At 73.1% G+C, this 111,831-nt stretch carries 104 protein-coding genes, 2 tRNA genes, 1 other RNA gene, 2 pseudogenes and 1 riboswitch (1 of these 110 only partly in view); of the genes and pseudogenes, 32 read left to right on the top strand and 77 right to left on the bottom strand.

Annotated features, from left to right (window positions below):
* A protein-coding gene (locus IE332_RS22205; protein WP_189919252.1) for an ATP-binding protein crosses the window boundary here: on the bottom strand, nt 1-277 show its 5' portion. It extends 86 nt beyond the left edge of the window; only the first 277 of its 363 coding nucleotides appear in the window; its start codon is at nt 275-277; the stop codon falls past the left edge of the window.
* A gap of 66 nt (nt 278-343) precedes the next feature.
* On the opposite strand from IE332_RS22205, the gene IE332_RS22200 reads away from it, so the two are divergent.
* The 3 genes from IE332_RS22200 to IE332_RS22190 all read left to right on the top strand — a co-directional run bounded on the left by IE332_RS22200 (nt 344) and on the right by IE332_RS22190 (nt 3,349).
* Nucleotides 344-1,351 (top strand): helix-turn-helix domain-containing protein, encoded by a 1,008-nt coding sequence (locus IE332_RS22200; protein WP_373313793.1) that lies wholly within the window; start codon nt 344-346, stop codon nt 1,349-1,351.
* Complete coding sequence (locus IE332_RS22195; RefSeq protein WP_308437593.1) at nt 1,348-1,536, top strand: DUF397 domain-containing protein; 189 nt, start codon at nt 1,348-1,350, stop codon at nt 1,534-1,536. Before IE332_RS22200 ends, IE332_RS22195 begins: the two co-directional genes overlap by 4 nt.
* A gap of 100 nt (nt 1,537-1,636) precedes the next feature.
* The gene (locus tag IE332_RS22190) at nt 1,637-3,349 is read left to right on the top strand and encodes an immunity 49 family protein (RefSeq protein WP_229928799.1); all 1,713 of its coding nucleotides are present in this window, start codon (nt 1,637-1,639) and stop codon (nt 3,347-3,349) included.
* A gap of 314 nt (nt 3,350-3,663) precedes the next feature.
* Here the strand turns inward: IE332_RS22190 and IE332_RS22185 are convergent, their stop codons facing one another.
* Together IE332_RS22185 and IE332_RS22180 are read right to left on the bottom strand one after the other, a co-directional pair.
* Nucleotides 3,664-4,161: a GNAT family N-acetyltransferase gene (locus tag IE332_RS22185; protein WP_189919246.1), complete on the bottom strand. Its 498-nt coding sequence runs from the start codon at nt 4,159-4,161 to the stop codon at nt 3,664-3,666.
* A gap of 96 nt (nt 4,162-4,257) precedes the next feature.
* A complete protein-coding gene (locus tag IE332_RS22180; protein WP_189919244.1) occupies nt 4,258-4,767 on the bottom strand; it encodes an Imm63 family immunity protein in 510 nt (169 codons plus the stop codon).
* A gap of 77 nt (nt 4,768-4,844) precedes the next feature.
* Here IE332_RS22180 and IE332_RS22175 point away from each other — a divergent pair, with 77 nt between their 5' ends.
* Together IE332_RS22175 and IE332_RS22170 are read left to right on the top strand one after the other, a co-directional pair.
* On the top strand, nt 4,845-5,237 hold the full coding sequence (locus IE332_RS22175; RefSeq protein WP_189919242.1) for a PadR family transcriptional regulator: 393 nt from the start codon (nt 4,845-4,847) through the stop codon (nt 5,235-5,237).
* Nucleotides 5,234-5,836, top strand: coding sequence for an HAAS signaling domain-containing protein (locus IE332_RS22170; RefSeq protein WP_189919241.1), 603 nt, complete (start codon nt 5,234-5,236; stop codon nt 5,834-5,836). The genes IE332_RS22175 and IE332_RS22170 overlap by 4 nt, the downstream gene beginning before the upstream one ends.
* A 236-nt stretch (nt 5,837-6,072) precedes the next feature.
* Here IE332_RS22170 and IE332_RS22165 read toward each other — a convergent pair whose 3' ends face one another.
* A complete protein-coding gene (locus IE332_RS22165; RefSeq protein ID WP_229928798.1) occupies nt 6,073-6,366 on the bottom strand; it encodes a hypothetical protein in 294 nt (97 codons plus the stop codon).
* A gap of 26 nt (nt 6,367-6,392) precedes the next feature.
* On the bottom strand, nt 6,393-7,136 hold the full coding sequence (locus IE332_RS22160) for a DUF6193 family natural product biosynthesis protein (protein ID WP_189919239.1): 744 nt from the start codon (nt 7,134-7,136) through the stop codon (nt 6,393-6,395).
* Between the two features lie 192 nt (nt 7,137-7,328).
* On the opposite strand from IE332_RS22160, the gene IE332_RS22155 reads away from it, so the two are divergent.
* Complete coding sequence (locus IE332_RS22155; RefSeq protein WP_189919237.1) at nt 7,329-7,721, top strand: hypothetical protein; 393 nt, start codon at nt 7,329-7,331, stop codon at nt 7,719-7,721.
* Nucleotides 7,722-7,800: 79 nt separating this feature from the next.
* Here IE332_RS22155 and IE332_RS22150 read toward each other — a convergent pair whose 3' ends face one another.
* The 13 genes from IE332_RS22150 to IE332_RS22090 all read right to left on the bottom strand — a co-directional run bounded on the left by IE332_RS22150 (nt 7,801) and on the right by IE332_RS22090 (nt 20,605).
* A complete protein-coding gene (locus IE332_RS22150; protein WP_189919235.1) occupies nt 7,801-8,280 on the bottom strand; it encodes a hypothetical protein in 480 nt (159 codons plus the stop codon).
* A 38-nt stretch (nt 8,281-8,318) separates the two neighbouring features.
* A complete protein-coding gene (locus IE332_RS22145; RefSeq protein ID WP_189919233.1) occupies nt 8,319-8,906 on the bottom strand; it encodes a hypothetical protein in 588 nt (195 codons plus the stop codon).
* 134 nt (nt 8,907-9,040) lie between these two features.
* Nucleotides 9,041-9,811 (bottom strand): ABC transporter permease, encoded by a 771-nt coding sequence (locus IE332_RS22140; protein ID WP_189919231.1) that lies wholly within the window; start codon nt 9,809-9,811, stop codon nt 9,041-9,043.
* Complete coding sequence (locus IE332_RS22135; protein ID WP_189919229.1) at nt 9,808-10,734, bottom strand: ATP-binding cassette domain-containing protein; 927 nt, start codon at nt 10,732-10,734, stop codon at nt 9,808-9,810. Before IE332_RS22135 ends, IE332_RS22140 begins: the two co-directional genes overlap by 4 nt.
* Nucleotides 10,734-11,573 carry a DUF4097 family beta strand repeat-containing protein gene (locus IE332_RS22130; RefSeq protein ID WP_189919222.1) on the bottom strand — a complete coding sequence of 280 codons (840 nt, stop codon included), beginning with the start codon at nt 11,571-11,573 and terminating at the stop codon, nt 10,734-10,736. Before IE332_RS22130 ends, IE332_RS22135 begins: the two co-directional genes overlap by 1 nt.
* Nucleotides 11,574-11,713: 140 nt before the next feature.
* Entirely contained in the window at nt 11,714-12,304 is a 591-nt protein-coding gene (locus IE332_RS22125; RefSeq protein ID WP_189919220.1) for a toxin-antitoxin system HicB family antitoxin, read from the bottom strand.
* A 168-nt stretch (nt 12,305-12,472) separates the two neighbouring features.
* Nucleotides 12,473-13,630: an adenosine deaminase gene (locus tag IE332_RS22120; protein ID WP_189919219.1), complete on the bottom strand. Its 1,158-nt coding sequence runs from the start codon at nt 13,628-13,630 to the stop codon at nt 12,473-12,475.
* Nucleotides 13,631-13,645: 15 nt separating this feature from the next.
* The gene (locus IE332_RS22115) at nt 13,646-14,941 is read right to left on the bottom strand and encodes a DUF445 domain-containing protein (protein ID WP_229928797.1); all 1,296 of its coding nucleotides are present in this window, start codon (nt 14,939-14,941) and stop codon (nt 13,646-13,648) included.
* 140 nt (nt 14,942-15,081) lie between these two features.
* Nucleotides 15,082-16,383 carry a nucleotide sugar dehydrogenase gene (locus IE332_RS22110; RefSeq protein WP_189919217.1) on the bottom strand — a complete coding sequence of 434 codons (1,302 nt, stop codon included), beginning with the start codon at nt 16,381-16,383 and terminating at the stop codon, nt 15,082-15,084.
* The gene (locus IE332_RS22105; protein WP_189919208.1) at nt 16,380-17,624 is read right to left on the bottom strand and encodes a glycosyltransferase family 2 protein; all 1,245 of its coding nucleotides are present in this window, start codon (nt 17,622-17,624) and stop codon (nt 16,380-16,382) included. The genes IE332_RS22110 and IE332_RS22105 overlap by 4 nt, the downstream gene beginning before the upstream one ends.
* Nucleotides 17,625-17,810: 186 nt before the next feature.
* Nucleotides 17,811-18,770, bottom strand: coding sequence for an ABC transporter ATP-binding protein (locus IE332_RS22100; protein WP_189919206.1), 960 nt, complete (start codon nt 18,768-18,770; stop codon nt 17,811-17,813).
* 67 nt (nt 18,771-18,837) lie between these two features.
* A complete protein-coding gene (locus tag IE332_RS22095) occupies nt 18,838-19,749 on the bottom strand; it encodes an ABC transporter permease (RefSeq protein ID WP_308437592.1) in 912 nt (303 codons plus the stop codon).
* Entirely contained in the window at nt 19,742-20,605 is an 864-nt protein-coding gene (locus tag IE332_RS22090; protein ID WP_189919199.1) for an ABC transporter permease, read from the bottom strand. The genes IE332_RS22095 and IE332_RS22090 overlap by 8 nt, the downstream gene beginning before the upstream one ends.
* Before the next feature lie 330 nt (nt 20,606-20,935).
* On the opposite strand from IE332_RS22090, the gene IE332_RS22085 reads away from it, so the two are divergent.
* On the top strand, nt 20,936-23,278 hold the full coding sequence (locus tag IE332_RS22085; RefSeq protein WP_189919192.1) for a transglycosylase domain-containing protein: 2,343 nt from the start codon (nt 20,936-20,938) through the stop codon (nt 23,276-23,278).
* Nucleotides 23,279-23,329: 51 nt separating this feature from the next.
* On the opposite strand, the gene IE332_RS22080 is transcribed toward IE332_RS22085, so the two are convergent.
* Both IE332_RS22080 and IE332_RS22075 read right to left on the bottom strand, forming a co-directional pair.
* Entirely contained in the window at nt 23,330-24,511 is a 1,182-nt protein-coding gene (locus IE332_RS22080) for a winged helix DNA-binding domain-containing protein (protein ID WP_189919184.1), read from the bottom strand.
* Nucleotides 24,512-24,520: 9 nt separating this feature from the next.
* Nucleotides 24,521-25,474, bottom strand: coding sequence for a LysR family transcriptional regulator (locus tag IE332_RS22075; RefSeq protein ID WP_189919182.1), 954 nt, complete (start codon nt 25,472-25,474; stop codon nt 24,521-24,523).
* A 188-nt stretch (nt 25,475-25,662) separates the two neighbouring features.
* Here IE332_RS22075 and IE332_RS22070 point away from each other — a divergent pair, with 188 nt between their 5' ends.
* Entirely contained in the window at nt 25,663-26,382 is a 720-nt protein-coding gene (locus IE332_RS22070) for an SDR family oxidoreductase (RefSeq protein ID WP_189919180.1), read from the top strand.
* Between the two features lie 22 nt (nt 26,383-26,404).
* On the opposite strand, the gene IE332_RS22065 is transcribed toward IE332_RS22070, so the two are convergent.
* The 3 genes from IE332_RS22065 to IE332_RS22055 all read right to left on the bottom strand — a co-directional run bounded on the left by IE332_RS22065 (nt 26,405) and on the right by IE332_RS22055 (nt 27,614).
* Complete coding sequence (locus IE332_RS22065) at nt 26,405-26,725, bottom strand: immunity protein CdiI family protein (RefSeq protein ID WP_189919178.1); 321 nt, start codon at nt 26,723-26,725, stop codon at nt 26,405-26,407.
* Complete coding sequence (locus IE332_RS22060; protein WP_079136310.1) at nt 26,722-27,024, bottom strand: GroES family chaperonin; 303 nt, start codon at nt 27,022-27,024, stop codon at nt 26,722-26,724. The genes IE332_RS22065 and IE332_RS22060 overlap by 4 nt, the downstream gene beginning before the upstream one ends.
* Nucleotides 27,025-27,272: 248 nt before the next feature.
* On the bottom strand, nt 27,273-27,614 hold the full coding sequence (locus IE332_RS22055) for a DUF3618 domain-containing protein (RefSeq protein ID WP_189919176.1): 342 nt from the start codon (nt 27,612-27,614) through the stop codon (nt 27,273-27,275).
* A 173-nt stretch (nt 27,615-27,787) separates the two neighbouring features.
* Here IE332_RS22055 and bcp point away from each other — a divergent pair, with 173 nt between their 5' ends.
* The gene (gene bcp, locus IE332_RS22050; protein ID WP_189919174.1) at nt 27,788-28,261 is read left to right on the top strand and encodes a thioredoxin-dependent thiol peroxidase; all 474 of its coding nucleotides are present in this window, start codon (nt 27,788-27,790) and stop codon (nt 28,259-28,261) included.
* A gap of 105 nt (nt 28,262-28,366) precedes the next feature.
* On the opposite strand, the gene IE332_RS22045 is transcribed toward bcp, so the two are convergent.
* Nucleotides 28,367-30,727, bottom strand: a complete 2,361-nt coding sequence (locus tag IE332_RS22045) for a chitinase C-terminal domain-containing protein (RefSeq protein WP_229928827.1) — start codon at nt 30,725-30,727, stop codon at nt 28,367-28,369.
* A gap of 324 nt (nt 30,728-31,051) precedes the next feature.
* Here IE332_RS22045 and IE332_RS22040 point away from each other — a divergent pair, with 324 nt between their 5' ends.
* The gene (locus IE332_RS22040; RefSeq protein WP_189919170.1) at nt 31,052-31,912 is read left to right on the top strand and encodes an HNH endonuclease signature motif containing protein; all 861 of its coding nucleotides are present in this window, start codon (nt 31,052-31,054) and stop codon (nt 31,910-31,912) included.
* Between the two features lie 63 nt (nt 31,913-31,975).
* A tRNA-Leu gene (locus IE332_RS22035) sits at nt 31,976-32,050 on the top strand.
* Between the two features lie 66 nt (nt 32,051-32,116).
* Here IE332_RS22035 and rdgB read toward each other — a convergent pair.
* From rdgB to IE332_RS22015, 4 genes are all read right to left on the bottom strand, one after another.
* Complete coding sequence (rdgB, locus tag IE332_RS22030) at nt 32,117-32,722, bottom strand: RdgB/HAM1 family non-canonical purine NTP pyrophosphatase (protein ID WP_189919167.1); 606 nt, start codon at nt 32,720-32,722, stop codon at nt 32,117-32,119.
* Nucleotides 32,723-32,753: 31 nt separating this feature from the next.
* Nucleotides 32,754-33,143, bottom strand: a complete 390-nt coding sequence (locus IE332_RS22025) for a hypothetical protein (RefSeq protein ID WP_189919157.1) — start codon at nt 33,141-33,143, stop codon at nt 32,754-32,756.
* 170 nt (nt 33,144-33,313) lie between these two features.
* Complete coding sequence (rph, locus tag IE332_RS22020) at nt 33,314-34,039, bottom strand: ribonuclease PH (protein ID WP_189919155.1); 726 nt, start codon at nt 34,037-34,039, stop codon at nt 33,314-33,316.
* Nucleotides 34,040-34,250: 211 nt separating this feature from the next.
* Nucleotides 34,251-34,484, bottom strand: coding sequence for a PTS sugar transporter subunit IIB (locus IE332_RS22015; protein ID WP_030060521.1), 234 nt, complete (start codon nt 34,482-34,484; stop codon nt 34,251-34,253).
* Between the two features lie 407 nt (nt 34,485-34,891).
* On the opposite strand from IE332_RS22015, the gene IE332_RS22010 reads away from it, so the two are divergent.
* The 4 genes from IE332_RS22010 to IE332_RS21995 all read left to right on the top strand — a co-directional run bounded on the left by IE332_RS22010 (nt 34,892) and on the right by IE332_RS21995 (nt 40,773).
* Nucleotides 34,892-36,193, top strand: a complete 1,302-nt coding sequence (locus tag IE332_RS22010; RefSeq protein ID WP_189919153.1) for a PTS transporter subunit EIIC — start codon at nt 34,892-34,894, stop codon at nt 36,191-36,193.
* A 534-nt stretch (nt 36,194-36,727) separates the two neighbouring features.
* Entirely contained in the window at nt 36,728-37,999 is a 1,272-nt protein-coding gene (locus tag IE332_RS22005; RefSeq protein WP_189919151.1) for a PTS transporter subunit EIIC, read from the top strand.
* 417 nt (nt 38,000-38,416) lie between these two features.
* On the top strand, nt 38,417-39,484 hold the full coding sequence (locus tag IE332_RS22000) for an LLM class flavin-dependent oxidoreductase (protein WP_189919149.1): 1,068 nt from the start codon (nt 38,417-38,419) through the stop codon (nt 39,482-39,484).
* Nucleotides 39,481-40,773 carry an LLM class flavin-dependent oxidoreductase gene (locus IE332_RS21995; RefSeq protein WP_189919147.1) on the top strand — a complete coding sequence of 431 codons (1,293 nt, stop codon included), beginning with the start codon at nt 39,481-39,483 and terminating at the stop codon, nt 40,771-40,773. The genes IE332_RS22000 and IE332_RS21995 overlap by 4 nt, the downstream gene beginning before the upstream one ends.
* 208 nt (nt 40,774-40,981) lie before the next feature.
* Here IE332_RS21995 and IE332_RS21990 read toward each other — a convergent pair whose 3' ends face one another.
* Together IE332_RS21990 and IE332_RS21985 are read right to left on the bottom strand one after the other, a co-directional pair.
* Nucleotides 40,982-41,728 (bottom strand): MBL fold metallo-hydrolase, encoded by a 747-nt coding sequence (locus tag IE332_RS21990; RefSeq protein ID WP_189919145.1) that lies wholly within the window; start codon nt 41,726-41,728, stop codon nt 40,982-40,984.
* Between the two features lie 243 nt (nt 41,729-41,971).
* Entirely contained in the window at nt 41,972-42,160 is a 189-nt protein-coding gene (locus tag IE332_RS21985) for a MerR family transcriptional regulator (RefSeq protein ID WP_189919143.1), read from the bottom strand.
* A gap of 194 nt (nt 42,161-42,354) precedes the next feature.
* Between IE332_RS21985 and IE332_RS21980 the strand changes: the two genes are divergently transcribed.
* Complete coding sequence (locus IE332_RS21980; protein ID WP_189919457.1) at nt 42,355-42,804, top strand: type II toxin-antitoxin system PemK/MazF family toxin; 450 nt, start codon at nt 42,355-42,357, stop codon at nt 42,802-42,804.
* Between the two features lie 13 nt (nt 42,805-42,817).
* On the opposite strand, the gene IE332_RS21975 is transcribed toward IE332_RS21980, so the two are convergent.
* From IE332_RS21975 to clpS, 7 genes are all read right to left on the bottom strand, one after another.
* Nucleotides 42,818-43,786 (bottom strand): PLP-dependent cysteine synthase family protein, encoded by a 969-nt coding sequence (locus IE332_RS21975; protein WP_189919141.1) that lies wholly within the window; start codon nt 43,784-43,786, stop codon nt 42,818-42,820.
* Nucleotides 43,787-43,896: 110 nt separating this feature from the next.
* Entirely contained in the window at nt 43,897-44,175 is a 279-nt protein-coding gene (locus IE332_RS21970; RefSeq protein ID WP_189919139.1) for a MoaD/ThiS family protein, read from the bottom strand.
* A gap of 124 nt (nt 44,176-44,299) precedes the next feature.
* Nucleotides 44,300-44,419, bottom strand: a complete 120-nt coding sequence (locus tag IE332_RS42415; RefSeq protein WP_317621128.1) for a putative leader peptide — start codon at nt 44,417-44,419, stop codon at nt 44,300-44,302.
* Between the two features lie 138 nt (nt 44,420-44,557).
* Nucleotides 44,558-44,989: a M67 family metallopeptidase gene (locus tag IE332_RS21965; protein ID WP_189919136.1), complete on the bottom strand. Its 432-nt coding sequence runs from the start codon at nt 44,987-44,989 to the stop codon at nt 44,558-44,560.
* Nucleotides 44,990-45,135: 146 nt separating this feature from the next.
* Nucleotides 45,136-46,602 (bottom strand): amino acid permease, encoded by a 1,467-nt coding sequence (locus IE332_RS21960; RefSeq protein WP_189919134.1) that lies wholly within the window; start codon nt 46,600-46,602, stop codon nt 45,136-45,138.
* A 290-nt stretch (nt 46,603-46,892) separates the two neighbouring features.
* The gene (locus IE332_RS21955) at nt 46,893-47,465 is read right to left on the bottom strand and encodes a DUF2017 domain-containing protein (RefSeq protein ID WP_189919132.1); all 573 of its coding nucleotides are present in this window, start codon (nt 47,463-47,465) and stop codon (nt 46,893-46,895) included.
* 55 nt (nt 47,466-47,520) lie between these two features.
* Nucleotides 47,521-47,814 carry an ATP-dependent Clp protease adapter ClpS gene (gene clpS / locus IE332_RS21950; protein WP_189919130.1) on the bottom strand — a complete coding sequence of 98 codons (294 nt, stop codon included), beginning with the start codon at nt 47,812-47,814 and terminating at the stop codon, nt 47,521-47,523.
* A 140-nt stretch (nt 47,815-47,954) separates the two neighbouring features.
* Here clpS and IE332_RS21945 point away from each other — a divergent pair, with 140 nt between their 5' ends.
* Nucleotides 47,955-49,289, top strand: a complete 1,335-nt coding sequence (locus tag IE332_RS21945) for a nicotinate phosphoribosyltransferase (protein ID WP_189919128.1) — start codon at nt 47,955-47,957, stop codon at nt 49,287-49,289.
* Between the two features lie 319 nt (nt 49,290-49,608).
* Nucleotides 49,609-50,199 (top strand): isochorismatase family protein, encoded by a 591-nt coding sequence (locus tag IE332_RS21940; protein WP_189919118.1) that lies wholly within the window; start codon nt 49,609-49,611, stop codon nt 50,197-50,199.
* 98 nt (nt 50,200-50,297) lie between these two features.
* Here IE332_RS21940 and IE332_RS21935 read toward each other — a convergent pair whose 3' ends face one another.
* Nucleotides 50,298-51,302, bottom strand: coding sequence for a hypothetical protein (locus IE332_RS21935; protein ID WP_189919111.1), 1,005 nt, complete (start codon nt 51,300-51,302; stop codon nt 50,298-50,300).
* Between the two features lie 256 nt (nt 51,303-51,558).
* Between IE332_RS21935 and IE332_RS21930 the strand changes: the two genes are divergently transcribed.
* Together IE332_RS21930 and IE332_RS21925 are read left to right on the top strand one after the other, a co-directional pair.
* Nucleotides 51,559-52,215: a hypothetical protein gene (locus tag IE332_RS21930; protein ID WP_189919108.1), complete on the top strand. Its 657-nt coding sequence runs from the start codon at nt 51,559-51,561 to the stop codon at nt 52,213-52,215.
* A gap of 833 nt (nt 52,216-53,048) precedes the next feature.
* Nucleotides 53,049-53,489 (top strand): RNA polymerase sigma factor, encoded by a 441-nt coding sequence (locus IE332_RS21925; RefSeq protein WP_189919106.1) that lies wholly within the window; start codon nt 53,049-53,051, stop codon nt 53,487-53,489.
* A gap of 107 nt (nt 53,490-53,596) precedes the next feature.
* On the opposite strand, the gene IE332_RS41940 is transcribed toward IE332_RS21925, so the two are convergent.
* Both IE332_RS41940 and IE332_RS21915 read right to left on the bottom strand, forming a co-directional pair.
* Nucleotides 53,597-54,178, bottom strand: a complete 582-nt coding sequence (locus IE332_RS41940; protein WP_189919097.1) for a DinB family protein — start codon at nt 54,176-54,178, stop codon at nt 53,597-53,599.
* Nucleotides 54,179-54,280: 102 nt separating this feature from the next.
* On the bottom strand, nt 54,281-54,664 hold the full coding sequence (locus IE332_RS21915) for a winged helix-turn-helix transcriptional regulator (RefSeq protein ID WP_373313791.1): 384 nt from the start codon (nt 54,662-54,664) through the stop codon (nt 54,281-54,283).
* A gap of 66 nt (nt 54,665-54,730) precedes the next feature.
* Here IE332_RS21915 and IE332_RS21910 point away from each other — a divergent pair, with 66 nt between their 5' ends.
* Entirely contained in the window at nt 54,731-55,414 is a 684-nt protein-coding gene (locus tag IE332_RS21910) for an NAD(P)-dependent oxidoreductase (protein WP_189919095.1), read from the top strand.
* 5 nt (nt 55,415-55,419) lie between these two features.
* On the opposite strand, the gene mycP is transcribed toward IE332_RS21910, so the two are convergent.
* From mycP to IE332_RS21890, 4 genes are all read right to left on the bottom strand, one after another.
* Entirely contained in the window at nt 55,420-56,634 is a 1,215-nt protein-coding gene (mycP, locus tag IE332_RS21905) for a type VII secretion-associated serine protease mycosin (RefSeq protein WP_229928824.1), read from the bottom strand.
* Nucleotides 56,635-56,738: 104 nt separating this feature from the next.
* Complete coding sequence (locus IE332_RS21900) at nt 56,739-58,169, bottom strand: WXG100 family type VII secretion target (RefSeq protein WP_189919090.1); 1,431 nt, start codon at nt 58,167-58,169, stop codon at nt 56,739-56,741.
* Nucleotides 58,170-58,213: 44 nt separating this feature from the next.
* Nucleotides 58,214-58,678, bottom strand: coding sequence for a DUF2563 family protein (locus tag IE332_RS21895; RefSeq protein WP_189919071.1), 465 nt, complete (start codon nt 58,676-58,678; stop codon nt 58,214-58,216).
* A gap of 93 nt (nt 58,679-58,771) precedes the next feature.
* Nucleotides 58,772-59,476 (bottom strand): endonuclease V, encoded by a 705-nt coding sequence (locus tag IE332_RS21890; protein ID WP_189919069.1) that lies wholly within the window; start codon nt 59,474-59,476, stop codon nt 58,772-58,774.
* Nucleotides 59,477-59,725: 249 nt separating this feature from the next.
* Here IE332_RS21890 and IE332_RS21885 point away from each other — a divergent pair, with 249 nt between their 5' ends.
* On the top strand, nt 59,726-59,998 hold the full coding sequence (locus IE332_RS21885) for a hypothetical protein (protein WP_189919067.1): 273 nt from the start codon (nt 59,726-59,728) through the stop codon (nt 59,996-59,998).
* Between the two features lie 36 nt (nt 59,999-60,034).
* Here IE332_RS21885 and IE332_RS21880 read toward each other — a convergent pair whose 3' ends face one another.
* The gene (locus IE332_RS21880) at nt 60,035-60,799 is read right to left on the bottom strand and encodes an RDD family protein (protein ID WP_189919065.1); all 765 of its coding nucleotides are present in this window, start codon (nt 60,797-60,799) and stop codon (nt 60,035-60,037) included.
* Nucleotides 60,800-60,927: 128 nt separating this feature from the next.
* Nucleotides 60,928-61,401 (bottom strand): annotated as a pseudogene (locus IE332_RS41115) (RDD family protein); the annotation flags it as partial.
* A gap of 97 nt (nt 61,402-61,498) precedes the next feature.
* Between IE332_RS41115 and IE332_RS41110 the strand changes: the two are divergent.
* A complete protein-coding gene (locus IE332_RS41110) occupies nt 61,499-62,299 on the top strand; it encodes a hypothetical protein (protein WP_229928795.1) in 801 nt (266 codons plus the stop codon).
* A 68-nt stretch (nt 62,300-62,367) separates the two neighbouring features.
* On the opposite strand, the pseudogene IE332_RS42410 reads toward IE332_RS41110, so the two are convergent.
* Nucleotides 62,368-62,469 (bottom strand): annotated as a pseudogene (locus IE332_RS42410) (hypothetical protein); the annotation flags it as partial.
* A gap of 431 nt (nt 62,470-62,900) precedes the next feature.
* On the opposite strand from IE332_RS42410, the gene IE332_RS21870 reads away from it, so the two are divergent.
* Entirely contained in the window at nt 62,901-63,317 is a 417-nt protein-coding gene (locus IE332_RS21870; RefSeq protein WP_189919061.1) for an SsgA family sporulation/cell division regulator, read from the top strand.
* 191 nt (nt 63,318-63,508) lie between these two features.
* Here IE332_RS21870 and IE332_RS21865 read toward each other — a convergent pair whose 3' ends face one another.
* The 4 genes from IE332_RS21865 to IE332_RS21850 form a co-directional block, all read right to left on the bottom strand.
* Nucleotides 63,509-64,900 (bottom strand): glycosyltransferase 87 family protein, encoded by a 1,392-nt coding sequence (locus tag IE332_RS21865; RefSeq protein WP_229928794.1) that lies wholly within the window; start codon nt 64,898-64,900, stop codon nt 63,509-63,511.
* A 173-nt stretch (nt 64,901-65,073) separates the two neighbouring features.
* Nucleotides 65,074-66,666, bottom strand: coding sequence for a glycoside hydrolase family 18 protein (locus IE332_RS21860; protein WP_189919050.1), 1,593 nt, complete (start codon nt 66,664-66,666; stop codon nt 65,074-65,076).
* Between the two features lie 325 nt (nt 66,667-66,991).
* Complete coding sequence (locus tag IE332_RS21855; protein WP_189919453.1) at nt 66,992-68,407, bottom strand: sensor histidine kinase; 1,416 nt, start codon at nt 68,405-68,407, stop codon at nt 66,992-66,994.
* Between the two features lie 17 nt (nt 68,408-68,424).
* Complete coding sequence (locus IE332_RS21850) at nt 68,425-69,129, bottom strand: response regulator transcription factor (RefSeq protein WP_189919048.1); 705 nt, start codon at nt 69,127-69,129, stop codon at nt 68,425-68,427.
* Nucleotides 69,130-69,286: 157 nt separating this feature from the next.
* Here IE332_RS21850 and IE332_RS21845 point away from each other — a divergent pair, with 157 nt between their 5' ends.
* Nucleotides 69,287-69,823 (top strand): hypothetical protein, encoded by a 537-nt coding sequence (locus IE332_RS21845; RefSeq protein ID WP_189919045.1) that lies wholly within the window; start codon nt 69,287-69,289, stop codon nt 69,821-69,823.
* Nucleotides 69,824-69,872: 49 nt separating this feature from the next.
* On the opposite strand, the gene IE332_RS21840 is transcribed toward IE332_RS21845, so the two are convergent.
* The gene (locus IE332_RS21840; RefSeq protein ID WP_189919043.1) at nt 69,873-70,415 is read right to left on the bottom strand and encodes a VOC family protein; all 543 of its coding nucleotides are present in this window, start codon (nt 70,413-70,415) and stop codon (nt 69,873-69,875) included.
* 270 nt (nt 70,416-70,685) lie between these two features.
* Here IE332_RS21840 and IE332_RS21835 point away from each other — a divergent pair, with 270 nt between their 5' ends.
* Complete coding sequence (locus IE332_RS21835; RefSeq protein ID WP_229928792.1) at nt 70,686-71,168, top strand: Lrp/AsnC family transcriptional regulator; 483 nt, start codon at nt 70,686-70,688, stop codon at nt 71,166-71,168.
* Between the two features lie 40 nt (nt 71,169-71,208).
* Here IE332_RS21835 and IE332_RS21830 read toward each other — a convergent pair whose 3' ends face one another.
* The 3 genes from IE332_RS21830 to IE332_RS21820 form a co-directional block, all read right to left on the bottom strand.
* Nucleotides 71,209-72,015 carry a S16 family serine protease gene (locus IE332_RS21830; protein ID WP_189919041.1) on the bottom strand — a complete coding sequence of 269 codons (807 nt, stop codon included), beginning with the start codon at nt 72,013-72,015 and terminating at the stop codon, nt 71,209-71,211.
* Between the two features lie 208 nt (nt 72,016-72,223).
* Complete coding sequence (locus IE332_RS21825) at nt 72,224-72,874, bottom strand: IclR family transcriptional regulator (RefSeq protein WP_189919039.1); 651 nt, start codon at nt 72,872-72,874, stop codon at nt 72,224-72,226.
* A gap of 394 nt (nt 72,875-73,268) precedes the next feature.
* The gene (locus IE332_RS21820) at nt 73,269-75,101 is read right to left on the bottom strand and encodes a DEAD/DEAH box helicase (protein ID WP_229928823.1); all 1,833 of its coding nucleotides are present in this window, start codon (nt 75,099-75,101) and stop codon (nt 73,269-73,271) included.
* 305 nt (nt 75,102-75,406) lie between these two features.
* On the opposite strand from IE332_RS21820, the gene IE332_RS21815 reads away from it, so the two are divergent.
* Complete coding sequence (locus tag IE332_RS21815) at nt 75,407-75,832, top strand: SsgA family sporulation/cell division regulator (protein ID WP_189919037.1); 426 nt, start codon at nt 75,407-75,409, stop codon at nt 75,830-75,832.
* Between the two features lie 99 nt (nt 75,833-75,931).
* On the opposite strand, the gene IE332_RS21810 is transcribed toward IE332_RS21815, so the two are convergent.
* From IE332_RS21810 to IE332_RS21800, 3 genes are read right to left on the bottom strand one after another with little or no spacing between them, the layout of a single operon-like run.
* Nucleotides 75,932-78,547 (bottom strand): rhomboid family intramembrane serine protease, encoded by a 2,616-nt coding sequence (locus tag IE332_RS21810; RefSeq protein WP_189919035.1) that lies wholly within the window; start codon nt 78,545-78,547, stop codon nt 75,932-75,934.
* Nucleotides 78,514-79,836: an alpha/beta hydrolase gene (locus IE332_RS21805; protein WP_189919025.1), complete on the bottom strand. Its 1,323-nt coding sequence runs from the start codon at nt 79,834-79,836 to the stop codon at nt 78,514-78,516. The genes IE332_RS21810 and IE332_RS21805 overlap by 34 nt, the downstream gene beginning before the upstream one ends.
* On the bottom strand, nt 79,833-80,477 hold the full coding sequence (locus IE332_RS21800; protein WP_229928791.1) for a class F sortase: 645 nt from the start codon (nt 80,475-80,477) through the stop codon (nt 79,833-79,835). Before IE332_RS21800 ends, IE332_RS21805 begins: the two co-directional genes overlap by 4 nt.
* 430 nt (nt 80,478-80,907) lie before the next feature.
* Here IE332_RS21800 and IE332_RS21795 point away from each other — a divergent pair, with 430 nt between their 5' ends.
* Nucleotides 80,908-82,212: a polysaccharide deacetylase family protein gene (locus IE332_RS21795; protein ID WP_189919023.1), complete on the top strand. Its 1,305-nt coding sequence runs from the start codon at nt 80,908-80,910 to the stop codon at nt 82,210-82,212.
* Between the two features lie 4 nt (nt 82,213-82,216).
* Here the strand turns inward: IE332_RS21795 and IE332_RS21790 are convergent, their stop codons facing one another.
* Nucleotides 82,217-83,656: an MFS transporter gene (locus IE332_RS21790; RefSeq protein WP_189919020.1), complete on the bottom strand. Its 1,440-nt coding sequence runs from the start codon at nt 83,654-83,656 to the stop codon at nt 82,217-82,219.
* Nucleotides 83,657-83,738: 82 nt separating this feature from the next.
* Nucleotides 83,739-84,053, bottom strand: coding sequence for a DMT family transporter (locus IE332_RS21785; RefSeq protein ID WP_189919018.1), 315 nt, complete (start codon nt 84,051-84,053; stop codon nt 83,739-83,741).
* A 43-nt stretch (nt 84,054-84,096) separates the two neighbouring features.
* Nucleotides 84,097-84,162, bottom strand: a riboswitch (guanidine-III (ykkC-III) riboswitch).
* Nucleotides 84,163-84,247: 85 nt separating this feature from the next.
* Here IE332_RS21785 and IE332_RS21780 point away from each other — a divergent pair.
* Nucleotides 84,248-84,319, top strand: a tRNA-Cys gene (locus IE332_RS21780).
* 67 nt (nt 84,320-84,386) lie between these two features.
* On the opposite strand, the gene IE332_RS21775 is transcribed toward IE332_RS21780, so the two are convergent.
* From IE332_RS21775 to IE332_RS21755, 6 genes are all read right to left on the bottom strand, one after another.
* On the bottom strand, nt 84,387-86,714 hold the full coding sequence (locus IE332_RS21775) for a xanthine dehydrogenase family protein molybdopterin-binding subunit (protein WP_189919016.1): 2,328 nt from the start codon (nt 86,712-86,714) through the stop codon (nt 84,387-84,389).
* Complete coding sequence (locus tag IE332_RS42405; protein ID WP_373313790.1) at nt 86,711-88,003, bottom strand: 2Fe-2S iron-sulfur cluster-binding protein; 1,293 nt, start codon at nt 88,001-88,003, stop codon at nt 86,711-86,713. The genes IE332_RS21775 and IE332_RS42405 overlap by 4 nt, the downstream gene beginning before the upstream one ends.
* Nucleotides 88,000-88,866, bottom strand: a complete 867-nt coding sequence (locus tag IE332_RS41100; protein ID WP_229928822.1) for an FAD binding domain-containing protein — start codon at nt 88,864-88,866, stop codon at nt 88,000-88,002. Before IE332_RS41100 ends, IE332_RS42405 begins: the two co-directional genes overlap by 4 nt.
* Nucleotides 88,867-89,222: 356 nt before the next feature.
* Complete coding sequence (locus tag IE332_RS21765) at nt 89,223-90,833, bottom strand: beta-N-acetylhexosaminidase (RefSeq protein WP_189919014.1); 1,611 nt, start codon at nt 90,831-90,833, stop codon at nt 89,223-89,225.
* An 88-nt stretch (nt 90,834-90,921) separates the two neighbouring features.
* On the bottom strand, nt 90,922-91,197 hold the full coding sequence (locus tag IE332_RS21760) for a DUF3039 domain-containing protein (RefSeq protein WP_030242972.1): 276 nt from the start codon (nt 91,195-91,197) through the stop codon (nt 90,922-90,924).
* 61 nt (nt 91,198-91,258) lie between these two features.
* Complete coding sequence (locus IE332_RS21755; protein ID WP_373313789.1) at nt 91,259-91,852, bottom strand: YqgE/AlgH family protein; 594 nt, start codon at nt 91,850-91,852, stop codon at nt 91,259-91,261.
* A 293-nt stretch (nt 91,853-92,145) separates the two neighbouring features.
* Between IE332_RS21755 and murA the strand changes: the two genes are divergently transcribed.
* Nucleotides 92,146-93,486, top strand: coding sequence for a UDP-N-acetylglucosamine 1-carboxyvinyltransferase (gene murA, locus IE332_RS21750; protein ID WP_189919010.1), 1,341 nt, complete (start codon nt 92,146-92,148; stop codon nt 93,484-93,486).
* A gap of 72 nt (nt 93,487-93,558) precedes the next feature.
* Here the strand turns inward: murA and IE332_RS21745 are convergent, their stop codons facing one another.
* The 8 genes from IE332_RS21745 to ftsE form a co-directional block, all read right to left on the bottom strand.
* Complete coding sequence (locus IE332_RS21745; RefSeq protein WP_030242980.1) at nt 93,559-93,843, bottom strand: HU family DNA-binding protein; 285 nt, start codon at nt 93,841-93,843, stop codon at nt 93,559-93,561.
* A 508-nt stretch (nt 93,844-94,351) separates the two neighbouring features.
* Complete coding sequence (locus tag IE332_RS21740; protein ID WP_189919008.1) at nt 94,352-95,824, bottom strand: NAD-dependent malic enzyme; 1,473 nt, start codon at nt 95,822-95,824, stop codon at nt 94,352-94,354.
* A 389-nt stretch (nt 95,825-96,213) separates the two neighbouring features.
* Entirely contained in the window at nt 96,214-98,517 is a 2,304-nt protein-coding gene (locus IE332_RS21735) for a HelD family protein (RefSeq protein ID WP_189919006.1), read from the bottom strand.
* Between the two features lie 150 nt (nt 98,518-98,667).
* Nucleotides 98,668-99,049, bottom strand: a transfer-messenger RNA (tmRNA) gene (ssrA, locus tag IE332_RS21730).
* An 86-nt stretch (nt 99,050-99,135) separates the two neighbouring features.
* Nucleotides 99,136-99,612 carry an SsrA-binding protein SmpB gene (gene smpB / locus IE332_RS21725; RefSeq protein WP_189919004.1) on the bottom strand — a complete coding sequence of 159 codons (477 nt, stop codon included), beginning with the start codon at nt 99,610-99,612 and terminating at the stop codon, nt 99,136-99,138.
* A 112-nt stretch (nt 99,613-99,724) separates the two neighbouring features.
* A complete protein-coding gene (locus IE332_RS21720) occupies nt 99,725-100,864 on the bottom strand; it encodes a S41 family peptidase (RefSeq protein ID WP_189918997.1) in 1,140 nt (379 codons plus the stop codon).
* A gap of 113 nt (nt 100,865-100,977) precedes the next feature.
* Nucleotides 100,978-101,889, bottom strand: a complete 912-nt coding sequence (gene ftsX / locus IE332_RS21715; RefSeq protein WP_189918988.1) for a permease-like cell division protein FtsX — start codon at nt 101,887-101,889, stop codon at nt 100,978-100,980.
* 76 nt (nt 101,890-101,965) lie between these two features.
* Nucleotides 101,966-102,655 carry a cell division ATP-binding protein FtsE gene (gene ftsE / locus IE332_RS21710; protein ID WP_189918986.1) on the bottom strand — a complete coding sequence of 230 codons (690 nt, stop codon included), beginning with the start codon at nt 102,653-102,655 and terminating at the stop codon, nt 101,966-101,968.
* Between the two features lie 350 nt (nt 102,656-103,005).
* Here ftsE and IE332_RS21705 point away from each other — a divergent pair, with 350 nt between their 5' ends.
* A complete protein-coding gene (locus IE332_RS21705) occupies nt 103,006-103,200 on the top strand; it encodes a hypothetical protein (protein ID WP_030059729.1) in 195 nt (64 codons plus the stop codon).
* Nucleotides 103,201-103,304: 104 nt separating this feature from the next.
* On the opposite strand, the gene prfB is transcribed toward IE332_RS21705, so the two are convergent.
* The 3 genes from prfB to IE332_RS21690 form a co-directional block, all read right to left on the bottom strand.
* A complete protein-coding gene (gene prfB, locus IE332_RS21700; RefSeq protein WP_189918984.1) occupies nt 103,305-104,417 on the bottom strand; it encodes a peptide chain release factor 2 in 1,113 nt (370 codons plus the stop codon).
* A gap of 103 nt (nt 104,418-104,520) precedes the next feature.
* Nucleotides 104,521-105,774, bottom strand: a complete 1,254-nt coding sequence (locus tag IE332_RS21695) for a serine/threonine-protein kinase (RefSeq protein ID WP_189918982.1) — start codon at nt 105,772-105,774, stop codon at nt 104,521-104,523.
* 313 nt (nt 105,775-106,087) lie between these two features.
* Nucleotides 106,088-108,007, bottom strand: coding sequence for a serine/threonine-protein kinase (locus IE332_RS21690; protein WP_189918980.1), 1,920 nt, complete (start codon nt 108,005-108,007; stop codon nt 106,088-106,090).
* Between the two features lie 410 nt (nt 108,008-108,417).
* Between IE332_RS21690 and IE332_RS21685 the strand changes: the two genes are divergently transcribed.
* Nucleotides 108,418-111,279 carry an FtsK/SpoIIIE domain-containing protein gene (locus tag IE332_RS21685; RefSeq protein ID WP_189918978.1) on the top strand — a complete coding sequence of 954 codons (2,862 nt, stop codon included), beginning with the start codon at nt 108,418-108,420 and terminating at the stop codon, nt 111,277-111,279.
* Nucleotides 111,280-111,831: the final 552 nt, after the last annotated feature.

Below are 111,831 nucleotides of genomic sequence, written 5' to 3'. Positions count from 1 at the left end.
GCTGGAGGCCCCGGCCGGTCTCGGCGAGGAGGGAGAGGGGTCGCTGCTCCGGGAGGCAGGGGCTGCGGTCGGAGACCGTGACCCGGAGGGTGTTGGGGAGGAAGAGGATGAGGACGACCGGGGAGGTCGTGTCCGCGTGGCGCCAGGCGTTGACGATGAGCTCGACCATGGCGAGCTCGGCGTCCGCGATGGAGGAGGGCGGCCAGCCCGCGCGGGTCATGCCGTCCCGGAGGGCGTCGCGGGAGAGCGTGAGGGAGGGGGAGTTGAGGTTGCGCACAGGGGTCTCCCGAAGGGGGAAAGGGTGAGACCGGCGGATGCGTCGCCGTGAACGAGCCCATTGGGCATGGGTGTTCTTCGGTGCCCGAGCGGCGTTTCTGACGATCCGTCCGGTGATCGGTGCATCACAGACTGTAGAGCAGGCGATAGCAAATTTGCTAGCCGAGCCAAGAAGATGTGCCTATCTGCTCGCTGGACTCGTCGCGCGCCGACGATGGATGCTGGGGAGATGCCACCTACCCCAACCGCACGCCGCAAGCGCGTCGGCATCGAGCTTCGGAAGATGCGAGAGGCCGCCGGGCGCACGGCTGGAGACGCTGCCGCCGTTCTCGGGCTGGACCGCAGCAAGATCACGCTGATCGAGCAGGGTGCCTACCCGATCAGCGCTGAACGTGTCCTGGCACTCGCATCCGAGTACGAGGAGGCCGACGCCGCATACGTCGACGCGGTCGCCGAGATGGCCGCCGATCGAACCAAGGGGTGGTGGGAGGAGCACAGAGGGCTTGTCCCTGCCGGGATTCTTGAGATCTCCGAGGTCGAACACTACGCACGAGTGTTGGTGACGTATCAGATCTGCCATGCTCCGGGACTCATGCAGACCGAGGAGACAGCTCGGGCAATTTTCCGAGAGGTCCATCCACCGCTACGACCACTGAACATCGAAGCGCGGGTCGAGAACCGAATGCGGCGGGCTGAGCTCCTGACCGGCGGCGATCCGCTCGAATATGAAGCGATTGTGCACGAGGCCGCACTGCGGATGGAGTTCGGAGGGGCGGCAGTCGCGCGTGAGCAGCTGAAGCAGCTACTGGTCCTCTCGGAAGCCCCCAACGTGACACTGCGCGTATTGGAGTTCAAGGCCGGGGGATTCAAGGGCGCGGGTCACGCAGTGCTGTACGCGAGCGGGCCAGTACCCCGGCTCGATACGGTCCAGCTGGACTCCGTAGGATCGCCAGCGTTCCTGACCGAGATGAACCAGCTGGAGAACTACCGGCACATCATCGGGGCGATGCGTGATCGCGCTCTCGATCCGTCGGCCTCTCGTGATGTGATCTCCAGCATCATGAACAGCATGTGAGGGATCCTGTGGAATGGCGAAAGCCCAACGCCTGTGGCGATGGCAATAACTGCCCCGAGGTTGCCATCACGTCCGACGCCGTCTACGTCCGGAGCAGCCTGCTGCCCGACGCCGTTGCCCAACTCACCCCCACCGAATGGCGTGACCTCGTTTCCGCCATCCGTGCCGGGGAGTTCGACGCCTGATCCTCACGGGCGGGCCGTTCATCGAACGGCCCGCCCGGCACGTTGTCCGACCCCACGCCTAGGCTTGCGATCAAGCAAGGCAACAACGGGGAGCAGCACAGTGCGGATCGAGCGCCACCAGGTCAACGAGTCGGCGATCTCGGCAGCCCGTGAGGGCTTCTTCGACCGGATCGGGGGCATGGTCCACTCCTACTCGCGCGCCGGGCTGATGGCCGCCACCGAATGGCGCCTGATCGCCGACGAGTTCCTCGACTACCTCGGTGCGCTCTCCGTCGACTCCCCCGCCCTCGACACCCCCGAGGCCAAGGCCGTCCTCAAGGACGCCACGGAGGCCGCCGCCGGCGCCATCGCGTTCGCCGCGTACTACTCGTACGACAGCTTCCAGGTCTTCCTCGACTACCCGAACTTCGGGATGAGCTACGACCGCTCGGAGGCGGACGCCTCCCTCCGCGAGAGCACCGTCCGCCCCCAGGCCTGGTTGGACGCGTTCTGCCTCGCGATCCTCTCCGACAAGGTCTCCTGGCACGGCGAGGCCTTCGCCTTCACCTGGCAGTCCATGCGCGTCACCGAGGGCCACGCCACCGCCGAACTCGCCAACGGCTTCATGGCCCACTTCTTCGGCTACACCCGTGACCAGGACGCGCCCGACCCCGAGACCCCCGAGCAGCGGCTCGCGACCATTGACGCCGCGCTCGCCCGCGTCCAGGACCGGGACAGCGAAGCCGCTCTCGCCCTCCACACCCTGCGTTCTCTCGCCGCCGGGGACCGCGAGGCCTTCGACGCCGGGATGGTCTCCCTCCTCGACCGCGCCGACGGCACCCGCCCCCGCAGCCTGCTCCCCCTCCTCCCCCTCGCCCTGGCCGCGCTCGCCCACCGCGCCCACGGTTGGCTGCCCGCCGTCGACACGGACTACCTCCCGCTCGCCCTGGTCACCGGCTTCCCGACGCCCGAGCCCCGGGTCGGCGCCCTCGGCCGCGACCGGCGCCCGGACGCCGTCGCCGAGTTCGCCGCCGGGCCCGTCCGCCTGGACCGGCCGACCCCGGCGCTGCCCCTCCACCCGGACAGCGAGGCGGGGTTCGAACGCCGGATCCAGGAGGCGATCAACCCGGCGCCGGACGACCGCCTCGCCGCCTACCGGCTCTCGCGCGCCCTGGACCGGCAGGCGCACCTCCTGCTGGTCCGCGCCTCGCAGTCCGCCGACGTCACGGACGCCCAGCTTGCCGCGCTTCGCCGGGCCTCCCAGCTGGGCGCGGCCCTCTTCCGCGTCGCCCTCGCCGAGCCCGGCACCGAGGCCGAGGTGGCCGTCGACGGCCGGACGGTCCGCTACCCCGCCACCCGGGACAAGTACTCCGGCCCCGGCCAGTGGCAGCTCGCCCTCGAACTCGCCCTGATCGGCGGCGACCGCGAGGACCTCGCCCCGATCGTCCTGGCCGGCCCCACCCACTCCGCCGCCGACGGCTCCGAGTACGCCTCCTACCGTGTCGCCCTGCACGACTACTTCCGGGGCGTCGACCCGCTCCCGGCCACCGAACGGGCCCTGCGCGACGCCGCGAAGGCCGAGGACGGGCTCTTCCTTCCGCCGCCCGTCGTCCTCTTCTCCCAGCTGGTCGAGGGTGACGAGACCAGCTTCAACCTGGCCCTGCTGGACGCCCTCGAAGCCCACCGCGACCACCACTCGGTCGCCGACCGCGACACGGACCGCGACGCCCCGCTCAGCCTGGGCGTCCTCGCCCTCGCCTGCCACGCCCGCCGCACCCGCGGCTGGGCCGTCCACGTCGACTCCCCGTACCTCCCGGCCCGCCTGCTCGCCTAGGCCCTCTCTTTCGGATCTTGCCGGGCGCACGACGCCGGGCATCCCGCCTGGACGCACCGGCGAATCATCCAAGTACGACCCAGTACGAGGACGATCCGCCGGCACGCCCAGCCGGGCGCCCAACGCCGCGCGCTGATCCGACAAGATCCGAAAGAGAGGGCCTAGCCGCATCGGCAGACCCTTACCTCGTGGCGACGTGACGCGCCGTGCGGATTCCACTCCGGCGGCGCGTGTCCTGCAAGCTCTGCCGGCGGCAGGGCGAGTGCGGGTCCGTGAGATCGACGGACGAGGGGGGGGTAGTCCGACCGGTGCGGTCAGGTGCCCGGGGCGCTCAAGTCGAGCCGCCAGTCGTTGGACTGCAGCCAGGTTCCCTTGGGGTATTCGAAGGAGACCTTGCCGACCAGCTCGAACCCGGCCTTGCGGCACACCGCGTTCGACGCCGCGTGGTCCACGTGGGGGAACGCGTGCAGGTGACGCCGTGCGCCACGCACCGCCGCCCGCTCCGCAGCCAACCGCAGGGCCTCGGCGGCGTATCCGTGACCGCCGAACTCCGGAAGAATCCCGTATCCGGTCTCGTACACGTCCTCACCACCCCACTCCCGCTCCCAGTACCCGACCGAACCGATCGCCTCGTCACCGAGGCGGACGATCAGCATCTCGCCGCCGGCGAGACGCAGGTAGCGCTGATGACGATCGGCGATCGCCTGCTCGGTCTCAGGCCCCCCGAGATGCTCGGTCATCTCGGGGGTGTTCTGACGGTGCAGGATCTCCAGACCTGCTTCGGACCATGATTCGAGGCGAAGAGTGTTCATGGCGCGGACAGTACGCTCCGCCGCCGACATGATCGGCCGCCCGGCCCACCGAGACGTGCCCGCACCGGCGTCAGCTGCGGCAGGCCACCGAATCCGTCAACCGCGCGACCGGCGCCACGCGGTGGACCACCTGCCCGGGGGGCGGGTGAGCGGGTCGCCCGTCCCGTCCGGCCAGGTGAGGGGGTGGGCGTCCACGTCCTCCAGCCGAACTCCCGGGCACTGGACGGGGATGCCCGCGCGGAACCGCTCGGCCCATCCGGTGTCGAGACGGCGGAGCAGGTCGACCTGCTTGGCCAGCCAGCCGATCCGGCTGTCCCGGCCTTCGGGGAACCGGTGCCGCTGCCCCAGCTCCCAGCGCGTGGCCATCGAGCGGGTGGCATTGAGGGCGACCCAGTGCAGGGCCTCGTCGAGGTCGCCGGTGCTCCGGTGCTGGAGCACCTGGCCCCGCTCCTCCACGACCCAGTGGATGACCCCGCCCTGAACGAAGAGGTAGGGGTGGGCGCCGTCCTGGTGGCTGAACGCTGCCAGGTCGCCCGTCGTCACGCCGTCGAGCTTGGCGGCCATGGACCGCACGGCGGCCTGCAGCCTCTTCATCGTTATCGTCACATAGACGATTATCGCCCGCGACTCTCCCCGCGCAAGGTCCATCGCACTACCTTGCTCCACCTGCTACCTTGTGATGCATGGTACCTGGCATCGCAAACCCCGACGGCCCCGGCGAGGCCTCCACCGAGCCCTCCGACGGGCCGGTGGCGACCCAGCTGCGCAAGGGCGTGCTGGAGTACTGCGTGCTGGCACTGCTCCGGGACGGCCCTCGGTACGGGGTCGAGCTGCTCCAGGAACTCGGCCGCTTCCCGATGCTCGCCACCAGCCAGGGCACGATCTACCCGCTGCTGTCCCGGCTGCGCCGCGCCGGACTCGCCGACACCTTCCTGCGGGACTCGGCCAGCGGACCGTCCCGCCGCTACTACACGCTCACCGACGCCGGCCGCGAGGCACTGCGGGAGTTCACCGCACTGTGGCCCGCCTTCCGCGAAACCGTCGACCACGTCCTCGCCCCGGGAGAGAACCCGTGAACAACCCCACCGAGCACCCCCTGGTCCGCGCCCACCTCGACGCGGTCGACCGCTACACCGCCCCGCTGCCCGACAAGCGCCGCCGCGAACTCCTCGCCGACCTGCGCGAACACGTCGAGGTCTCGCTCGCCGACCACGACCCGGCCGACGAGGCCGCCGTCCGCCGCGTACTGGAGCAGCTGGGCAGCCCCCGGCGGATCGCCGACGCCGCGCTCGCCGAGGACGGCCTCACCCGGCCCGAACCCGAGGGCTCCGGCCGCACCAACCTGACCCTGCTGTTCGCCGTCCTCCCGTACCCGCTGCTGCTCGTCCCGGCCGTCGGGCCCGCGCTCGCCCTGGCGGCCGCCGTCATCGCCGCCACCCGGGTCGCCAGGTCCCAGGTGTGGACGCGCCGGCAGAAGAAGCAGGCGGCCGCCCTCCTGCTCGCCCCCGTCCTGACCACCCCGCTGGCCGCCGCCCTCTTCGCCGCCACCCCGCCCGGGCTGACCCCGGTCAACCTGCTCGCCGCCTGCGCGGTGGGCTTCAGCCCCGTCCTGGTCGCGGCGGCACTGCTGTCCCGCTCCGCCGCCCGCCTCCGCGGCGCCGCCACCACGGCCTGACCCTGGGGCCCGGCTTCGAACCCCGTCGTCCGCCCGCCAGGCGCGGGCGGGGCGGCGTTGGGGTGCGCGCATCGCAAGGCGAAGGATGGGGGCACCTCCCGACCGCCAGGCTGGGGGACATCGGCGACCGACGGCAACGCCGCGAGGCGCGCTTGTGCCCCGGGGCTACCTCCCGGCCGAAAGCCGGGGAAGCGTCGGCCCGCAGGCGGGGGTTCGAAAACGGGCCCCTGGGGCGGTCAGCGTCGGCGCCTGAACTCCGCCAGCCACTCCCGTACCTGCGCTTCGTCGTGCAGGTACGGACCCCCCGGCCCGTCCGGCCCGTCCGGCCCGGCTGGCAGGTCGATGCCGTGCAGCAGGTCCAGCGCCCACAGGGACAGCTCGTCCCACCACAGTTCGTCGTCGTGGAGCCACCGGCCGGCCCAGCGGTCGGCCGCGTCCCGGCTCACCCGGCCGTCCGCCACGGCGGCGAACCACCACTCGATCTCCTCCGGGCCCGGCTGCCCGGCCCCCTCCGCAGGGTCGCCGTTCACAGGGCCGCCGTACGAGGAACCGCCGTTCACAGGTCGTCGGGCCCGGCGACGGCCGGACCGAGGTCCGCGGGGACGTGCGCCGCGGCGAGGGCTGCCGCCTCTTCCGCCGTCCCGGCCTCGCCGATCAGGTACTCGTCGCGCCAGTCCTCCCCGCCCTGGTAGGCGAGGTTGCGCTGCACGCGGTACGGGCGGGTGGCGTCGCCCGGGATGACGACGACCGCCGGCGGATGCCCGTTGCCGAGGCCGGCCCGGAAGCCGACCCGCCACATGCTGGAGAACGGGAACAGCTGCCGCAGCCTCGGCTCGGCCCGCGTCGCCTCCACCAGCGCCCCGAACTCCGGGAACTCGGGCGCCTCCGCCGCCTGCTCCCCGAGCCGGCGCCAGGCCACCTCGACCGCGTCGGCCGGGCCGCGCTCGGCCGCCCGCGCGAACTCGCCGGACGCCAGCCACGGCAGCAGCTCGCCCAGCTCCCCCAGGCTCTTCCCGCTGCCCCAGGCCACGCCCGCCCGGACGACGTCCCCGAGGTCCGTGGTGCCGCCCGCGACCATCTCGATCCCCCGGCTCCAGCCGGTGACACCGAACCAGCGCCGCTCGGCACCGATGTGGACGGTGAGCGGCTTGCGCCCGTCGGCCGAGGCGGCGATGCCCGCCGTCACGTCCGAGTGCCCCGGCACCACCGTGATGTCCAGGGCCAGCTCGGCGGCCGTCCGCTCCAGCAGGGCACCCAGGCTTCCGGCGGCGACGAGGTCGGGGTAGAGATCGGCATCCATCCGGCCAGTATGGCGATACGACTTCCCCACTCCGAGAAAACGGCTTGATCGCATCGTTCCCGAACTCCCCGAGCGGAACGCGGTTTTCCGTCGCGGACCACCGGGGTAGTGGCCGAGGCGTTCGCACCCGTACGGATGACAAATCCGCTGCGGACACTACTCCCTGACATTGTTTCAGCGAAAGGAACCCGCATGGACAGGCTCCTCCGGAACGCCCTCGCGATCGTCGTGACCGCCGGTGCCCTCGGCGCCGCCGCAGCACCCGCCGCCCTCGCCGCCGAACAGCCGGTGGCCGGGGTGCAGGCACAGGTCCGCAACCCCAAGACGGTCAAGGCCGACGCCTACAACCAGGCCCGCAGCATCCTCGCCAACGCGGGCAGCCAGACCGCGGCCAAGTCACACCCGATCCACGGAAAGAACGACGTCCCGGTCTCCTACGGCACCGGCCTGCTCGCCTCCGCCCGGGACGAATTCCGGACCGCGGACAAGAACCTGCCCGCGGGCCAGAAGAAGTCCGACATGTCGATCCCGCACTACAACGCCATCCACAACGCGGCGAAGGTCATGGGCATCGACCGCTGGTGACAGCCAGACGGGCCCCGGCCCCGGCCCCGGCCCCGACCCCGACCCCGACCCCCGCGTGGCGGCTCCGTCGCGCGGGGGCCTACCCCTCCTGGAAGCGGAAACCCAGGGCGTGGACGAGGTCGAGCACCAAGCTCTCGGCGACCGGATCGGTGTCGCGCTCCAGCACGGCGCGCACCTCGGCCTCGTCCGGCCGCAGCCCCGCGGCCTCGGCCCACCCGGTCGCGCGGGGCGCGACCTCCCCGGGCTCGCCGATCCACTTCTCGGGGACCTCGTAGTCCAGCGCCATGTCCGCGGGGAAGGCACAGTGCCAGCTCCGGCCGCCGGGGACGAACGCCCGCGCGAACACGACGTCGCTGTCGAGGACCTGGAACACGAGCGCCGGAGCCCCGGTCTCCGCCGCGAGTTCGACACCCGCCTCGACCGGCCCGGCCGTCTGCAGGATCCGCCAGTCACCGTCCTCGGCCTGCCACAGCGGCTGCGCCGCCTCCGCCCGCACCACCGACAGTTCGGCCAACGACCGCGGGGAGCGCGCCACCACGAAAGATCCGGAGAAACCCATGACCGGTGACGCTAGCGCCACCCACCGACAGGCGCCCCCTACCGCCGGGTGACCTCGGGCTCGCCCAGCCGGCCGTCGTCGCTGACGGTGTAGACCCTGGTCTCGTGCTCCGCCGTCACCGTGATCCGGCCCGGCCCGGACCACTCGGCCTTACGGAAGCCGTCGCCCTCGTTCCAGGTGCCCAGGTCCCAGTGGCGGGCCGTCCAGCCGCTGCCGGTCAGCAGCTCGACCCGGTAGATCGGGTCGATGGAGAAGGCGACGTCGGTGATGGTCAGGACGTGGTCGGGGCGGCTCGGGTCGGGTTTGCGGTCGACCAGCCGGCCGTCGTCACCGAAGAGGAACATCAGGCCCCCGATCCCCGCCGCGGCCACGATCAGCGGCGACAGGACGGCGGCACAGCCGAGCTGCGCCCACCTGGTCCGGAACTCGAACTGGACCACCATCGAGACCACCAGGAGCACCACCGCGGCCCCGAGCAGCAGCACCGGGTGGTTCAGCCAGCGTGCGACCTCCACCAGCCCGCCCGAGTGGGAGGCCTGGTAGCCCGGGAGGTACGTCAGGAACGCCACCAGCGCGGCGCCCCTGAACCACCACTCGATCCGTCTGTGCCACGCGGCGGCCGCCATGTACTCCCCCTGGGTGAACTTTTGCCCGGACTTTACTACGGGCACGCCCAGGGGTCCGACGTCGAAGACAGGCCCATTGGCCCGGGCGACGGTGGTTCCGTCGCCCGGGCCGCCGTCCACCGGCCGTACCCCCGTCACCGCCGGTGGAAGACGCTCCGCGACCAGAAGTAGCCGAGCAGCGTCAGCCCGGTGCACCAGGCGAGGGCGCTCCAGGCGCTGGTGCCGATCTCGGTGCCCATCAACAGGCCGCGCAGGGTCTCGATGATGGGTGTGAAGGGCTGGTACTCGGCGAACCAGCGCAGGACCGTCGGCATGGAGTCCGGCGGGACGATGGCGCTGCCGAGGAAGGGCAGGAAGGTCAGCGGCAGCGGCGTGTTGCTGGCGCTCTCCGGGGTCTTGGACACCAGCCCGATGCCCGCCGATATCCAGGTCAGCGCGAGCGTGACGAACATCAGCAGCCCGGCCGCCGCCAGCCACTCCACCGGCCCGGCGTTGGACCGGAAGCCCATCGCGAAGGCCGCACCCGTCACCATCACCAGCGCGATCACCGTCTGGATCACACTGCCGACCACGTGCCCGGCGAGGAACGCTGACCGCGATATCGACATCGTCCGGAAGCGGTTGACGATGCCCTCGGTCATGTCGACGCAGACCCCGACCGCCGTGGCCACCGCGCCCGAGGTCGCCGTCATCAGGACGATGCCCGGCGTGACGTAGTCGATGTAGCTGCCGCCGCCGATCCCCGCGCCCAGCGCGCCGCCGAAGGCGTAGTTGAACAGCGCCAGCATCATCACCGGCATCACCACGACCGAGAAGGTCATCGCCGGGTACCGCTGCGCGCGCTTGAGGTTGCGCCGCAGCATGGTCAGCGAGTCGCTGACCACGTAGCTCGTTGTCGCGCTCATCGCGCACCCTCCCCTGTCAGCGTGAGGAACACGTCGTCCAGATCGGCCGTCTCCACGACCAGCGACTCGGCCCGTACGGAGGCGTTGTCGAGCGCGTCCAGCACGGCCTTCACCGTGAGGACGGAGTTGTCCCCGGGGATGTCCAGCCGCAGTGCTTCCGTGTCGGCGGCGGCGTAGTCGAACAGCCCGGCGGCGGCGCCCAGTTGGGCGGCGTCGGCGAACTGGAGCCGGATCCGGCCGCCGGGGACGATCCGCTTCAGCTCCTCGGCGGTGCCTTCGGCGACGATCCGGCCGCCGTCCAGGACGGCTATCCGGTCGGCGAGTTCGTCGGCCTCGTCCAGGTACTGGGTGGTGAGGAAGATCGTCACCCCGTGGTCGGCGACCAGGCCCCGGATGATCTCCCACATGGTGCGCCGGCTGCGCGGGTCCAGACCGGTGGTCGGCTCGTCGAGGAAGATCACCTTCGGGTCTCCGACCAGCGTCATCGCCAGGTCGAGCTTGCGCCGCATGCCGCCGGAGAAGGTGCTGACGGGCTTGCGCGCGGCCTCGGTGAGGTCGAAGCGGCGCAGCAGCTCCTCGGCCCGCCTCCGCCCCTCCCGACGGCGGAGGTGGTTGAGGTCGGCCATCAGCATCAGGTTCTCTTCGGCGGTGAGCAGGTTGTCCACGGCCGAGAACTGGCCGGTCACCCCGATCGCCTTGCGCACCCCGTCGGGCTCGCGGTCCACGTCGTGCCCGGCCACCCGGGCCGTGCCGCCGTCCGCCGGGATCAGGGTGGAGAGGATCTGCACGGTGGTGGTCTTGCCCGCGCCGTTCGGCCCGAGCAGGGCGAACACGCTGCCGGCCGGGATCTGCAGGTCGATGCCCCTGAGCACCGCCTTGTCCCCGTAGGACTTGGTGAGCCCGGTGGTCGAGATCGCGGTCATCAGGCCCTCCGGACGATGATGTTGCCGACCTGGGTGCTGGCGCGGACCTCGACGGTCTCCCGGGCGTCGCCCGGGCCCTCCGTCTCGCCGAGGGAGTTGCGGACGCCGCCGAACTTGCTGTGCACGTCGAGCCAGGCCGCCGTGCCCTCGGCGACGCCGATCTCCACGTCCCCGACGCTGGTGTGCAGGCTGACCTTGCCCCGGACGACCCGGCCGACCCGGAGGTGGCCGTTCGCCGACTTGGCGTCCACGCCCGCCCCGGCGAGGCCGACGTGGATCCGGCCGTTGGAGGCGTTGGCGGTGAGCTCGCCGTGCACCTCGTCGATCTCGGTGTCCCCGTTGCTGTTCTTGACCGTCAGCGCGCCGCCGACGGTGCCGATCTCGATCCGGCCGGAGCCGGACGCCTCGGCGCCCCCGGTGACGGCGCCGAGCCGGATGTCCCCCATGTCGGTCTTGAGCCGGGCGCTGTCGGCCCGGTCGACCTGGATCCGGCCCATGGAGGTCTTCAGCCGGCAGTCGCCGAGCGGGCCCTCGGTGACGAAGTCCGCCATCGGGGAGTCGGCGTGCACGTCGGAGCCGGCCGGCAGCTCGACCAGGACCTCGATCGAGCCCTTCTTGCTGGAGAACACGGTGCGCTGCTTGGGGCCCTTGAGGGTGAGCCGACCGCCGGAGAAGTCGACCTGGGTCAACTCGGCGGCCTTGACGTCCGCCTCCCGGGCGGCGTTGGCGGGCCGGACCTCGACCACCGCGTCGGCGCGCTTGCCGGCGGTGATCCACAACGAGCCGATCTCGAACTCGAAGGTGGCGGAGATCGGTCCGTCGGTCTCGTACGTAGGCATGGGTGTCCCGTCCTCTTGGCTCGTGTGGGTGTTCCCGCTGGTCGGAGCGGGGGTGACGTCGAAGGGGTGCGAGGGGTGCGAAGGCTGCGGAGGGGTGCGAAGGGCTGTGGAAGGGTGCGGAAGCTACGGGCTCGTCGGTGTCAGTGGACCCAGCCGGTGAACCCCTGGCCGCCGACGGTGCGCGTGGTGCGGGTGCCGAGCCCGGCGGCCGGCCGGGCGGACGGCTGGCCACCCTCCAGCGCACCCGCGACAGCCCGGACCAGCCAGGCGTTGAGGGAGAGGCCCTCCTGTCCGGCGGCCTCCTCCGCCCTGGCCTTGAGGTTCGCGGGCAGGCGCAGGTTGATCCGGGCGGTGCCGCTCTCGTCGGACTCCGACACCGGCGGCACCACCGGCGGCACCACGAGCGGCGCGGATGGCGCCATCGGAACCACCGGCGGCATCATCGGCGGCACCACGATCGGCGCGTCGCCGTGGAAGGCGTCGGTGCCGGGCGGCGCCGTCACCACGAACTCCGGATCGAGCCCGCGCAGTCGCACGTCGACCGACCCGGGGGCGAGGTCGCGGGTGACCTCGCCCATGGCGGCCGAGAGCGCGTTGAGCAGGGTGAGCCGCACGGCCGACTCCAGCGGGAGCGTCAGCCGGTCGGCCAGTGCGCGGGCTTCGTCGCCGCCCGCGGCGGCCGCCACCGCGAGCTCGTTCCGGAGGTTTTCGACGTACGGCGTGAGGTCCATGGCTTCAGCATGGCACAGCGATGGTGCCATGTCGAGGCCTTTCTGGCGCCAGAGTGGCACCATCACCCGAACGGAGGTGCCATCGAACGCGAACCGCCCCGCCGACCGAGGTCGACGGGGCGGTGCACCGGGGGCGCGGGGCGCCGGCCCGGGGGAGGGAACGAGGGGTCAGCGCCGCCAGCCCGCCAGGTGGGCGTCGATCTCGGCGACCAGCCGCTTCTTGCCCGCCGGGTCCAGGAAGGAGGCCTCGACCGCGTTGCGGGCCAGCGCCGCCACCCCGGCCTCGTCCAGCTCCAGCAGCCGCGCCGCCACCGCGTACTCGGTGTTGAGGTCGGTGCCGAACATCGGCGGGTCGTCGCTGTTGACCGTCACCAGCAGGCCCGCGTCCACCATCCGCTTGATCGGGTGGTCCTCGATCCGCTCGACGGCCCGGGTGGCGATGTTGGAGGTCGGGCAGACCTCCAGCGGGATCCGGTGCTCACCGAGGTGGTCGAGCAGCGCCGGGTCCTTGACCGCCTGGGTGCCGTGCCCGATGCGCTCGGCGCCGAGCTCCCGGATCGCGTCCCAGACCGTCTCCGGCCCGGTGGTCTCGCCCGCGTGCGGGACGCTGCGCAGGCCGGCCGCCCGCGCCCGGTCGAAGTACGGCTTGAACTGCGGGCGCGGCACGCCGATCTCCGGGCCGCCCAGGCCGAAGCTGACCAGGCCCTCGGGGCCCAGCTCGGTGGCCAGCCGGGCGGTCACCTCGGCCGACTCCAGACCGGCCTCGCCCGGGATGTCGAAGCACCAGCGCAGCACGACGCCGAGCTCCTTCTCGGCGCGCAGCCGGGCGTCCTCGATGGCCTCCATGAAGGCGACCTCGGGGATGCCCCGCTTGACCGAGGAGTACGGGGTGATGGTCAGCTCGGCGTACCGGATGTTCTGACGCGCCATGTCCTCGGCCACGCCGTAGGTGAGCGCCCGGACGTCCTCGGCGTCCCGGACCAGGTCCACGACGCTCAGGTAGACCTCGATGAAGTGCGCGAAGTCGGTGAAGGTGAAGTACTCGGCGAGCGCCGCCGGGTCGGTCGGCACCTTGGAGTTCCCGGCGTGCCGGGCGGCCAGTTCGGCGACGACGCGCGGCGAGGCCGAGCCGACGTGGTGGACGTGCAGCTCCGCCTTCGGCATCGCGGCGATGAACGCCTCGATCCCGGCGTCGCTGCCGCTGGCACCGGTGTCACCGGCGCTTCCGGTGGGGTTTCCGATCCGACTTCCGTCCGGCTGGACCACGGCGGTGCCCTTCTTCCTTCTCCGCGCTTCTACGCGCGTTCCGACAGTGCTGGCAAGCATAGGCCCGGGCCCGGCTCATCCGCCGAGCGCGACCGCCGCGGTGTGGATCAGGAGTCCGGCCAGGGCGCCGACCACGGTGCCGTTGATCCGGATGAACTGCAGGTCGCGGCCGACGTTGGCCTCGATCTTGCGGGAGGCCTCGTCGGCGTCCCAGCCGGCCACCGTGTCGGAGATCAGCGAGGTGATCTCGGTCCGGTAGGTGTCGACCAGGTACTGCGCGGCGTCCTGCAGCCAGCCGTCCACCTTGGCCTGCAGCTTGGCGTCGGTGGCCAGGCGCTCGCCGAAGCGGCGCACGCCCTCGCGGATGCGCCGGCGCAGCTCGCTGTCCTCGTCCTCGGCCGCGCCCATCACCAGGGTGCGCACGGCCGCCCAGGTGGAGTTGATCAGGTCCTGCACCTCGGGGCGGGCCAGCAGTTCGCCCTTGGCCCGCTCGACCCGGGCGATGGTCTCCGGGTCGGTCTGCAGCTCGGCCGCGAAGTCGACCAGGAAGTTGTCGATAGCGCCGCGGGCCGGGTGGTCGGGATCGTCCCGGATGTCGGTGACGAAGCGCAGCAGCTCCTTGTAGACCCGCTCGCCGACCTGGTGGTCGAGGAACTTGGGCGTCCAGCCCGGGGTCTTCTGGGTGACCTTGCGCACCACGTCCTCGTGGTTCTCGGTCAGCCAGTCGTGCGCCCGGACGGCGACCAGGTCCACCACGCCGTGGTGCCCGCCGTCGGCGACCACCTTGCCGAGCATCCGGCCCATCGGCTCGGCCACCGAGGTGGCGGCCGCCCGCCGGGTCACCGCCTCGGCGACGACCGCCCGCACGTCGTCGTCGCGAAGCACGGCGAGCAGGCCGCGCAGCGCCGCCGAGGCCTCCTTGGTGACCCGTTCGGCGCTGCCCGGCGCGGCCAGCCACTCCCCCAGCCGGCGGCCGATGCCGAGCCCCGCGAGGCGTTCGCGCACCACGTGGCCGGCCAGGAAGTTCTCGCCGACGAAGTCGCCGAGCGAGCGGCCGAAGGCGTCCTTCTTGGTCGGGATGATCGCGGTGTGCGGGATCGGCAGGCCGAAGGGGCGGCGGAACAGCGCGGTCACCGCGAACCAGTCGGCCAGCGCGCCGACCATGCCCGCCTCGGCCGCGGCCGCCACGTACCCGGCCCAGGCGCCGGCACCGGCCGCCTTCGCCCAGGTGGACAGGGCGAAGACCAGGGTCGCGAAGGCCAGCAGGCCGGTCGCGATGGACTTCATCCGGCGGACGCCACGGCTCTTCCGCTCGTCGGCCGCGGTGAACCGGACCCCGGGGCCGGTCCCGTTGAAGGCTTCGTCACTCACCCCGCCAGTCTGCCCGGTGCCCGGCGCATCCGGGGGCGTGCCCCGCGATCACACGCCCTCGGTCCGCGATCCGCTCCCCGGGCAGGCCACCGCACGCCCTCTCTCACGCCCCGCCCGAGGGCACCACACCCCCGGCGGCGTCACGCCCCGCCCAGCACGATCCGCCGCACCCCCTCGACCGCCCACCGCGCCGGATCCGTGCACCGGCGCCCGTCCAGCAGCACCCGCACCCCCGGCAGGTCCGCCGGCGTCAGCTCCCGGTACTCCGGGTGGTCCGCCTGCAGCACGGCCGCCACCACCGGCTCCCCGGCCCACGGCGGCAGTCCGAGCGCCGTCAGCTCGCGGCCCCCGTACAGCGGGTCGGCGACGTACGGCCGCGCCCCCGCCGCGGCCAGCTCCGCCACCAGCGGGAACACCCCGGAGTACGCCGCCTCCTTGACCCCGCCCCGGTAGGCCGCGCCGAGCACCAGCACGCCCTGCCCGGCGATCCCGCCCGGCACCGCGCCGGCCAGCACGCCCACCGCGTAGCCGGGCACCGCCAGGTTGGCCTCCCGCGCGGCCCGGACGACCGTCGCCGCCGGGTCGTTCCACAGGTACAGCCGCGGGTAGACCGGGATGCAGTGCCCGCCGACCGCGATGCCCGGCCGGTGCAGGTGGCTGTACGGCTGCGAGTTGCAGGCGTCGGCGATCTCCGCGAAGTCCACCCCGACCCGGTCCGCGTACCGGGCGAACTGGTTGGCCAGCGCGATGTTGACGTCCCGGTAGGTGGTCTCGGCGAGCTTGCTGAACTCCGCCGCCTCCACCGAGGCCAGCTCCCACACCCCGTTGGGCCGGGCCAGGTCGGGGCGCGGGTCGAAGTCCAGCACCGCCCGGTAGAACTCGGCGCCGCGCCGGCTGGAGGCCGCGTCGACCCCGCCGACCAGCTTGGGGTAGCGCCGCAGGTCGGCGAAGACCCGTCCGGTGCGCACCCGTTCGGGGCTGAACACCAGCGCGAAGTCCGCCCCGGCGGCGAGGCCCGAGCCGGCCGCCAGCCGGGGTGCCCAGCGGTCCCGGGTGGTGCCGACCGGCAGGGTGGTCTCGTAGCTGACCAGGGTGCCCCGGCGCAGTCCGGCCGCGACGGCGTCGGTGGCGGCGTCGAGCAGGGCGAAGTCCGGGGTGCCGTCGGCGGCGGTGACCAGCGGGACGACCAGCACGACGGCCTCGCAGGCGGCGACGGCGGCCGTGGTGTCGGTGGTGGCCCGCAGCCGGCCCTCGGCGACCACCCGCTTGAGCGCCTCGTCCAAACCCTCCTCCCGGGGGAACGGCGGTACGCCCCGGTTGACGCTCGCCACCACCCGGGGGGCGATGTCCGCGCCGGTCACCCGGTGGCCCTTCAGCGCGAACTGCACCGCCAGCGGCAGGCCCAGCTTGCCCAGCCCGACCACGCACACGTCGAGGCTCATCCCCGCCCTCCGTTCACCGAGTTGGCCAGCCGGCGCCAGGCCGGGTGGCGGCGCAGCCCGCGCCGCACCTGCGCGGGGACGGCGCCGCGCCACAGGTGCTGGGCGAGGTTGAGCGGCGGTACCGGGTCGAGCGGCGGGACGGCCCCGGCCACCGGCTCCTCGCGCAGCAGGAACAGCCCGTCGGGCAGCCCGAGCCCCCGGTCCCGGAACGCCGGGAAGCCCGCGTAGTGCCGCCGCCCGTCCACCACCTCCGGCGGCTCGCCGTGCGCGGCCTCGTAGCGGATCTGGTCGCGCAGCGCCTCCGGCCGTACGGCGGCGGCGAGTTCGAGCCGTACCCGGGCGGACACCGGCAGCCGGTGGTACACCTCGCGGGCGCCGAACCGCTCGACCAGCCGGGCGGTCTCGGCGCAGACCCGCCGCTGTGTCGCGTCGTCCAGCAGCAGGAAGCCGTCCTGCAGCAGGCGCGGCACGTCCCAGGCGAAGGAGCGGGCTCGCAGGGCGTCCAACTCCTCGCCGGGCGCCGCGAGTTCTGCGGCGACCTGCTGGAGCGCGGCGATCCCGCGCAGCCGGTCCAGCACCCCGGCCCGCTCGGTGACGTTGCCCCGGTCCTCGCGCAGCACCAGGAAGTAGCAGTCGTAGTCGGCGAGCACGGACACCTTCCCCGCCCGCAGGCAGGCCTCCAGGGTGAACGGCTGGTCCGAGAAGACCTTCAAGGTCTCGTCGCGGCGCAAGCCGTGGCGCCGGACGAGGTCGAGCCGGAACAGCTTGGTATCGGCCAGCGCCCAGGCCAGCGCGGAGTCGGCGAAGCCCACGGACTCGGCGTTCGCGTGGAAGATCCCCTGCGGCACCAGCCGTCCGTTCACCCCGACCTGCTTGGGCACCACCACGTCCGAGCCCCAGGCGTCGGCGGCCGTGACCAGCCGCTCCAGCGCCTCCGGGCCGAGCCAGTCGTCCGCGCCGAGGAACAGCGCGTAGCGGCCGCGGGCCAGCTCCAGACCGCGGTTGGTCGGGCCCGCCGGGCCGCCCGAGTTGGACTGGTGCACCACCCGGAACAGCCCGGGGTGGCGGGCCGCGTACTCGTCCAGCAGCTCCCCGCCGCCGTCCGTGGAGCCGTCGTCCACGGCCACCACCTCCAGCCGCCCCGGCGCCAGGGACTGCCCGACCAGCGAGTCCAGGCAGGCGGTGAGGTACGGCATGGTGTTGTAGACCGCGACCACCACGGTCACATCGGGTACGGTCACGGGCGGCGGGCCTCCGGTCCTGGTCTGGGTGCGTGACGACCGGTCAACTCGGCGCGAAAGGCCGGGGTCACGACCCTCACCCGCACCGGCGACGGGGAACAGAACACGCTCCCGGCCGCCGTACGCGTGCACGCACGCACGACGGCCGGGAACCGTACGGGGACGCCTCAGCCGTACGGAGAGGCCTCAGCCGATCGCGACCTCCGCGTACATCCGGGCGATCACGTCCTCGATGGCCGGCTCGCGCACCGACAGGTCCACCAGCGGGTACCGCTCCGCGACCGCCGACACGATCGGCGCGGCGCTCTGCCGCGACGGGAAGGCGAGCCACTGGCGCGGCCCCTCGACCTTGACCACCCGGGCCCCGGCCACCTCGATCGGGGGCCGGGCCTCGGCGAGGTCCACCACCAGGGTCCGCTCGCTGCGCCCGGTGGCGTGCAAGCCGTCCAGCCCGCCGTCGTACACCACCCGGCCGTGGTCGATCACCATGACCCGGTCGCAGAGCTGCTCGATGTCGGTCAGGTCGTGCGTGGTGAGCAGCACGGTGGTGCCCCGGTCGCGGTTGACCTCGCGCAGGAACTCGCGGACCTTGCCCTTGCTGACCACGTCCAGGCCGATGGTCGGCTCGTCCAGGTAGAGCACCCGGGGGTCGTGCAGCAGCGCGGCCGCGAGGTCGCCGCGCATCCGCTGGCCGAGCGAGAGCTGGCGGACCGGGGTGTCCAGCAGCTCGCCCAGGTCGAGCAGTTCGACGCAGCGGTCGAGGTTCTCGCGGTACCGGTGGTCGGGGATCCGGTAGATCCGGCGGGCGAGTTCGAAGGAGTCGCGCAGCGGGAGGTCCCACCAGAGGGTGGTGCGCTGGCCGAAGACGACGCCGATCCGGCGGGCCAGCGCGACGCGTTCGCGGGCCGGGTCGACCCCGGCGACGCGCAGCCGTCCGGAGCTGGGGACGAGGATGCCGGTGAGCATCTTGATGGTGGTGGACTTGCCGGCGCCGTTGGGCCCGATGTAGCCGACGCACTCACCGGCCTCGACGTCGAAGCTGAGCCCGTCCACCGCGCGCACCTCGCGCTTGGTACGGCTGAACCGGCCGGCGCGGGCCCGTACGGTGAAGGTGCGCCGGACGTCCCGGAGTTCGATCAGTGCCATGGAAGCTCCTTGACTTGAGGGCGAGAGGGGTTCGACAGTCGCCTCGACTGCCGGTTCAGCGGCCCGCTCAGCTGCCGGTGCCGCGGTAGGCGCGCAGCCCGGCCCGCCAGGCGAACCCGGCGACTGCGACGCAGAGGGCGGCGGCGACCGGCGAGGCGTACTGGAAGGCGGTGGGCAGGCCGAGCGGGTCAGGCCGGCCGAGGACGCGCAGGGCGGGCAGCCAGTTGACGAAGGCCAGCGGGACGCCGAAGACCACGCCGAGCACGAGGTCCTTGGCGAAGACCGTCGGCGGGTACTGCAGCATCAGGCCGCCGCCGTAGGTGAAGGAGTTCTGGAGCTCCTCGGCCTCGCCCCACCAGAACTGCAGGCAGGCGAAGCCCACCCAGATCGCGCCGAAGATGGCCGTGCCGCAGAGCAGCAGGACGGGCACCAGCAGGACCCGGTCCCAGGTCCAGCGCACGTCCAGCGCCGCGAGCGACCAGGCCAGCACCGCCGCCGCCTGGACCGGGCGGCCGATCCGGCGCAGCGAGAAGCGTTCGGCGCAGAGCTGGGCCAGGGCCGGGGCGGGCCGGATCAGCATCACGTCCAGGGTCCCGGTCCGGATCCGCTCGCCGAGCGCGTCGACGCTGCCGATCAGCAGGTTGGCCATGCCGAGCGCGAACCCGGAGGTGCCGTAGAGGAAGCCGAGTTCGGGCAGGTTCCAGCCGCCGAGCGTGTCGGTGTGCCGGAACATCAGGATGATCACGGCGAAGTCGAGGAAGGCGATCACCAGGTTCGCCGCGAGCATCATCGCGAACGAGGCCCGGTAGGACATGGTCGAGCGGGTCCACATGGCGGCGCACAGCCACCAGGAGCGCGCGGCCCAGCGGGCGCGGGCCACTCCGGAACGGACGCCGGCCCACCCGGGGCCGGTACGGGCGAAGCCGGTACGGGCGGAGCCGGGACCCGAGGGGGCGGGCACGAGGCCGGGGTCAGCCACCCTGGACCACCACCTTGCGGGTCGCGAGCGCCTGCACGCCGCGCCCGGCGCCGATCAGCGCCGCGGCCCAGCCGAGCTGGAGGCCGAGCGGGCCGAGCACCGCCGGGCCGGTCGCGTGCTCCAGGAACAGGTCGGCGGGCACCTGGGCCAGCGCCGCCCAGGGCAGCACCCGGGCGAGTTCGCCGAGCCAACCGGGGAAGAGCGTGAGCGGCAGCAGCATCCCGGAGAGGAACATCGCCACCACCAGGGTCACCGAGCGCACCCCGTCGGAGTCGTGCAGCCAGAAGCCGGTGAGCGCGACCAGGAACCGCAGTCCGAAGCTGACGACCTCGGCGAGCAGCACGGAGAGCAGGAAGACCAGCCAGGTCAGCGGCCGTTCGGGCAGTCGGAAGTGGAAGAGCAGCGAACCGGCCAGCAGCGGCGCGCCGCCGCGGACCAGCAGGTGGTAGCCGGCCCGGCCGAGGTCACTGGCCAGCCACCAGCCCTGGAAGTCGACGGGCCGGTAGAGGTCCACGGCGATGTCGCCGCTGCGGAACCGCGTCTGGACGTCGTTCTCGAACCCGCCGCCGAAGATCGCGGTGGTGGGCATCAGGGCCTGGCAGACCCAGATGAAGGTGACGGCCTGGTCCAGGTCGTAGCCGCCGAGGTCGGGGCGGGCCCGCCAGAGCGCGACGAAGGTGTAGGCGAGGATGCAGCCGAAGACGGTGTTGGTGACGGTGCCGGCCAGGGTGGCGGCCCGGTAGGTGGAGTAGCGGCGGAAGGCGCCGCGGGCGACGCTCGCGTACAGCCCGAGGGAGGCGGTCAGGTCCGCCCGGGGATCGGGAGGCCTCGTCTCGGCGGGGGCAGCGTTCAGCATATTGTCTCCTTGTCGACAAATGCGGGCAGAGGTGTGCCCGCACGCGTCCGCGCACGCCCCAGTGGCTCCGACCGGCCGTACCCGGGGGTGCCGGGCCGGACGGGCGGAGCTGACGAAGTGGGCGCGCTATGAAGTTCGCATCTTTCACCGTACCTCCGGCCCCCACGGCCCGCACCCGCTTTTCCTGCACACCCCGACACCGCACCCCGACACCGCATCCCGACACCGCGCCCCGACACCGCACCCCGAGACGGCGCTCGATGCGCACAACGGCGCACGTCAGCCCCCCACACGCCCTTGATCGGACGTCAAATAGCACATAATCGCGGCATGACCTTGAGCACCCGACGCCAGGCCAAACGGGCCGCCCGCCGCGATGCCCGCCGCGCCCTCCCGCTCTGGCGCCGGCTCCTGCCCACCTGGCGGGTCACCCTCGGCACCCTCACCGCGCTCTTCCTGCTCGCCGTGGGCGGCTTCGCCGTGCTCTACGTCATCGTCCCGGTGCCCGACCCCAACGCCCACGCCGTCGCCCAGAACAACATCTACCTCTACGCCGACGGCACCACCGAGATCGCCCGCACCGGCGCCGTCAACCGCACCGACGTCACCATCGACCAGATCCCCCTGCAGACCCAGCAGGCCGTCGTCTCCGCCGAGGACCGCACCTTCTACCAGAACCGCGGCGTCGACCTCACCGGCATGGTCCGGGCCGGCTGGAACACCCTGCTCGGCAAGGGCATGCAGGGCGGCTCCACCATCACCCAGCAGTACGTCAAGAACTACTACCTGACCCAGGACCAGACCATCGAGCGCAAGGGCCGCGAACTCCTCATCGCCCTCAAGGTCGACCAGCAGCGCGACAAGAAGGACATCCTGGCCGGGTACCTCAACAGCAGCTACTTCGGCCGCGGCGCCTACGGCATCCAGAGCGCCGCCCACGCCTACTACGGCGTCGACGTCTCCCAGCTCACCCTCGGCCAGGGCGCCTACCTCGCCTCACTGCTCCAGGCCCCCAGCCTCTACGACGTCAAGACCGCCACCCCCGCCAACCGCGAGAAGGCCGTCGCCCGCTGGAACTACGCCCTCGACGGCATGGTCCAGCTCGGCTTCCTCACCACCGCCGACCGCGCCGCCGCCACCTTCCCCGAACCCGTCGACCCCCAGCCCGCCACCGGCCTGGCCGGCCAGGCCGGCTACCTGGTCGGCGTCGCCGACGACTACCTGATCTCCTCCGGCACCATCGACGCCGCCACCCTCAAGGCCGGCGGCTGGCGCATCACCACCACCTTCGACAAGCCTCGGCAGGACGCCTTCGTCAAGGCCGTCCAGGACGAACTCACCGACGAGCTCGACCCCAAGTCCCGCCCCACCACCGACACCGACGTCCGGGTCGCCGGCGCCTCCGTCGAACCCGCCACCGGCCGCGTCGTCGCCGTCTACGGCGGCCCCGACTACGCCAAGCAGCCCTACAACGACGCGCTCCGCCAGGACAACCAGATCGGCTCCACCTTCAAGCCAATCGACCTCGCCGCCGGCCTCACCGCCCAGCACACCCTCGACGGCCACCCGATCACCACCGAGACCCGCTACGACGGCACCAGCGAACGCCCCGTCACCGGCGGCCCCACCCCGTACGCGCCGCCCAACGAGGACGACGTCGACTACGGCAACATCACCCTGCGCTACGCCATGGTGAAGTCCGTCAACTCCGTGTACGCGCAGGAGGGCGTCGACGCCGGACTCGCCCGCGTCCGGGACACCGCCGTGAAACTCGGCATCCCCGACAGCGTCCGCGGCATGGACCCGGCCAACACCTCGATGACCCTCGGCACCGCCACCCCCAGTGCCCTCGACCTGGCCGGCGCCTACGCCACCCTCGCCAACCACGGCCAGGCCCACACCCCGTGGTCCGTCCTCAAGCTCGAACGCGTCAACCCCGGCGGCGCCATCGACGTCCCCAAGATGCCCCGGCACGACCCCACCGACGCCCTCAGCCGCGGCGTCGCCGACTCCGTCACCGACGTCCTGCGCGACGTCGTCAGCCCCCGCGGCACCGGCGCCGCCGCCCTCGACCTCGGCCGCCCCGCCGCCGGCAAGACCGGCACCACCGACTCCAACCTCTCCGCCTGGTTCGCCGGCTACACCCCCGAACTCACCACCACCGTCGGCCTGTTCCGGGAGAACCCGAAGACCCACGCCAAGGAACCGCTGGCCGGCACCGCCGGACTCGCCCGGATCAACGGCGGCGCCATCCCCACCAAGATCTGGACCGCCTACACCGCCGCCGCCCTCGACGGCACCCCCACCCAGCAGTTCGACCTGCAGACCGGCCGCGACTCCCACGACAGCGACACCTCGCCCACCGACACCGGCAGCACGCCCCCGAGCCCCGGCAGCACCCCGGCCACCGTCCCCACCGCGCCAGGCGCCACCATCCCCGGACTCATCACGGTCCCCACCCACGCCCCCAGCACACCCCCCGCCACCACCGGCGACCCCGCACCCGGCCCGACCGCGCCCAGCCCGCCGGCCCCCCAGCCCACGGCCACCCACGAACAGCCCAGCCCCACCGCCCGGCCCACCCCGACCAAGCCGCCCAAGCCCACCGAGCAGCCCACCCCCACCGCCACCGGCGGACCCGCCACCCACCCGGCCGCGACGCCCACCCCCTGAGCACCCGGCCGCCCGGCCGTCCCGGTGGCGCGAGTCATCGGGCGCCGCGGGCTACCGCCGCGCCACCAGCTCCCGCTCCACCGGCGTCCGGAACCGCGGCGTCACCCGCACCTCCCCCAGCCACCCCGCCAACCGCTCCGCCTCCGCCGCGACCGCCCGCTCCGCCTCCGCCCCGACGTCCCGGAACAGCCGCCACACCAACTCCCCGTCGGCCCGCTGCGCCCAGCCGCCCACCACCTCGCCGCACCACCACACCGTCGGCCCGGCGTTGCCCGCCCGGTCGAACAGCGACGGCACGTCCTCCGGCCGCAGGTACCAGTCCCGCCCGCGCCAGCCCATCACCGCCGGGTCCAGCGCCGGCAGCAGCGCCGCCCACGGCTCCGGCTCCGGCACCGGCGCGTCGTCGCCCGGCAGCACCAGGGCGGCCGCACCGCCCGCCAGCTCCACGTCCCGCGCGCCGAGGTCCGCCAGGGCCTTGCGGACGTCCCCCAGCGTCCAGCCCGTCCACCACTTCACGTCCTCGACCGTCGCCGGGCCGTACCCGGCCAGCCAGCGGCGCACCACCTCCGCCTTCGCCTCCCGCACCGGCACGTCCGGCCACTGCGGCACCAGCGCCCACGGGTAACTGCTACTCAGCCACGAACCGCGCGGACGGCAGCGGCGCACGTGCCCGTCCGAGGCCAGCAGCCGCAGCAGCCGGCTACCCACACTCTGCTTCGCCTCGTACGGCTTGCCCGCCGACATCAGCATGGTCTCGCGCAACTGCGGGACGTCGTCGCCGAGTTCCTTGGTCGTCGCCTCGCCGCGCCGGTCCAGCGCGGCCAGCACCTCCCGCTCGGTCGCGGCCAGCCGCCGCTCGTCCCAGCCCTCGGCGTGGTCGCGCAGGTGCTTCAGCAGCGTCGCCCGCTCCTTGACCGCGATCGGCCGCGCCGCCGCGGCACTCACGTACGGGGCGAAGCCCTCCGTCACCGCGAAGATCGTCCGCCGCATCGACAGCAGCTTCACCAGCGAGACGTCCTCGTACAGCGCCCGGTCCACCTCCGCCGCCGAGGGCCCGGCCAGCCGGGCGCACGCCGACAGGTACACCGTGGCCGCGTCCGTCGCGTGCAGCCCGACCACGGCGTCGGCCACGTCCTCCACCCGGGCGGCCCGCGCCGAGGGCGCCAACAGCTGCCGCCGGCCCAGCCGGGCCCGCCGCTCCCCATCACCGATCACCGGCACACGCCTCGTCATGCCCGGACCCTAGCGGCTGCCACCGACAGTTCCGGCCACCGACAGCTCCGGGCCCGCGCCCGCACCGCTCACCGACAACTCCGGCCCGGCGCCCGCACCGCCCGCCGCGAGTTCCGTCGCGAGCTCCGCGAACTCCGCCAGCAGCGGCGAGGTCCGGCCCGCCGCCCACGCCAGGCAGACCCGGTTGGGCGCGATGTCGGAGATCGGCACGTGCACCACGTCCGAACGGGTGTAGAACGCCGCCACCGACAGCGGCAGCACCACCATCCCCTCGTGCGCCGCCACGTACTCCAGCTTCTCCTCCACGGTGTCCGCACTCGGCCGGGCCCGCTCCGGCCGCCGCCCGGCCGGCACCGGCAGGTCCCGCCACTCCGGCACCGCGTCCGGATCCTGCAACAGCCGCTCCCCGCCCAACTCGGCCATCACCACCGACGGTTCACCCGCCAACCGGTGCCCGGCCGGCAGCGCCACCACCCGCGGCTCGGCGAACAGCGGACGCAGCGCCAGCCCCCGCTGGTCGACCGGCAGCCGTACGAAGGACACGTCCACCCGCCCGTCCAGCACCACCTGCGCCTGGTCCGCCCAGGACGTCCGGACCACCTCCACCGCCAGCCCCGGATGCCGCCCGCACATCGCCCGCGCGACGGCCGTCACCGTGATCCCCGGCATGAACCCCACCACGAACCGCGTCCGGTCGTCCGCCGACCGCTCCACCCGGCGCCGCAACGCCTCCGCCGCCGCCAGCAACTGCGGCGCGTCCTCCAGCAACTGCCGCCCCGCGCAGGTCAGTTCCGTGGACCGGCGGTCCCGCCGGAACAGCTGCGCACCGAACTCCGCCTCCAAGGCCCGGATCTGCCGGGACAGCACCGGCTGCGCGATGTGCAACTCGGCCGCCGCCCGCCCGAAATGCAGCTGTCGAGCCACCGCGACGAAGTACCGCAGCTTCCGCAGATCGACGTCCATCGCCCGCCCTCCGGGTTCCCCACCTCGACTGATACCCCGAGGGTATGACAGCGGACGGAACAGGTCTTGGACGCCCGCGCCCCGCGCGACCCAGGATCGACACACCCCCCGGAACACACCCCGGAACACCCCCGGCACACCCCCCGAAGCACCCCCCGAACCGCTCCCCCGGCCCGAAAGGCACCACCGTGTCCCTCACCGACCAGCACGCCGTCGTCCTCGGCGGCACCTCCGGCCTCGGCCTCGCCACCGCCGGCCTCGCCGCCCGCCGCGGCGCCCGCGTCACCGTCGTCTCCAGCCGCGCCGACAGCGCCGAACGCGCCCTCGCCACCCTGCCCACCGGCACCACCGCCGAGGTCGTCGACCTCACCGACAGCGCCCTGGTCACCGCCCTGTTCGACCGCCTCGGCCCCGTCGACCACCTGGTCTTCACCGCCGGCGAGCCGCTCGCCCTGACCCCGCTCGCCGACCTGGACCTCGACGCCGCCCGCCGCCTCTTCACCCTGCGCTACTTCGGCGCCCTCGACGCCGTCCGCGCCGCCGCGCCCCGGCTGCGCCCCGGCGGCTCGGTCACCCTCACCTCCGGCACCGCGGGCCTGCGGCCGGGACCGGGCTGGAGCGTCGCCGCGAGCATCTGCGGCGCCGTCGAGTCCCTGGTCAGGGCCCTGGCCGTCGAGCTCGCCCCGATCCGGGTCAACGCCGTCCGGGCCGGCGTGATCCGCACCCCGCTCTGGTCCGGCCTGCCGGACGCCGACCGCGAGCAGCTCTACGCCGCCACCGCCGCCGGTCTCCCCCTCGGCCGGATCGGCGAACCCGAGGACGCCGCCGAGGCGTACGCCTACCTGATGGAGCAGCGCTTCGCCACCGGCACGGTCGTCACCGTGGACGGCGGCACACTGCTGGCCTGAGCGCCACCGGGGCGGCGACCGCTCACCTGGGCGGCCGCAGCCGGTCCACGACCGTCCACTCCGGGCCGAGCTCCCCGCGCAGCGCCGCCAGGGCGGCCCGGGCGGCGGCCTCGAAGCGGACCCCCTCGTCCCGCGACCACGGCGAGGGGCCGCCCGGGTCGTCCCAGTCGAGCGAGGACTGGAACCAGGAGGACAGCCGGTCCAGCTCGGCCGCGAGCGCGGCACTGATCGGCAGGAGGTCGAGCTCGGCCGGGTAGCCGTACGGGCTCTCCACGTCGTCCGGCCACAGCGCCGTGCCGACCACCCCGGCCTCGAAGAAGTACCGCAGGCGCCGCCCGGTCACAGGTACAGCCCGGTCGATCCCTCGGTGTCACCGAAGCGGGTCGCGGCCACCGCGTGCAGGTCACGCTCGCGGAGCAGCACGTAGGTGGCGCCGCGGACCTCGACCTCCAGCTTGTCCTCGGGGTCGTACAGCACCCGGTCACCCGGCTCCACCGAGCGCACGCTCTGGCCCACCGCGACGGCCTCGGCCCAGGTGCAGCGCTTGGACAGCTCCGCCGTCGCCGGGATCAGGATGCCGCCGGTGGAGCGGCGTTCGCCCTCGCTGCCCTCGATCCGCACCAGCACGCGGTCGTGCAGCATCCGGATCGGCAGCTTCTCACCCAGCCGGTCGTGGCGGGTGGCATCGTGCCCGTGGTCGGAGTGGGTCTCGTCGTTCGTACTCACGGTCCCGAAGGTACCGCCCCCGGGCGCGGAGCGTGACGCTGGCCCGGCATGCGGAAGGCCGGGCGCGCGCGGAAGGCCGGGCACGCGGAAGGCCGGGCGCGCACCGGCGCCCGGCCCTTGCCCTCTCCCGCGGTCGCGCCCGCAGTCGCGGTCGCGGTCGCGGGTCAGTCCTTGCGGCGCCGGCGGGAGGAGGCGACCAGCAGCACCAGGCCCACGCCGACCAGCGCGGCCGGCACGATCCGCTCCCGCCGCGGCTGCCCCTTCTCGTCCACGAACTGCGCCTTGACCTTCTCCACCATGCCACTGGCGGCCACGTACGCCCGGGCGGTCTTCTCCTCGACGGCGGCCGCGGCCTTGGCCTTGACCTGGGCGGAGATCGTGCTCGGGTGGACGCGGACGGCCAGCTCGTCCAGGGTCGACGCCAACCGGTCGCGCGCGCTCGCGATGTCCGCCTCGATCTGGGCGGTCGTCCGCGCCGACTTGTCCTGCGTGCTCGCCTCGCCCACTCGGGCCACCCCATTCACTTGCCGATGTTGTTCCGTGCGTTCCGTTGCGCACGGTGCGACGGCCCCAGTGTGTCAGCTGCCGCACTCGGCCGCGCGGCCCCACCCACCATCAGGGGTAAGTTTGCCGTGGTACGACCGCCCGTCCCAGCAGCACGCACCAGGAGAGTCCACCCATGACTGAGCGTCTCCAGCCCGGTGACACCGCGCCCGCCTTCAGCCTGTCCGACGCCGACGGCAACCAGGTGTCCCTCGCCGACCACGCGGGCCGCAAGGTCATCGTCTACTTCTACCCCAAGGCGCTCACCCCGGGGTGCACCAAGCAGGCCTGCGACTTCACCGACAACCTGGCGGTCTTCGCCGGCGCCGGCTACGACGTCATCGGCATCTCGCCCGACCAGCCGGAGAAGCTCGGCAAGTTCCGCGAGACCGAGAACCTCAAGGTCACCCTGCTCTCCGACCCGGAGAACAAGGTCCTGGAGGCGTACGGCGCCTACGGCGAGAAGCAGAACTACGGCCGCACCTACCAGGGCGTGATCCGCTCCACGGTCATCGTCGACGAGCAGGGCAAGGTCGAGCGCGCGCTCTACAATGTCAAGGCCACCGGCCATGTCGCCAAGCTGCTGCGCGACCTCAAGATCGAGGCCTGACCCCCTTCCTCACCGGCGTCCCGCCGGAAACGGAGCGGTGGCGGCACACCCCCCGACCGGGTGCACCGCCACCGCCGTCCCTCACCTCAGTGGGCCGCCGTCAGTTCAGCAGGCCCCGAGGTCGCTCCAGACCCCCCACGCGCCGCTCGCCGTGGGGTCGTCGCCCTTGGTCCACCACTTGTTCTGGTAGTAGTGGCCCTTCCACGAGACCTTGGTGGTGCTCGCGTAGGTGGTACCCGCGTCCCAGCCCGGCGCACCCGCGCAACCGGCCGGCGTGGTCGGCGGGGTGGTGGGCGGAGTGGTCGGCGGGGTGGTGGGAGGCGTCGTGGGCGGGGTGGTCGGCGGGGTGGTCGGCGGCGTCGTCGGAGGCGTCGTCGGAGGCGTGGTCGGCGGGGTCGTACCGCCGTCCGTCGCACCCCGGGTCAGGTCGCCCTTGATCCCGTACAGCGTGCCGCCCACGTTGACCGTCCAGTTCGACGGCGTGGACACCGGCAGGTAGTAGACGAAGTCCATGTCCACCGAGGCGCCCGGCGCCAGCGACTGCCAGCCCGGCAGCTTGACCGACACCCGGTTGTAGGTGCCCTTCAGGCCGCCCACGTTGCCCGGGCCCGGGTTGTCCTGCCTGATGACCTGCAGCCCGAAGCCGGACTGGTCCTTGGCGTTGCCCGGGGCCGAGTTGCCGTAGTCGAACTGGAACTCGGTGCCGCCCGGCAGGGTCAGCGTCGAGTTGTTGACGATGTGCAGCTTCGGGTTGATCGGGTAGTTCGAGTCGCCCAGCGCGAAGTTGGTGAACGACACGTCGACCGGCAGGGTCTGCTGCGGCAGCGCGGTCGTGGCACGGGTCGCGCCGTACGGGGCCGCCGACTTGAACTTGTCGTACATCAGCGAGGTCAGCGTCGAGCCGGGGACGTACTCGCCCTTGCCGCCGTTCGCGGCGGCGTCCCACTTGTAGTCGCCCGCGAGCTCCCAGATCATCGCGCCGCCCGCGCCCTGGTTGACGATGTAGTCGGCCTTGGCGCCCACCGACTGCTCGTCCTCGGTGGAGAGGAACACCTTCTTGGCGTCGTTCCACAGCCACGGCGCCACCAGGGAGGAGCTGTAGTTGCGGGCGTAGCTGCCCTGCAGCGCGGTGTCCGTCACGCCGTACTTGGCCAGGTAGTCGGGCAGGATGCCCTTCTCCAGGTTCTTGGCGTGCCACATCGGGTTCGACCCGGCCGGGGACTCCTTGCCCGCATCGTCCTTGTCGTTCCAGATGTTGTCGATGCCGACCGCGCCGTCACCGCAGGCGGTCAGGCCGGAGCCCACCGGGCAGGTGGTCGCGGAGGCCGTGCCCCAGAGGCCGTTGGTGCCGCCCTGGACGTTCTTGAAACCGCGGGTGTAGTACGGCAGGCCGACGTTGATCCGGCCTCCGGGCATCGAGCCGCGGAAGTAGTGGTACGACCAGTCGGCGTTCAGGTAGCCGATGCCGCCGTACTGGCCGGTGCCGTAGACGTTGGCCGCCGCCAGCTCGCCGTCCTTGCCGTCGTCGAACAGCGAGGCGTTCGGGCCGACGTACTTGTTCCAGGCACCGTGCAGGTCGTACGACATGATGTTGACGTAGTCCAGGTACTTCGCCACCTGGAAGGTCTCCATGCCACGCAGCAGGTAGCCGGAGGACGGGGCCGCGACCGACAGCAGGTAGTGCTTGCCGTCGGCGGCGCCCGCCTTGTCCAGACCCTCCCGCAGCGACTTCATCAGCGCCGCGTAGCCCTTGGCCAGCGAGCCGCGCTTGGAGTTGGCCAGCTGCCAGTCCAGCGGGTTGCCGGCGTCCTTCATCGAGGTCGGGTACTCGTAGTCGATGTCGACGCCGTTGAACCCGTACTTGCGGATGAAGTCGACCGACGAGGCGGCGAAGGTGTCGATGCCGGCCTGGTTGACACTGCCGTCCGGATTGACGGTCATCGAGTAGAAGCCGCCGGTGTTGACGCGCTTGCCGTCGTCCCCGAAGTAGCCGCCGGTCTCGGTCCAACCACCCACCGAGATCATGGTCTTGACGTTCGGGTACTGCTTCTTGTACTTCGTCAGCAGATTGAAATGGCCCTTGTAGGGCAGCGTCGGGTCGAGCTCGGCCCCGGGCACGCCCGGGAAGGAGATCCCGGTGGCCTCGTTGGTCGGGCCGTCCGCGCCGACGGACAGCTTGTTGTCGCCGCCGACGTGCCCGAAGGCGTAGTTGAGGTGGGTGACCTTGTCCCAGGGCACGTCACTCACCAGGTACGGCTGGTCGCCGTTCTTGCCGGTGCGCCAGCCGGTGAAGTAGCCGATGATGCGGCGCTGGTGGTCCGCGCCCATCTTCTCGCGCCCGCCGGTGTCGTAGACGGAGCAGTACGGGACGTCCACCCCGGGGGTCTGGTACAGCCCGTCCGGGCGACAGGCCGCGTTGTCGACGGCCGCCGACGCCTGCGAGGGCGCCGCACCCAGCGTCGCCATCAGCAGCCCGGCCAGCGACGCCGCCGCCAACGAGGCCACACCCGCCCGGGCGCTCTTACGGCGGTGCGCAGCGGTGGGACGCCGCTCCGCCGTGGATCGGATCAACACTCGGTCCTCCAGGAGAGAGTGCCTGCGCGTACCTGTGGGGGAGCACGCACGTGGGGGATTGCAATTGGCGCCGAAGCTATGTGGTCTGAACCACATAGGTCAATAGGTCTGTACCAATTGGTAATCAACAGCCAAACATCCGGGAGACCGTAACCAATCGACCCGCCGCTCGTTCGCACACCGGGGAAGGGGTTCCACCAGCCCACAGGGGGACCCGTGCAGGTCAAGTACACCCGCGAACTGCTGGCCGCACTCGCCGCCGAGTCCGGCAGCGTCAACGAGATGATGCGCAAGCTCGGCGTGCCGATGGCGGGCGGCACGCACAGCTACCTGAGCAAGCGGCTCCGCCACTACGGCATCGACACCTCGCACTTCAACCAGGGGCGACCCGACTACGGTCGCCGCCGCTACTCGCGCGAGGCACTGGCCGATGCCGCGGCGCACAGCTACAGCATCAACGAGGTGATGGCCCACCTGGGCGTCACCCCGTACGACAGCCTCTACTCGTACCTGAAGAAGCGGCTGGCCGAACTCGGCATCGACACCGGACACTTCAGGCTCAGGAGTGATGGCCGAAGCAGGGTCGAGGCCATCCCCAAGGACACCCTGGCCCGGGCCGTGGCCGCGCACCGAAGCGTGCGCGGCGTGATCCTCGCTCTCGGGATGACCGATTGCGGCAACTCGCGGACGCTGGTGCGGGAGGCCATCGACTTCCACCAGCTCGACACCGGCCACTTCACCGGACAGGCGCACAACAAGGGGCGGAAGACCGGTCCACGGCGCACTGCCGAGGAGCTGCTCGTGCAGCGCCCGCCGGGCAGCCAGCGAGTCCCCGGCGATCGGCTTCGCACCATGCTCGTGCACATCGGGCACCCCGACCTCTGCGAGTCGTGCGGCACCCCTCCGATCTGGCTCGGGCAGCCGATGACCCTGGAGGTCGACCACATCAACGGCGACTGGCTCGACAACCGGCGCGAGAACCTCCGCCTCCTGTGCCCCAACTGCCACTCCATCACACCGACCTACTGCGGCCGCAACAAGAACCGCACCGACCCCCGGACGGACATCGCCGCATAGCTGATCCGATTCCGAGAAAGCGGCCGCAACGGGATCCGTCTACCGGTACGCTTGCTTTGACGTGCGCCCGTACTCCAGCTGGCTAGAGAGATGCGGTTTAGGTCCGCAGTGTCGTGGGTTCGAGTCCCACCGGGCGTACTGAGCGAAATGGCCCGCTTCCCTTCGAATCGAAGGGAAGCGGGCCATCGTCGTTCCTGCGAAGCGTCAGCCGATGAGGGCCTTGACGACCGGGGCCAGGGCGCGGAAGGCCTGGCCGCGGTGGCTGATGGCGTTCTTCTCGGCGGCGGTGAGTTCGGCGCAGGTGCGGGTCTCGCCGAGGGGCTGGAGGATCGGGTCGTAGCCGAAGCCGCCGTCGCCGGCCGGGGTGGTGCGGAGGGTGCCGAGGAGGCGGCCCTCGACGACGCGTTCGGTGCCGTCCGGCAGCGCCAGGGCGGCGGCGCAGAAGAAGTGGGCGCCGCGGTGGGGTTCGGCGATGTCGGAGAGCTGGGCGAGCAGCAGGTCGAGGTTGGCGCGGTCGTCGCCGTGCTTGCCGGCCCAGCGGGCGGAGAAGATGCCGGGCGCGCCGTTGAGCACGTCCACGCAGAGGCCGGAGTCGTCGGCGACGGCGGGCAGGCCGGTGGCGCGGGCCAGGGCGTGGGCCTTGAGCAGGGCGTTCTCGGCGAAGGTGACGCCGGTCTCGGGGACGTCCGGGATCTCGGGGTAGGCGTCGGCGCCGACGAGTTCGACGTCCAGGCCGGCGTCGGTGAGGATGGCGCGCAGCTCGGCGACCTTGTGCTGGTTGCGGGTGGCGAGGATCAGACGGGTGGACATATCGCCCACCCTATCCAGGAACCGGGGGCGGTCAGCCGGTGCAGGCCGAGGTGAGGTTGCCGGCGGCGCTGCCGAGTGGCTTGAGGTCGGGGACCTCGTTCTTGTCGGCGGCCCGCTGCACGTTCTCGACCTGCTTCTGCAGGTCCGTCACGGCCTTGGCGACGTCGGTGCTCTTGGAGTTCTTGCCGACCTGGTCGAGGTCGGTCTTGAGCTTCTGCAGCGCCTTCCCGGCGGCCGCGGAGTCGTTGCTCGCGTTGTCGTAGGCCTTGGTGACGTCGGCGATGTCGCCGGTGATCTTCACGGCGGTGTTGCCGCAGTCGATCGCCTTCTGTGCGGCGGAGCAACTCACCATGCTGAGCGGGAGGATCGCGATCAGTCCGGCCACGGCGAGGGCGGCGGGGCGGGCGATGCTGGACGGCATCCGGTCCTCCTGTGGGGCGCGGGTTCCGTGGTGGGGGACGCGCGCCGGGGGGTGCGCGGTTCCCGCAGCGGGGGTGCTGCGGGAACCGTACGGTCTCCGGGCCCGGCCTGTACAGCAGACGGCGCGGCGGGGCGTCCGTCCGGAGTCACGGTTGCGGGGCCCGCGCGGGTTCAGGCCTCCAGGGCCTTGCGCTGGATCTCGTCCAGCTCCGCGCAGCCGAGGGTGCCGAGGTCGAGCAGCCGGTCGAGCAGGGCACGGTCGAAGGGTGCGCCTTCGGCGGTGCCCTGGACCTCGACGAAGCGGCCGTCGGAGGTGCAGACGATGTTCATGTCGGTCTCGGCGCGCACGTCCTCCTCGTAGCGGAGGTCGAGCATCGGGGTGCCGTCGATGATGCCGACGCTGACGGCGCTGACGCCGCCGGTGATGGGCTGGCCCTTGGCGCGCAGGAGCTTCTTGTCGCGGGCCCAGGCGACGGCGTCGACGAGGGCGACGTAGGCGCCGGTGATGGCGGCGGTGCGGGTGCCGCCGTCGGCCTGGAGGACGTCGCAGTCGAGGACGATGGTGTTCTCGGCGAGGGCCCGGTGGTCCACGACGGCGCGCAGCGAGCGGCCGATGAGCCGGCTGATCTCGTGGGTGCGGCCGCCGATGCGGCCCTTGACGGACTCGCGGTCGCCGCGGGTGTTGGTGGCGCGCGGGAGCATGGAGTACTCGGCGGTGACCCAGCCTTCGCCGCTGCCCTTGCGCCAGCGGGGGACGCCCTCGGTGACGCTGGCGGTGCACAGCACCTTGGTGTCGCCGTAGGAGATCAGGACGGAGCCTTCGGCGTGCTTGCTCCAGCCCCGCTCGATGGTGATCGGGCGGAGCTGTTCGGGGGTGCGGCCGTCGATGCGTGACATAGGCATTGAGCGTAGTGGTTCCGGACGGCGGTTCGGATACGGCTCGGCCCTGCGCGCGAAGGCCCTGCATGCGGAGGCCCGCCGCGACGGGCCCTGACGGGCCGCGGGTGCGGGGACCGCGGCTGCGCCGCGGCCCGCCGTCCCCTGGGCGGGGCGGCGGGCCGGGGCGGGTGAGCCTGGGCGGCTCGGTGGGTGAGCCCGGTGGCTCAGCTCACATCATGTCCTCGATGTCGGCGGCGATCGGGTCGGCGTCGGTGCCGATGACGACCTGGATCGCGGTGCCCATCTTGACGACGCCGTGGGCGCCGGCGGCCTTGAGGGCGGCCTCGTCGACCAGGGAGGCGTCCTTGACCTCGGTGCGCAGGCGGGTGATGCAGCCCTCGACCTCTTCGATGTTGTCGATGCCGCCCAGACCGGCGACGATCTTCTCAGCCTTGCTGGCCATTGGTTTCTCCCTCTGTCTCGGCCCGCCGGCCGCTCTGCCGGGTGCCGTCGTGCGCTGTGCTGTGCTGTGGGGGTCGTCCCTCGGCCTGAGCGGCGAGGTCCGGGTCGGTGACTGACGCGGGTTCAGCTGTGGTCGCGCTGCCGGGCAGCGCGACCAGCATCACCCGCACAGGACCGGTTTGCCACGTTAGTCCACTTTTGGCCCAGCCCGGCGGGCAGGCTCCGGATCGTCGCCCGAGGATGACGATCAGCGGGGCCGGCGCCCCGGAGTGCGGCCTGCGTCCCAAAGTGGTCTACACCAATATATGTGTACTCCGATGAACGCAGAAAGGACCCCGGGGGTTCCTGACCCCGCCCGAGGGTCCCGCAGGGGGCCAGCGGCCGGCAACTGCTCCCGGAGGTCGAAGGATGAGTTCGGCAGGCGCCACGGCCCCGCAGACCACGTGGTGGCACACCTTCTACGGCGGCCTCCAGAAGATGGGCCGTTCGCTGCAGCTGCCGGTGGCGGTGCTCCCGGCGGCCGGCATCCTCAACCGGCTCGGCCAGCCGGACGTGTTCGGCAAGGACGGCCTGGGCTGGAACAACGTCGCCAAGGTCTTCGCCGCGGCCGGCGGCGCGCTGCTCGACTCCTCCCTCGGCCTGCCGATGCTGTTCTGCATCGGCGTGGCGATCGGCATGGCCAAGAAGGCGGACGGGTCGACGGCGCTGGCCGCGGTGGTCGGCTTCCTCGTCTACTACAAGGTCCTGCACGCCTTCCCGGAGAGCTGCAAGAACGGGACCGTCCTCGTCCCCGACGCCTGGACCGGCCAGTGCGTGGACTACACCTCGACGAAGGCCGCGGCCGCGACGTACCAGAACCCGGGGGTGCTCGGCGGCATCCTGATCGGCCTGATGTCGGCCTGGCTGTGGGTACGGTTCCACCGCACCAGGCTGGTGGACTGGCTGGGCTTCTTCAACGGCCGCCGCCTGGTGCCGATGATCACCGCCCTGGTGGGCCTGGTGGTCGCCGTCCTCGCGCTCTGGGTCTGGCCGCCGATCGGCCGCGGCCTCAACGACTTCTCGCAGAACCTGGCCGATCTCGGCGCGGGCGGCGCCGGCATCTTCGGCCTGTTCAACCGCGCGCTGCTGCTGATCGGGATGCACCAGCTGCTGAACACCTTCGTCTGGTTCCAGTTCGGCGAGTTCACCAAGGCCGACGGCACGATCGTGCACGGCGACATCCCGCGTTTCCTGGCGGGCGACCCGACGGCCGGCCAGTTCCTGTCCGGCTTCTTCCCCATCATGATGTTCGCGCTGCCGGCCGCGGCGCTCGCGATCGCGCACGCCGCCAAGCCGCACCGCCGCAAGGAGATCTACGGCCTGATGCTCTCGGTCGGCCTGACGTCCCTCGTCACCGGCGTGACCGAGCCGATCGAGTACTCCTTCGCCTACATCGCCCCGGCCCTGTACGCCGTGCACGCGCTGCTGACCGGCGCCTCGATGGCGGTGACCTGGGGGCTCGGGGTGCACGACGGCTTCAGCTTCTCGGCGGGCCTGATCGACTACGTGATCAACTGGGGGCTGGCCACCAAGCCGTGGCTGATCCTGATCATCGGCCCCTGCTTCGCCGTGGTGTACTACGCGCTCTTCCGGTTCATCATCGTCAAATTCGACCTGAAAACCCCGGGGCGGGAGGACGAGGGCGAGGTCGAGGACGTCACCAAGGCCTGAGGCGGGACGCCGCCGCCCTTTCCTCCGCAATGGCCTCCGGACCCGCCGGTCCGGGGGCCTTCGGCATTTCCGGAAAGGACCGAATTCCCTACCGGATACCCGGTCCACGGTAATTCGGCCGCGATCCGGCGGGCCGCGGCGTCACCGAGCGCGACCGGCCGCGCGCGGAACACCACGGTCGTCCGGATCCGCGACGTCACGGTCACTCTCGGCACTCGCCGCACCGTGCGCACCCGTCCGGCGCGCCGCCCGCGCCGCCCCTCCGTCCGCCGCCGACCGGAGCGCGGCCGGCGGACCGGCTCTTTTTGTTGCGCAAATAGCCAAAATCGCAATCCCTACGCTAATCATGATCGTCGTTCCGCACGTAGGTTTCGATTTCATAGCGCTTCCGTGCGTCAGCGCTTTCCAGGGTTCCCCGCCTTCTCCACCCGTGCTACAAAACTGGTCTACACCACACGTGGTGTAGACCAGTTCGCGGTTCGGCCCCCTGTGCCTTCCCCCGACCGACCGCCATGCCGTTAGGAACCCACCCCCATGAGTCAGTCTGCGCAGGCACCGGCGCCCGCCACGGCTCCGGCCCAGCCAAGCCCCGCCAAGAAGATCGGCCAGAACGTCCTCCAGGGCCTGCAGAAGATCGGCCGGAGCCTCCAGCTGCCGGTCGCCGTCCTGCCGGCCGCAGGCATCCTGCTCCGGCTCGGCCAGCCCGACGTCTTCGGCAAGGACGGACTCGGCTGGGGAAAGGTCGCCGAGGTCTTCGCCACCGCCGGTGACGCCGTGTTCAGCAACCTGGCGCTGCTGTTCTGCGTCGGTGTCGCCATCGGCTTCGCCAAGAAGGCCGACGGCTCGACCGCACTGGCCGCCCTGGTCGGCTACCTGGTCTTCAAGCAGGTGCTCACCGTCTTCCCGATGGACGGCACCGTCACCGAGGCGCTGCCGAAGGGCAAGCCGCAGGACCCGGGCGTCTTCGGCGGCATCGTGGTCGGCCTGCTGAGCGCGATGATCTGGCAGCGGTTCCACCGCAAGAAGCTGGTCGACTGGCTCGGCTTCTTCAACGGCCGCCGCCTGGTCCCGATCATCATGGCCTTCGTCGGCACCCTGCTCGGCGTCGTCATGGGCCTGCTCTGGGGCCCGATCGGCACCGGCCTGACCCACGCCAGCGACTGGCTCACCGGCCTCGGCGCCGCCGGCTCCGGCATCTACGGCGTCGCCAACCGCGCGCTGATCCCGGTCGGCATGCACCAGTTCCTGAACACCTTCTTCCAGCAGCAGGTCGGCAGCTTCACCGACGCCTCCGGCCACGTCTGGACCGGCGACATCCCGCGCTTCTTCCACAACGACCCGACCGCCGGCCAGTTCATGTCGGGCTTCTTCCCCATCATGATGTTCGGCCTCCCGGCCGCCGCCCTGGCGATCGCCCACGCCGCGCGCCCCGAGCGCCGCAAGGCCGTCCTCGGCATGATGGTCTCCGTCGCGCTGACCAGCTTCGTGACCGGTGTCACCGAGCCGATCGAGTTCTCGTTCATGTTCATCGCGCCGGTGCTCTACCTGATCCACGCGCTGCTCACCGGCCTCTCGATGGCCGTCACCTGGGGCCTGGGCGTGCACGACGGCTTCGGCTTCTCGGCCGGTCTGATCGACTTCGGCCTGAACTGGAACCTGGCCACCAAGCCGTGGCTGATCATCCCGATCGGCCTGGTCTTCGGCGCCCTGTACTACTTCCTCTTCCGCTTCGCGATTACCAAGTTCGACCTCAAGACCCCCGGTCGCGAGGACGACGACGAGATCGAGGACGTCACCAAGGCCTGACGCCCGCGCCACCCCGCCCGAAGGCCCCGCCCCGCCGCTCCCCCAGCGGCGGGGCGGGGCCTTCGGCGTGTCCGGACCGCCCCGGACTGCTCCGGACTGCTCCGGACCGCCGGAAACGCAGGTTGACGAACCGCCGGAAGCCCTGGTCAACTGAAGCGGTGAACGCCTCGTGCCCGCTGGTCACCCGCAGCCACATCGACTTCGGTCGCGTGTGGTCCGCGGCGTGTCGCGGCTGACCTGACCGTTCCCCCGCCGCCGCCCGGCTGACGTCCCGCCCGGCGCGCCCCTCCCCCCTCCCCGCCCGTACCGGCTCGCGCCCACGGGCCGTCACCGCGCACCCGCGTACCCACGCACACCCCGGCCCCGTACGGACCGGCGGTGCGCGCACGCGTCCGCACGAGGAAAGTCAGGCCGACCATGCCCCGCCAGCTCCACCTGTCCGCCGCCCTCGACAGCCCCGACAGCCCGGGCCGCTTCAACGCCGGGCACTACACCGCCCTCGCCGGCCTCGCCGAGCGGGCCACCCTGGACTTCGTCACCCTCGACGACTCCTTCGACCCCGAGCCCGGCCGCCCGGACGCGCTCGCCGCCCTCGCCCGGATCGCCCCGCTGACCGGCCGGGTCGGACTGGTGCCGACCGTCACCACCACCCACACCGAGCCCTTCCACACCTCCATCTCCGTCAACACCCTGGACTGGGTCAGCAAGGGCCGGGCCGGCTGGCTGGTCGGCGTCTCCACCACCGAGGCCGAGGCGAGGGCCTTCGGCCGCCGGCCGGTCGCCCCCGCCGACGAGCTGTGGGCCGAGGCCGCCGACGCCGTCGAGGTCGCCGCCCGGCTCTGGGACAGCTGGGAGGACGACGCGGAGATCCGCGACACCGCCACCGGGCGGTTCATCGACCGCGACAAGCTGCACTACATCGACTTCGAGGGCCGGCACTTCTCGGTCCGCGGCCCGTCGATCACCCCGCGCCCGCCGCAGGGCCGCCCGGTGGTCGCGGTACCGGTGGCCGCGGCCGACCTCGCCCCGGACGCCTCCCCCGGCGGACGCGCCCGGGTCGCCGCCGCGATCCGGCACGCCGACGTCGTCCTGCTCGACGCCCCCGACCGGGACGCCCGGCTGACCGCCGCCACCGAGCTGCGGCTGCGCGCCGGCGAGCACCTGCGGATCCTCGCCCGGCTCGACACCGCCCGCTCCGCCCTGCCCGACCGGGCCGCCGAGGAACGCCTGCTCGCCGAACTCACCGCGACCGGCACCGGCGTCGACGGGTTCCACCTCGTCCCCGCCGACCCGGTCCGCGACCTCACCGCCCTGGCCGACCGGATCGCCCCCGCCCTGCGCGCCGCCGGACTGCTGCGCACCGGCTACACCGGCCGCACCCTGCGCGACCACCTCGGCCTGGCCCGCCCGGCCGGCCGCTACACCGCCCCGCCCGCCGCCGCGGCCGCCGCCCCCGCTCTCGCACTCGCCGAGGTGACCCGATGACGGACCGCCCGCTCAAGCAGATCCACCTCGCCGCGCACTTCCCCGGCGTCAACAACACCACGGTGTGGAGCGACCCGGCCTCCGGCAGCCACATCGAGTTCGACTCCTTCCGCCACCTCGCGCAGACCGCCGAGCGCGGGAAGTTCGACTTCTTCTTCCTCGCCGAGGGCCTGCGGCTGCGCGAGCACAAGGGCCGCATCCACGACCTGGACGTGGTCGGCCGCCCCGAGTCGATCACCGTGCTGAACGCGCTGGCCGCCGTCACCGAGCGGATCGGGCTGGCCGCCACCGTCAACGCGACCTTCAACGAGCCGTACGAACTGGCCCGCCGCTTCGCCTCGCTGGACCACCTCTCCGCAGGACGCGCGGCCTGGAACGTGGTCACCTCCTCGGACGCCTTCACCGGGGAGAACTTCCGCCGCGGCGGCTACCTGGACCGCGCCGACCGCTACACCCGGGCCGCCGAATCCGTGCAGCTGGCCAGGGAGTTCTGGGACGCCGGGGAGGAGGGCGTCCGGCACCGCGGCCCGCACTTCGAGGTCGAGGGCCGGCTCTCGCTGCCCCGCCCGCCGCAGGGCCACCCGGTGGTGATCCAGGCCGGGGACTCCGACGAGGGCCGGGAGTTCGCCGCCGCCACCGCCGACGTGGTGTTCACCGTGCACTCCACCCTCGCCGCCGGCCAGGCCTTCCACGCGGACGTCAAGCGCCGGCTCGCCGCGTACGGGCGCGGGCCGGAGGAGCTGAAGATCATGCCCGGGGCCACCTTCGTCCTCGGCGACACCGACGCCGAGGCGGCCGAACGCGCGACCGAGGTCCGCCGGGCCCAGGTCGGGCCGCGGACGGCGATCTCCTTCCTGGAACAGGTCTGGGGCGTCGACCTGTCCGACCACGACCCGGACGGGCCGCTGCCGGAGACCGACCCCGACCCGGACAGCGCCCTCGCCCAGGGCCGGGTCCGGTTCGGCGACCCGCTGGCCGTCGCCGAACGCTGGCGGGCGATCGCCGCGGAGAAGCGGCTCACCACCCGCGAGCTGGTGATCGAGGTGACCGGCCGGCAGTCCTTCATCGGCTCCCCCGCCACCGTCGCCGGGCAGATCGACCACTTCGTGCAGAACGACGCGGCCGACGGCTTCATCCTCGTCCCACACCTCACCCCGGGCGGCCTGGACGAGTTCGTCGACAAGGTGGTCCCGCTGCTCCAGGAGCGCGGGGTGTTCCGCACCGACTACACCGGCCCGACCCTGCGGGACCACCTCGGCCTCCCGGTGCCGGTGCCCGGCAGGGGTTAGATCCAGCCCCGCCGAGCGGCGGGCACGCCGGCCCGGAAGCGGCTCTCCGCACCCAGGCCGGCGGTCGGTCCGGCGACCGGCCGGCGCGGCACGGTCGGTTGACGATCCGTCATCTCACTGTCCTCCGGCCCGAGTTCGGCCGGCGTCCAGGCCGCCGACCGGAACCGGCTGACGCCGGTGCTCTGACCCGCTCCGGCGGCCTGGCAGGTCAGAGCTCGTACACCGCGCCCGCGCGGGCGATCTCGACCGGCCCGGCGTAGGCGGCGGCCGCGTCGCGGCGGTTGTGCTCGGCGTCGGTCCACGGGGGGATGTGGGTGAGGACGAGCCGGCGGGCGCCGGCGGCGGTGGCGTGCTCGCCGGCCTCGCGGCCGTTGAGGTGGACGGCCTGGTAGGTGTCGCGGCCGTCGATGTACGCGGCCTCGCAGAGGAAGAGGTCGGCGTCGCGGGCGAGTTCGACGAGCTCGGCGCTCTCGCCGGTGTCGCCGCTGTAGACCAGTGCCCGGCCGCCGTGTTCGAGCCGGAAGGCGAAGGCGTCGACGGGGTGGTTGACCTGGGCGACCTCGACCCGGAACGGGCCGAGCCGGAAGCTGCCGGGGGTGAGGGTGCGGAACTCGAACACCTCCTTCATGCCGGGGTTCTCCGGCATGTCGTAGGCGCGGGCGAGCCGCTCGGCGGTGCCGGCCGGTCCGTACACGGGCAGCAGCTCGGGGCAGCCCTCGGCGCGGTAGTTGCGGGCCACCCAGTAGGCGCAGAGGTCGACGCAGTGGTCGGCGTGCAGGTGGCTGAGCAGGACGGCGTCGACGTCGTAGAGGCCGGTGTACTTCTGCAGGGCGCCGAGGGCTCCGTTGCCGAGGTCGAGGACGACGCGGTAGCCCTCGGCCTCGACCAGGTAGCTGGAGCAGGGCGAGTCGGCGGACGGGAAGCTCCCCGAGCACCCCACCACGGTCAGTTTCATCCGAGCCCCTCCGCCCCGACACGTCCTGGCTGCTGCTGGAAAACGGCATGGAAAACAGCATGGAAAACGGCAGGCCGGGCCGGTGGACCGGCCGGTAGCACTGCGTTGGTGTGTCGAGGGTAAGGGCGGAGGGGCACTTTGCCCCCGTCCCCGTGCCGGGCTGTGGCTGGAATCACCAGAACGCCGGGGACGCGGGCGGGGCGGTGGCGGGGCGGTCGCCGGGGGTCCCCGAGGGGGTGGGGATCAGCGGTGGCGGGGGCGGTTGCGGGCCCAGGCGCGGATGGTGTCGGGGTACCAGCGGGGGTGGCCGTTGTCGTCGGTCAGGTCCGGGTCGGGCAGCAGGCCGTGCCGCCGGTAGTTGCGGACGGTCTCGGGCTGGACGTTGATGTGGCGGGCGATCTCGGCGTAGGACCAGAGCGTGCTTCTCGTCACGCGGTACCTCCGGGACGGGGGCGGACGTTCGTGACGCAGCCTCCCCGGGGGCGGACGGGGCCTCGGGTACGGAACGGGCACGGTGGCCGTTCCGTGACGAACCGGGAGCAACACGCGGACAAATACTCAACTGTCACAGCCGTCACGGTGGTGGCGTCCACCCCCGGCCCGGTACGGTTCGCCGCATGAACGGCATGACTGCTACCTGGGTCGTCCTGGCACTGGCCGGCATCGCGCTGGTGGCGGCCGTCGCGGCGGTGCTGGCGCGGCGCACCCGCCCGGCCCCGCGCCCGGCCGGGCCGACCGGCCCGCGGCCGCGCCCGGGCACCAAGGCCGGCCCGGAGCCGCAGGAGATCTGGTGGGCGGAGGTGCCGTTCGAGGACGGCCCCGGCGCCAAGGACCGTCCCTGCCTGGTGCTGCGGGTGCACGGGCGGACCGCCACCGTCGCGAAGATCACCAGCAAGCACCACACCGAGCGCCCCGGCGTGCTGCCGCTGCCGCCCGGTTCGGTGGGCGACCGGCAGGGCCGGTCCAGCTGGCTGGAGACCGACGAGCTGCGCGAGGTGCCGCTGTCGGCGTTCCGCCGCCGGGCCGGCACGGTGGACCGGCAGGTGTGGGCCCGGGCCCGTCAGGTGCTGGGCTGACCGTCGGCGCGGGTCAGGCCCAGAGCTGGCCCTGCAGCGCCTCGACCGCGGCCTCGGTGGACTCGGCGGTGTAGATGCCGGTGGACAGGTACTTCCAGCCGCCGTCGGCGACCACGAAGACGATGTCCGCGCGCTCCCCCGCGGCCGCCGCCTTGCGGCCGACGCCGATCGCGGCGTGCAGGATGGCGCCGGTGGAGACGCCCGCGAAGATGCCCTCCTGCTGGAGGAGTTCGCGGGTGCGGCGGACGGCGTCCGCGGAGCCGACGGAGAAGCGGGTGGTGAGCACCTCGGCGTCGTACAGCTCGGGGACGAAGCCCTCGTCCAGGTTGCGCAGCCCGTAGACCAGGTCGTCGTAGCGCGGTTCGGCGGCGACGATCTTCACGCCGGGGACCTTCTCGCGCAGGTAGCGGCCGACGCCCATCAGGGTGCCGGTGGTGCCGAGGCCGGCCACGAAGTGGGTGACGGTGGGCAGGTCGGCGAGGATCTCGGGGCCGGTGCCGGTGTAGTGGGCGCCCGCGTTGTCGGGGTTGCCGTACTGGTAGAGCATCACCCAGTCGGGGTGCTCGGCGGCGATCTCCTTGGCGATCCGGACGGCGGTGTTGGAGCCGCCCGCGGCCGGGGAGGGGATGATCTCGGCGCCCCACATGCGGAGCAGCTCGCGCCGTTCCTCGCTGGTGTTCTCGGGCATCACGCAGACCATCCGGTAGCCCTTGAGCTTGGCGGCCATGGCGAGCGAGATGCCGGTGTTGCCGCTGGTGGGCTCCAGGATCGTGCAGCCCGGGGTGAGCCGGCCGTCGGCCTCGGCGCGCTCGATCATGTGCAGCGCCGGACGGTCCTTGATCGAGCCGGTCGGGTTGCGGTCCTCCAGCTTGGCCCAGAGGCTGACCAGGCCCTCGGTGTTGCCGGGGACGGCGGCGGACAGCCGCGGCAGGCGGACCAGCGGGGTGTTGCCGACGGCTTCGAGCGGGCTGTCGTAACGCAAGGGAGGCCTCCGGCCACGGCGGTGAGGGTCACACGGCGTTGGGGGTCATGGGGTGGTTCCCCCGCCGGCGGCGGCGGGGGAACCGGGAGGTCAGCGGGCGGACCGGCAGGTCAGCGGGAGCCGCCGGCCACGGCGGGCAGGATGGTGACGCTGTCGCCGTCGGCCAGGGCGGTGGAGATGCCCTCCAGGAACCGGACGTCCTCGTCGTTCAGGTACACGTTGACGAAGCGGCGCAGCTCGCCGCCCTCGAGCAGGCGGGCGGCGATGCCCGGGTGCCGGGCGTCGAGGTCGGTGAAGAGTTCCCCGATGTTGCTGCCGTTGCCCTCGACGGCCTTGGCGCCGTCGGTGTAGGTGCGGAGGATGGTCGGGATGCGGACCTCGATGGCCATGGGTGCGGCGCTCCTGTGCGAGTCGTGGAGTGGGTGGGCCGCGAGGGGCGCGGCAGGGCGGACGGTGCCCGGGGCTCGGCGCCGCCGGTAGGGGCGGCGGGGCCCGGGTGGGGCGAGGCGGCTCTCAGCGCGAGCGCGCGGGCGTGCCGGGACAGATCGCGCCGGCGTGCCGGCACAGGTCGATGTGCAGGCGCGCCACGAGGCGGGTGCCCGGGGCCTGGTTGCTCACATCGACGGAACGCATGGACTCATCGTATAGATTCCCGGCCCCGCTCCGACATGCCCGTCTCGGGATCCGGATGTTCTCGTTCCCAGTACTGAGACGGCACGGCCCGCCGACCGGGCGCGAGCGGTCGGCGGGCCTCGTCCGGGTGGGTGCCGGTCAGGCCTCGTGGGCCTCGACGACCTGGACGTCTTCCTCTGTGATCTCGCCGTCCACGATGCGGAACGAGCGGAACTGGTACGGGTCGTCCTCGCCGTTGCCGTCGGCGGTGGAGACCAGGACGTAGTGGGCGAACGGCTCGGACGCGTAGCTCACGTCGGTGCGCGAGGGGTAGGCCTCGGTGGCGGTGTGCGAGTGGTAGACGATCACCGGCTCCTCGTCGAGGTCGTCCATCTCGCGGTAGAGCTTCAGCAGGTCGCCCGAGTCGAACTCGTAGAAGGTGGGCGAGCGGGCGGCGTTGAGCATCGGGATGAACCGCTCGGGCCGTCCGCTGCCGGCCGGTCCGGCGACCACGCCGCAGGCCTCGTCCGGGTGGTCGGCGCGGGCGTGGGCCACGATCCGGTCGCGGATTTCTCGGGTGATGGTCAGCATGTGGTCAGGATAGACACGCCCCGGCGAGTGATCGCCGGGGCGTCCGAAGCGCGGTCGGCCGGTGTCCGCGAGGCGGTCGGCCGGTGTGCGCGCGGCGGTCCCGGTGTCCGCGTTGCGGTCGGCCGGTGTCCGCGTGGCGGCCGGGTTCAGCCCTCGTCGGCCGTCTGCAGGTCGCCCCGGGCGGACCCGGCGGCCGGCTCGGCGGCGGGGCCGGTGACGGCCTGCGGGTTGCGGCTCCGCAGGACGCGGTAGCCGATCACCAGCAGCAGCGCCCAGCCGGGGAAGACGTACAGCGAGATCCGGCTGTCCTCGTCCAGGCCGATCAGCACCACGACCAGGGCGAGGAAGGCGAGCGCGGCCCAGCTGACCCAGGCGCCGCCGGGCGCCTTGAAGGAGGGGGCCGGCAGCCGGCCGTCCTGCCAGGCCCGGCGGTAGCGGATCTGGGAGATCAGGATCATCGCCCAGGTCCACAGGCCGCAGACCGTGGCGACCGAGGTGATGTACTCGAACGCCCGTGCCGGGACGAGGTAGTTGAGCACCACGCCGACGCCCATCAGCAGGCTGGAGAGGGTGATCGCGAAGGCCGGGGTGCGGCGGGAGTTGAGCTTGGTGAGCTGCCCCGGGGCCTGGCCGCGCAGCGCGAGGTCGCGCAGCATGCGGCCGGTGGAGTACATCCCGGAGTTGCAGGAGGAGAGCGCCGCGGTGAGCACCACGAAGTTGATGATGCCGGCCGCCGCCGGGATGCCGATCTTGCCGAAGGCGGCGACGAACGGGCTGACGCCGGGCTGGAACTCGGTCCACGGGACCAGCGAGAGGATGACGACCAGGGCGCCGATGTAGAACAGCGCGATGCGCCAGGGCAGGGTGTTGATCGCCCGCGGCAGGGTCTTCTCGGGGTCCTCGCTCTCGCCCGCGGTGACGCCGACGAGCTCGACGCCGAGGTAGGCGAACATGACGATCTGAAGGGTCATCACCGTGGCGCCGATGCCCTTGGGGAAGAAGCCGCCGCCCTCCCACAGGTGGGTGATCGACGCGGTGTCACCGGCCTTGCTGAAGCCGAGGGTGAGCACCCCGACGCCGATCAGGATCATGCCGATGATGGCGGTGACCTTGACCATGGAGAACCAGAACTCGATCTCGCCGAACAGCTTCACCGAGATCAGGTTGGCCGCGTAGAGGACGACCAGGAAGGTCAGCGCGCTGGCCCACTGGGGGATGTCGGGCGCCCAGAACTTCACGTACACGGCGGCGGCGGTGGTCTCCGCCATGCCGGTGACGACCCAGAACAGCCAGTACGTCCAGCCGGTCACGTAGCCGGCGAAGGGGCCGAGGAACTCCCGGGCGTACTCGGCGAAGCTGCCGGACACCGGGCGGTAGGTGAGGAGTTCGCCGAGGGCGCGCATGATCACGAAGATCACCAGACCGGCGACGGCGTAGGACAGGATCAGGCTCGGGCCGGACTTGGAGATCGCGGTGCCGGCCCCGAGGAAGAGGCCGGTGCCGATGGCTCCGCCGATCGCGATCATCTGGATCTGGCGGCTGCCGAGTCCCCGCTCGTAGCCCTCCTCTTCCGGTGGGGTGTCGACCACGTGGTCGTACGACTTCTCGGCCATGGGTACACCGTCCTGGTCGGTCTCGGGGGTGGAGAAGTCGTACCACGCACCATCCGGACAGCGGTGTTCATCTGAGCGATATTTGAGCATGACCTGATAGGGCTTGCCCCGTTTTGGACGGGAAAGCCCCGGCAGACCGTCCACATGCTGGACGAAACCGCCGGGGCCTGCCCGAAAGCGGGCACGCTTGCCCCGCAAACGCGAACGGGAGTGGCTACAGCCGCTCCGCGTCCACCCGGAATTTCTTCCCGGTTCACCCCGCGTTCACCCGAGCGCGGACGGGGACGGGCTCAGCCGGCCATCGCCTCCAGCAGCGACTCCTGCATCGCCCCCAGCCACAGGTACGCCATCACCAGCGGCTTGCGCTCGTCGCCGTCCGGCAGGTCGTAGAGGCCCTCCTCGTCGTCCTCGGTGACCTCCAGCCGGACACCGAGGGCCAGCCGCAGGTCGTTCAGGGCGCCCAGCCAGCGCTGGCAGTCGGAGGTGGTCGGCTTGAGCACCCCCGCGCCGTCGAGGCCGTCCAGTGCCCGGATGACGAACAGCGCGTCGTCCCGCTTGCGGGCCCGCAGGTCCAGCTCGGTGAAACGGCGGAACTCCCCGGACGCGGCCACCGCCTCGTCGTCGGCCGGCTTCTCCGGGTCGCGGTAGGCGTCCGGGAAGAACCGGGCCAGCACCGGGTCGGCGGGCGCCTCGGTGGGACCCTCGGCGAACAGCGCGGCCAGCGGGTCGCCGCCCTCCCCGCCCGGACCGGGGCCGATCAGCTCCAGCAACTGCACTTCCAGCGAGCGCAGGATGGAGACCTCCCACTCGTCCAGCGCGATCGCCGCGCCGCCACCGCCGGTGCTCTCGAACAACCCAGCCATCTGTATCGGTCAGCCCGTCTTCGTCGTCTTCGGTCGTACGGCCGGTGGGCCGGCGTCAGTCGTGCTGCAGCGTCGCCCAGAGGCCGTAGCCGTGCATCGCCTGGACGTCGCGCTCCATCTCCTCGCGGGATCCGCTGGAGACCACCGCCCGCCCCTTGGTGTGGACGTCCATCATCAGCTCCCTGGCCTTGTCCTTCGGGTAGCCGAAGTAGGCCTGGAACACGTGCTGGACGTAGCTCATCAGGTTGACCGGGTCGTTGTGCACGATGGTCACCCAGGGGGTGTCCGGCTCTGCCACCGGCAGCCCCTCGACCTCGGGGCGCTCGATCTCCGCGGGCGCGACACTCACGCCGGGTCCTCCTCACTGCACGCTCGTCCGTTGCTCATCAAGCCCCATGCTGCCATCCGGGGGACCCCCGGGCGATTCCGGCCCGGCCGACCCGAAAAGAAATCGTCAATCTGACGCTAAGTGGTAGTAGCATCATCCTCATGGACGCCACTTCAGTGCGCGCGGCCGGCTCGACCGCGCTTCTCACCGACCGCTACGAGCTCACCATGCTGCAGGCCGCCCTGCGCAGCGGGGCGGCGCACCGCCACTCCGTCTTCGAGGTGTTCACCCGCCGCCTGCCGGGCGGCCGCCGCTACGGCGTCATGGCCGGCACCGGCCGGGTGCTCGACGCCGTCGAGAACTTCCGGTTCACCACCGCCCAGCTGGACTGGCTGTCCGACCAGGACGTGGTCGACGAGGAGACCCTGCGCTTCCTCGCCGACTACCGCTTCCGCGGCGACATCCAGGGCTACCCGGAGGGCGAGGTCTACTTCCCCGGCTCGCCGCTGCTCACCGTCGAGGGCAGCTTCGCCGAGGCGGTGATCCTGGAGACGGTGATCCTCTCGATCCTCAACCACGACTCGGCGATCGCGGCCGCCGCCTCCCGGATGACCGCCGCCGCCGGCGGCCGCCCGGTCATCGAGATGGGCGCCCGCCGCGCCCACGAGCAAGCCGCCGTCGCAGCCGCCCGGGCCGCCTACGTGGCCGGGTTCGCCGCCACCTCCGACCTGGAGGCCGGCTTCACCCACGGCATCCCCACCACCGGCACCGCCGCGCACGCCTTCACCCTGGTGCACGACAGCGAGCGGGACGCCTTCCGCGCCCAGATCGCCTCGATGGGCAAGGGCACCACACTGCTGGTCGACACCTTCGACCTGCGCGAGGCCGTGCGCACCGCGGTCGAGGTGGCCGGCCCCGAACTGGGCGCCGTCCGGATCGACTCCGGCGACCTCACCCTGCTGGCCCACCGGGTCCGCCGCCAGCTGGACGAACTCGGCGCCGCGGACACCCGGATCATCGTCACCTCGGACCTGGACGAGTACGCGATCGCCGCCCTGGCCGCCGCCCCGGTGGACGGCTACGGCGTCGGCACCAGCCTGGTCACCGGCAGCGGGCACCCGACCTGCGCCATGGTCTACAAGCTGGTCGCCCGGGCCGGGGCCGACGGCGGCCCCCTGGTGTCGGTGGCCAAGCGCTCGGCGGGCGGCAAGACCAGCACCGGCGGCCGCAAGTGGGCGGCCCGCCGGCCCGACGCCGACGGCGTCGCCGAGGCCGAGGTGGTCGGCACCGGGCCCGTCCCGGAGGAGCTGCGGCCGCACCTGCTGCAGGTGCCGCTGGTACGGGCTGGCGAGACGGTCGGCCGGGAACCGCTGACCGCCGCCCGCGAACGGCACGTCCGCGCCCGGGCCGCGCTGCCGCTGTCGGCCACCCAGCTCTCCAAGGGCGACCCGGTGCTGCCGACCGAGCTGCTCCTGCCCGCCGACGTGGTGCTCTGAGCCACGCCCGGCCGGCGGGTGGTTCGGGTCCGCCCCGACCGCCGACCGGCGGGTCACCGTCCGACCTGTCACCGTCCGACCGGGATCCCGTCACCCTCCGGACGGCGGGCGGACGCCCCGGGCCCGGCTGCCGCACCGGCTGCCGGACCGGCCCCGGGGCTTCCGCCCCCGCGCGGCACTCCCTAGAGTCAGCCGTAGAGTTCCCCGGAGCTCCCCCGAGAACCCCCGAGCCCCGCACAGCCGGGCCGAGTACTCCCGAGGGCTCCCCCACACCGGGGCGCCGCCTCCCGCGGGCCCCCGACATCCGAGGATGCGAGCCATGCACCGGGCACTGATCGTCGTCGACGTTCAGAACGACTTCTGCGAGGGCGGCAGCCTGGCCGTCGCCGGCGGCGCCGAGGTGGCCGCCGCCATCACCGATCTGATCGCCGAATCCTCCCCCGGCTACCAGCACATCCTCGCCACCCGCGACCACCACATCGACCCGGGTGCGCACTTCTCCGCCGAGCCGGACTACGTCGACAGCTGGCCGCCGCACTGCGTGGCCGGCACCGAGGGCGTGGGCTTCCACCCCAACTTCGCGCCCGCCGTGATCTCCGGCGCGGTCGAGGCGGTCTTCGACAAGGGCGCCCACTCGGCGGCGTACAGCGGCTTCGAGGGGCTGGACGAGAACGGACGCGGTCCGGTGGCCTGGCTGCGCGAGCGGCAGGTCGACGAGGTCGACGTGGTGGGCATCGCCACCGACCACTGCGTCCGGGCGACCGCGCTGGACGCCGCCCGGGCGGGCTTCGCCACCCGCGTCCTGCTGGACCTCACCGCCGGGGTGGCCCCGGAGACCACCGCCGCCGCGCTGGAGGAGCTGCGGGCGGCCGGGGTCGAACTGGTCGGCACGCCGCTGGTCCGCTCCTGACGGCCGGGGTCGAACCGGTCGGCACGCCGCTGGTCCGCTCCTGACGGCCGGGGTCGAACCGGTCGGCACGCCGCTGGTCCGCTCCTGACGGCTCCGGCTCAGACCACCAGCAGCTCCACCACGTCGGTTCCGCCGACCCGGAACGCCTCGCGCAGCTCGCCGCCGACCGCGTCCGGGTCGGCGGCCAGCCGGTCACCGCAGACGTACACCACCTGGATGCCCAGGTACTCCATCCGGTGCTGGCCGCCGCGCACCCAGGCGGCCTCGCCCTCGCTGACGCAGCGCAGGTCCGAGTCCACCTCCACCGCGACACCGCGCTCCGGCCAGTAGAGGTCCGGGACGCCGATGTAGGTGCCGCCGCGCATCCGCAGCTCGGGGGCGTTCAGCGGGACCGGCAGCAGCCACTCGTCCACCAGGTGGCCGACCCGCTCCAGCACCGAGTCCCGCTCGGCGGCCAGGAGTTCGTCCAGCGCGGCCCGCACCCGGGGCTCGCCGGTCAGCCCGGACTCGATCAGCTCGGCGGCCAACTCCCGCACCGAGCAGCCGCTCTCGGGACGGGAGACGGCCTCCCGCAGCACCTCGCGCACCGGCGCCGGCTGCCCGGGGTCCGCCGTCCACTCGCCGAGCGCGTCCGCGACCGCCCGGGCCACCGGCGCGCAGGCCAGACCGTGCACCGAGCGGGCCACCAACTCCCGCTCCGTACGCCGGATCCGCACCTCGCCGACGTCCTTCAGCCGGCGCTGACGGGGCACCAGGACGTCCACCCCGGTCACCGCGGGCAGCCGGGGCACGGCCGCGAAGCCGTACAGCGCCAGCGCGGCCGCACCGGTGATCACCGCACCCTCGCGGCGGCCCTCCTCGCGGCCGTTCTGCGCGGCGTACAGCAGCGCGGCCCACATCCGCTGCTCCGGGGTGGGCTCGTCGGACTGCAGCAGGTAGACCCGGGGCAGCAGCCGCTGCCAGGGCCCGCCCCGGCGGCAGTGCCCGGTGATGACGCGGGCCGGCACGCCCCGGGCGCGCAGCTGACTCGCGGTGACGACGTTCTGCTGACGCTTCGCCAGCTCCTCCAGCGACGGCGGAGGCGAGGGAATCCGGTAGCTCATGCCGACACCATCCCCAACCGTCCGGACCCGCGACCGGGAGCCTGACGCACTGTTACTCAACCGTCGCGAAACCGGGACCAGCCCGCACTAAAGTCCTCATACCCTCACTCATTTGGAGTAATTGACGCTCATCCGGTTGTCATACCTGATCGAAAACGATCGCCGACCTGGTCGTCTGACCCAGAGTGATCAAAGGCATACGGCGAGGGACCCTCCGAGCGTCAATCCCGCCCCCGGGATTGCCTAGGCTTACGTCATGTCACGTGACGAGACCGCCGGCCTCCGCGCGGCCCAGCTCCGCCTCGGCCGCCTGCCCGGATACGTCCGCCGCCCGGACCCCGCCCGCCGCAGCGGCGAGAAGGGCCATACGTACAAGAAGGGCTGGGAGGTCCGCTTCACCGCCCGCAGTGAAGCCGAGATAGCAGAGATCCGCGACCTCGTGGTCGCCGCCGGGTTCGCCCCGGCCAGACCGTTCTTCAAAGGCCACCAGCTCATCCAGCCGGTCTACGGCATGGCGGCGGTGCAGGCCTACCTGGCGGCTAGACAGGCGGCCGAGGAACACGCCGCCCGGACCGCGGGCGGCCGGCGGCGGCGCGCGGGGCACGGCGCTGCGGGGCACGGCACCGGGGGGCACGGCACCGGGGGCGGGCACGCTCCCGGGCACTCGGCGGGCCCGCACGCGGCCGGTGCCCATGCCTCCGGTGCGCATTCCTCCGGTGCCAACTCCTCCGGGGCGACGCACCGGTGCGAGCGCGAGGAGGCCGCCGCCGGAGCGGCCGCGGCGGCTGCGGCGGCTGCGGCCGTGGCCGCGCAGGCGGCCCGACGGCGGGCCGTCGAATCCTTCCCCACCCAGATCGAACGGGACACCGCCGCGGACCGCATCTCCCCGTCGGAGGCCCGCACGACCACCTGACGGCAACCCCCGACGGGCAACCGCACGGCCCGTCCCCACGCCCCGGCCGCCGAGGCCGATTCCAGGCCGCCGGGGCACGGTCGAGCCGCACGGTGACCGCCGACGGGCACGGACCGCCCGGACCGGCGCCGGATCCGCGGGCCCGGAGCGACGGCGCGCGACCGCCCCTGTGCGCGCGCCGCTCACCACCACGTCCGCCCCGGCGCGCAGCATGTGCCCGACCCAGCGCATCCGCCGCGCGCTCACCCCGCCGCCACCCCGGCACCCACCGCTGCGCGCACACCCCCGCGCACACCGGGCCCGCAGGACCCGGCTTCCGAGAATGTGCGGCGCAATGTTCACCATCCCGCGCACACCGGGCCCACGGGCCCCGGTACCGCCATGCGTGTGGTCGTGACGCCCCCCGATCGCGCCCCGCCCCCGCGACCGGCGCGACCGCCGCGGGGATCGCGAGCACGGTTGCGCGGGTGGTTGTGCGGGCCCGGCTTCGCGCCGTGGGCGTGGACGCCAGCCGCCCCAGGGCCTACGGTGGCACATCAACCGCCTTGCGGCGACAGCCGTCCTACACCCTCTGACCAGCTGCGACGCGCTCGCAACTACGCCTCCCCCGCCACTGCGCAGCACCACCCCGCCGGCCCCGCGCCGGCCACCCGCCAGCCCCTGCCCGGCCCGCTCCACCGCCGTGCCGCACCCGGTCCTCACCGGAACCGGCCGGGCGGCGGCGGGTTCCGGGCATTCCATCGGATTGGTCACCCAGCGCACCGAGGGCCTACCGTAGAGTGAGCACAGATGATCGACCGTCAGAAACCCATCTCCCTTTCCGAGAAGACGAGATGACCAACCGTCACACGCGTTCCGCCGAGCCACCCCCGGGGCCCGGCGAGCCGGAGGACGCACCACTGGAGTTCACCGCGTTCTGCGAGCTCCACCGCCCCCGGTACCTCAGCTATGCCCGGGTCTGGCTGACCGAGCACAGCGACGCGGCCACGGCCGTCCAACAGGCGTTCGCCGAAATCGCGGTGCACTGGCGCGAGTTGATGGGGAGCTCCAACCCGACCGCGCACGCCTGGGAGATCCTGCGCGGCACCGTCGCCGCACACACCCGCCGGGAATCGCCCGACCCGGACCGCCACCCGGCCGACGACGACCTGGCGATCCTGCACTACGTCGTCGGCCTCGCCGCCCCCGAGATCGCCGACGTCATCGGCACCGACGCCGCCAGCGTCGCCGGACGACTGCGCCGCACCATGCTGCGCGAGGCCTCCGGCTGGTGACCGCGCGCCCCGCGTGCGCCCCCTGAACGCCTCGCGCGCCGCCGCGCCCGCCGGGCCGGGCCGTCCGTCGTGTCCGGCCGGCCCGTCGCGTCCGGTCCGGGACGGCCTCAGACCCGCTCGCCCGTCACATCGACCAGGTGGTGCACCGGGTCGTGGATCAGGTACCGGGCGAACGACTCGACCGTGAACCGCGCCCCGTCACTACGGTTCCCCGTACGCCGCCACTGCTCGCCGGCCACCCGCTCGAAGGCCCCGGCCAGCGCCTCCGCGGCCTCCGCCAGCTCCCCGGCCACCACCCCCGGCAGCTGCTCCCCGTAACGCTCGGCGACAGCCGTCTCGTCCTGGTCCCAGTTCGGGAACAGCGGGTCCTCCCCGTCCAGCATGAGGTTCAGCCGGACCAGGAACAGCCGGAAGACGTCCCGGACGTGGCACGCGTACTCCAGATCCGACCAGACACCCGGCTCCGGCCTGCGCCGCAGCCCCTCCTCGTCCCCGGCCAGCACCGTCAGCCAGCCCTCGGCGTTGACCCGGATCATCCCCGCCACGTCCTCCCGCACCACCCCCGGCGTGTCCAAGCCGCAGTCGGAGCACGGGCGTTCGAGCACCCAGGTCCAGTCCTTGGTGTCGGGGACGATCTCCCCCGCGGCGGCTGCGTCAGCGGGGTTCGCGGCATTCTCGGAAGCACTCATGGACCCCAGCATGGCCGCCACCGGGGCCACCCCACCAGCGGCAGGAACGCCAGCGGCCGCCGAAATGCGGCCACCTCCGCCACCCGCCCGCCACCCGCCCCCTCAGTGCCCGCGCTCGTACTCCGCCCGCGCCGCCAGCAGGCCGCCCAGGTTCTCCCGGCTCCACGCGCACACCGCGTCCATCGGCCCCAGCAGCGTCCGGCCCAACGGCGTCAGCGCGTACTCGACCCGCGGCGGGTTCTCCGCGAACTCGGTGCGCTCCACCGCACCGTCCCGCTCCATCGACCGCAGCGACTCCGCCAACACCTTGGCGGTCACACCCACCAGCGGCACCCGCAACTCCGAGAAACGGCGCGGACCGCCCTCCAGACACCGCAGGATCTTCCACGCCCACTTCCGGCTGCCCAGCACCGGCACGGCCTGCACCGGACAGTCCGGGAAGAAGTCCGCCGTCAGCGGCGCCAGTACCGTTGAAGTAACCGGCACCCCCCGGTCTACCGTCACCGCACCGGCGGGCACCGACACCCGCCCCCCAACGGACGGGAGACCCCCTTGAACACCACCAGCACCGACGGCACCGACGGCACCACCGGCCCGCACCGCGCCGACCTCATCGTCTACGGCGCCGGCGGCCAGGTCGGCCGAGCCCTCGTCACCGAAGCCCTCCGACGCGGACTCACCGTCACCGCCGCAGTCCGCGACCCCCGACGCCACGCCGACCTCGCCCGCCCCGGCGTCACCCTGCTGCGCTGCGACGTCACCGACCCCGCCGCCGTCGCCGCCACCGCCCCGGGACACCCGGCCGCCATCAGCTCCGTCTACACCCCCGACACCCCCTCCGCCGAGTTCTACCGCGCCGCCACCACCGCCCTCGTCACCGGCCTCGACCGCGCGGGCGTACGACGCCTCCTCCACATCGGCGTCGCCACCACCCTGCAGACCACCCCCGGCACCGCCGTCCACGACACCCCCGGCTTCCCCGACGCCCACCGCGCCTTCTCCCTCGGCCACACCGCCGCCCTCGACCTGCTCCACGCCTCCCCCGCCCACCTCGACTGGGTCGTCGTCACCCCGCCCATGGACCTCGACCGCACCGCCCCCGCCACCGGCCACTACCGGGTCGGCGGCCCCCACGTCCTCGGCCCCCGCATCGCCCAGGCCGACCTCGCCATCGCCGTCATCGACGAACTCACCACCCCGACACACCACCGACAGCAGATCGCCGTCGCCGCATGACCCCCTCAACCCCGCCCCCGCCGCCGCGCCCGCACCACGAACGCGACCACCACGACCACACCGCCGATCAACAAAGCCCACAGAGCCAAGCCGATAGCGACTCCCACACCGAACCCGATTCCGCTGCTGCTACCGCCTTCCCCCTCGGGAACCACCGCTTCTACGGATGGGTCGTCCGTTGCCTCATCCATCGGAGGAGGCGTTCCTCGTGATTCCTTCCGCCCTATCAGAGGATTCTCTCGAGGCCCACTATCTACGGCTGGATTGGCTTCCAGAGCCTTAGCCGGCGCAACAATTCCATATCCGTACTGGTTGTTCGGAACAACGGATCCGTCAGCCGGCCGCGTGGCCGCCTTGATCATCCGACTAATCACCTGCCCGGCCGACAGATTCGGATACTTGGAGCGAATGAGTGCTGCGGTTGCGGAGACATAGGCCGTGGCATCCGAGGTGCCACTCCTGCGCTCGTAACCAGTCTGCGCCGTCACTGCAGAACGGTAGATGCCCACCCCAGGCGCCGCGAGGGTCGTCTCCACCCCCGATGTGGAACGCTCCCAAACTGTCCCGTTTGAATCCACGGCGCCCACGGCAACGACCCCGGGAAAGGCTGCCGGGTAATCGGCTCCCATGCTGGATCCGCTGTTTCCAGTACTGGCAACCAGCACAACGTCCTTCGACACCGCGTAGCTGACAGATTTCCTCAGCTTCGAGTCGAAGCGATAATTCCCGCCGAGGGAAATATTGACGACCTTCGCACCGTGATCCACGGCAAAACGGATTGCCTCCGCGAAACCGTTTTCCTGGGAGTCACTGGTTGGCTCAGGATCCGGGCCGTCGCCACCGGTCATCACTCTCACTGGAAGAATTCTCGCCTTCGGGGCCAAACCCATCACCCCTGCCTGGGAAGCGTGCCCGTGCCCTGCGATCAAACTTGCCATGCCGGTGCCATGCCCATTGGTGTCCACGCGGCCATCAGAGTTGCCACCGGAGAAGTCAGCCCCAGGAAGCACCTGCCCGGTCAAGTCCGGTTGGTCCTGACTCACTCCGGTGTCGATCACACCGACGACCACGCCGTCACCTTGGCTGACCGGCCAGACCTTCGCCTCGGCCTCGAATGTCTTCAGAGCCCATTGCTGGTCCCTGATCTGATCTGCCGATGCGGCTGGAACAGCGAATCCGGTCATCAGCGCTGCGGCGGCCAGAGCCGCAGCGCTGCGCATCACCCGACGGCTCGTCAAACCTGGTCACCCCACTGCGCAAGGCATCCCGCAGGTCACCGACCTGCGGGATGCGATCAGATCACCCATCCGTCCACGGACCGGCTTCATTCCACCACGTTCGGATTGGCCGGCTTGTCCGACGCCCAGGTCTCTTCGTCCTCTACGAGGAAATCCGGTCGCTTGCCATCCTTCTCCCGGTCCTTCTTGCGCCCTTGTGCCCCGCTCAACGGGACGCCGGAAGAGATGGCATTCGTACTCCCGACACCCGGTTCACTCTTGAGGCGGTTCCGCGCTCCCAGCCCGGAGCCGCCTTCCGTGAAGGACTGTCGACCCTGCGCTCCAGGAACAGGTTTCACATTCTCCCCTGCAACCACGCCCGGCCGTGCCGAAGTACGTGCAGGCTGCTTGCCCCCAGGAACCCCACGGCTCCCCGCCCCAAGCCCCGGCTGGACCTCACCGCCGACAACTCGCCCAATGCGAGGCCCGGAACCCTCCACCGGTGTCGCCCTGCTGGGAACCTCCTTGCCCCCAGGGCTGACCTTGGCCTGGCCCACGACTGGTCCGGCTGGCGCGGGCGTTGCATTCGAGCCTGCAGGACGGCCGTTCTCCTGCCCGCCACCAAACGGCCCGCCCGCCGGGGAGCCGGTCGGTGCAACGTCGATTCCTGAGGTCTGAGTCCCCGCAAGCACAGGGCTCGGCACACTGCCGCTCGAAGGAGACACCGGCCTGCCGGAGATCCCCTCAGCGGGACCACGACTCAGCGAACCGGGCGGCTTCAGGGAAGCCTGCGCCGTTCCCCCCTTAATCCCCGAGTCGGTCGGAACAGGCATATTCCTCGCTGTGGAGCGAGCCTGCACCGGTGTCTGAGAAGACCTCGAACGCTGCGGCGGCGGAACGCTCGTCCCCCGTGTCGACGCGCCTGCTGATGTTCCAGAGAAAATCGCGGCTGCCGTCGCAGCCGCTCCAATGGGGTCGTCCTGCGGTCCGTCCGCGCGGTCGTCCTTCGGGGCTGGCGGCTTCTTCGGGTCGTACGGCGGCGGAGCCTTCAACGCCGGGGTCGCGATGCGGTAGTGCATGGCGAGGGTTTGCATGATGGCGGCGGCTTCGGCCTTCTTTCGGTCGGCGATGGGGATGTGGTCGTCGTCGCCGTCGCCGAAGACGGCGGAGACACCGTCGCCGACGGTGTCCTTGAACTTGTCCCAGTTGCCGGGTTCTTCGGGCATCTCGCGTTTGGCCTTGGCCATGGCCTCGGAGACGCTGTGGAGGATGTTGGCCGCGTCGTTGGCGTAGGCGGCGGCGTTGTTGATGCTGGCGGCGAGGTTGAGCATGCGGGTGTGGAAGGCGTCGCTGGTGGTGCCTTCCCAGGTGGTGGCGGCTTCGGTGCTGGCTTTGGTGAGGGTGAGGCGGATCTGCTTGAGGGTGTCGGAGGCGGTGCGCCAGGGGTCTCCGGCGGCCATGACCGCGCCGGGGTCGAGGGCCTGCGCCATGGTGCGGAGTTGGGCGTGGCTGTATTTGGTGAAGTCGGTGTAGACCACGGGCGGTCGGCCTCCGTTCGGGTGCGGGTGGGTGGGTGTGCGGGTCAGAGGGTGGCGTTGCCGCGGTTGGACGGGGTGAGGTTCTTCTCGTACGCGGCTTGGCTGGTCGCGGAGGGTTTGTCGACGGACCAGCCGTCGGCGGCGAGTTTGAGTTTCTGCGCGGTGTGCTGGTCGTGTTCCTCGTAGTTGGTGGCGGTGAGGTCGGCCTTCTGCTGGGCTTCGTTCACGGCTTCCTGGAGTTGGTTGAGGACGTCGCGCAGTGCGTCCCGCATGGTGCTGTAGCGGCCGTGGATCTCGGTGGCTTCGGCGAAGGTGCCGAAGGCGTTCTTGCCGACGCCGCTGCGTCCGTGGGTGCCGGTGCCGTCGGCGTGTTTCTGGAAGTCGGCGAGCAGGAGCCGTACTTGGCCGGCGAAGGCGCGGAGTTGTTCGACCTCGACGCGGTATCCCTGTCCGGCTCCGCCGGTGGTGCCGGTGCCGGCGCTGTTGTTCTTGCCCGTGCCTGATCCCATTGCGGCGCCCCCGTGCGTCCGTCCTCGATGGTCGGGGCCGGGCCCCGGTGTCTCATGTCTAACACACCGGGCCCGGGCCCGTTCGGGGCTTGGTCAGTTCGCGGTCGTCCGGTCGTTGAGGGCTTCGGTGAGGGCGCGGCGGCAGAGGGAGTCGGCGTGTCGGGTGGTTTCGGGGAGGCGGTACCGGCGGGCGAGGTCGAGGGTGGTGCGGACGGCGGTGTCGAGGCCGATCCGGTGGCCGACGGAGACGAAGACGGGTTTGACGCCGGGGCGGGTCCGGAGGGCGCGGCCGACTTCTTCTCCGGTGGCGGGGTCGGTGAGCGGGGTGGTGGAGCCGCGGGGCGCGTCGGGTTCGCGGTGGTCGAAGGTGAAGGGGGTTTTGGCGACGCCAAGGGTGCGCAGTCCGGTGAGGACGCCGAGGTGGCTGGCGAGGCCGAGGCGGCGGGGGTGGGCGAGGCCGTAGCCGTCGCAGACGACGGTGTCGGGGGTGCGGGTGAGGGCGGCGAGTGCGTCGAGGACGGCGGGGAGTTCGCGGAAGGCGAGCAGTCCGGGGACGTAGGGGAAGGCGATCCGGCCGACGGCGGTGGCTTGTTCGACGACGTCGAGGGTGTCGCGGTGGAGCAGGACGGCTGCGGCGACGACGAGGTCGTGGTCGTCGTCGTAGGCGACGTCGACGCCGGCGACGAGGGGGCCGACGGGTTCGTCGTGGTCGTCGTGGGCCTGGACGAGCGGGCGGAGCCGCTGTTGTTCGGCGAGTGCCTCGGCCTCGGTGGTGGGCCAGTCGGCGGGAATGGGCACGGTCGGTTCCCCCGGTGTGTGGTGGCGTGCGGTGGTGCGGTGGTGCGCGGTGCGTGGTGGTCGCACCGCGGCGGGCTGGTCCGGTTCACCGTACCGACCGGGCCGGACGACCCCGGGGTGAGCCCGTGCGCCCCCCGTGCCCCCGGCGGCGGGGGTTAGCCTGGAGGTTCTGAACTGCCTTGCCGGGTAGGACTCCTGGAACCGGCACCATTCCCGCCCGTTTCCCCCGACGTGCGAAGGACCCCCGCCATGCCGCGTCCCTCCGCTGCCCAGGTCTGCCTCGGCTCGTTCACCGTCGTCGCCACCGCGGTGGCACTGCTGGCCGTTTCGGGCGCCGAGGGCGTCCTGGCGGTGACGGTGCTGGTGGCGGTCGCGCTGGCTCTCGGCACCGTGGTGACGGTGCTCGCGCTCTCCTCGTCGTCCGCCGCCGCCGGGCCGGGCACGGCCGAGGCGCCCCGCGCGGCCCAGGCCGACGATGCTGCTCCCACCGGCCCCGAGCGCGCGTACGCCCGGCAGCGCTGATCCGCCGCCGGGCGCGGGCGCGTTCCGCGCCGCCGCTCAGACCTCCGTGGTGACCACCACGGTCTTCGCCGCCTTGTCGTGGACGCACTGCCGGTACGGCTTGTCGAAGACGCCGAAGAGGCCGTCGACGACCCACCAGATCGCGGCGCAGCAGAGCACGGCCGGGAGGATGAAGACGGCCGAGCGGGTCCAGGCGGCGGACTGGGTGGGGGTGCTCCCGTCGATGAGCATGGCGACGCGGATCTTCATCGCCTTCTTGCCGAGGGTCTGTCCGTCCCGGCTGAGCATCAGGGCCTCGTAGATGAGGTAGAGGGCGCAGCCGAGCCAGAACGCCTCGGCGGAGCCGTTGCGTTCGCTGAGGTCGGCGAAGGGCCCGACCACGACGACGCCGATGATCTGCATGAGGAGGTAGTCGATCAGCCGGGCGAGGATGCGCTTGGGCCAGGTGCCGATCGGCGGCATGCCGGGGACGGGTCCGGCGCCGGGGGTCCCGTACGCGCCGGGGCCGTAGCCGGTGCCGTGGCCGGGCGGGGTGCGGTCGTACGGGTTCTGGCCGTAGGGGTCCTGACCGCGGGTCGGGCCGCCGTACGTGGTTCCGCCGTAGGTGCCCTGGTAGGCGCCGGGGCCGCCGGCCGCACCCTCGGACGGGCCTTCCGGCGTGCCTTCCGACGGGCTGTGGGACGGGGTCGGGCCCGACGGCTCGCCTTCCGGCGTGCCGCCGCCCGGCTGCGGGGACTGCTTGTCGAAGGAGGGCTTGCCGCCCCCCTCCGGCTGGGGGCCTGAGGGGTCGTGGGTGCTCATGCCCCGAGTAGAACATCACACATTCTCAAGGTTTGGGATATTCTGCCCGTTTTGCCATCGCGGACACGAGCACGGGCGCGGAGGCGAGCACGGACGCAGGCACGGACGCGGACGCAGCCCCACCCCGCTCAGGCCCGCACCACCCGGGTCCGGGCCGCACGGTCCTGCCAGCCGCGCCGGGCCGGACGGTCGAACACCGGCCAGACCAACCCCAGCAGCAGCACCGTGCCCGTCTGCCGGACGGTCCACCGGATCAGCGAGCGGCCGAGGCTCAGCCTGCCCTTGGCGGTGGGGGCGGCGGCGTCCACCACCCGGATCCGGGCCAGCCGCTTGCCGAAGGTCTGGCCGGTACGGGCGATCGGCAGCACCTCGTAGAGCAGGCTGACGAACAGCAGGATGCCGATCAGCACGGCGATCTTGCCCACCACCACGTCGTCCACCAGCCAGACCTGGACCTGGCGGCGGGTGAGGGCGCTGGCCATCCGGGCCTGGTCGAGCTTCTGCTGGATGTGGTCGGACACCGAGCTGCCGAGCGGGATCCCGGCGGCGACGGCGACGACGAGCAGGACGGCGGCGTCGATGGCGCGGGCCGCCAGTCGCCGCCCCAGTCCGGCCGGTACGGCGGCAGGGGCGGAGCGGCGGCGGACGGCGCCCTGCCGGGCGGGACGCACCGCGGGCAGCGGTGTGGTGCGGACGGCCGTGGTGGGCACCGCACGCCCCTTCGGCCTGACCGACCCGGCCGACCTGGCCGACCCGGCCGCCTTCACGGACGCCGCCAATGCCACGGACGCCGCGGACGCGAGCGGGCCCGACGTGGAGGACACCTCCCCCACCTCCCCCGGCGCCTCGACCACCGGTACCGCGCCCGAGGCGTCGACGGACGGTGCCGGTGCCTCCCGCACGGCCACCGCCAGGGCAGGCGCGACGGCGGCGACCGGCTCCACGGCAACAGGAGCACGCTCCTGTTCCGCGCGCCCCTCATCCGCCTCGGACGCCCCCGGAAGCACCCCCCAGGAGACCCAGGGCGAGGGGTCGCCCGTGTCCATCAACCCCCGCTGCGCCAGCGGATCGACATGCCACCCGGACTCCCCCGGCACCGCAGCCGCCACCTCGGCCACCGGCTCGTCGACCCCTCCCGCCGGACCCCGCACCCCGGCCGGAATCCCGGCGCCCACCGGCACCCCCGTCGACCCCTCCACCGAAGACCCCGCCGAAGCCCCCGGCGCCGCACCGCCCCCGCCGCCCGGCTCCGACGCCGGCCCGACCGTACGGAACACCGGCCCGCCGATCACCTCCGCCACCCGCGGCCCCAACACGAAGGACGCCCCGCCCGAGGTCTGGTCGAAGTACACCGGCCCGGTGTCGCCCCCACCGGCGGGCGGCTCGCCCTCCGGCGCCGGGGCGGGGACGGGGGCGGGCGCCGCGGCCGCCGGCACCACCGGTGGCGGCACCGCCCGGGCCGGCGGGACGAGGTCCGGGACCGGGCGCCGGGTCGCGTAGCGGGGCGGTTCGAGCACCTCGCCCTCGGCGGGCGCGGGCCGGCTGGTGCCGGGCACCCAGGCCGAGCCGCCCCAGTACCGGACGAAACCGGGGATGGACGGGTCGGGGTAGTAGCCCGGCCCGGGTGCGACGGCCGGGTCGCCGCCGGCGGCGAATGAGCGGTCCGTCATGGGGGTCTTCTTTCCTGGCAGGTCCTGACGAGGGCAAGGAAGGACGGTGGACGGCGGTACGGGCCGCGGGCGTGGCCGGTGCGGGCCGCCCGGGGCCGACGGCGCGGTGGTGCCGGTGACGCCGGTCCCGGCGCTCGGCGCGCGTGCGGGCACCACGGTGGGCGGACAGTCGCCGGGCAGTCACAAAGGGTAGTACCTCGCCGGAGCCACGACGGGAAGTTCGCGAATCCCCGGACGGCGGAGGGCCCGTCGCGGTAAAGAACCAGGCGCGCGGAGGTCACTCGCGCGCCGCGCGACCGCCCGTTCACCACCCTTGGCCGAACTTCCCGAAGAAATCCCGGAAACGTGTGTAAGAACCGGTGCGGACCGCCCTCTCAAAGGTCACAGGGCCCGGAACCGGGCACGAACCGAAGGCAGAGAGGAAGACGATCATGGAGCGCCCCGTCGGCGTCGTCGAGCACGAACTGGAGCTCAACCTGGTGCTCTCGCCGGAGCACACCGTCCCCGTCCCGGCGCGGCTGTCCTACGGCAGCCACGACCCGTACGCCGTCTACATCACCTTCCACCTGGACACCGGCTCCCCGGTGACCTGGGTGTTCGCCCGCGAGCTGCTGGTCGAGGGCACCTTCCGCCCCTGCGGCCAGGGCGACGTGCGGATCTGGCCGACCCGCTCGGGCCGGCGCAGCGTGCTCTGCATGGCGCTGAGCTCGCCCGCCGGGGACGCGCTGCTGGAGGCGCCGCTGCCGGCCGTCGCGGCCTGGCTGGAGCGGGCGCACCGGCTGGTCCCGCCGGGCAGCGAGATGGCCGCGCTGGACATGGACGGCTCGCTCGCCGAGCTGCTCGCCTAGGCGTGCGTTCCGGCGTGCACGAGCACGTACCCCAGAACCAGCACGTACCCGAGAACGCGCACGCACCCGGGAGCGAGCACGCATCTGAGCGCGAGCACGTACCCGAGAACGCGTACGTACCCGGGAGCGAGCACGCCCCCGAGGGCGAGCACGCACTCGAGCGAGGTGGCAGGAGCGGCGCCCCCGCCGGCTCAGCGGGCCGCGGGGGCCTGCTGACGACCGCGGGCGGCGTCCGGGCCGCCGCCGTCGCGCTGTCCGGGCAGCCGGACGAGCGGCGCGCCGGCCGAGCGGCGGCGCGCCCTTATCCGGACGGCGGCGGCGAGCAGGAAGCAGAGCCCGACCCACGGGTAGACCGAGGTCGGCAGCTGCCGCCACGGTGACAGGTGGAGGACGGCCGCGCCGACCGGCTTCGCCGCCCACATCGCGAAGGAGAGGAAGGCCACCAGCGTGGCCCAGAAGACCGCCCGCCAGCGCAGCCGGCGGACACCGGCCGGGCGGGCGTGCTCGACGGAGGCCTCGGCGGCGAGCAGGACGAGCAGCGGCACGCACCAGACCCAGTGGTGGGTCCAGCTGATCGGCGAGATCAGCACGGCGGTGACGGCCGCGCAGCAGACGCCCCAGGCCTCGGCCCGGGGCAGCCAGCGGCTGCTGCGGGCGGCCCAGGCGGCGACGGCGAGGCCGGCCAGGGCGACCAGGCCGGCGCCCAGGGTGGCGACGGTGCCGGGCTCGGCGGAGTGCAGCAGGCGGGCGAAGGCGCCGCGCAGCGACTGGTTGTCGACGATCCAGGTCTTGCCGACCCGGGAGGAGTCGTAGAGGTACTTGGTCCAGAAGCCCCAGGTGGCGTCGGGCAGGACGAGGGCGCCGAGCAGGAAGGTCCCGAGGAAGGTGAGGCCGGCCACGAAGGCGGCCCGGATCCGGCCGGTGATCAGCAGGTAGACGGCGAACAGGCCGGGGGTGAGCTTGATGCCGGCGGCGATGCCGATGGCCACGCCCTTGCTGCGGCGCCCGTCCGGACGGGTGAGGTCCCAGAGGATCAGGCAGGCCAGCGCGAGGTTGATCTGGCCGTAGCGGAGCGTGGTGAAGACGGGCTCCAGCCAGACGCCGAGGCCGGTCACCAGGATCACGCCGATCGGCCGCAGCTCGCGGCGCGGCCAGCCGACCAGCTTGAAGGACAGGTGGGTCAGCAGGGCGAGCAGCCCGAGGTTGCCGAGAGTGATCGCCACCCGGAGGAAGGGGATCGGGAACCAGGTGGTCGGGACGAACAGCATCGCCGCGAACGGGGGGTAGGTCGCCGGCAGGTTCCACTCGGTGACGCGCAGCCCGTACAGGTCGGCGCCGTCGGCGACGGCCGCTCCCTCGGCCCGGTAGACGACCATGTCCACCATCGAGGTGTGGACGAAGTGGCGCACCACGGCGTACACGACCAGGGAGAACAGCGCCAGCGCGGAGGCGGCCAGCAGCGGGCGGCGGGGCGCCTCGCGCACGGCCCGGACGGGGGCGCCGAGGGCCTGGCGGAGCCGGTCCGACAGGGGGCCGGGCGAGGGGTCGGGTGCGGTCCGCACCGGGCTTCGCTCGTCTTGCACCGCTGTCACTGTCCACTCCGTCCACCGCTCGGCCAACCAGCGACGATACCGGATGCCACCCGAACGGAGCTGGACACGATCGACTACGCACAGTGACAAAGGTGCCCCGACCGGCCACGCTGGGCTGCGGACTCAGCGTGGACGGCCGGGGCCGACGGGGAACCCGGCGGGCCTCAGCCCGTGTACGCCCCGAGGGCCCGGGTGAAGTCCAGCGGCTGCTGGACGATGCTGCTGCAGCTCGCGTCGGCGTACGCCTTGGCGCCGCCCTCGCAGGCCTTGTCCCGGGTGCCGGACCACATGGCCAGCCAGGCGAGGTGCTTGGCGGAGGCGAAGTCGGCGAGCTGCTTGGCGTCGGCCACGGTGAAGACCTCGCTGGCCACGTCGTTGACGCCGGTCATCGGGGTGACCGCGACCTTGCGCCAGGCGGCCGCGTCGTCCAGCCCCAGCACGCTCTTGACCTGGGCCTGGGTGGCGGTGGCCGCGGCGATCGCGTACTGGCCCATCCGGCCTTGCGGGTTGGGGGCGACCCCGTCGCCGAAGTCCATCGCCATGATGTTGACGGCGCCGATCGCGACGCCGGCGGCCTTGGCGCCGGCCACCAGGTTGACGCCCTCCTGGGTCAGGCCGGAGGGCAGGGCGGGCAGGGTGAAGGAGACGTCCAGCGCCTTGCCCTTGGCGGCGGCAGTCTTCTGCAGCTGGGCGACGGCCTGGGCCCGCCGGGTGTTGGCGGCCGCGTCGGCGATCGCCCCGCCCTCGACGTCGAAGTCCAGCCTGGTCGCGCCGTACGCGTCCACGACCTTCTGGTACGCGGCCGTGAGGTCGGCGGTGGAGCCGCAGGCGAGGGCCAGTTCGCTGCCGTTGGCACCGCCGAAGGAGATCCGGACGTCGCCGCCGGCCGCCCGCAGCGCGCCGATCTGGGCGGCCACCGCGTCGGCGGCGAGATCGCTGACACCGCCCCACTTGGGCGCGCAGCCGCCGCCGGACACCACGAAGGCGAGGGTGAAGTTCTTCACGCCGCTCGCCTTGGCGGTGGCCACCAGGTCGTACGGCGGGTAGAGCGAGGTGTCGACGTAGGGGGCGAAGCCGGCCCCGGCGCCGGCCGGGGGAACGGGCACACCGGTCGTCGTGGGGGTGACGGTCGGGGTGGCGGTCGGGGTGGCGGTCGGGGTGGCGGTCGGCGCCGGGGTGGTCGGCTTCGCCGTGGGGCTGGGCTTCGCGGTCGGCGAGGCGGAGGCCGTCGGGGAGACGGAAGGGGTGACGGACGCGGAAGCGGTAGCGGTCGGACGCCCCGAGGGGGTGGGCGCGGTCCCGTCGCCCGCCTTGCAGGAGGCGTTGTTGATCAGGCAGTTGGCCGGCTCGGCCTGAGCCGCGCCCGCGCCCTGGGCGACGAAGCCGACCACGACGCTCCGGCCCGGCTCCAGCCGCTTGCTCCAGGCCTCCGGCTTGACCGTGACGTGCTGCCCCGCGGCGGTGAAGGTGGCGTTCCAGAGCGAGTCGATCTTCGCCCCGGCCGGCAGGTCGAAGCTGAGCGTCCAGTCCTCGATCGGGCTGCTGTCCGGGTTGGTGACCAGGTACTGGCCGGTGTAGCCGGCGTCCCAGCTGCTGGTCCGGCTGTACACGGCGCCGAGCGAGGCGGCGCTGGCCGAGGAGGCGAGGACGACGGTCCCGCCCGCGACCAGGGCGGCGGCGACCGCGGCGGCGCCGACGATCGCACCCTTGCGGCCGCGCCTGCGGTGGCCGGAGCGGCGGGTGGGCTGGGTGGTCATGGCGCGTTACCTCCGCGGGTGCCTACGGTCGGCCGCCGTCCGGGCACGGGGTGCCTGCGGACCTCGGGGCGGCCGGCCCGGCTCGGTCGGGTGACCGGCGCGACCGACGCTAGCGGCGCACCGGGGGCCGGACCGGCGGGCTGAGCGAGGGGTAGAACTCCCTTAGGCCGCCGTTAAGGAAGACGCCCTCCCGGACGCCGTCCCACCACCGACACCGCACCTCCGGCACACCACTTCACCGCCGCACCACCGCACGTCCTCGCCACCACACGTCGTCACCACAGCGCTGCGCCACCGCACCCCTGAGCCGCACCCCCGCACCGCCTCACCGCTGGAAGAGCGCACCCCGGCTCCGCCGCCGCCCGGCCCGCGCGGGCTCCGCCCCCTCCGGCCGGGTGCGCAGCCGCAGCCGGGTCTCGGCGCCGCCGAGGACGGCGGAGCGGCCGAGCGCGAGGTCCCCGCCGGTGGACTCGGCGAGCTTGCGGACGATGTCCAGGCCGAGGCCGGTCGAGCCCTCCCCGCCGTGGCCCTGGCCGCGCTTGAGGGCGGCGGCCGGGTCGCTGTACCCGGGGCCGGCGTCGCCGACCAGCACGATCACCGAGCTCCCGGTGGCCAGCACGTCCACCGAGAAGGCGGTGCCGACGGCGGTGTGCCGGAAGACGTTGCCGAGCAGCGCGTCGACGACGGCCGCCAGGTCGCCGCGCTGGACGGGGACGGGCGCCGCCCGTTCGGCGCCGGCCAGTTGCCAGCGGCGCCCCTCGTCCTCGGCCAGCGCGGACCAGAACTCGACCCGTTCGCGGATCACCTCGGCGGCGTCGCAGCCGACCGCGACGGCGGGCGCGTCCTCGGGGGCGCGGCGGGCCGAGCGGATGATCTGGTCGACCTCGCGCTCCAGTTGGGCGACCGCGTGCCGGGTGGCGTCGGCCGCGTCGCCGTTGCCGAGCGAGGCCGCGTTGAGCCGCAGCACGGTCAGCGGGGTGCGCAGCCGGTGGGACAGGTCGGCGGCCAGTTCCCGTTCGGCGGCGAGGAGTTGGACCACCCGGTCGGCCATGGTGTTGAACGCGTGGCCGGCCTCGCGCAGTTCTTCGGGGCTGCCGTCGACCTGCTTGCCCGCCACCGGGACCCGGACGGCGAGGTCGCCGGCGCCGAGCGAGCGGGCGGCCGCAGCGAGGCGTCTGGCGGAGGCGACGATCCGGTTGCCCATCCGGTCGGCGACCAGCACGGCGATGGCGACCAGGCCGAGCGCGACGGCGGAGAGCACCAGCCAGGCGGTGGAGACGCCCCGGGTGAGGTCGCTCTCGGCCACGAACACCTCGACGACGGCGGTGCGGCCGGTGTCCACCGCGACCGGCTGGAGCAGCGCGTAGCCGCCGGGCACCTGCACGGTGAAGGAGCGGCCCTGCCCGCCGGCCGTGGCCACGTCGCCGTCGGCGGCCCGGGCCTCGCCCAGCGTCGGTCCCGCCGGGCCGCCGGTGCCGGGGGCCTCGGGCTGTCCCGCCGCGGGCAGGTGGACCGCCATCCGTCCCTGTCCGCCGGCGTCGGTGCTGGCCAGGGCGCGGGTGACGGCGTCCTGGTCGGTGGTGATCGCCAGGGCCGGTCCGAGCGCCGCGGCCTGCCGCTCGGCGGCGGTGAACGCCCGGTCGCGCGCGGTCTGCTGGACCATCAGGCCGAGCGGGATGAGGAAGGCGAGCGCGACCATGGTGGTCCCGGCCACGGCGGCCTTGATCATGGCCCAGCGCAGCGAGCGCCCGAACCTCCTCATGTCCGGTGCTCCGCCGCGCCCCCGGCGGCCTCCAGCCGGACCCCGACGCCCCGGACGGTGTGCAGGTAGTACGGGTTGGAGGCGGTCTCGCCGAGCTTGCGGCGCAGCCAGGAGAGGTGGACGTCGATGGTCTGGTCGCCGCCGTAGGTCTGCTGCCAGACCTCGGCGAGGATCTCCTTGCGCGGCACCACCACGCCGGGCCGGGCGGCCAGGAAGGCCAGCAGGTCGAATTCACGGCGGGTCAGGTCGAGCCGGCGGCCGTCCAGGGAGGCCTCGCGCCGCTGGAGGTCGATGGCCAGTCCGCCGACCCGCAGCACCTGGGCGACGGGGGCGGCGCCGCTGCCGAACCGGCGCAGCACGGCAGCCATCCGGGCGCTCAGGTGTTCCCCGGAGAAAGGTTTCACCAGGTAGTCGTCAGCGCCGTCGTTGAGCAGTCGGACGATCTCGGCCTCGTCGTCCCGGGCGGTGGAGATGATCACCGGCACGTCGGTCAGGCCCCGGATCATCTTGAGCGCCTCGCTGCCGTCCAGGTCCGGCAGGCCCAGGTCGAGGATCACCAGGTCACAGCCGACCTGGGCGACCTCCCGCAGCGCCTCGAGTGCGGTGCCCACGCTGCGGACCGCGTGACCGGTGTCGGTCAGGTGGCGGATGAGGGCGGAGCGTACGAAGGGGTCGTCCTCGACCACGAGCACTGTTGCCATGGCCCTGCACGGTACGCCATCGGCCCGCAGTGGTCTGTACCTCGGGGCCCGGTCCGGACATTGTGCAAGCCCCCTGAGGAATGGGGAGTTGCCGGACGCCCCGGGGTACGGGTGCCCGGTCCCGGCCGGGGTGGAAATGCGGCAGGATGTGCGGACGATGCGGAACGGACTGGTACAGCTCGGCGCCTGGGCGGCGGCCACCGGGGCGGCGGTGGCGCTGTCCTGGTTCGGCGTGCACGCGGTGCTGACCGGCGCCGCGTTCGAGCAGCCAACGGCGCTGCCGCTGCCCTCCCCGAAGGCGGGCGGCACGCCGTCCCCGGCGACCACCGCCCCCGAGCAGCCGCGCTCGGCCGCGCAGTCCGCGCCCCCGGCCCAGCCCGCCTCCCCGGCCGCCGCCACGACCCACGGGCCGACGCCGGTCGCACCCGTCCCGCCGCCGACCCGCCGGCCCACGCCGACGGCCGGGGCGACGTCCACGGTGAAGAGCTACCCGATCCCGGGCGGCAAGGTCGCGCTGGACTTGAAGCCCGACCACGCCTCGCTGGTCTCCGCCACCCCGGACCCGGGCTGGCAGATGCAGGTCTGGAACGGCGACCAGTGGATGCGGATCGACTTCACCAAGGACAACCAGGCCAACTCGGTCTTCGTCTACTGGAACGGGCACCCGCCGGTCGTGGAGACGGCCGTCCGCTGAAGCCCCGCCCGGCCGCTCCGCGCACCGCCCCGCCGCGCACCGCCGTCCGTCAGAACCCGGCGTGCGGCACGAACCCCGGCAGGTACGGCCCCGCGTAGCCGGCCCGGTCGACCAGCGTGTGCCTGGTCCCGCCGGGCACCCCGATGGCGGCCAGCACCACCGAGCCGTACGCGTCCCGGGTCTCGTACGGCTCGGCCAGCGACAGCGCGCCCCGGTCGACCGCGTAGTCGTAGGCGTAGTAGACGTCCGGCACGCTGACCGCGACGTCCAGCACCCCGTCCCCGCACCGCTCCAGGTACGCGGCCAGCTCCCGGCCGCGCGGGCCGATCGCCCGCACCAGCGAGGTGAGCACGATCCGCGTCCCCGGCGCGGCGAGCACGTACGAGACGGTCTCCGGCTCACCGGTCTCCGGCCCCGCGTACGCGGTGCAGCGCAGCCCGAGCGCGGCGCAGTAGCGGCGGGCGGCCCGCTCGGCGTCGCCGACCGCGAAGACCACCGCGTCCGCACGGCCCACCGGCAGCGCTCCCGGGTCGCCGTCGTCCGGTGCGAGGCCGGCCGCGAGCAGGACGGGTTCGGCGGCGGTGTCGGTCATGACGGCCCTCCCGGTAGGCGTACGGACCACGCTGGGGCCCCGGCACCGGGGCGGGGGCCCGGAGCACAGGGGTGTGGCTGGAGGGTGGCGCCGGGCCGACTTACGCGCAACTGTTCCGTTTCCTCCTGGTCAAGCTGTGCCCCGGGGCGGGAGAATCGGCCGCACCGCTGTACAGAATGCCCACCGGAGGACGGTGCCGCGATGCCCCCCGCCCACTCCCCGAGCTCCCCCGGCTCGCCCAACTCCGCTGCCCCGCAAGGCACTTCCATCGTGGGCAGTACGAACGACACGATCGACACCCTGGACGGCCGGCTGATCCGGCTGCTCGCCGAGGAGCCCCGGATCGGGGTGCTGGAGTGCTCGCGCCGGCTGCAGGTCGCCCGGGGCACCGTGCAGGCCCGGCTGGACCGGCTCCAGGCCAAGGGGGTGATCGGCGGCTTCGGCCCGGAGGTGGACCCGGCGGCGATCGGCTACCCGGTGACGGCCTTCGCCACCCTGGAGATCTCCCAGGGCCAGGGCTCCGACGTGCGGGCGCACCTGGCGGGCGTGCCGGAGGTGCTGGAACTGCACACCATCACCGGGATCGGGGACATGATGGTGCGGATCGTGGCCCGTTCCAACGCCGATCTGCAGCGGGTGATCGACCGGGTGGTGGGCTTCGACGGGATCGTCCGTTCGTCCACCGCGATCGTGCTGGAGAACCCGGTGCCGTACCGCATCCTGCCGCTGGTGGACCAGGCCGCCGCCGAGTAGCACGGTCCGCCCGGCGCGGGGCGGCTCCCGGTCCGCCCGGTCAGCAGGCGGGGACGCTGCCGCCGCTCCTGAGCGCCTGCAGCGCCGAGACCGACTCGGTGAGCGTGCCGACCGGCACCAGCCGCAGCGTCTTCGGCAGGTTCACCTTGGCGTCCGTGCACTCGTCCTTGGGCAGCAGGAACACCGTCGCGCCGTCCCGGGCGGCCGCCTGCGTCTTCAGCGGGACGCCGCCCACCGGGCCGACGGTGCCGTCCTTGTCGATGGTGCCGGTGCCCGCGATCGTGAGGCCACCGGTGAGGTCGCCGCCCTTGCCGTCGCCGGCGAGCTTGTCGATGATCCCCAGCGCCAGCATCTGGCCGGCACTGGGGCCGCCGACGTCGCCCAGGTCGACCTTGACCTTCACCTGGTCCGGCGACAGGTGGAGGTAGTTCAGCGCGGCCGCGGAGGCGCTGTCCTGCGACTCGGCCATCTGCTGGGCGATCACCTCGTTGGCCTTCGCCGGGTTGCTCTCCGCGTAGACGGTGTCCGTCGGGCGGACCGCCTCCTTCGGGTCGAACCAGGCCTGCATCGACCGCAGGAAGGTGTTCCGCTGGTCGGCGTTGGTCGCCGTGATGGTGACCATCCGCAGCTCGCCCTGGGTGGTGCGCAGCGGCGCCCCGGTGATGGTGAGCACCGGCTTGTCCTGGTAGGTGCCCAGGACGTCCGCGGTCGACCCCGGCCAGGTGATGGTGTACGGCAGCGGGACGAAGGCGGTCACCCCGAACAGCGCGGTGACCAGCGCCCCGCACAGCGCGAGCGCGCGGGTCCGCGGGGAGCTGAGGGCCTTGGAGAGCTTGGTGTCGGACACAAAAGGAATCCAAACACACCCTGTTGGTCGCCCGCTCGCCTCCGGGCCGCTCTGACCCGGTGCCGACGGTCGGCGCTCCAAGGCCCTCGTCCCTCGGACCTCCTCGCTTCTCCCTTTCGGCACCGGCGCAGCCCTTCGGCTCGGGGCGGGTCGCCGGCCCGCTCATGCCATCGCCCGGGGCGGGCCCGGCGTCCGGGCCCGCGACCGGCTACCTCAGGGCGTCGGCCACCTCGGTCGCCGCCTCCACCACCCGGGGGCCCACCCGCTCCGGTACCAGGCCGTTGAGCATCACCACGCCGACGCTGCCCTCGATGCCGCTCAGTCCGAGCAGCGCCGCGGCGGCCCCGCACGCCCCGGACTGTTCCTCCGCCCGGGTGATGACGAAGCCCTGTTCGGGCCGGCGCTGGCTGGGGAAGGCGCGCGCCTCCAGGATCGCCCGGCCGGCCGCGCTCTCGGTGAGCGGGTGGCGCAGCCCGGTCCGGTAGGCGACGTGGAAGTCGGTCCAGCTCGGCTCGACCACGGCGACGGCCAGTGCCTCGTTGCCGTCGACCAGGGTCAGGTGGGCGGTGGCGCCGAGGTCCTCGGCGAGGCTGCGCAGGGCGGGCAGCGCGGCCTCGCGCAGCAGCGGGTGCACCCGGTGCGCGAGCCGCAGCACGCCGAGGCCGACCCGGGCGCGGCCGCCGATGTCCCGGCGGACCAGGCCGTGCTGTTCCAGGGTGGCCAGCAGGCGGTAGACGACCGTGCGGTTGACGGCCAGCCTGGCGGCGAGCTCGGTGACGGTCAGCCCCCGCTCGGAGTCGGCGAGGAGTTTGAGGACCCGGACGCCGCGGTCCAGGGTCTGGGAGGTCTCTGCTGTCACGACGGGCGATCCTTTCCGCGGCGCTCGCGGGGCGGGCGACGCCGGTCCAAGGGCGGTGTCGCGCGCAGGTGGGGGTGGCCGCGCTCGGGCCGCACGCTGTCGACACTGACGGCCGTGCGGTCCTGCGGAGCCCGTCCCTCGGGGGTTGCCCGGCGGAAGAGCGTGGGGGAAAGGTAGTGAAGGAAATGTCGCGGCGGAAGTGGTTGTCCAAAATTCGGGCGTGATCGACTTCAACGGCGTCGCGAAACCGGGACGAAACCACCCGATCCGCCGCGCGTTTCAGGGCATGAGTTCGATCCCGCTCCGAAGTCCGGACACCCGGGGACGCGAGCCCCCCTCCCGGCGGAGGGGGGAGCGAGGGAGGAGGGCGGGCCGGTGCCGGCCTGCCGGACCGTTACTTCGCCCACTCCCGGATCTTGGCGATCCGCGCCTTGAGCTGGTTGGCGGTGGCCTGCGCGGTCAGCGGCCCGCCGCACTGGCGGCGCAGCTCGTTGTGGACGGTGCCGTGCGGCTGGTTGGTGCGGTGGTGCCAGGCGGCCACCAGCGCGTTCAGCTCCTTGCGCAGCTCGCGGAGCTCCTGATGGGTGACGACCGGCCGCTGCTCGGCCGGCAGCTCCAGCAGGTCGGCCTCCTCGGCGGGCTTGGTCTTGCTGCGCTGGATCTGCCGGTGCTGGCGCTTCTGCAGCAGCATCTGCACCTGGTCCGGCTCCAGCAGGCCCGGGATGCCGAGGTAGTCCTCCTCCTCCTCGCTCCCCGGGTGGGCCTGCATGCCGAACTCCATGGCGTTGTACAGCACCCGGTCGAAGACCGCCTCGGAGCCCAGCGCCTCGTAGGAGAACTCCTCGCCGCCCGCGCCGTCCGGCCCGTCGTTGGCGCGCTCGGCCTCGGCGAGCAGCCGGTCCTCCTCGTCGAAGAGGCCGTCGCCCTCCTTCTTCGGCCGGTCCAGCACGTGGTCGCGCTGGAGCTCCATCTCGTTGGCGAAGCCCAGCAGCATCGGGATGGTCGGCAGGAACACCGAGGCCGTCTCGCCGCGCTTGCGGGCGCGCACGAAGCGGCCGACGGCCTGGGCGAAGAACAGCGGGGTGGAGATCGAGGTGGCGTACACCCCGACGCACAGCCGGGGCACGTCGACGCCCTCGGACACCATGCGGACGGCGACCATCCAGCGCGAGGTGCCCTCCGCGTAGTCGGAGATCCGCTTCGAGGCCTCGGTCTCGTCGGAGAGCACCAGGGTGACCTTCTCGCCGCTGATCTCGCGCAGCATCTTGGCGTAGGCGCGGGCCACGTTCTGGTCGGTGGCGATCACCAGTCCGCCGGCGTCCGGGATCGCCTTGCGCACCTCGGTGAGCCGCCGGTCGGCGGCCTGGAGGACGGACGGGATCCACTCGCCCTGCGGGGACAGCGCGGTGCGCCAGGCCTGGGCGATCAGGTCCTTGGTCATCGGCTCGCCGAGCCGGGCCTCCAGCTCGTCGCCGGACTTGGTGCGCCAGCGCATGTTGCCGCTGTAGCTGAGGAAGATCACCGGGCGGACGACGTGGTCGGCGAGCGCGTGCCCGTAGCCGTAGGTGTAGTCGGCGATGGACTTGCGGATGCCGTCGCTGCCCGCGTCGTAGGCCACGAAGGGGATCGGGTTGGTGTCCGAGCGGAACGGCGTACCGGTCAGCGCCAGCCGGCGGGTGGCCGGCTCGAAGGCCTCGAAGCAGGCCTCGCCCCAGGACTTGGAGTCACCGGCGTGGTGGATCTCGTCCATGATCACGAGGGTCTTGCGGGCCTCGGTCCGGTTGCGGTGCAGCATCGGGTTGACCCCGACGCCCGCGTAGGTGACCACGATGCCGTGGTAGTCCCGGGACAGCGGCCCGGAGGAGTACGCCGGGTCCAGCCGGATGCCTATCCGCGCGGCGGCCTCGGCCCACTGCTTCTTCAGGTGCTCGGTCGGCGCCACCACGGTGACCTGCTGCACCAGGTGGTTGTGCAGCAGGTACGAGGCCAGGGTGAGCGCGAAGGTGGTCTTGCCTGCGCCCGGGGTCGCGACCGCGAGGAAGTCGCGCGGCTGCGTCTCGATGTACTTGTCCAGGGCGCCCTGCTGCCAGGCCCGCAGCTTGCCCGCGGTGCCCCAGGGGGCTCGGCCGGGGAAGGCCGGGGACAGGTGGTGCGAGCCGGCGGGCGCGGCATGCCCGACGGACCGGACGGGAGCCTGGCTCTCCTGGGCGTCGGAGAACAGCGGCATCGAGGAGGCGGCGGCAGTACTCACGGTCTCCGAGGGGGGATCATCGCAGGTCAGAGGCGGTCTAGCGGCCCCGTCCCGCGGTCGGGCGGCGATCGGACAACCCGCCCAGCCTACCGGGCCGACGCCGTTCGGGCCTCCAGGCGAGCCTCCGCGCCGGGCCCACACGGCCGGAAATCGATGTGACGCGGATCACATCCGGTCGTCCTCGAAACCCGGTAATCACGGGAGTCACCGGGACTCTCACCAGGGTGAGGCCGCACCACCCCTGCCCCGGCGCGGCCCCGCTGAACCGAAGGGACCCATCCGTGCGCACCGTCGAAGAGACCGTCCAGGCCCGCCTGATCCTCTCCCCCCACCGCTCCGTCCGGCTGCGGGTCGTCCTGTCCTACCTCCGGGAGGACCCGCTCGCCGTCCGGATGGCCTTCCCCGCCGAGTTCTCGCTGGACGAGGCGGAGGAGCACCCGGACGGCGAGGACATCGTCTGGGTCTTCGCCCGCCAGCTGCTCTCGGCCGGGATCGAGCTGCCGGCCGGCGTCGGCGACGTCCACGTCCGGCCCGCCCCCGGCCGGAGCACCATGGTCGAGCTGCGCACCCCGGAGGGCACCGCGCTGCTCCGGTTCGACACCGGCGACCTGCGCCGCTTCCTGTGGCGCAGCCGGCTCCTCGTCCCCGAGGGCGAGGAGCACCTGCACCTGGACTCCGACCGCGCCCTCGCCCAGCTGCTCGGCTGAGGGGGGCTGTGATTCGCCCGCTCGCGAGGTGCTGACTCGGGGCGGGACTCGCCCGCCCCTCAGCCGAACAGCTCGCGCATCAGCCGGACGGCCCGCCCCTCAGCCCGACAGCTTGCGCATCAGCCGGACGCCCTGCGCCGCCGTCAGGTGCGGCAGGTACGCCTTGCCGATCGCCCTGGTGATGCCGGGCAGCGCGGCCGGGTCGGGGTAGGCCATGTACATCGGCCGGTACTCCGGCTGGAACTTCGCCTTGAACGCGAGCAGCGAGCGGAAGCCGTACACCGGCTCCAGCACCTTGCCCATCCAGTCCAGCATCCGCTGCAGCCCGGTGGGCTCCCCCTCCTGCCCGGTGCGGGCCAGCGGGGCGCCCGACAGGGAGAGGAAGCGCGCGCCCTCCTCCTTGAAGCCGAGCGCGGCCGAGGCGATCAGGAACTCGCTGACGCCGCGGAAGCCGTCCGAGCGCCGGCGCATGAAGTCCAGCGTCCAGCCGACCGGCACGCCGTCCTCGTACACCGGCATCCAGCTGGTCAGCCCGTGCACGACCCGCTGCTCGTCCACCGCGACCAGCACCCGGACGTCCGGGTCGTCCAGCTCCTCCAGTCCGCCGAGCGTGAAGCCCATCTCCGGCAGGCCCTTCTCGGAGACCCACTCCTCGGAGATCGCCCGGATCTGGTCCTTCAGCGCCAGCGGAGCCTCGTGGTAGGCCCACCACTCGGCGGTGATGCCCTGCTTGCCGGCCTTGTTGAGGGCGGTGCGGATGTCCTGCCACTTCTTGCCGGTGAAGGCCAGCTCGGGCAGCGCGACCACGGTGTCCTCGGCGACCTGCACCGAGCGCCAGCCGAGCCCCGTGGCGGCGTCCCTGGTTTGCCCGCAGACGCTGTAGAAGCACGGGGTCCAGCCGCGCGCGTCGCAGAAGCGGGCGAAGCCGGCCACCGCCCGGGCCCGCTCCTCCGGCGCGCCGAACGGGTCGCCGGTGGTCAGCGCGACGGTGCCGACCACCCGGTAGGCGACGGCGGCCCGGCCCTGCTCGTCGAACCAGTAGTGGTTGCCGTCCCAGGTGGTGATGAAGGACAGCGTCCCGCCGCCGTGCTCGGTCAGCAGCGCCCTGGCCCGGGCGACCGCCTCGGCATCGGTGTGCAGCACCGGCCGGCGGAAGGCGGACAGCAGCACGGCCAGCGCCACCACCCAGAAGGCCAGCCCGCAGTACGTCTCCAGGAAGCGCGCCAGCGGCCCGACCGCGATCGGGTAGTCCGGTGTCAGGTCGTTGTACGCGGGCGGCAGGAACTGCGCCGGCAGCCCGTGCAGCAGCCGGCGGACGGTCGCCCCCGGCTCGAACTGGCCGGCCGCCAGCCGCCCGAGGCCGACGTACGCGGCCGAGGTGACGAACAGGGCGCCGCCGACCACCACGGCCAGCCGGCGCACCGAGCGGGCGGCCAGCCGCAGCCGGAAGCGCTTGCGGGTGGCCAGCAGCAGGGCGGTGGTCAGCAGCGGCAGCAGCATCGCCTCGACGAAGTACTGCACCACGTCCCGGCTGACCGGGCCGGCGTCCAGGTACAGCCAGCCCAGCAGCGCCGCCCAGAGCAGTTCGGTGGCGATGGTGACCAGCCAGGCGAACCGCAGCCCCCGGCGCAGCCCCTCGGCGAGCACCAGCAGCAGGGCCGGGAACAGCGCGGCCATCAGCCGGGCGGGGGTGTCGAAGATCCGGACGACGGCGTGCGCCCGGGCGCAGTCGTGCGCCGACAGCGAGCAGAGGTCGGCGATCTCGTCGGGGCTGAGCCGGTGCGAGAGGTACAGCTCGGAGAAGGTGTTGAACGGCCCGGTGGCGTTGTCGTACAGCGAGGCGAGCAGCGGCCCGACGGCGGCGGCGACCAGGCAGAGCGCGACCAGCACCCGGGTCTCGGAGTGCGAGGAGCGGTGCGAGCGCAGGTACGGGCGGCCGCGGCTGAGCAGCGCGCCCACGCCGAGTCCGGCCAGCGCCGCGGCGCACCGCTGGACGCTCTGCAGGTGGCCGACGTACAGCGTCATGACCAGCGGGAGGAGCAGCACCAGCAGGTGCAGCCGGCGGCGCCAGAGCACGGTGAGCCGGTAGCCGAGCACTCCGGCGAGCGCGAACAGGGCGACGCCGGGGCCGACGGATATCTGGTCGGCCACCGAGGCGGTCCACTGCTCCCCGGCGGCGTTGCCGAACGCGACCAGCCCGGTGCCCAGCAGGGTGCCGGCGATCTGCCCGCCGACCAGCACCCCGAGGGTGCGCAGCCGGCCGAGCCGGTGCTCGGCGGCCGGGCCGACCAGGAGCAGCATCAGGCTGGTGAACACGTACGAGCCGGTGCCGGAGCACCAGAACATCGAGGTGAACGGCGTCCACCAGTGGCCCTCGGTGAGCGTGGGCAGGCCGACGCCGACCCGCTCCAGCAGCCGGTCCGGCGGCCCGTGGCGCAGGCTGCCGGTGGCCGCGCCGACGAGCCAGAGCCCGGCCAGCAGGGTGAGCGTCAGCGGCGCGGCGCGCAGCCGGGAGCCGAGCGCCCGGGCCGCCCGCCGGACGCGCTGCGGGCGCGGCTCCGGTGTCCGGGTGACCGGCGCGCGGTCCGCGGCCCGCTCGGAGCCGCGCTGCGCGACCACCCGCTCCGGCTTCTGCTCGCGCTCGCCGACGGTGGCGGCGGCGACCGCCGTGCCCGCCCCGGTCACCGGGTCAGCCCGGTCTGCTGGGCGAGCCACGGGACCTGCTGGGCGATGCCGGGGCGGAACACGACCCAACCGTGGCCTCCCGGCATCAGTTCGAACTTCGCCTTCATCCCGGCCCCCTGAACGGCCTGGTAGACCTTCTCCATCTGCGGCCTGAACTCCTCGTCGGTCTCGCCGACGACGAGCGCGACATTGGTGTCCGGGAACTTCTTCCGGGCCATCACCTGCACCGGGTCGACCGCGTCGAACTTCTTCCCGTCACCGCCGAAGGCGGCCTTGACGGTCTGCTCCCGGGTGCCCAGGGTCGGCTCCTCCTGCCCGGACATGTCCAGGACGGTGCCGTACACGTCGGGCGCGTTGACGCCGAGCTGGAGGGCGCAGGTGCCGCCCATCGAGGCGCCGCCGACCGCCCAGGCCTTCCGGCCGGTGGCGGTCTGCAGGTTCTGGTGGATCCAGTTGGGGACGTCCACCGCCAGGTAGGTCTGCGTCTTGGCGATCTTGGAGTCCAGGCAGAGCGTGTTGGCCCAGGTCGAGCCGAGCTGGTCGGGCATCACCACGATCGGCGCGAGGCCGTGGTGCTCGGCGGCGAACGCGTCCATCGCCTCGTTGATCTGCGCCGAGAGCACCCAGTCCCCCGGCACCCCGGGCTGGCCGGTGATCATCACGACCACCGGCAGCAGCGGCCGCGGGTTGGCCTGGTAGGCGGGCGGCAGGTAGACGTACGCGTCACGGGCCTTGAAGCCCGACCGGAGGCCGGGGATCGGCACCACCGAGACGGTGCCCTTCTCGGGGAGGTCCGCCGGGGGCTGCCAGACCTCGTCGAGCACCTTGTCCTGCGGGGCGGCCAGGGTCTGCCCGACCTTGGGGACCAGCCCGTCGGTCTTGGTGAGCCACGGCGCCAGCATCACCCGCCCGCTCGGGAACTGTCCGAAGCCGATGTTGATCTCGGAGGCGGCCATCAGCAGCACCAGCCCGCTGAGGCCGAGCGCGATGCCCCGGCGGCGCCAGGCGAGCCGGCGGAACCGGTAGCCGACCAGGCAGAACCCGAGCAGGGCGATGGATATCCACCAGCCCACGTACTCGGGCGTGCCCTCCGGGAAGGGGTGCCACCAGCCGTCGACGACGGCGTCGAGCAGCAGGCTGAGGGCGGCCGCGGTGAACAGCGCGGCGGGCAGGCGGAACCGCCACCAGCTCCGGTCACGGCCGACGGCGAGCGCGAACAGCGCCGCCCAGCCGGCCACGGTCACGGCGTGCGGGATCGGGCCCTCGGTGAGCGGCCAGTCGATCGGGTTCCAGCGGGTGGCGAGAGTGATCGTGGTCATGCGGCTTTGCCCGGCGGGGTGGTGTCGGCCAGGAAACCGTAGGCGACGACGTTTCCCTCGTAGCCGTGTTCCGCACTGTACGAACCGCCGCAGGTGATCACCCGCAGCTGAGCGTCAGTGGCCTGACGGTAGACCCGATCGTCCGGGAAGTCCTTTCGGTCGTGCACTTCGATGGCGTACAGCTGGTAGACGGCGATGGCGCCGTCCGCCCTGGCGATCTCGATCCGGTCCCCCCGACGGAGCGCTCCCAGATGGTAGAAGACGGCCGGACCGGACGTGATGTCGACGTGCCCCGCGAGGATCGCGGTGCCGCGCTGGCCGGGGCTGGCGCCGCCCCGGTACCAGCCCGCCAGGTTCCGGTCCGTCGCGGGCGGGACCTGCAGGTGGCCGGTGGCGTCCAGCCCGAGCGCGGTGACCGGGGCGTCCAGCCGGACGGCCGGGATGCGGATCCTGGTCGGCGCGGACGGTCCCAGCGGGGGGACGACGGAGACCGGCGCGATGCCGGCCTGGGCCTGCCCCGAGCCCGGGGCGGGCGGAAGCTCCGGCGAGCCGCCGTCGCGCAGCAGCCAGGCCCCGAGCACCAGCGCGGCTCCCGCCGCCAGGGTGCCCGGCCATGGGCTCCTGCTCTGCCGGACGCCCACGGGCACTCCCCTCTGCCGACGGAATCCCGGTTCCTGGGAGTTTCCTGGGAACCATTGAACCGGATCGGACTGTATGACACGTCCATACGACGGTCGTATCGACACCCCCCGATCGGCAGGGCTGCCGACCGTGATCCTGCGCCGTGTGGGCGCCCGGTCGCGGAGCGCGACGAACGCCTCCCACCAGCGATCATCGCGGGACCGAGCCCGCCACGACCTACCGACGGTTCTACGGCCGGGTTCGGTTGCGTCGTTCGAGGGATCGATCTCGACCGTTCGCTGCGCCTCTTCGACCGGTTCCGCCCGCGTGCCATGCTGTCGCGGTCACGGGTTCGATCCCCGTCCGCCCGGCCGGGCCGGCTCCCCCCGCACGCCCCCGATCGGGCCCGCACTCCCGCACGCCGCCGCACGCCTCTTGAACGGAGTGACCATGGACGCTCTCTCCCGCCGCACGCTGCTGACGGCCGGCGCCGCCACCGCCGCCGCGCTCGCGGCCGGCTGCGGCAACGACCACGCCACGGGCGGGGAGCGGACGCCCGGGTCCGCCGCCCCCACCGGCGCGGGCGACGGGCAGGGCGCCTCCCCCACCCCCGCCCCGGTCCCCAAGCCGCAGGCCGTGCTGATCGGCGACGGCTCCACCTCCGACACCGGCGAGCAGCCGCACCAGCCCGTCCCCGAGCGGCTGCGGCCCGGACAGCGCCCGCCGCAGTTCGTGGTCTTCTCCTGGGACGGCGCCGGCGAGCTCGACAACGGCCTGTTCGCCCGCTTCCGCCGGCTGGCCCAGGAGCACGACGCGAAGATGACCTTCTTCCTCAGCGGCCTCTACCTGCTGCCCGAGTCCAAGAAGGACCTGTACCGCCCGCCGCAGCACAAGGTCGGCGCCTCCGACATCGGCTACCTGAGCGACCAGCACATCCGCGACACCCTGGAGAACCTGCACGCGGCCTGGCTGGAGGGCCACGAGATCGGCACCCACTTCAACGGCCACTTCTGCGGCGCCACCGGCGTCGGCAAGTGGTCCCCCGAGGAGTGGGACAGCGAGATCCAGCAGGCGATGGACTTCGTGACGAACTGGCGCACCAACACCGGCTTCACCGACCTGCCCGCGCTGCCCTTCGACTACCGCAAGGAGCTGATCGGCAGCCGCACCCCGTGCCTGGAGGGCCAGCGCAACCTGCTGCCCACCGCGGTCAAGCGCGGCTGGCGCTACGACAGCAGCGGCAACGGCACCCAGGTGTGGCCGCAGAAGATCCAGGGCGGCGCCCTGTGGGACCTCCCGCTGCAGTCCATCCCCTTCCCCGGGCACACCTTCCAGGTGCTCTCGATGGACTACAACATCATGTACAACCAGTGCGGCCCCAACACCAAGGCCGACCCGGCCCTCCACCCCGGCTTCCAGACCCAGGCCCGCGACGCCTACCTGATGGGCTTCGAGCGCACCTACAACGGCAACCGGGCGCCGTACGTCATCGGCAACCACTTCGAGGAGTGGAACGGCGGCATCTACATGAACGCCGTCGAGGACGTGCTCAGGGCGATCGCGGGCAAGCCGGAGGTCCGGCTGGTCTCCTTCCGCCAGCTGGTCGACTGGCTGGACGCCCAGGAGCCGGCGGTGCTGCGCAAGCTGCAGACCCTCGCCCCGGGGCAGGCCCCGGCGGGCGGCTGGGAGGCCTTCCTCGGCGTCCCGGCGGCGGCGACGGCCCCCTCCGCCGCCACCGCCGCCGCCACCGGCTGACCGGTCAGGACCGGGTGCGGACCCGGCCGGAGAGCAGCGCTCCCAGGAGCGCCACCCCGGCCATCACCAGCAGGACCACCGCGAAGGCGCCGGGCGGACCGGCGCCTTCGGCCGTTCCGTGGGCCGCCGCCAGGGCGCCGCCGCCCAGCGCCGCGAACAGCACCCCGGCCAGACCGGTCAGCAGCACGTTGCCCAGCGCGTCGCTCATCTGCAGCGCCGCCGAGTTGGCCCCGGCGTCCTCGGGCGCGGAGAGCTTCATCATCAGCACGCTGACGCTCGCGACGGCCAGGCCCATCCCGACGCCGCCGATCCCCCAGGCCACCGAGGCCGCCCAGGCCGGCACCCCCGGGACCAGCACCAGCGCCGCGCCCGCGATCGCCAGCGCGGTCAGCACGAAGCCGCCCCGGATCATCGCCTCCCGGTAGCGCTCGGCCCCCGGCCGGCCCTGCAGCCAGGAGCCCAGCGCCCAGGAGAGCCCGCCGCTGGTCAGGGTGAGCCCGGCCAGCGTCGGCGAGAGGCCGCGCTGGGTGGTCATCATCAGCGGGATGAAGGCCTCGGCGGCGAAGAACGCCCCCGCCGCCACCCCGCGCAGCAGGATCACCGTCGGCAGTCCGCGCCCGGCCCGCAGCGTCCCCTTCGGCAGCAGCCCGAGCACGGCCGGCACCAGCAGCGCCGCCCCGGCGACCCCGGGGAGTAGCCCGACCAGGTCGCGGCGCTGGCCCGCGTACTGCAGCAGCGCGGCGCCGAGGGCCGCCATCGCGGCCAGCAGGGTGCGCCGGCGGTCGAAGTCCGCTCCCCTGGCCACCGGGTGCTCGCGCTCGGAGCGGGCCAGGGCCGGGCCCATCACGGCCAGCGGCAGCAGGATCAGCACCGGGACGGCCAGGAACACCCAGCGCCAGCCGAGGTGCTGGGTGACCGCCCCGGCGACCAGCGGTCCGACGATCGAGGGCAGCACCCAGGCCGAGGAGAAGGCCGCGAACACCGACGGCCGCAGCCGCTCCGGATAGGCCCGGCCGACCACCACGTACAGCGCGACGATCACCAGCCCGCCGCCCAGGCCCTGGACCGCCCGTCCGGCCACGAACACCCACATCCCGGGCGCCGTCCCAGCCACCAGCAGTCCGACGCCGAACACCGCGATGCCGGCGAACAGCGGCTGCAGCGGCCCGCGCCGGTCGCACCACTGGCCGGAGACGACCAGGGCGAACAGCGTGGTGGTGAAGTAGCCGGAGAAGGCGAAGGCGTACAGCCCGAGGCCGTCCAGCTGGCGGGCCGCGGTCGGCATCGCGGTGTTGACGGCGGTCGCCTCGAAGGCGATCACCAGGACCACCGAGACGATCCCCAGCGTCAGCGCGCGGTAGCGCCCGCCGAGCACCCCGCCGCCGGGGTCGTCGTCCAGGGGTATCGGTACGGGGTCGACCGAGGTGGGGGAGGCAGTGGTCATACGTAACATCGTAAGAGCCGTCCGCCCCGATGACCCCTGACCAGGGTCGGTGATCGACTAGGTCTCCGGACGTAGGGCCAGGTCAGTGCAGCACCTTGAGGCCCACCACGCCGGAGACGATCAGCAGCAGGCAGCCGATCCGGGCCATGGTCACCGCGTCGCCCAGGACGGCCATGCCGTAGACCGCGGTGCCGACCGCGCCGATGCCGACCCAGACCGCGTACCCGGTGCCGATCGGAATGGTGCGCATCGCGTACGCCAGGCCGCCCATGCTGAACAGCAGTGCGACGCCGAAGACGAGGGTGGGAACGAGCCGGGAGAAGCCCTTGGACGATTCCAGGGCGACCGCCCAGACGGTCTCCAGGAGACCCGAGACGATCAGAACGAGCCAGGCCATGACGGCGTACCTCCGCAGTCCACAGCGGCCGGATTGCCGCTGAACTGCGCCGTCTTGTCGTCACCGGGTACGACGCGCTCGTCCGGGGTGGCGGAATTGCCGCCACCTGCCTTCGACGGTAGCACACATTGCCATACAGAATTTACAAAACTTCATTGACCGGCCGAGTCGTGATCCGCCACCATGAATTCACTGGCCGTGTGCCCGAGTGGCTGAGGGGACCGTCTGCAAAGCGGTGTACGCGGGTTCAATTCCCGCCACGGCCTCACCGGAAAAGGAATTGCCGGTCGACTCCGAGAAGTCGACCGGCAATTCCTTTTCGCTTTTCCCGGTTCAGGCCGTGACGGCGTCCTCCGCGCGGATCGGCAGCCGGCCGACCGGCAGGCCGGTGGCGGCGCGCACGGCCGCGGCGACGGCCGCCGGGGCGACCACCGCGGGCGCCGCGCCGACCGCCTTGGCCCCGAAGGGGGCGACCACGTCGCGCTCCTCCAGCAGCGCCGCGATCCGCACCTCGGGCGTGTCCAGCGCCGTGGGCAGCCGGTAGCCGGTGAGCGAGGGGTTCTGCAGCACGCCGCCCTCGGTGCGCAGGTCCTCCAGCAGCGCCAGGCCGACACCCTGGGCCACGCCCGCCTCGATCCGGTCCTCGATCTGCCGCGGGTTCAGCGCCCGGCCGACGTCCTGGGCGACCGTCATCTCGACCACCCGCACGGCGCCCAGCTCGATGTCCACGTCCACCACCGCGCGCATCGCGCAGAACGAGATGGAGACGAAGGCGTCGCCCTGCCCGGCCTCGTCCAGCGGCTCGGTGGGGTGCGGGCGGCACTGCGCGGTGGCCCAGAGCTCCTTGCCCTCCAGGGCCTCGGCGACCGGCATGCCGAGCACCCCGTCGTACGAGGTGATCTTGCCGTCGGCGATCTGCAGCAGCTCCGACGACATCCCGAAGTTGGCCGCGATCGGCTGCAGCAGCTGGTGGCGGACCATCAGCGCGGCCCGCTCGACGGCCCCGCCGGAGACCCAGGTGTGCCGGCCGCGGGCGGAGGGCCCGGCGATCGACTGGTCGCTGTCGGCCGGCGCGATGTAGACCTCGCTGACGCCCAGCACGGTCTGCACGATCTGCCGGGCCAGCGTGGCGAAGCCCTGCCCGGCGTCGACCGCCGCGCAGATCACCGTGGCGTGGTCCCCGCTGACCCGGACGGTCGCGGTGGACACCTCGTCCTCGCCCTCGGCGCCCAGCATGTGCACCATGCCGACGGCGTAGCCGATGCCGCGCCGCACCGCCGCCGGGTCGCCCGCACCGCCGGGGCCGCCGGGCAGCAGCCACTCGGCGTCCGGGTCGTCCACCGGCAGGGCCGGCAGCGGCTCGTCCGCGACGGCGTCCAGCAGCGCGCGCACCGGCGCCGGGCAGGTGACCGCCTGTCCGGTGGGCAGCGGGTCGCCGGTGGACATCGCGTTGCGCCGGCGGATCTCCACCGGGTCCACGCCCACCCGGGCGGCGAGCTGGTCCAGCTGCGACTCGTACGCGAAGCAGGCCTGCAGCGCGCCCTCGCCGCGCATCCGCCCGGCCGGCGGGTTGTTGGTGCGCACCGCCCAGGCGTCCACGAAGACGTTCGGGCAGACGTACGGGCCGGCCGAGAACGCCGTCGCGGCGGCCAGCGCCTCGGCGGAGACGTCCGCGTAGGCGCCGCCGTCCAGCAGGATCTGCGCCTCGACCTTCACCAGCGTGCCGTCGGCGTCGGCGTGGTGGCGGTAGCGCAGCAGCGCGGGGTGGCGCGAGGTGTGGGTCTGGAAGGACTCCTCGCGGGTGAGGGTCATCTTCACCGGACGGCCGGTGCGCAGCGCCAGCAGCGCCAGGGTGACCTGGAAGGAGAGGTCCTCGCGGTCGGTGGTGGCGCCGGGCACGCCGGTGACCACCAGCCGGACCCGGTCGGGCTCCAGGCCGAGGCAGGCGGCGGTGCGGTCGCGGTCGCCGTGCGGGTCGGTGGAGGACAGGTGCAGCTCAACGCCGCCGTCCGGGCGCGGCACGGCCAGCCCGGCCTCGGCCCCGAGCGGCGCCGGGTCCTGCCGGCCGACCTGGTAGAGGCCCTCGACGACGATCTCGCCGACCGCGTCCGGGTCCCCGGTGCGCAGCGGCAGGTGGCGGAAGAGGTTGCCGTCCGGGTGCAGCGCCGGCGCGGTGAAGGCCTGCTCGGGGTCGGTCACGGCCTCCAGGGGCTCGTAGTCGACCACGATCAGACCGACCGCCAGCCGGGCGGTGTCCGGGTGGTCGGCGGCCACCGCGGCGATCGGCTCGCCGTGGTGGCGCACCACGCCGGCGGCCAGCACCGGCCGGTCGGCGACGACCGGACCGGCCGGGGCGCCGTCGGGGGTGCCGTCCGGGCCGGGCGGCAGGTCGGCGGCGGTGACCACGGCGTGCACGCCGGGCAGCGCCAGCGCGGCCGAGGTGTCGATGCCGCGGATCCGGGCGTGCGGGTGCGGCGAGCGCAGCACCGCGCCCCACAGCAGCCCCTCGGCCCACAGGTCGGCCGCGTACGGGTAGATGCCGAGCGCCTTGGGCAGCGCGTCGCTGCGCAGCGGGGAGCTGCCCAGTCCGAACGGCTCCGGTGCGCCGCCCTCGCCACCGTCCTGCTGGGGTGCTGCGCCGATGTCGGTAGGCGACGTCATGATGCGTGGTCGTCCTCGGGGAGCCGGATGCCGTGGGCGGGGGTGGCACCGTACGGGACGCCGGCCGGGGCACCGCCCTCGACCGGGGCGCCGTGCGGGTGCTGGGCGGCGTACGGGGTGCCGTGCGGCGGCGTGCCGTCGAAGGCCGTGCCGTCGAAGGCGGCGCCGGGCAGCGGGGTGCCGTGCGCGGGGGTCGGCTCGTACACCGGGGCGTCGTACCCGGTGTCGTAGCCGTTCTGCTGCTGGTGGCCGTCCGGGTAGGGCAGGTAGGTGCCGTGGGCGGGGGTGCCCTGGTACGGCTGCTCGGGGTAGCCCTGCGGCGGGTAGTAGACCTGGTCGCCGCCGGCCTGGGCGGGGATGCCGGCGTGCGGCGGGACCGGCCCGGCGGTCTCGTACACGCCGGTGTCGTAGCCGCCCGAGCCGTCGCCGTACGGCGCCCCGGCCGGGACGTGGGCCTGCTCCGCGGGGTGCGGCAGCACGGACTGCGGCATGCCGGGGTGGGCCGCCCCGGGCTGCGGCTGCGGCTCCACGGAATGCTGCGGCACGGAATGCTGCGGGACGTGCTGCTGCGGGACGTGCTCGATCCAGGCGTCGGCGTCGGTGTAGACCGGCGGCTCGACCACGGACTCGGGCTCGACGGCGGCGCCCGCCGCCCCGGCGACCGCCTCGACGGGCCGGTCCGCGGCCTCCGGGCCGGGGGCGGCCTCGACGGGCGCCGCGGCCTCCTCCGGCTCCTCGGCCTCCAGCGCTCGGGCGTCCGCGACGGTCTGGACGGCGGCCAGCACGCCCTTGTAGCCGGTGCAGCGGCAGAGGTTGCCGCACAGCGCCTGCCGGGCCTCGACCTCGGTGGGCCGGTGGTTGCGCTGGAGCAGGTCGTGCACGGCCATCGCCATGCCGGGGGTGCAGTAGCCGCACTGGACGGCGCCGGAGGCGGCCAGCGCCTGCTGGACGTCGCTCGCGCCGCCGGCGGCCGACAGGCCCTCGACGGTGTTGATCTCGCTGTCCGCGGCCAGCGCGGCGGGCACCAGGCAGCCGGCCACCAGCTGGCCGTCCACCTGCACCGAGCAGGCCCCGCACTCGCCCTGCTCGCAGCCGTCCTTGGCGCCGGCCAGGCCGAGCCGCTCGCGCAGCACGTAGAGCAGGCTCTCGCCGATCCAGGCGTCGGTGACGGGCCGTTCGAAACCGTTGACCCGCAGCGTGTAGGAGGCGCACGGACGCAGCTCGCGGCTGACCTGCGGGGAGAGGCCGAGCGGGTCGGCGTCGAGGGTCTCGATGGGGTCTGTGGTCACTTCAGCGCCCTTCCCAGTGCCCGTCGGGCCAGCACCGCCACCGTACGCCGCAGCCGGACGGCCGCCGCGGTCGGCCCCTCGGTCACGGCCTCCCAGGCGCCCTCGGCCCCGTAGTTGTCGGGGACGCAGGCGGTGGCGACGTACTCGCCGAAGGCGGCGTTCGCCGCCGGGTCGATCTCCCGGCTGCCGTCCCAGTCGATGCAGCCCGCCACCCAGGCCTCGGCCTCCAGCGGGCGCAGCGGCACCGGGGCGACGGCGCCGACCGCGCAGCGCACCGAGCGCCGGGCCGGGTCGAGGACGAGGGCGACGGAGGCGGTGGCGCGGGCCGGGCCGCTGCGGCCGGTGGCCTTGAGGAAGACCTGCGGGGCGTGCAGCAGCGGGACGCGCACCCAGGTGAGCAGTTCGCCGGGGCGTACCGGGTCGAGGCCGGTGAGCAGGTGGCTGACCGGCACCTCGCGGCTGGCGCCGGCCCGGGCCAGGGTGACGGTGGCCTCCAGCGCGGTGAGCACCGGGAGGGTGTCGCCGGCCGGGGCGGCGGTGACGATGTTGCCGCCGAGGGTGCCGACGTTGCGGACCTGCGGCGGGCCGGCGGTGCGGGCGGCGTCGGCGAGCGCGGGGATGAGCGCGGCGAAGTCGGGGCGGTCCATCCGGGCGTGGGTGAGTCCGGCGCCGAGGACGGCGGTGCCGCCGTCCTCGTAGCGCCAGCCGCGCAGTTCGGTGATCCGGCCGAGGCCGACCAGGGCGGCGGGGCGCAGCCGGCCGGCGTTGACGGCCTCCATGAGGTCGGTGGCTCCGGCCACCGGTACCGCGGCCGGGGCGGCGGCCAGCGCGTCGACGGCCTCGTCGAGCGAGGCCGGCAGCATGATCGTCCGGTTCACCTGGGTCCCACCGTGCTCCACTTGCTCATCGATCGCCTGCCGCCCGCGGCCTTGGGCCGTGGTGTCCGCGTCAGCAGTCCGGCCTGGCCCGTAGGGTACGGGCGATCGGGCCGGGTTGGGCAACTCTGGCACACAATGCTCGATGATCATTTCGGGGCCGGTGAACGGGACTGCCCGATTGGGACGGATACCGGGCGGTATCTGCCCCGACCCGTTCCGGGCCTGGGCAGATGTTCATCTGTTCTTGACGTCCGACGACCACTCAGAAGTTCCCGGCCGCTCTCCGGGCCGACCGGCGCGGCGCCGGGTCCGGGCGCCCGGAGCGCCCCCGGCGGCTGCGGTCAGCGCACCGGCGGCGGGCCCTCGATCGGCCGGCCCGCCACCCCGGGCCACCGCTGCCAGGGCAGCGGCCCGTCGGCCGGGCGGTACTCGACGCCGAGCGCGTCCAGCGCCTTCAGGTGCGTCGCGAGCCGGCGCTCGAAGCCGGCGAAGTCGCGCTCGGCCGGCTCGGCGGGCAGTGCGGACCAGGCGACCTCGGCGAAGGCGACCAGCCGGGGGAAGGCCCGGTAGTCGATGTCCCGGGCGCTGTCCGTGAACTCGCTCCACAGGTTGGCCTGGGTGCCGATCACGTGCCGGGCCTCGGTTCCGTCCAGCTGCGCCGGCACCGGCTCGAAGCGGTAGACGTCCTCCAGCGTGCGCACGAAGCCGACCGGGATCGGCTCGTCCGGCCCGTCCGCCTGCCGGTGGTCGAAGTAGACGTGCTGCTCGGGGCACATCACCACGTCGTGGCCGGCCTTCGCGGCCGCGATCCCGCCCCCGAAGCCGCGCCAGGAGGAGACCGCCGCGCCCGGGGCCAGTCCGCCCTCCAGGATCTCGTCCCAGCCGATCAGCCGGCGGCCGCGCTCGGCCAGCCAGCGGTCGAAGTGCCGGATCAGGTGGCTCTGCAGCTCGTCCTCGTTGGCCAGGCCCAGCTCGCGGATCCGGGCCTGGGCGGCGGCGCTGTCCTTCCACTGCTCCTTGGGGCACTCGTCGCCGCCGAGGTGGACGAACTCGGACGGGAAGAGCTCCAGGACCTCCTCCAGCACCCCCTCGAAGAAGCGCAGGGTCTCCTCGGAGGCGTTGAGCACGTTGTGGCTCACCCCCCAGTCCGTCCAGACGCCGAGCGCGGCGGTGTCCACCACGTCGGTGTTGCCCAGCTCGGGGTAGGCGCAGATCGCGGCCTGGGTGTGGCCGGGCAGGTCGATCTCCGGGACGACGGTCACGCCGCGCGCGGCCGCGTACCCGACGATCTCGCGCAGGTCGTCCTGGGTGTAGTAGCCGCCGTGCGGCCGGTCGTCCCGGCGGCCGCCGGAGCGGTAGCCGACCATGGAGCGCTCCCGCCAGGCGCCGCGTTCGGTCAGCCCCGGGTAGCGCTTGATCTCGACCCGCCAGCCCTGGTCGTCGGTGAGGTGCAGGTGCAGCACGTTGAGCTTGTGCGCGGCCAGCAGGTCGACGAAGCGCAGCACGTCCGACTTGGGCAGGAAGTGCCGGGCGACGTCGAGCAGCGCGCCGCGCCAGCCGAACCGGGGGGCGTCCTCGATGTCCGCGCCGGGCAGCACCCAGCCCTCGCGGCGCAGCGGCGAGCGGCGGTAGGCGTCCGGCCCGAGCAGCTGCCGCAGGGTCTGCGCCCCCCACAGCGCGCCGGCCGGGCCGCCCGCGGCGAGCAGCGCGCGGCCGGGGCGCACCGTGATCCGGTACGCCTCGGCGGCGAGCGCCTCGTCCTGGACCAGTTCGATGCCCGCGCCCGGCCGGCCCGGGCCGAACGGCAGCCCGGTGGCCGCGGACAGCGTGGTGCGCAGCCAGCGCTCGGCGTCGGCCAGCGCGGGCGGTGCGGTCAGCGTGGTGGCGGCGTCGAGCGGGAAGTCCCCGTCCGGGCGGCGGACGGCACTCGAAGGTGCGGGAATGAGGTCCATTCCGACATCCTGCCCACGCCCGGAACGATTGGCATAGACCACCTCGGGATCGCGGTGCTATGCAAAACGGCACCGCGCGACCCGGGGACTACTTGTCGCCGTCGCCGTCCTGCGGCTTGCCGATGCCGTCGTAGATCTCCTTGCACATCGGGCAGACCGGGTACTTCTTCGGGTCGCGGCCGGGCACCCACACCTTGCCGCAGAGCGCCACCACGGGAGACCCGGAGAGCGCGCTCTCCATGATCTTGTCCTTCTGGACGTAGTGCGCGAAGCGCTCGTGGTCGCCGTCCCCGTGGGACACCTGCGGGACGGGCTCGACCAGGGTTCCGGTGCCGAGGCCGCGCTCGGGTTCAAGAGTGCTCATGGGTGACAAGTCTATGGGGGCCCCGGGAAACCGGGCCAGTGTCGCGCGGCGGGCCCGCCGCTCAGTTCATCGTCGGGTCGTCCGGGTAGGTCGCCAGCAGGGCCAGCGGACCGCGCTGGCGGCGCAGCACGGCCCGCCACAGCCGCTCCGGCTCGGGGCTGGAGACGTCCCCCGGCTCGCAGTCCACCAGGTACCAGGCGCCGCTCTCCAGCTCGGCCTCCAGCTGTCCCGGCGACCAGCCGGCGTACCCGGCGAAGATCCGCAGGCTGCCCAGTTCGCCGGCCAGCACCTCGGGCGGCGCCTCCAGGTCCACCAGGCCGATCGCGCCGTGCACCCGCCGCCAGCCCAGCGGCTCGCCGGTGCCCGGCTCCCCCGGCGCCACCGCGAGGCCGAGCGCCGAGTCCAGCGCCACCGGTCCGCCCTGGAAGACCACCGCCGGCTGTCCGACGAGTCTTCCCCAGCCGTCCAGCACGCTGCCCACCTCGACCGGCGTCGGCCGGTTGAGGACCACACCGAGCGCCCCCTCGGCGTCGTGGTCGAGGAGGAGCACCACCGCCCGCGCGAAGTTCGGGTCGGTGAGCATGGGCGTCGCGACGAGCAGACGGCCGGTGTGGGACCGGCCTCCGTGCGAATGGGCCGCCGTCATGCCACACATGATCCCGCAGAACGGCACCCGCCGGACACCGCAACGCCCGAAACCCCGCCACGCCGGACGAACACCCGTACGGCCGCACCGGCGGGCGCCCCGGGGACCGGAGAGAGCACCATCACGGGAGAGGCTCACGGGAACCAACGGCACTCCCATTACCATCTACGTCTGGTGGACGCCCTTCTACGGTGCCGACTCGGTTACGCCGGGGGCCCGAACGCGCCCGTACGACCGGTCCACCACCGGCTCTCTCCCGGAGCCCTCCGAAAACTCCTCTGGCACCCCGGATTGCGAGAACGATGACCGACGACGTCCTGCTGGTCCACGGCGGAAACCCGCTCGAAGGCGAGATCCGCGTCCGCGGCGCGAAGAACCTGGTCCCCAAGGCCATGGTCGCGGCCCTCCTCGGCCAGGGCCCCAGCAGACTGCGCAACGTCCCGGACATCCGCGACGTCAAGGTGGTCCGCGGCCTGCTGCAGCTGCACGGCGTGACCGTGCGCACCGGTGACGAGGACGGCGAGCTGATCCTCGACCCCTCGCACGTCGAGAGCGCCAACGTGGCCGACATCGACGCCCACGCCGGCTCTTCGCGGATCCCGATCCTGTTCTGCGGCCCGCTGCTGCACCGCCTCGGCCACGCCTTCATCCCGGGCCTGGGCGGCTGCGACATCGGCGGCCGCCCGGTCGACTTCCACTTCGAGGTGCTGCGCCAGTTCGGCGCCAGCATCGAGAAGCACCCGCAGGGCACCTACCTGGTGGCCCCGCAGCGCCTGCGCGGCACCAAGATCGAGCTGCCCTACCCCTCGGTCGGCGCGACCGAGCAGGTCCTGCTCACCGCCGTCCTCGCCGAGGGCGTCACCGAGCTGCGCAACGCGGCCATCGAGCCGGAGATCGTCGACCTGATCTGCGTCCTGCAGAAGATGGGCGCGATCATCACGCTGGGCACCGACCGCACCATCCTGATCACCGGCGTGGACGAGCTGAACGGCTACAACCACCGCGCGCTGCCGGACCGCCTGGAGGCCGCCTCCTGGGCCTGCGCGGCGCTCGCCACCAAGGGCGACATCTACGTCCGCGGCGCCCGCCAGCTGGAGATGATGACCTTCCTCAACACCTTCCGGAAGGTCGGCGGCGCCTTCGAGGTGGACGACGAGGGCATCCGCTTCTGGCACCCGGGCGGCGAGCTCAAGGCGATCGCCCTGGAGACCGACGTGCACCCGGGCTTCCAGACCGACTGGCAGCAGCCGCTGGTCGTCGCGCTGACCCAGGCCACCGGCCTGTCCATCGTCCACGAGACGGTGTACGAGTCGCGGCTGGGCTTCACCGGCGCGCTGAACCAGATGGGCGCGCACATCCAGCTCTACCGCGAGTGCCTGGGCGGCACCCCGTGCCGCTTCGGCGCCCGCAACTTCCTGCACTCCGCGGTCGTCTCCGGCCCGTCCAAGCTGATCGGCTCCGAGCTGGTCATCCCGGACCTGCGCGGCGGCTTCTCGTACCTGATCGCGGCGCTGGCGGCCGAGGGCACCTCGACCGTGCACGGCATCGACCTGATCAACCGCGGCTACGAGAACTTCATGGAGAAGCTGCGCGACCTGGGCGCCCACGTCGAGCTGCCCAGCGAGCAGCTGGTCGACGCGTAACGACCGCGCACACGGCGAGAGGCCGGGCTCCCCACACGGGGAGCCCGGCCTCTCGGGCGTTCAAGGGGTGGCTCAGGCAGCGCCCTTGGCGGCTTCCTTCAGCTTGGAGCCGGCGCTCACCTTGGCGCTGTAGCCCGCGGCGATCTGGATCGGCTCACCGGTCTGCGGGTTGCGGGCGGTGCGGGCCGCGCGGTGGGTGCGCTCGAAGGTCAGGAAACCGGGGATGGTGACCTTCTCGTCGCCCTTGGCGACGACCTCGCCGACGATCTCGGCGAAGGCGGCCAGAACGGCGTCGGCGTCCTTGCGGGTCACCTCGGCGCGCTCGGACAGCGCGGCCACCAGCTCACTGCGGTTCATGTGTACTCCTGTGGTCTGTTCGCTTGCGGTGTGCGGGGGCCCATCGGTGCTCCCACCGGGGGGCACCCGGATAGGCCGCAGGTCCGCACACTGTGCTCATGCAGGCAATGCGTGGTCGCAGGCCGGGTCCGTACCCGATGCCGCGCGCCGGAGCCTTCGAAGGCCCGCCCGCCTGCCTGGATACGAATCCTGCCCCGACCGGCCCCGAGAAAGCCAATCGGGCCCCGGCGGAACCACCCGAACATCGCCCGCCCGTTGGAGGTGTGACGCTCCGTCGGCTCCGGCGGACCGGGCGCGGACGGCGGTCGGGACGACTCGCCGGAAGACCAGGGGGACGTTCCGTACTTGTCGGACACGCCTGCCCCGTGCAGGGCTACCGTACGCCCTAGGACTGACAAGCCCAAACACGCCCCTCGCCCTTGTGTCGCAAGGGTTCGGGGCGGGCTGGGCGGGTATGACCCCTATTCGCACATTTGAGCGACCGACGGCACGCCCGCGAGTGCGTCCGTCAGAGCTTGACGGTGGGGAAGGCGGAGGTGTCCAGGGTGCCGACGATGCCCGGGGTCGGACGGGACGGCACGGGGGCCTCCTGGGCGCCGGCCAGGGCCGCCTCGCGCACGGCGGCGGCGACGGTCTTGGCGACGTCCTTGTGGAAGACGCTCGGGATGATGTAGTTCGCGTTCAGCTCGTCGTCGGCGACGGTGGTGGCCAGCGCCCGCGCGGCGGCGATCATCATCTCGGTGTTGACCGTACGGCTCTGGGCGTCCAGCAGGCCGCGGAAGACCCCCGGGAAGACCAGCACGTTGTTGATCTGGTTCGGGAAGTCGCTGCGGCCGGTGGCGACCACGGCGGCGGTCTGCCGGGCGACGGCCGGGTCGACCTCCGGGTCCGGGTTGGCCAGCGCGAAGATGATCGCGTCCTCGGCCATGGTGGCCAGGTCGTCGCCGTCCAGGACGTTCGGGGCCGACACGCCGATGAAGACGTCCGCGCCCGCCACGGCCTCCTTGAGGGTGCCGGTGCGGCCCGAGCGGTTGGTGTGCTCGGCGATCCAGCGCAGGTTCTCGTTGAGGTCCCCGCGGCCCCGGTGGACCACGCCCTGCACGTCCGCCACGGTGGCGTGCTCGACCCCGGCCGCCATCAGCAGCTTGAGGATCGCGGTGCCGGCGGCGCCGGCGCCCGACATCACCACCCGGATGTCGGAGATCTCCTTGCCGACCACCTTCAGCGCGTTGGTGAGGGCGGCCAGCACCACGATCGCGGTGCCGTGCTGGTCGTCGTGGAAGACCGGGATGTCCAGGGCCTCGCGCAGCCGGGCCTCGATCTCGAAGCAGCGCGGCGCCGAGATGTCCTCCAGGTTGATCCCGGCGAAGCCCGGGGCGATCGCCTTGACGATGGCGACGATCTCGTCGGTGTCCTGGGTGTCCAGGCAGATCGGCCAGGCGTCGATGCCCGCGAAGCGCTTGAACAGGGCCGCCTTGCCCTCCATGACCGGCAGCGCGGCCTCCGGGCCGATGTTGCCCAGGCCCAGCACCGCCGAGCCGTCGGTGACCACGGCGACGCTGTTGCGCTTGATGGTGAGGCGGCGGGCGTCCTCGGGGTTCTCGGCGATCGCCATGCAGACCCGGGCGACACCCGGGGTGTAGATCATGCTCAGGTCGTCACGGTTGCGGATCGGCAGCTTGGACGACATCTCGATCTTGCCGCCGAGGTGCATCAGGAAGGTGCGGTCCGAGACCTTGCCGATCGCCACGCCGTCGATCGCCCGGAGCTTCTCGACGATCTCCTCGCCGTGCGCGACCGAGGAGGCCGCCACGGTGACGTCGATCCGCAGCGCCTCCAGGCCGGAGGCGGTGACGTCGAGACCGGTCACCGATCCGCCGGAGGACTCCACGGCCGTGGTGATCGCGCTGACGGCGTTGCCCCGGGCCGGGACCTCCAGCCGTACCGTGATCGAGTTGGAGACACTGGGCACCGTCGCCATCGACGCTTCCTTCTTCCGTCTGTCCCGCAGGCTCAACATTTTGTTGAAGGCATCGCCTGCGCATGCTAGACCTCGATCGTCGCACCTTCCAAGGGGTAGCCAGAAATATCGTTCATTGAGTGTGTGGATCCGACAATCCGGCCCACCTCCACCGAACGCCCGCGGCTCACTCCTTGCCTCTCCGGGCCGATGCGTTACATTGGACGGGACACCGGCTCGATCCAAGCCCCCGGGCCCAACCTTCGTCCCTTCGAGGGACCACTTGCCGCGAGGCGAGCATGGCGGGTCGGTGTCGTAAACGTCTGAAGGCCCCTCACCACTCGGTGGGGGGCCTTCTTCCGTCGGTACCCGTGGGTACCCTCCGGCACCCGTCGGTACCGGAGGGTCCGTCAGCCGTGCAGCAGCGCGGGCACGCCGGCCGCGTCCGGCAGGTCGTCCGGGCCGGACAGCACGGTCAGCCGCTGGGTCGCCCGGGTCAGCGCGACGTACAGCACCCGCAGACCGGCCTCCGACTCGCCGGCGATGCCGGTCGGGTCGGCCACCACGGTCGCGTCGTACTCCAGGCCCTTGGCCTCCAGGCTGCCCAGCACCACCACCCGCTCGCCCAGGCCCCCGGTCCACCCGGCCGCCTCGGCCCGGCGGTCCATCGGCACCACGATCGCCACGGTGCCGTCCACCTCGGCCAGCAGCCGCTCCAGCTCCGCCCTGGCGCCCTTGCCGAAGGCCTCCGGCGAGGGGTCGGTGACGGCCGCGAAGCGCGGCTCCACACCGACGTGGCGCACCGCGGTCGGCGAGGGCGTGCCCGGCGCGGCCAGCGCCAGCACCTTCGCCGCGACCTCGGCGATCTCGGCCGGGTTGCGGTAGTTCACCGTCAGGGTGAAGCGCCGGCGCGGCTTGCCGGCCAGCACCTCGTCCAGCGCGGACTGCGCCTCCTGCGGGAACGGCCAGGAGGACTGCGCCGGGTCGCCGACGATCGTCCAAGTGGCCATCCGGGACCGGCGGCCGATCATCCGCCACTGCATCGGGGTGAGGTCCTGCGCCTCGTCCACGATCACGTGGGCGTACTCCTTGCGCTCCACCGGCTGGCGGTCGCGCCGGGAGGTGGAGCGGTCGGCGAAGGTGGTGACCTCCTCCAGGCCGGTCAGCAGGTCCACCGCGTCCACCTCGCGGAACTTCGGCCGGGCCGGCTCGCCGAGCAGCACCTGGAGCTCGTCCAGCAGCGCCACGTCGTGCGCGGACAGCGCACCCTGGCCCTCCGGGGACAGGTGGCGCCAGGAGGCCGCCAGCAGCCTCGCCTCGTCCGGGGAGACGACCCGGCGGGCGATCCGGTTGGTGTGGCGGTGCTGCTTGAGCGTGGCCAGCACCCGGCGCGGGGTCAGCGGCGGCCACCAGGCGTCCAGGAAGTCCAGGAACGGCGCCTCGTCCGAGACGTACTCGTCGAAGCTCTCCTTCTCCTCCTGGCGCTGCTCCCGGGCGTAGTGGTCGGTGGGCTTCGGCAGGTCCTTGACCACCTCCTGCCACAGGGCGTCCAGCAGCAGCCTGCGGGCGCGCGGGCGCAGCAGGTTCAGCGGGGTGCCGCCGGAGCCCACCACGTTGCCGCGGACGGCCTTCAGGCGGCCCGCGTCCAGCTTCAGCACCTCGCCGCGGGCGACCACCTTCAGCTCCTGCGGAGCGCGCAGCTCCAGCGCCGCCCGGGCGGCCCGGCGCAGCAGCTGCACCATCCGGGCCGAGCCCTTGACCCGGGCCGCCTCGGGGGTGTCGTAGGTGTCGGCCTCGATGCCGTCCACCAGCGAGCCGATCGCCCGGATGGCGACCTGGCCCTCCTCGCCGAGCGCGGGCAGCACGCCCTCGGTGTAGGAGACCAGCAGCGCGGTCGGCGAGACCACCAGGATGCCCCCGGCGTAGCGGCGGCGGTCCTGGTAGAGCAGGTACGCGGCGCGGTGCAGGGCGACGGCGGTCTTGCCGGTGCCCGGGCCGCCGGTGACCAGGGTGGCTCCCGCGGCGGCCGCCCGGATGACCTCGTCCTGCTCCTTCTGGATCGAGGAGACGATGTCGCGCATCGAGTGGCTGCGGGCGCGGCCCAGCGAGGCCATCAGCGCGCCGTCGCCGACCACGGCCAGCTCCTCGCCGTCCAGGGTCGGGGTGAGGTCGGGGCGCAGCAGGTCGTCCTCGACGCCGACCACCTTGCGGCCCTTGGAGCGGATCACCCGGCGGCGGATGACCCGGCCCGGCTCGACCGGGGTGGCGCGGTAGAACGGCGCGGCGGCGGGCGCTCGCCAGTCGATCACCAGCGGGCCGTACTCGGCGTCCAGCACGCCCAGGCGGCCGATGTGGAGGGTCTCGGCGACGGCCGGGTCGGCCGGGTCGAGCGGGGTGTTCGAGGGGATGCCGTGCTCCTCCGGGGCGTCCGCCCGCTGGAGGTCGATCCGGCCGAAGAGGAAGTCCTCGAACTCGTTGTTCAGTCGCTGGAGGTGCGCGCCGGCCCGGTAGACCTGGGCGTCGCGCTCGGCGAGCGCGCCGGGAGTACCGACCTGGACCCGCTTGGCGGCGTCCTCCAGGATGTACTCCGCCTCGGCGAGCTTCTCCTCCAACCGGTGGTAGACGGTGTCGAGGTGCTGCTGCTCACCGGCGATCTCGCGCGCGCGGACGGTCTCGTGATCGGCGGTGGGGGTGGTGTCCGTGTTGCTCTGCATGGCCTCGGTGGTTGCGGCGGAATCCCGCTCCGGAAAACGAGCGGACGGATGATCCTACGCCGCGACCCCCCGGCCGCGCTGCTCCGGAACGTACAAAAATCAGAAGGCCGCCCTCCGCGGAGCGGTGGGCGGCCTTCTGTCAACATGGGGTGGTGGAGATGCCGGGAATCGAACCCGGGTCCAGTGGAGTTAATTCAGGGCTTCTCCGAGCGCAGTCCGCTGTGATTTTCTCGGCCCTGGCGGTCACGCGGACAAGCCGCCAACAGGCCCAGCTGCTGTTTGATTTCCCATCCACCCTCGCAGCCCGGGCGGACGGTTGAGTTCCCTAGATTATGCCAGGGTCCGGGTCGGGAACTCCCCGGTCTGACACCCAAGCGCTATCGGTGCTTATTAGGCAGCGAGAGCGAACTGCTGGGAATCGCGCTTAGAGTTGGCGATTATTTTTTTGCGACACGTGGTTTACGAGATCATTGCCGCGTTCCTCGGCTCGCTTCCCCTGTTTCAACATCCCCTGTCGAAACCGATCATCCCCATGTTTTGTTGAGAAACAGCTCGGACGATGACCGTCCGTGTTGCTTGCGCCATAGTACGCGAGGCGACGGGCGAGGGTCCAGCGGATTAACCCTGGCGTCGCCGGGCCGCCGCCACCGCGCGGGCCGTCTCGCGGGTGTCCTGCTTCTCGCGGAGCGTCTGGCGCTTGTCGTACAGCTTCTTGCCGACGGCCAGCGCCAGTTCCAGCTTGACCCGGCCGTCCTTGAAGTACAGCGAGAGCGGGACCAGGGTGTGGCCCGCGTCGCGGACCTTGCTCTCGATCTTGTGGATCTCCAGCCGGTGCAGCAGCAGCTTGCGCTTGCGCCGGGCCGCGTGGTTGGTCCACGTCCCCTGGGTGTACTCGGGGATGAAGACGTTGTCGATCCACGCCTCGTGGTTCTGGATGTAGGCGTACCCGTCGACCAGGTTGGCCCGCCCCTCGCGCAGTGACTTGACCTCGGTGCCGGTGAGCACGAGACCGCACTCGTAGGTGTCGAGGATCGTGTACTCGTGCCGCGCCTTCTTGTTCTGCGCGATCAGCTTGTGTCCGGTTTCCTTTGCCATAGCGCGGCCATTCTCGCACTTCGGGGCGCGATCGGGCAGCGGTTTTGGGGGCGGGCCGCCGCTCCGGGCGCGGCGGGCGCCTCAGGCCCGGGCGCTTCGGGGCCCGGCCGCCTCAGGCCCGGGTGCCCAGCCCGGCCAGCACCCGCAGGGCGAGCGCGTCGGCGTCCTCCCCGCCGGCGGCCGGGACGTCGGGGGCGAGGCCGGTGCCCTCCGGGGAGCGGCCGGCCGGGGTGAAGTAGCGGCCGACGGTCATCTCCAGCACCGCGCCGTCGGCGAGCCGGCTGGGCCGCTGGACGGTGCCCTTGCCGAAGGTCCGGGCGCCCACCACCACGGCGCGGCTGCGGTCCTGGAGGGCGCCGGCGAGCAGTTCGGCGGCGCTCATCGTGCCGCCGTCCACCAGCACCACCAGCGGGGTGCGCTGGTCGCCGCCGCGCGGGGCGGTCAACTCCCGTGTCTCGCCGCGCTCCTGGTACGAGCCGACCGGGCCGCCGTCCAGGAAGATCCCGGCGGTGCCGGCCGCCTCGTCCACCAGTCCCCCGGAGTTGCCGCGCAGATCGAGCACCACACCGGCGTGCGGGGCGCGCAGCGCGGCGCGCACCCGGTCGGTCACGCCGCTGGTGAAGGCCCGTACGGCGATCCGCAGCACGCCCCCGTCCAGGTGCTCCGCGGCGACCTGCTGGCTGTCCAGCAGCGCGCGCCGCAGCCGCAGTTCGCGCACGTCCCCCTCGCCGCGCCGGACCTCCAGGGTGACCTCGGAGCCGGCCCTGCGCTCGTCGCCCTGGCCGCGCAGCCGCGCGACCACCTCGGTGACCGGCAGGTGGTCGGCCTGGTCCTGGCCGACCCGCAGCAGCCGGTCGCCGGCGGCGATCCCGGCCGCGGCGGCCGGGCCGCCGGCCGCGACCTGGGAGACCTCGGTGACGCCGTCCTCGCCGCGGCCGACCGAGAGGCCGACGCCCAGGTAGCGGCCGTCCAGGCCCTGGCTGAACTCGGCGTACTCCTGCGCGCTGTAGTAGGCGCCCCAGCGGTCGCCGTTGGCCCCGAGCAGGTGCTCGGCCTGCTGCTCGGACAGGGCGCTGCCGGCCGGGTCCCCCGGGAGCCCGCCGCCGACGGCCCGGGCGGCGTCGGCGGAGGGGCGCGGCGGCAGGTCGCTCGGGTCGCCCCAGGCACCGGTCGCAGCGCCGGCCAGCAGGACGGCACCGAACACCAGGCTGAGGGCGGCCACCTGACGTGCCCTGCGCGGAGTTTGCAGCATGCCAACGGAGTGTAGACACCGCTCCGCGCGCGCCGGGCCGGAACGAGGGAGCGCGGAACGGCGGCGGCCCCGGACGGCGCGGTGCCGTCCGGGGCCGCCGAGGCGTCCGGGGATCAGACCTTGAGGTACTTGCGCAGCGTGAAGAACGCCGCGATGCCGGCCATGCCCATACCCACCACGATCAGCAGCGGTATCACCGCGAGCACCGATCCGAGGCCGATGAAGTGGATGAACTGCACCCGGTCGGCCAGCCAGTTCTGGACGAAGAAGTGCCCGCCGATCAGCAGTCCGGAGGCCATCGCCGCACCGAGCAGCGCGGAGAACGCGGCCTCGGCGATGAAGGGCATCTGGACGTAGAAGTTCGAGGCACCGACCAGGCGCATGATGCCGGTCTCGCGCCGCCTGCTGTACGCCGACACCCGGACGGTGTTGACGATCAGCAGCAGGGCGACGAAGAGCATCAGCACCATGATCACGAACGCCGCCGTCTGCAGACCGTTCAGCAGGCCGAAGAGGTTCTGCAGGATCTTCCGCTGGTCCTCGACCGACTTCACGCCGGGCTTGCCGGCGAAGGCGCTCTGGATGACGTCGTACTTGGTCGGGTCGTTGAGCTTGACCCGCCAGGACTGCGGCATCGCGTCCGGGCCCAGGACGGGGATGAGCGGGTTGTCCGGGTTCATCTCCTTCCAGTGCTTGTACGCGTCGGCGGAGCTCTCGTACGTCGAGGTCTGGACCACCGAGGTCATCTTGTCCAGCTGGTCCTTGATGTCCTGGACCTGCTGGTCGGTGGCCGAGCCCTTGTCGCACTGGGGCGAGTTGCGGGCGTCCGCCTTGGTGCAGAAGTAGATGCTCACCTCGACCTTGTCGTACCAGTACCCCTTCATGGAGTTCACCTGGTCGCGGACCAGGAGCGAGGAACCGGCGAGGGCGAGGGAGAGCGCGACGCTGACCACGACCGCGATGGTCATCGTCAGGTTGCGTCGGAGACCCACACCGATCTCCGACAGGACGAACTGGGCACGCATGCGGGAAACAACTCCAGGGTCGGTACTGCTCGGTCGGACGGTTCGGGCCGGCGGCCCTACGGTTCAGCGCTGGCGGTCAGTGCTGGTACCCGTAGACGCCGCGGGCCTGGTCGCGGACGAGGAGTCCCTTGTCGAGCTCGATGACGCGCTTGCGCATCTGGTCGACGATCGCCTGGTCGTGGGTGGCCATCAGCACCGTGGTGCCGGTGCGGTTGATGCGGTCGAGCAGCTTCATGATGCCGACCGAGTTCTGCGGGTCGAGGTTGCCCGTGGGCTCGTCCGCGATCAGCAGCATCGGCCGGTTCACGAAGGCGCGGGCGATCGCCACGCGCTGCTGCTCACCACCGGAGAGCTCGCCCGGCATGCGGTCCTCCTTGCCGCCGAGGCCGACCAGCTCCAGCACCTCGGGCACCACCTTGGCGATGGCGCTCTTGGGCTTGCCGATCACCTCGAGGGCGAACGCGACGTTCTGCGCGACCGTCTTGTTCGGGAGCAGGCGGAAGTCCTGGAAGACGGTGCCCAGCTGGCGGCGCATGTGCGGCACCTTCCAGTTGGACAGCTTGCCGAGGTCCTTGCCCAGGACGTGCACCGCGCCCGTGCTGGGGCGCTCCTCGCGCAGGCACAGGCGCAGGAAGGTGGACTTCCCCGAGCCGGACGAGCCGACCAGGAAGACGAACTCACCCTTCTCGATCTCCAGCGAGACGTTGTCCAGGGCGGGACGGTTCTGCTTGGGATAGGTCTTGGAGACGTTGTCGAATCTGATCACGGCTGCATCACGGAGGCCATCCTAGGCGGCGCCAGTCCTCGGTCGGTCCGCCCCGGAGGCCCGGCCCGGGGGCGGGCGAAAGGAGCGCAGAGGGCCGCTCCCGGTCTGGGACCATACGCGAATCGGCGACCGGCCCGCAGGGGCGGCCCGTGACAGCTCCCGCACTCTGGGGGAGAATGTCTGCTTATGCCCCGAATATTGCGAGGCATCTCACAGCCCGGGAGCCGGAACCGCCGGAACCTGGCAGAGTGGGAGGTGGCGACCGCGTCCGGCCGCTCCCCCGTACAGGGCAAGAACGGGAACCAAAGCCCCGTCCGGCGCGTTGGCAGTAGCAGCGAGGAGGAGATCGCATGACCTGCGACCATCTGGTGTGCGCCAACTGCAACGGCCGCGTCAGCGACGGGCGTTGCCCGGTGTGCCGCGCCAACCGGGCCCGGCTGCAGGAGCAGCAGGGGCCGTTCGCCGCGCTCTCCCCCGCGATGCTGCTGGCCCTGCTGGCCGGACTGCTCGCGGTGGCGCTGATCGCCCGGCAGGCACTGGCCTGAACCCCTGATCCACGACCGGCGCCGCCCGGCCGACCGGACGACGAAGGGCCCCGACCGCTGCGGTCGGGGCCCTTCGCTCTGTCGTCTCGCTCTGTCGTCCGCCGTTACTCGGCGCTGGTCTCGCGCTGCTTGCGCCACCGGATGCCGGCCTCGATGAAGCCGTCGATGTCGCCGTCCAGCACGGCCTGCGGGTTGCCGGCCTCGAACGCGGTCCGGACGTCCTTCACCATCTGGTACGGGTGCAGGACGTACGAGCGCATCTGGTTGCCCCAGGAGCTGCCGCTGTCCTTGAGCGCGTCCATCATCGCCTTCTCCTCCTGGCGGCGCCGCTCCAGCAGCTTGGCCTGGAGGACGTTCATCGCGGACGCCTTGTTCTGGATCTGCGAGCGCTCGTTCTGGCAGGAGACCACGATGCCGGTCGGGAGGTGCGTGATGCGCACCGCCGAGTCGGTCGTGTTGACGCCCTGGCCGCCCGGGCCGGAGGCGCGGTACACGTCGACCCGCAGCTCGCCCTCGTCGATGTCGACGTGGTCGGACTGCTCGACGACCGGCAGGACCTCGACACCGGCGAAGGAGGTCTGCCGGCGGCCCTGGTTGTCGAACGGCGAGATGCGGACCAGGCGGTGGGTGCCCTGCTCGACCGAGAGGGTGCCGTAGGCGTACGGCGCCTTCACGGTGAAGGTCGCGGACTTGATGCCGGCCTCTTCGGCGTACGAGGTGTCGTACACCTCGGTGGGGTACCCGTGCCGCTCGGCCCAGCGCAGGTACATGCGCATCAGCTGCTCGGCGAAGTCGGCGGCGTCCACGCCACCGGCCTCGGCACGGATGTTGATCAGCGCCTCGCGGGCGTCGTACTCGCCGGAGAGGAGGGTGCGGACCTCCAGCTCCTCGACGGCCTTCTGGAGCGAGACCAGTTCGGCCTCGGCCTCGGTGCGGGTGTCCGCGTCGTCCTCGGCCTCGGCGAGCTCGAACAGCACGCCCAGGTCGTCGATGCGGCTGCGCAGGCCCTCGACCCGGCGCAGTTCGCCCTGGAGGAAGGAGAGCCGGCTGGTCACCTTCTGCGCGTTCGCGACGTCGTCCCACAGGGTGGGGGCGGCTGCCTCCTCCTCCAGGACCGCGATGTCGGCCCGGATCTTGTCCAGGTCGAGGACGGCCTCGATCGACCCCATGGTCGTATCGAGGTTCTTGAGCTCTTCGGAAGGATCGACGGCTGCCACGCCCCCAGCGTAATGGTTCCGGGGGTGGTCATGACGACACCCCCGCTCCTGGGCCCGGCCGTCCGCCCGCGACGGGAGGCCCGGACGGACCCCGGGGCACGCCCTACGGCGCCCGCGGCGCGGTGCCGTGCACGGCCGGGCGGGCCGGGTGGCCGGCGTCCGGGGCGGTGGCCGCGAAGGCCGTCCAGGCCGCGGCGGCGCCCGCCAGCAGCAGGACGGTGGCCAGCAGGACCGCCAGCAGCCGGCGGCGGCGCAGCAGGGCCTGGCGGTCCCGGCGGTGGCCCGGGGCGGTGCGCTGGGCTCGGGACTCGGCGGCGTACGCGGCCAGCTCGTCGGCGGACGGGCGGCGCAGGCTGGTGTGGGTGTCCCGGGTGGAGTCCGGGGCGGTGCCGGGCACCAGCGGGACGGCCGGGCCGCGGCGGCGCTTGTGCAGCCCGGGGCCGGCGTCGACCTCGGCGTAGACGGCCTCGCCGGGGGTCAGCTGCTCCTCGGCCGGGGCGCGGCCCTGGGTGGGCACCACGAGCACCGGCAGGCCGGCCAGCGAGGGCAGCTGCTCGCGCAGCCGGGCGGCCAGCTCGGCGGCGCGCAGCCGGGAGGCGGGGGCCTTGGCCAGGCACTCGGAGATGATCCGCCACAGCCCGTCCGGCAGGCCGGGGATCGGCGGCACCTGCTCGGTGACGTGCCGGCGCAGCACCGCGCCGGTGTGGCCGCCGCCGAAGGGGGTGAAGCCGGCCAGCAGCTCGTACAGGACGGTGGCGAGGGCGTAGATGTCGACGGCGGCGCGCGGCTCCAGGCCCTCGATGATCTCGGGGGCGAGGTAGTCGGGGGTGCCGATGATCCGGGTGGCCCGGGTCCGGCGCGGGGCGTCGACCAGGCGGGCCACGCCGAAGTCGGTGAGCTTGGCGCGCGGGGCGCCGCCGGGGCCGGGGGCGGCGGCGAGGTCGAGCAGGACGTTCTCCGGCTTGACGTCGCGGTGCACGATCCCGGCCGCGTGGGCGGCGGCCAGGCCGTCGGCGACGTCGGCGATGATCGAGGCGGCGGTCTGCGGCGGCAGCGCGCCGTCCCGCTCCAGCCGGGAGCGCAGGTCGGTGCCCTGGACCAGCTCCATCACCAGGGCGAGGTCGCTGCCGTCCACGACCATGTCGCGCACGCCGACCACCCGGGGGTGGTCGAGGCTGGTCAGCGCGGTGCGCTCCTGGACGAAACGGCCGACGAGCACCTGGTCGGAGGCGAGGTCCTCACGCAGCAGCTTGACCGCCACCGGGCCGTCGGGCCCCTCACCGAGCCAGACCGTCCCGGCCGAACCCCGGCCGATCACCTGGTGGACGGTGTACCGGCTGCCGATCTTGCGTGCCAATGCTGCTCCGTGGGCGGCGCGGGAGCGCTCCGGGGGTCCGGTGCGCTCGGTGGGGCGGGACAACAGCGACCAACCTACGCGCCCGGAGGCCCCGCGGGGGCCGCCTGAGGGGCCAGGAGCGGGAGTCTACGGCGAGAAATCTCGTGGATTGTCGACAAAGCGTCAATCTTGCCGTCCGGGCCCCGGATCGGCCCCCGCGGACCCGGCACCGGCCCCGTACAGAACCGGCACCGGCCTCGCGCCGACCCGCTTCGGACGGGTCGGCGCGGGCTCCGGGCCGGGCCGGGCCGGGCCGGGCCGGGCCGCCGGGGCGCTACTTGCCGAAGACGCTGTTCACCCAGTCGCGCGCCGAGTCGAACCAGCCCACGACGTTGTCCCAGTAGTGCGGCAGCGGCGTGAAGTTCCACGCCGCCAGCGCGGCCACGGCCAGCACCAGCAGCACCATCAGGCAGCCCTTGAGGCAGCCGAGCCCCGGGATGTACATCCGGTTGCGGCTGCGCCGACGCGGCTCACGGGCCGGCGCGGGCTCGCGGCGGGACTGCTCGCGCGGCGGCTCCTCGCGACGCGGCGGGGCCTCCCGGTACTGCGGCGCGGGCGGCTCGGCCCGGCGCGGCGCCGGGGCCGGGGTCGGGGCGGGCGGGGGCGGCGGGTAGCCGCCCTGCTGCCGGCCGTACCCGGCCGGGGCCTGCCGGTAGCCGCCGGGCGGCTGCGGACGGCCGCCCTGGCCGCCCTGGCCGCCCTGGGGGCCGTAACCGGCCTGGCCTCCCTGGCCGCCCGGTCCGCCCTGGTACGGCGGCGGGGCCACCGGCGGGCGCTGGGCGTAGCCGGGCGGCGGCGGGGCCTGCCGGTAGCCGGCCGGCGGCTGCGGCTGGTACCCGGGCCGGCCGCCCGGTGCGCCCTGGCCGCCCGGGCCCGCGGGCCCGGCCTGGTAGGGCGGCGGCGCGACCTGCGGATCGCCGTAGTCCTCGTAGTCCTCCGGCCCGAAGTAGCCGACCTGGGTCTGCTGGTTGCGGTCCCGGGCCGCGCGCAGCTGGGTCTGCCACGGGTGCGGCGCCTCCTCCTTGGGCCCGGGCGGACCGGGCGGCGCGGCGGGCGGGGGCGGCGGCACGGCGGTGGGCGGCATGACCTGGGTGCGGTCCGCGGCGCCGTACGGGGGCGCGGGCGGCGGCTGGGTGCCCATCACCCGGGTCGCCGCGGCCGGGTCGTACTCCGGGGCGCCCGGGGCGCCGGGGACGACCGGGGGCAGCAGCCGGGTGCGGTCCTCGGTGCCGGCCGGCGCGCCCGGGACGGCCTGGACGGTGCCGGGGACGGCGGTGGGCTGCGGGTCCGGCTGCAGCAGGGCCGCGACCGCCAGCGCCTCGTCCACCGCCGCCGGGGAGGCGTGCACGCCGACCCCGGCCGCGACCACCCGCAGGGCGCGGGCCAGCGAGGTGGCGCTGGGCCGCTGGGCCGGGTCCTTGCGCAGGCAGCGCTCGATCACCGTCCAGAGCGGCTCGGGCATGGTGCTGGGCCGCTGCGGCTCCTGCGCCAGGTGGGCCTGGAGGACGGCGAGCGCGCCGTCGCCCTGGAACGGCTGACGGCCGGTGACCAGCTCGTACAGCATGATCCCGGCGCCGTACACGTCCACCGCGGAGGTCTGCGGCCGGCCCTCGGCGGACTCCGGCGCGACGTAGGCGGGGGTGCCGACGAACTCGTGGGTGCGGGTGACGCCCGGGGAGTCGGCGAGGCGGGCGATGCCGAAGTCGGTCAGCAGCGGGTGCATCCGCTCGACGCCGTCCACCATGGTGGAGGCGAGCAGCACGTTGGCTGGCTTGAGGTCGCGGTGGACGATCCCGTCCGCGTGGCTGGCCGCCAGCGCGTCGGCGACCTGGGCCATCAGCAGGGCGCCGGCAATCGGGCTGAACGGGCCGTTGGCGCGCAGGTAGCGGGCCAGGTCGGGGCCCTCCACCAGGTCCATCACCAGGGCCAGCAGCTCGCCCTCGACGACCAGGTCGCGGACCCGGACGATGTTGGGGTGGGTCAGCCGCAGCAGCAGCGAGCGCTCGCGCAGGAAGCGCATCACGACGTCGGGGTCGGCGGCCAGCTCCTCGCGCAGCACCTTGATCGCCACCAGCTGGCCGGGCTCGCTGCCCGGCGCCTGGACGTCCTCGCGCACCACGCCGCGCCAGACGGTGCCGGTCGCACCCCGTCCGAGGGTCTCATCCAGCAGATACTTGCTGCCGACTGGCCGCACCTGTCGCACTCCTCGCCGTGCCGCCCGCGCGGGGCGCTCCTCCGCCGGTGCGGTGAGCCTGCCGGGCCCGTGTCTGCGGCCACTCTAACGGTGTCCGTTCAGGTTTTCGGGGTGACCGGCGGGGCATCCGAGCAGGGTCGGGGACATCCCCTAGGGGAGCCCCCGGAGCGGTCGGCGGGCCTGCTCAGGGGACCCGCGGGGAGGCGGTTGACCTGACCCACCGTCGCCTCCACCATGGCGATGATCGCAAGATCGTCAAATCCGGTACCGTGCGCGGACCGTCCGTGCCGGATGGCAGGATGGACACTCGCCACTCGTGTGGCCCAATGGGGTCGCCGCGGCCGCCCGGTGCGTCCGCGACGGCGCCGGGGTACCAGGCTTCACACCAGCAGAAGGGACCCGCGGGCGAGATGCAGATCCGGCTGACCGTCCTCCGACCGCGCAGCGGCCCGGCCGCCGCCGGCTCCGCCATCCCCTACGTGGACGTGCTGGTCACCGCGCCCGTCGGCACCGCGCTCGGCGCCATCGCGGGCGCCCTCGCGGGCGCCGTGGGCGTGCGCGGACCGCGGGCCGCCACCCATGTGCACCTGTACGCCGGGGCGCACCGGGTGGACGAGCACACCCTGCTCGGCCACCCCCCGCTGCTCGACGGAGCCGTCCTCAGTCTCAACGAGCCCGACCCGACCGCCGACGACCCCGACGACGCCCCGGCCGCCGCCGAACTGCGCGTGGTCGGCGGCCCGGACGCCGGCGGCGTGCACCGGCTGCACGGCCGGGAGATCCGGATCGGCCGGTCCGGTGAGGCCGACGTCCCGCTCGACGACCCGGACGTCTCCCGGCTCCACCTCGTCCTGCACCTCGCCGAGGACGGCCGGGTCTCCGTCCGCGATCTCGGCTCCACCAACGGCACCACCCTGGACGGCCGGCTCGTCCCGCCCGGCCCGCCCGAGGCCGCCGTCCCGCTGGAGCCCGGCGCCCTGCTCCGGATCGGCGAGTCCACTTTCCAGGTGACCGCCCCCGGCCCGGCCGAGACCACCGGAGCGGCCCGCGCCGCCCTGCCCGACGGCCACGGCCACCTCCAGCTCGCCGCCCCCGGCCCGGCCCGGCCCGCACCGCCGGTGACCGAGCCGCCCGCCGCCCCAGAGCCCGCCCCCGGGCGCGGCCGCGGCCTCTTCTCCCTGCTGCCCGGCCGCGCCGCCGAACCCCCCGGCCAGGAGAGCGCCGACCGCCACCACGCCGCGGTACGGCTGCGCCAGGCCGCCGCCCAGCGCGAGCGCTGGCCCGACCTCGCCACCCTGCTGCTCAGCGCCGTCGGGCCCGGCCCCCGGCTCTGGGAGCGCGGCCCCGGCCACCCCGACGCGCTCACCCTGCGCCTGGGCACCGCCGACCGCCCCGGCGGCCCCGGCACCACGCCCGGCACGATGCTGCCCGCCGTCCCGGTCACCCTCGACCTGCAGACCGCCGGCAGCCTCGGACTGTGCGGCCCGCGCGAACGCCTGGACGCGCTCACCCGCGCCGTCGTCGCCCAGCTCGCCGCCCTGCACCCGCCGACCGGCCTGAGCCTGGTCGTGGTCGACGCCGACCCGGCCCGCGCCACCGAGGACCGCAGCGACACCTGGGCCTGGGCCCTGTGGCTGCCCCACCTGCGCCCGGTCGACGGCCAGGACTGCCGGCTGCTGATCGGCCTGGACGACGAGCAGGCCACCGCCCGGCTCACCGAGCTCACCGCCCGGCTCAGCGGCCCGAGCGGCCTCGGCGGCCACCCCGCCACCGTGGTCGTGGTGGACGGCCGCCCGGCCACCGAGACCGCCCGGCAGGCGCTCGACCTGCTGCTGCGCCAGGGCCCGGCGGTCGGCATCTTCCCGATCTGCCTCGCCGAGCAGCCCGAGCTGCTCCCCCGGGGCCTCGGCGCCACCGCCCTCATCACCGGCGAGGTCGGCACCCAGCTCTCGCTGGACCGCCCGGTCGCGCGCGGCCGCGAGACCCTGCACGAGGTCTCGCTGGACGCCGTCTCGGACGCCTGGGCCGAGCGGCTGGCCCGCGTCCTCGCCCCGCTGCGCGAGGCCGCCCCGGCCGCCCGCGGCCCGCTGCCGGACGCCCTGCGCCTGCTCGACCTGCTGCAGCTCGACACCGTCACCCCGGCCAAGCTGTCCGCCCGCTGGGCCGCCCATGCGGGCGGCATCGGCGCGGCCACCGCACTGCTCGGCACCACCCGGGACGAACTGTGCACGCTCGACCTGGCCGACCCCGAACTCGCCCTCCCCTCCCCCGACCCCGGCGGCCCGCACCTGCTGATCGGCGGCGCCCGCGGCTCCGGCAAGACCGAACTGCTGCGCACCCTGATCGCCTCGCTCGCCGTCTCCGAGCGCCCCGAGCGGCTGGCCGTCACCGTCATCGAGGGCCGGGCCACCGAGGACGGCCTGGACGGCTGCACCGAACTGCCGCACGTCACCGGCCTGGTGAACGCCGCCGGCGACCCGCGCGCCGCACTGCTCGCGGCCGAGCGCCTGGAGGACGAACTCGCCCTGCGAGAACGGCTGTTCGACGGACTGGACTTCGCCTCCTGGCACGCCGCCCGGATCCTGGACAGCCGGCACGAGCTGAACGGCCAGGCCGACCGGCAGGACGCCTCGGACCACCCGCAGGTGCCGGTGCCGGCCACCGTCGGAGCCGGGTCCGCCGCCACGCCCCGGATCATCCAGCCGCGCAGCGCGGAGGGCCCCCGGCCCACCGCCGCCCCCGCGGCGCCGGCGCCCGCCCCACCCGTCCCCGCCCGACTGGTCGTCGTCGTGGACGACTACGACGCCCTGCTCTCCCCCACCTCCCCGGCCGGCCGCCCGCTCGCCCGCGCGCTCGCCGACATCGCCCGCCGCGGCGGCCCGCTCGGCATCCACCTCGCGGTCGCCACCGGCCGCCCGGAGGAGAGCGCCGGCACCGAGGTCGACGAGGCCGCCCTGCTGCGGATCGCCCTGCGCACCGACGACCCGGCCGACTCCGACCTGCTGATCCACCTCGGCGACGCGGCCGCCCTCCCCGAGGACACCCCCGGCCGCGGCTACCTGCGGCTGCCGGACGGCGGCGTCACCGCCTTCCAGACCGCCCGGATCAGCGGCCGTATCCCGCGCACCGCCACCCTCCGCCCGACCGTGGTCGCGATAGACCCGCTCCAGCTCGGCGCCCCACCCGCCCGCCGCCCCGTCCGCGAACTCGGCAACGGCCCCACCGACCTCGCCCTCCTCGCCAGCGCCCTCCAACGCGCCGCCGCCCGCTGACCCCCGCGGAGCGCTCCGCAACAGACCCGGTGGATGACCTCCTCCGGGGCGCGCCCGCGTCCGCCGACACGGGCCCGCCCCAACCCCCTCTTCCCTTGATCACCTAGTCGCCGCTTCGGCACAGGAAAGGGCCGGGATCAACCGCAGTGGGATTGCGTACCCATTCCGCCCCGCCGCGATCACATCGCGGCGGGGCGGGAAACAGATGGGGTCGGCCAGGAACCTGATGAGAACTGGGCGGGCCCGCGCGCAAGCACACGGGCCCGCCAAAACGCCGAATCCCCCGCCCGCCCACCCCTTCCGCAAACCACAAAGCAACGGAGGCCCGGCCAAGATTGGCCGGGCCTCCGAACCCAGGGCCAAATCAAAACCTTTCATCTAAGCCCTGCTCTTCCGTTGCCGCTTCGGCCCCGCCGAAGCGGCAACGATATTATTCGGCACCTCTCGTTGTGCACAGGAAGTCGACCAGACCAACTTCCTGTGCAGCGGGCGAGAACAAGAACCCGGCCCACGAACACAACAACTCACGGGCGGCCCGGCCGAGTCGGCCGG

This window comes from Kitasatospora xanthocidica, assembly GCF_014656195.1.
Classification (GTDB): Bacteria; Actinomycetota; Actinomycetes; order Streptomycetales; family Streptomycetaceae; genus Kitasatospora; species Kitasatospora xanthocidica.
The sequence above is the reverse complement of the archived record's forward strand: the minus strand, read 5'-3'. Positions and strand labels throughout refer to the sequence as shown.

Bases quoted from the DNA above. Each gene is read 5' to 3' on its own strand.
- IE332_RS22200 (WP_373313793.1), top strand. From the start codon at position 344: ATGGGTGTTCTTCGGTGCCCGAGCGGCGTTTCTGACGATCCGTCCGGT.
- rph (WP_189919155.1), bottom strand. From the start codon at position 34,039: ATGTCACGCATCGACGGCCGCACCCCCGAACAGCTCCGCCCGATCACC.
- IE332_RS22005 (WP_189919151.1), top strand. From the start codon at position 36,728: ATGAGTCAGTCTGCGCAGGCACCGGCGCCCGCCACGGCTCCGGCCCAG.
- IE332_RS21995 (WP_189919147.1), top strand. From the start codon at position 39,481: ATGACGGACCGCCCGCTCAAGCAGATCCACCTCGCCGCGCACTTCCCC.
- IE332_RS22075 (WP_189919182.1), bottom strand. From the start codon at position 25,474: ATGGACGTCGATCTGCGGAAGCTGCGGTACTTCGTCGCGGTGGCTCGA.
- IE332_RS21820 (WP_229928823.1), bottom strand. From the start codon at position 75,101: ATGCCGCTGTTCTCCGACGCCCAGGAGAGCCAGGCTCCCGTCCGGTCC.
- IE332_RS21785 (WP_189919018.1), bottom strand. From the start codon at position 84,053: ATGGCCTGGCTCGTTCTGATCGTCTCGGGTCTCCTGGAGACCGTCTGG.
- IE332_RS21790 (WP_189919020.1), bottom strand. From the start codon at position 83,656: ATGACCACTGCCTCCCCCACCTCGGTCGACCCCGTACCGATACCCCTG.
- IE332_RS22145 (WP_189919233.1), bottom strand. From the start codon at position 8,906: ATGGCGGCCGCCGCGTGGCACAGACGGATCGAGTGGTGGTTCAGGGGC.
- smpB (WP_189919004.1), bottom strand. From the start codon at position 99,612: ATGGCAAAGGAAACCGGACACAAGCTGATCGCGCAGAACAAGAAGGCG.
- IE332_RS22015 (WP_030060521.1), bottom strand. From the start codon at position 34,484: ATGGCCAGCAAGGCTGAGAAGATCGTCGCCGGTCTGGGCGGCATCGAC.
- IE332_RS21740 (WP_189919008.1), bottom strand. From the start codon at position 95,824: ATGGCGACGGTGCCCAGTGTCTCCAACTCGATCACGGTACGGCTGGAG.
- IE332_RS22080 (WP_189919184.1), bottom strand. From the start codon at position 24,511: ATGACGAGGCGTGTGCCGGTGATCGGTGATGGGGAGCGGCGGGCCCGG.
- IE332_RS22185 (WP_189919246.1), bottom strand. From the start codon at position 4,161: ATGAACACTCTTCGCCTCGAATCATGGTCCGAAGCAGGTCTGGAGATC.
- IE332_RS22045 (WP_229928827.1), bottom strand. From the start codon at position 30,727: ATGGCGACGCTGGGTGCGGCGCCCTCGCAGGCGTCGGCGGCCGTCGAC.
- IE332_RS21845 (WP_189919045.1), top strand. From the start codon at position 69,287: ATGCGGAACGGACTGGTACAGCTCGGCGCCTGGGCGGCGGCCACCGGG.
- IE332_RS21735 (WP_189919006.1), bottom strand. From the start codon at position 98,517: ATGCAGAGCAACACGGACACCACCCCCACCGCCGATCACGAGACCGTC.
- IE332_RS21880 (WP_189919065.1), bottom strand. From the start codon at position 60,799: ATGAGCACCCACGACCCCTCAGGCCCCCAGCCGGAGGGGGGCGGCAAG.
- IE332_RS21930 (WP_189919108.1), top strand. From the start codon at position 51,559: ATGTCACGTGACGAGACCGCCGGCCTCCGCGCGGCCCAGCTCCGCCTC.
- IE332_RS21870 (WP_189919061.1), top strand. From the start codon at position 62,901: ATGGAGCGCCCCGTCGGCGTCGTCGAGCACGAACTGGAGCTCAACCTG.
- ftsX (WP_189918988.1), bottom strand. From the start codon at position 101,889: ATGCGTGCCCAGTTCGTCCTGTCGGAGATCGGTGTGGGTCTCCGACGC.
- IE332_RS22085 (WP_189919192.1), top strand. From the start codon at position 20,936: ATGACCTTGAGCACCCGACGCCAGGCCAAACGGGCCGCCCGCCGCGAT.
- IE332_RS21965 (WP_189919136.1), bottom strand. From the start codon at position 44,989: ATGCTGACCATCACCCGAGAAATCCGCGACCGGATCGTGGCCCACGCC.
- IE332_RS22175 (WP_189919242.1), top strand. From the start codon at position 4,845: ATGGTACCTGGCATCGCAAACCCCGACGGCCCCGGCGAGGCCTCCACC.
- IE332_RS22090 (WP_189919199.1), bottom strand. From the start codon at position 20,605: ATGCTGAACGCTGCCCCCGCCGAGACGAGGCCTCCCGATCCCCGGGCG.
- IE332_RS22100 (WP_189919206.1), bottom strand. From the start codon at position 18,770: ATGGCACTGATCGAACTCCGGGACGTCCGGCGCACCTTCACCGTACGG.
- IE332_RS21970 (WP_189919139.1), bottom strand. From the start codon at position 44,175: ATGGCCATCGAGGTCCGCATCCCGACCATCCTCCGCACCTACACCGAC.
- rdgB (WP_189919167.1), bottom strand. From the start codon at position 32,722: ATGTCCACCCGTCTGATCCTCGCCACCCGCAACCAGCACAAGGTCGCC.
- IE332_RS42415 (WP_317621128.1), bottom strand. From the start codon at position 44,419: ATGCGTTCCGTCGATGTGAGCAACCAGGCCCCGGGCACCCGCCTCGTG.
- IE332_RS22160 (WP_189919239.1), bottom strand. From the start codon at position 7,136: ATGGATGCCGATCTCTACCCCGACCTCGTCGCCGCCGGAAGCCTGGGT.
- IE332_RS41100 (WP_229928822.1), bottom strand. From the start codon at position 88,866: ATGCTGCCGGCCTCGCTCGACGAGGCCGTCGACGCGCTGGCCGCCGCC.
- IE332_RS22025 (WP_189919157.1), bottom strand. From the start codon at position 33,143: ATGCCGTCCAGCATCGCCCGCCCCGCCGCCCTCGCCGTGGCCGGACTG.
- IE332_RS21990 (WP_189919145.1), bottom strand. From the start codon at position 41,728: ATGAAACTGACCGTGGTGGGGTGCTCGGGGAGCTTCCCGTCCGCCGAC.
- IE332_RS22000 (WP_189919149.1), top strand. From the start codon at position 38,417: ATGCCCCGCCAGCTCCACCTGTCCGCCGCCCTCGACAGCCCCGACAGC.
- IE332_RS21945 (WP_189919128.1), top strand. From the start codon at position 47,955: ATGGACGCCACTTCAGTGCGCGCGGCCGGCTCGACCGCGCTTCTCACC.
- IE332_RS22110 (WP_189919217.1), bottom strand. From the start codon at position 16,383: ATGAGCCTCGACGTGTGCGTGGTCGGGCTGGGCAAGCTGGGCCTGCCG.
- IE332_RS22120 (WP_189919219.1), bottom strand. From the start codon at position 13,630: ATGCTTGCCAGCACTGTCGGAACGCGCGTAGAAGCGCGGAGAAGGAAG.
- IE332_RS21720 (WP_189918997.1), bottom strand. From the start codon at position 100,864: ATGCTGCAAACTCCGCGCAGGGCACGTCAGGTGGCCGCCCTCAGCCTG.
- IE332_RS21760 (WP_030242972.1), bottom strand. From the start codon at position 91,197: ATGAGCACTCTTGAACCCGAGCGCGGCCTCGGCACCGGAACCCTGGTC.
- IE332_RS21765 (WP_189919014.1), bottom strand. From the start codon at position 90,833: ATGGACCTCATTCCCGCACCTTCGAGTGCCGTCCGCCGCCCGGACGGG.
- IE332_RS21925 (WP_189919106.1), top strand. From the start codon at position 53,049: ATGACCAACCGTCACACGCGTTCCGCCGAGCCACCCCCGGGGCCCGGC.
- IE332_RS21745 (WP_030242980.1), bottom strand. From the start codon at position 93,843: ATGAACCGCAGTGAGCTGGTGGCCGCGCTGTCCGAGCGCGCCGAGGTG.
- IE332_RS21840 (WP_189919043.1), bottom strand. From the start codon at position 70,415: ATGACCGACACCGCCGCCGAACCCGTCCTGCTCGCGGCCGGCCTCGCA.
- IE332_RS21795 (WP_189919023.1), top strand. From the start codon at position 80,908: ATGGACGCTCTCTCCCGCCGCACGCTGCTGACGGCCGGCGCCGCCACC.
- IE332_RS22140 (WP_189919231.1), bottom strand. From the start codon at position 9,811: ATGAGCGCGACAACGAGCTACGTGGTCAGCGACTCGCTGACCATGCTG.
- IE332_RS21935 (WP_189919111.1), bottom strand. From the start codon at position 51,302: ATGAGCTACCGGATTCCCTCGCCTCCGCCGTCGCTGGAGGAGCTGGCG.
- IE332_RS21885 (WP_189919067.1), top strand. From the start codon at position 59,726: ATGCCGCGTCCCTCCGCTGCCCAGGTCTGCCTCGGCTCGTTCACCGTC.
- IE332_RS21755 (WP_373313789.1), bottom strand. From the start codon at position 91,852: ATGTGTGGCATGACGGCGGCCCATTCGCACGGAGGCCGGTCCCACACC.
- IE332_RS21860 (WP_189919050.1), bottom strand. From the start codon at position 66,666: ATGACCACCCAGCCCACCCGCCGCTCCGGCCACCGCAGGCGCGGCCGC.
- murA (WP_189919010.1), top strand. From the start codon at position 92,146: ATGACCGACGACGTCCTGCTGGTCCACGGCGGAAACCCGCTCGAAGGC.
- IE332_RS21980 (WP_189919457.1), top strand. From the start codon at position 42,355: ATGACTGCTACCTGGGTCGTCCTGGCACTGGCCGGCATCGCGCTGGTG.
- IE332_RS21775 (WP_189919016.1), bottom strand. From the start codon at position 86,714: ATGACGTCGCCTACCGACATCGGCGCAGCACCCCAGCAGGACGGTGGC.
- IE332_RS21805 (WP_189919025.1), bottom strand. From the start codon at position 79,836: ATGACCACGATCACTCTCGCCACCCGCTGGAACCCGATCGACTGGCCG.
- IE332_RS22150 (WP_189919235.1), bottom strand. From the start codon at position 8,280: ATGGGTTTCTCCGGATCTTTCGTGGTGGCGCGCTCCCCGCGGTCGTTG.
- IE332_RS22135 (WP_189919229.1), bottom strand. From the start codon at position 10,734: ATGACCGCGATCTCGACCACCGGGCTCACCAAGTCCTACGGGGACAAG.
- IE332_RS21955 (WP_189919132.1), bottom strand. From the start codon at position 47,465: ATGGCTGGGTTGTTCGAGAGCACCGGCGGTGGCGGCGCGGCGATCGCG.
- IE332_RS22060 (WP_079136310.1), bottom strand. From the start codon at position 27,024: ATGCTGCACGACCGCGTGCTGGTGCGGATCGAGGGCAGCGAGGGCGAA.
- IE332_RS21940 (WP_189919118.1), top strand. From the start codon at position 49,609: ATGCACCGGGCACTGATCGTCGTCGACGTTCAGAACGACTTCTGCGAG.
- IE332_RS21850 (WP_189919048.1), bottom strand. From the start codon at position 69,129: ATGGCAACAGTGCTCGTGGTCGAGGACGACCCCTTCGTACGCTCCGCC.
- IE332_RS22155 (WP_189919237.1), top strand. From the start codon at position 7,329: ATGGACAGGCTCCTCCGGAACGCCCTCGCGATCGTCGTGACCGCCGGT.
- IE332_RS41940 (WP_189919097.1), bottom strand. From the start codon at position 54,178: ATGAGTGCTTCCGAGAATGCCGCGAACCCCGCTGACGCAGCCGCCGCG.
- IE332_RS21960 (WP_189919134.1), bottom strand. From the start codon at position 46,602: ATGGCCGAGAAGTCGTACGACCACGTGGTCGACACCCCACCGGAAGAG.
- IE332_RS22010 (WP_189919153.1), top strand. From the start codon at position 34,892: ATGAGTTCGGCAGGCGCCACGGCCCCGCAGACCACGTGGTGGCACACC.
- IE332_RS21895 (WP_189919071.1), bottom strand. From the start codon at position 58,678: ATGGGATCAGGCACGGGCAAGAACAACAGCGCCGGCACCGGCACCACC.
- bcp (WP_189919174.1), top strand. From the start codon at position 27,788: ATGACTGAGCGTCTCCAGCCCGGTGACACCGCGCCCGCCTTCAGCCTG.
- IE332_RS22125 (WP_189919220.1), bottom strand. From the start codon at position 12,304: ATGGACCTCACGCCGTACGTCGAAAACCTCCGGAACGAGCTCGCGGTG.
- IE332_RS21705 (WP_030059729.1), top strand. From the start codon at position 103,006: ATGACCTGCGACCATCTGGTGTGCGCCAACTGCAACGGCCGCGTCAGC.
- IE332_RS21685 (WP_189918978.1), top strand. From the start codon at position 108,418: ATGCAGATCCGGCTGACCGTCCTCCGACCGCGCAGCGGCCCGGCCGCC.
- mycP (WP_229928824.1), bottom strand. From the start codon at position 56,634: ATGCGCAGCGCTGCGGCTCTGGCCGCCGCAGCGCTGATGACCGGATTC.
- IE332_RS22130 (WP_189919222.1), bottom strand. From the start codon at position 11,573: ATGCCTACGTACGAGACCGACGGACCGATCTCCGCCACCTTCGAGTTC.